The following is a 115,343-nucleotide window of genomic DNA, read 5'->3' as shown; positions in this document are numbered from 1 at the left end:
GGACCGGCATGCTGCTGGGAACGCCGGGCTACATGAGCCCAGAGCAGATCAAGGACATCAAGCACACCGATGCCCGGGCCGACCTGTGGTCCTGCGGCATCTTGTTCTACGAGCTGCTCGCAGGGGTCCCGGCGTTCGAAGCGGAGAACGAGTTCGCTCGGGTCACCATGGTGCTCACCAGCGAACCGACTCCCATCGAGCGCGTCGCGCCGCAGTACGCGCATTGGGGGCCGTTCTTCCAGCGCGCGCTCGCGCGCGACCCGGAGCAGCGCTTCCAGAGCGCCTACGAGATGGCGCAGGCGCTCGAGAGCGTGGCGCGCTCTGGCCAGATGCCGCCGCCGGACCCGGCAGCGGCCGTCTCCGTTGGACAGCATCGCTCGGTGCCTCCCGGCCACTACCCGTCGGCGCCGCCGCCCGGTCACTACGCTTCGAGCCCGCCGCCGAGCCCCGCCCAAGTGCCCCGGCGCTTCGGCGGCGACACGGCCGTCTCGGCGAGCCTGCCCGGGGGCGCGGCAACTTCCCAGCCGGGCGCGCCCGCCGTGGAGGTCGTGACCCTCCCCAAGCGGGGGCTCGCGGTGCCGCTGCCGCTCGCGCTCATCATCGCCCTGATCGCGCTGATGCTCGGGTTCGCGGCGGGGTTGTTCGTCGGCAAGTGGTGACGTCCGAGCTGGGCTCGGGTAAAACGCGCCCACCATGACTGAGCTCGATAGCCGCTGCCTCGAGGCGTTCCCGACTTGGCTGCGTACCCTCGGAGAAGACGCGCGCGCCCTGGCGGCGCTCGTCGAGAACGAGTCAGCGCCCGCCGCCGTGCGCAAGAGCTCCGCAGCAGCGCTGAACTACTTGTTCAAGTCCCTCGACCTGATCCCGGACGGCATCGAGGACCTGGGCTTCATCGACGACGCATTCGTGTTCCGCGTCGCGGCGTCGAGGGCCGGCGCTGGCGACGCTGCGGATCCCGTGGTGTCGCGGCTGGCGGCTGACACGGGTCTGATCCGCGACTTCTTGGGCGACGACTTCTCGCGATTGGAGGCCTACGTCGCCGGCCTCGGTGGCACGGCCTCGCGCGGGCGCACCGTGGACGACATCCTCGCCGACGCGAGCGTCTTGGCTGTGTTCGTGCGCGAGGTGCGGACCTGGGCCGACGGCTACAAGGAGCCCGCGTTCCAGCGCGACGCCAAGAACCTGGTCAAGCTGAAGAGCTTCCTCTGCGCGAAGCTGCCGAAGTGAGCTCTCGGGCGCGGGTCAGCTGATCACGCGGCCGCTCATGTTGGTCCAGGGCTGCTCCGGCGCTTCCTGCGCGGCGTCGCTGCTCTTGAGCTGCGCCATCAGGTCACGGCACTCGGGGCGGTCCTTGAGGGCCTCGGTCAGCAGGTGGCTCGAGTCGGTGAAGGTCTGCTCCATGCGGATGCCTTCACGCGTCCGACCCGCCACCTTCTCGCGGCCGCTCGCCAGGTCTTCCTCCAGCGCCTCGGCGTAGCGCGCGAGCTGGGCTCGCAGGTCCTCGATCTGGCGGCGCAGGTCCCGGGCGGTCGCTTCGCGACCGGTGCGGCGGGTCTCCCGCGTGCTCAGCCATTGACGCTTGGCCTCGACCATGGCGCGGGAGGCGCCGGCGGCCTCGTAGATGGCGCGGTTGCCTTGCCCGGCGCGCTCCGCCGCGTCGGCTTGGGCGACCTTGTCCTTGGCCATCTGCATCGCCGCCGCCAGCTCTCGACGTGCGGTCTCTTCTTCTTCGCCGTAGGCGGCAGCGTCCCGCAGCGAGCGGCTCTCCTCTTGCGCGAGCTCCTCGACCTTGCGGCCAATCTCGGCGCGGAGCGCGCGTCCGCGGCGCTCGAGCGCCTCGAGCTTGCGGGTGTGGCTGGCGATCTCTCCCTCCAGCCCGTTCGCTTTGGCGGTGACCTCCCAGATGGCGGCCATCGCTTGGGTCAGCTCGGGGGTGGCGTTGCCGGAGGGGAACGCGCGGGCGAGCATGCGTGCGAAGAGACCGGCTCGGTTCGCCCACTCGGTCACCGGCGTGGACCTCGGCGGCGGCGGGGGCGGCGGCGCGGCCTGCGGCTGCGCTTCGCCAGGGCTCTCCTTGTCCCACGAGGTGCTGGGCAAGGAGCGCTGGAGGGCCTTCAGCTCCTCGAGCAGGTGGTGGCCGTCGCGGTAGCGCTTTCGGATGTCCTTCTCGAGTAGCTTGAGGATGATCTTCTCGGCGACGGGGTTGACGTCTTTCTTGATGCTGGTCGGGCGCGGTGCCGGCGCCGTGCGCTGCATCTCCAAGAGCGTGTCGCGGTCCGCGGCGCGGAACGGCAGCTGTCCCGCCAGCATCTCGAAGAACAACACGCCGAGGGCGTACAGGTCCGACTGCGGGCCAGCCTGCTCGCCGCGGGCCTGCTCCGGGGACATGTACTCGGGCGTGCCGAACACGGCGCCCTTCGGGGCCAGGCGCGGGTCGTGAGCCAGAGCCGCCAGGCCGAAGTCCAGGATCTTCACGAAGTCTTTGCGGCCCCCACGCTGGGTGAGCAGGATGTTGTCGCTCTTCAGGTCGCGGTGCACGACGCCCAGGTCGTGGGCGCGGGCGAGGGCGGCGCCCATCTGCTCCAGGATGTCCACGGCTCGGGTCAGCGGCATCGGTCCGCGCGCGAGCTCGGTGGAGAGCGGGGTACCGATCAGGTACTCCATCACCAGATACAGCTCGCTCTCGTCGGTCTCGCCGATGTCGTGGATGTCGATGATGTGCGCGTGGTCCACCCGGTTCGCCGCACGAGCCTCCCGGAGCATCCAGGCTCGGAGGTGGGTCTCGCCGCGCAGATCGGGTCGGATCAGCTTGACCGCGACCACTCGGTCGATGAGCACGTGCCGGGCGCGGTAGACGATGCCCATCCCGCCTTCGCCGATGCGCGCCTCGAGGCGATAGCGTCCGGCGATGACCTTGCCGAGCGCGGGATCCTCACCGCGTCCACGTGATCCCGAGCGTTGCGGCGCTGCTTGTGCCATCTGCTTTATCGTTCGTCCTTGGCGAAGGGAGGAAGAGGACCTCCGATGCTAGCGGAAAGCTGCCGTTTTCTCCAAGGCGAGAGCGCCCTCAGAACACGAAGCTCATGACCGGAACGCGAACCTCCGTGGCCTGCTTCACGCCGAACTGCATCAGCTCGGCGCGCGAGTAGGCGTTCCTGACCTCGACCGCCGGTACCCCCAGCGTGAGCGCACGCGGGCTCAAGCCCACCAGCGCGGGCGGCACCGCCGGGTAGAGCACTGCGGGTTCCGCGGGGCGCTTCGCCACGCGGCGGGGCTCTGACCGCTTGGCACCTTGCGCGCCCTGGGGCGGTGGCGGGGGCGCGCCGGGCTGCGGCGGCTCCGCCACGGGCTCGTCGGCGGGCCGGCGGTCTTCGGTCACGTCCGCCGGCGGCTCGTACGCGGCGGCGCTGAGCACGGCCACAGTCGTGGGAATGGCGAGCGCCATGCCGCCGGCGAGCAGGTAGATGCTGAGCTTCGCGTCGCCGGAGTCCTCGGCGAAGTACCCGCCCACGCCGCCGGCGATGCCGCCGGCGATGCCGCCGATGGCGTAGGCCCAGGGCTTCTTCACCTTCATGGCGGCCTCGACCAGCATGACGGCCTCGGCGCCCAGCAGGACGCCGCCAGTGATGCCCTTGCCCGTCGGGCTGGCCTCGGTCTTGTCCTCCGACTGGGCTCGGGCGGGGTTCGCGCCGAGCGCCAGAGACGCCGCGATCGCGGCCGCCGGAAGCATGTGAAGAATGCGCATCGTTCCTCCGCTGGCAGGGGTGCCGGGGTTCCGGTGTCCCTCCGTGCCAAAATGTTCGCGGAGAGTACCCCGCCCCCGTCCGGCCACCAAGGGTTCAGGCACCGGTGCGTCCGTACAGGTGTTCGGCCGCCGCGCCGAGCCGGCCATTTCAGGCTAAACCAAGGGGAAGTGGGCAAGCTGGGCGAGCGCATCTTTGCGGGAGCAGCGCTCTCGATGCTGGTCGTGCTGGCCCTGGGGATCGCGGCCGGGACCGTGCGCCTTCTGCCCTGGCTGTTTGCCCCGGAGGTCCCGCTCGAGGTCGCGCTGCCCTTCGCGCGCGCGCTCGGCGCGGCCGCGACCGAGGCGGCGCTCGTGGTCGGGGCCCCGCTCGGCGCCGCCCTCGGCGCGGCGAGCTTCGTCGAGCGCGGCGACGCGCGCGCGCTGTTCGCGCTCGGGGTCTCGCCGGCGCGCCTGGTCGCGAGCGCCGCGCCGCATCTGGCCGCGTTCGGGCTCTTGGCCGTCCTGGTCGGACTGGCGTGGGGCTCGAGCGCCGACGTGCCGGGCCGATTCGCCGTGGATCTGTTGGCTCAGGGCCGCGCGAGCTGCGCGCGCGCCACCACGCCCCGGAGCGCAGAGGTGCCGCTGGTCGGGGTGACCTGGCTGTGCTTTCCCGGGCAGCCACCTCGCGTCGCCGGCAGGCTCCCGGGGCTCGCCGACAACGCGAGGTTCACCGCGCAGAGCTTCACCCCCAGCGACGACTTGCGCGAGGTGCGCCTCTCGGACCTGCGCGTCGTCACCAAGAAGCTCGACGAGCGCTACCGGCTCGAGCTGAGCGTGAAGCAGGGGACGGTGCGCGGCCTGCCCGGCTGGGGCCGGAGCGCGAAGCTCACGGTCGGTGTACGCAGCGTGCTCGCCGCCACCACGGCCATCATTCTGGCGTTGGGTACGGCGCTCTCCGTCCTCGCGCTCGGGATCACGCGCCGCCTCGGTGCCCTCGCCTTCGGCACCTTGCCCGCCCTGGGCGTGCTGGTCTCGCTGAGCCGAATGGACGCGAGCACGTTGCCTGCGGCCGCGTACCTCGCGGTGCCGTTCGTCGGCGCCGTCGCGCTCGTGCTGCTCGCCGCGGCGGCGCGTCTGCTCGCCTCGAGCTCGCGCGCGCGCGGCAAGGTTCTCTGGTGGAAGTGAGCTCACCGGGAGAGCGGCGCGCTCCCGTCGTCAGGTGGTGGTTTTCGCCCATGATCGTGATCCGATCATGCCTGCCCGAGTCGAGTCCGCGGTGTGCGTTGCCCGGCTCCGCGCACGGTGATAGGAAGCGCGACTCCCCATGGGTGTCGGCCCCTGGCAGCTGGCTGTCCTCGTCTTGTTGGTCCTGCTCGTCTTCGGAGCGAGCCGGCTCGGGGAGATTGGTCGCGGGCTCGGTGAAGGTGTTCGGGCGTTCAAGAAGAGCATGAGCGGCGAGCGCCGCCGGGAGCCCGACGAAGACGAAGACGAAGACGAAGACGAAGACGAAGACGAAGACGAAGACGAAGACGAAGACGAAGACGAAGACGAACCCCGCGAGCAGCTGCGCGCGGGCCGCGAGCGAGCCGTGCAGAACCGGCGTCACGTGATGGCCAAGCGCTCGCGGAAGGAAGACGAAGACGAAGGGAGCTGATGGTGCCGAGGAACCTGGCAAAGCGACTGGACGCAGTGGTGCCGAGCGCGACGCTCGCGATGACCGCGAAGGCGGCGGAGCTTCGAGCGGCGGGCCGCAAGGTGTACGCATTCGGCGTCGGGGAGCCCGACTTCGAGACGCCCGAGCACATTCGCCAGGTGGCCGCCCAGGCCATGGAGAAGAGCTCGCACTACACCGCAGTCCAGGGCACCGCCAGCCTCCGCGAGGCCATCTGCGTGGCGACGGAGCGCGACCGCGGCTGGCGCCCGACGCCGGAGATGATCACCGTCTGCGTCGGGGCGAAACACGCGTTGTTCAACCTGGCCATGGTGCTCTGCGACCCCGGCGACGAGTTCGTGATCCCCGCGCCCTACTGGGTCAGCTACCCCGAGCAGGTTCGCTTGTTCGAAGGTGTCCCCAAGATCGTGGAGACCTCCGCCGACAACGGCTTCCGCATGACGCCTGAGGCCCTCGAGCGCGCGATTGGCCCGCGCACCAAGGCGGTCATTCTGTGTACCCCCTCGAACCCGAGCGGGGCAGCCTACGACGCGGGCGAGCTCTCGGCGCTGGCCGAGGTGCTGAAGAAGCACGACGTGTGGATCGTGCTCGACGAGATCTACGGCGATTTGACCTACGACGGCTTCGCGCACGTGTCGCTCGCCAGGCTCGCGCCAGAGCTCCGCGATCGCATCATCGTGGTCGACGGCGTGAGCAAGACCTACGCCATGACCGGCTGGCGGATCGGCTGGGCGATCGCTCCCGCCGCCGTAGCCAAGGCGATGCTCAAGGTCCAGGGTCAGTCCACCACCAACCCGACGGCCATCGCCCAAGTCGCGGCCGAGGCCGCGCTGCTCGGCCCCCGGGAGCCGATGCAACACATGGCGCGGGTTTTCGCCGAGCGCCGCCGCCGAATGGTCGAGGGTTTGAACCAGATCCCCGGCATCCGCTGCGACTGGCCGCGCGGGGCCTTCTACGCCTTCCCCGACGTCACGGGTCTGTACGGCATCAAGTGGGGGGACAAGCGCTTGGGCAGCGCCGACGACGTCAGCCTCTGGCAGCTCGACGTGTGCGGCATCGCGGCCGTCGCCGGCGAGCCGTTCGGCGCTCCGGGGCACGTGCGCTACACTTACGCGGCAGCCGAATCGGTGATCGAAGAGGCCTTGTCCGTGCTGGGTGCGGCCGTGGCGGCCGCCGAACGCTGAGCGCGGACCCTTTGGGCTAACATGACCCCGGACGTGGCAGGACCGACTCGAACCCGAGACGTCTCTCGCGTGCTCGGTGCACTCGTCCAGCTCACCAAGCCGGGCGTGACGCGCATGGTCCTGGTCACGACTGCCATCGGCGCCATCCTCGCGCCGGGACGCGTGGTGCTGTCCACGCTGGCGGTCACGGTCGTCGCCACCGCGGCGGTGGTGGGCGCGGCGAACGCCCTCAACATGTACCTGGAGCGGGACGTGGACGCGCTCATGGAGCGCACGCGCAAGCGGCCCATTCCCTCGGGCCGCATCTCTCCGGAGGTGGCGCTGTGGTTCGGCGTGGTGCTGGCCGTCGCGGGGCTCGTCGCGCTCACCTTCCTGGTCAACCCGCTCTCGGGTCTCCTGTGCTCGGTCGCGTTCCTGAGCTACGTGCTGGTCTACACCCCGCTCAAGCGGGTGACGCCGTTCGCGCTGCACATCGGCACGCTGCCCGGCGCCATTCCGCCGCTGATCGGCTGGGCCAGCATGACCGGTGGGCTCACGCTCTCGGCCCTGAGCGTGTTCGCCATCCTGCTGGTCTGGCAGATCCCCCACTTTCTGGCCATCGCCATCTTCCGCGCGTCCGAGTACGAGTCCGCCGGCCTCGCCGTCTACCCGTCGGTGCGCGGGGTGCCGGCCGCGAAGCGCGCGGTGGTCGCCTACTCGTGCTTGCTGCTCGCGGTCAGCCTGACGCCGGCCATCATGGGCCTCGGAGGCGTCGCCTACGTCTTGGTCGCGGCCGCGCTCGGCGTGGCGCAGATCGTGATCGCGGTACGCGGCCTCGGCGCGCCGGATCTGAAGCGCTGGGCGGGCGGCTTGTTCTTGGCGACGCTGCCCTACCTCTTGGTGGTCTACGGGTGCCTGGCGTTGACGGCGCCATGAGCCGACCTCCACCGATGCGCTGGTGGGCCTGGGGCCTACTGGCCCTGGTGTGCCTCGCGATCCCGCTCCTGGGGTACTGGCTCGGGCGCTGATTCCGGCCGCTCTCGGGCCGCAGCCAGCGCCGCGAACAGCGATCCGAGCAGCAGCGCCAGCGCCAAGACGGGGATGTCGGTCCCGGTGTGAGCGAGCAACGCGAGCGCCACGGCGCTGCGGGCGTAGGGTCGATTGGCACGCCCGAACAGCGTGGCGGGCACGGCCAGGAGCAGGGTCGTGGCCAGTGCGAAGTGCAGCACGCCCGGAACGAATGGGAAGGGGTGCCGCAGGAAGGCGTGCACCGCTTTGGTGACGAGGCCGAGGACGCCGTCGGGGCGGGGCGATGCGTACAAGCTGGCCACGGCCAGCCAGACCCCGAGCGCCACGACCGGCACCCAGACCGCGACCAGGGGTTTCCAGCGCCGGGCGGTGAGCCACGCGATGGCGACTCCCAGGGCGACCAGGTCGAGCACGAACGCGATGGTGGCGAGGGTCTGCGCCGCACGGAACAGGCGCGTCAACGCCTCGTGGCTGGCCCAGACCGCGAGCGCCCGCGCGGTCACGCCGATCAGCGCGCTCGACCCAGCCAGACCCACGACGAGCCCCGCGGCGCGAGTGTGCTGCTGGAGCAAGGTCGGCACGCTGGCGAACAGCGCCATGAAGGACGCCAGCACGGCGAGGCCCAGCGCCAAGAGCAGCGGGAGCTCGCGCGTCGCCGACGCCATCACCAGCGTGACCACGCCGGCCGTGGTCGGGGCCGCGACGAGTCGGAAGGCGACGCTCAGGTTGCTCTCGACCAGGGTGGCGATGAGCAGCTGGATCGCCATCAAACACCCCGCGACGACGGCGAGCTGGCCGAGGAGCGCGGCGGCGGTGTCGGAGCGCGCGATCCAGTGCTCGAGCCCCGAGCGCCAGCCGAGCAGCGCGGGCACGACGATGCGGCCAGACACCAACGCGAGGAAGAACAGAATGACGATCGCGGCGAGTACCCAGCGCCGAGCGCGGGTGAAGAGCCGCGCGGGAGCGTGGGAGTGGCGCGCTTCGCTGGGCGGCGCCTCCCGGGACGAGGGGCCCTCTTCCCCCTTGGGCTCGAACGCCGGCTCGGGGGCGCCTTCGGTCCCCGGGGTGTCGTTCGTGCTGGTGCCCTGCCCGTCGATCTGGGTCACACGCGGCCTCGCCGATGGTCGGCTCGCTCGGAATCGTCGCGCCTCGCTCTTACCTGAGCGATGCCCGCTTTTCCAGCGTGGGGGCCGGCCAGTCGAAGCCGTGCCGCTGGTCGGCCGGCGAGCCTTCCTTCGGATCGAGCGGCCGCCACTTCGGCGGATCGACGCTTGGCGGCGCGGACTTGGGCGCACCCTTCAGGATGAACGGGTGCGCGAAATAGGTGGAGCAGGCGTAGAACGGGTTCCGGTAGAACTCCCAGTGAAAGTACACGTTGCCGTCGGGAGAGACGATTTCCCGCGGGGGCGCGCCGAACGGGCTCGCCCGCATCACGCTCTCGAGCGCCGCGATGTCGAACGCGGTCACCCCGCTGGTGTGGGTCACGCCCATGCGGACGACCTTGCCCTCGTCCTTGTCGAGGACGATCTCGAGGTGGGTCTTGATGTCGGCGCGGTTCATCGGGTGCCCGCCGGGCAGCCCGTCGAGGGAAGCCAGGAACGAGTCCGCGAAGATGGGGTGCAGGCGGTTGTGCACCGAGTTCAGGTAGCTCGCGAAGGGAACCCGCGCGGTATTCAGCGCGGTCTGGTTGCCGGGCTTCACGCTCGCCACGTAGTTCTCGATGGACGCGCGCCAGCGCTCGATGCCCAGGGACTTCCACGAGCCGCGATGGGCGCTCTTCCGGCGTTCGGCGTCGCGCTTCTTCTCCTTGACCAGTCGGTCGCGTCCCACCGCGGCCAGCGCCTGCTGGGGTGACAGGTTCAGGTTCACGCCGCTCGAGGTGGTGCCCAGCGCGCCGAGCCCGAGCATGTCGCTCGCGCCGCCCGAGCCCTTCATCGGCGGCAGGCGCTTCTTCTTCGCGCGCTTCGCCTTCTGGGCCGCCTGGCCCGCCCGCGCCTCGGCCACGGACCAGCTCCCCTGGCCGGAGCTCGCCGTGTCTGGAGTCGCCTCGACCTCCTCCTTGGCGGCCTGTGCTTTCTGCCCGCTCTGCGCCGGATCCTTGCCCGCCCGCTTCGACGTCTCGCTCCCGGTCTCGGCGCCGGGCGCCTTCGGATCCCGGCCCGGCGAAGGCGGCGGGGCGGCCGATGATGCGGTCTTCTCCGGCTTTCCGGGGTCGTCCTGGGTCGTCGGCGCTTGGTTCGGCTCCCCGGCCTTGTCCTCGGACTGAGCCACTCGCGACTCGTCGGAGTTGCCTGGGTTCTTCTGGGCCGAGGAGTGCGCGCCGCCCGGGGTGGGCTTGGGATCGTTCTGATCGGTGGCGGTGATCCTGGCCTGAGTCTCTTGCTTCACGCGGTTGGCGTGGTCCGCGATGTGAGCCGCGTTGGGGTTGTCCTTCTGATTCGGGTCGTCGACGTGCTGCACCACCGCGACGCGCTTCTTGGCCTGGATCTTGGGCAGCTCTTTGGGCTCCTCGGCCTTCTTCTCTTCCTTCGCTTTCTTCTCGACCTCGAGCTTGGGCGGCTCGGGCTTCGGGGCCTCGGGCTTGTCCGGCTCGGCCTGCTCTTCCTTCTTCGCCTCTTCTTCCTTCTTCTTGCTCGCCTCGTCGCTCTCCGACGGCTCCTCCGACGGCTCCGTGCTCGGGTCCTCCTCCTTGGCCGAAGGCGGCGTGGGACTCTCCTCGGGCGGCGGCGCCTCGCTCGCCGACTCGTCGAGCAGCGCCACCTCCACGGTCGCTCCGCCGCGCACTTGCCGCTGCACGCTCTGGGCGAAACGCTTGATGTCCAGCGTCTCCTCGAACGCCTTCGACATCTTGGACGCACCCCCGCCCCAGGCCAGGTGCGCGAGCAACGCAGTGGCGATCCAGAGGAAGAGCGGGATGTTCGAGTCGCGAGTCATCGCGGCACGGGCGGTCGAAAGGCTCGACTAACGTAACATCCGACCCCTGGACCAGCAATCGAGGGGCCAGATGGAAGGCGGGCCCGGGAAGCGGCTCTAAACCTTGGAGATCACTTCCCAGTGGTCGGCGATCTCTCGTGCCGTCCACACACCTTGGTCCGAGTCCTTGAACTTCCCGGCGCTCTCCACGACCTTGTAGACGCTGAGCTTGCCCCCGGCGACCGAGAGCACGGCGCCGGTAAGATCGCCCGACAGCTCGCTGGCCAGGAACAGGTGGGCCGGGGCGACGTGCTCCGGCGTCATGCTCTGGATCTTCTCGAACATCGGCAAATCTTCGGTCATGCGCGTCTTGGCGATGGGCGCGACGGCGTTGACTCGGATGCCGTAGCGTTGCAGCTCGATCGATGCGGTGCGCGTGAAGCCGTAGATCCCGGCCTTCGCGGCGGAGTAGTTGGCCTGGCCGAAGTTGCCGAGCATGCCCGAGACGCTGGTGGTGTTGACGACGCTGCCAGGCGAGCCCTGGGCGCGCATCTGGGCCACCGCCGCCTGGGTGCAGAGGAACGTGCCCTTCAGGTGGACGCCGATCACCGCGTCCCACATCTCGTCATCCATCTTGAGCAGGGTCTTGTCGCGCAAGATCCCTGCGTTGTTCACCAGAACATCGACCCGGCCGAACTCCTTGACGGCCGTCGCGATGATCTGCTCGGCGCCTGCGCGGGTCGCGACGCTCTGGGGGCTGGCTACCGCTTGGCCGCCCAAGCCGCGGATCTCGGCCACCACCGTCTCGGCGGGCGACGCGCTCTCGCCGCTGCCGTCGCGGGCGCCGCCCACGTCGTTGACCACGACCTTCGCGCCTTCGCGTGCGAGGAGCAACGCCGTGGCGCGCCCGATGCCGCCTCCCGCACCCGTGACAATCGCGACCTTTCCGTCGAGGAGCTTCATGGTCGCCCGCGTAGCGCGGCGAGGTCAGCGCGTCACCAGCGTCGCGCGCCCTGCTCGCACGGCTTCGCGCTGCTTCGGCGCGATCAGCACGTCGACGAGCAACGCGATGGCCGTGCCCACGGCCGCGCCCGCGACGTCCCAGGCGAAGTCCTTCGCGCTCGGGTGTCCGTAGCCTGCGGCGTCGTAGAGCTCCTTGCCGGCGCCGAGTGTGATCGAGAAGCCCGCGCCGGCGCTGGCGCGCTGCCAGCGCTCGTCGAGCACGAACGAAGAGGTGGCGTAGGCTCCGGCCGCGAGGCCGGCGGACACACCGAAGTGGAGCGCCTTGTCGCGCCCCCACCACGGGTCGGTCTCCTCGGCTGCCGCAGGCGCGGCAAACAGTAGGATCCACGCGACGAGCGGCGCCCTCACGACCTCCTCATACCTCGCCCCACACCTGGAAAGAAATTGGCGAAGCGTCTCGATCCGTTACACTCGAGAGCTTGGGTGAGGTGACGATCATGCAGCTTCGAAAAGCTCTGGGTGTCTCGGTTCTGTTGGCCCTCGGCCTGGCCATGGCATGTGGCAGCGATTCGGACGACGGCGGTTCCGGGGGCTCCGGCGGTGGCGGGACCTCCTCCGGCGGTGCTGCGGGGGGTGGCGGCGCCAGCGGCGACGGCTCGGCGGGGACCGGCAACAGCTCCGGGACGTCCGGAACCGGCGGCATCGGCGGGGGATTCAACCCGGACGGTGGCATCTCGACGTGCCAGGGCCACACCTACCAGTGCGGCGACACCCTCGACAACGACGGCGACGGGCTGATCGACGCCTACGATCCGGACTGCCTCGGCCCCTGCGACAACACCGAGGGCTCCTACTACGGCGGTATCCCGGGCCAGAACAAAGCCCCCTGCAAGGCCGACTGCTACTTCGACCAGGACACCGGTCCGGGCAACGACGACTGCTACTGGAACCACCAGTGCGACCCGCTCTCGGTGGCGCCGGACTACCCGCCGGAGGGCTCCGCTTGCCCCTACGACGCCAACGTCAAGACGCCGGGGACGAGCAAGTCCTGCGCTGAGCTCGACGCGGCGCAGAGCCAGACCTGCACGGACTACTGCGGGCCGCTCACGCCCAATGGCTGCGACTGCTTCGGCTGCTGTGAGCTGCCGGCGGGCGGCGGCAAGTACGTTTACCTGGGCTCGGAGGTCAACGGCGCGGGGAGCTGCGACGTCGCCAGCCTGAACGACCCGGCCAAGTGCAAGCCCTGCACGCCGGTCAAGGCCTGCCTCAACGGCTGCGGCAAGTGCGAGATCTGCATCGGCAAGCCCACGTTGCCCGCGGAGTGTTACCCGCCGGACGGCGGCACCGACGCGGGCACCGATGCCGGCACCGAGCCGCAGTGCCCGACCGGCAAACAGCCCTGCGGCCTGCCGGGTCAGGCGGCGTGCCCGGGCGGTTACTACTGCATCACCGGCTGCTGCCAGGCGGTGCCGTCATGAGCGCGCGGCGACTGGTCGTGAGCCTGCTCTTCGCCGGATTGATGCCGTTGCTCTCGAGCTGCGGGGACGACGACAAGAAGGAAGAGAACACGGACAAGCCCTGCGACGTCGTGGCTCAAACGGGCTGCGAAGAGAGCCAAGTCTGCGAGCAGGTCACTGGTGGCGAGCCCAAATGTTTTGCGCCAGTGAGCGTGAAGGGCAAGGTCTTCGACACCACCACGGCGGCGGGCATCGAGGGCGCCCACGTGGTCGCGCGCGACGCCAACGAGGTGGCGATCTCGGGCATCGCGGTCACCGCCGCCGACGGGACCTACGAGCTCGTGGTGCCGTCGCCCCGCAACGCCGACGGCAAGCCGATCACGACCAACTACACGCTTCGCGCGGACGCCCAGGGCTACCTCACGTTCCCCAAGGCTCCGCGCGTCGCGCTGCCCGTCGACATCGCGACCGCGACCGGCGAGCCCTTGGTCGTGCAGAACGCTGCGACCGACATCGGCCTGATCCCGCTCGAGAACACGGCGGGCCTCGGCAGTGTCTCCGGCAAGGTGCTGGCGGAGAACCCCGGCGGCACCCTCGTCGTCGCGGGCAGCGTCACCGCGACCTCTGGGAAGGACGGAGTCTACACCGTGTTCAACGTCCCGGCCGGGAACGTCAGCGTCACGGGCTACCTGGCCGGCGTGAACCTGAAGCCCGCCACCGCGGACGTGAAGGCCGGAGAGACCACCAAGGACGTGAACCTGGACGTGCTCGGCGATGCGACCACCACGGTGAGCGGCAAGGTCTCGATCGTGAACCCCGGCGCCGGCAAGAACACCAGCATCATCCTGGTGGTGGAGGACACCTTCGTCGAGAACGCAGCGCGTGGCGAGGCGCCTCCGGGCCTGCGCGCGGCGAACGTCAGCGGTGACTGGTCCATCCCGAACGTCCCCGATGGGAAGTACGTCGTGCTCGGGGCGTTCGAGAACGACTTCCTGGTTCGGGATCCGGACACCAGCATCGGCGGCACGGAGATCCAGCACATCACGGTGCCGGGAACGACGACCGTCACCAGCTTCAAGATCACCGGCGCGCTCGACGTGATCTCACCGGACGGCGGGCAGGAGGTGAGCGGCACGCCCACCTTCAGCTGGAAGGACGACTCGAGCGAGGACAGCTACACCGTCGAGGTCTATGACGCCTTCGGGACCGAGGTGTGGAAGGTCGAGGGAGTTCTCGGGCCCAAGGGGTCCAAACCCGCCGAGGCCCTCTACGCTGGTCCGGCCCTCGAGCCGGGCATGTACTACCAGTTCCGGGCGACCAGCATCAAAGCCGGCGTGCCGATATCGAGAACGGAAGACTTGAAGGGCGTCTTCATCTATAAGTAGGGTTTCCGTTCATCCGTAGTTTTGCCGGCTCGGCCGGCCCGTGAGGCTCGTCATGAAACAGCTTCGGAGTATCGCTGTCGTGGGGTTGTGTGCGCTGCTCGGTGCGGTCGCATGTGGTGGGGGCGACGAGGGCGGAGGCGGCTCCGGCGGGAAGAAGGACGCGGGAACCGACGGCCCGACCGGCGGTTCCGGCGGAAGCGGCGGTTCCGGCGGCAGCGGCGGCAGCACGGGCGGAGCAGCTGGGACAGGTGGGGCAGCTGGAACGGGTGGCGCAGCCGGAAGCGGCGGCGTCGCGGGCTCGGGCGGCAGCACCGGCGGGACGGGCGGCCAGGCGGGTTCCGGAGGCACATCGACCGGCGGCACCGGCGGGACGTCCACCGGCGGCCAGGCCGGCTCCGGCGGCACGTCGACCGGCGGCACCGGTGGCACGTCGACCGGCGGCGCCGGTGGCACGTCGACCGGCGGTGCGGCGGGTGCTGGTGGCGCGTCGACCGGCGGCACGGGCGGGACTTCGACCGGCGGCACGGGCGGGACTTCGACCGGCGGCACGGGCGGGACTTCGACCGGCGGCACGGGCGGGACTTCGACCGGCGGCGCGGCGGGTGCGGGAGGCACGGCAACCGGCGGCGCGGCGGGCGCGGGTGGTGATGGCGGCACGGTGGAGTGCGTGACCGCCGGCGACTGCGACGACGGGACCTACTGCAACGGCGTCGAGCAGTGCGTGAACAGCCAGTGCGTCGCCGGGACGCCCATCGTGTGCCCGAGCGACGGCAAGTCGTGCACCACGGAGATCTGCGAGGAGAGCACCAAGACCTGCAAGACGGTGTACAGCGACGCGGCGTGCCTGGACGGCTCGTACTGCAACGGCATCGAGACCTGCGATCCGGCCAACGCCCCCTCGGGCTCGACCACCGGCTGCAAAGCGGGCACCCCCGTCGACTGCGCCGACGGCGTGAGCTGCACCACCGACGCCTGCGACGAAGCCAACGACACCTGCACGCACGTGAACGACAACGCTGCGTGCAGCGACAGCCTCTTCTGCAACGGCGCGGAGACCTGCGCTCCCGGCACTTCGGGCGCGAACCCGACGACCGGCTGCGTTCCGGGCACCGCCCCGAACTGCGAGGACGGCCTCGGCTGCACCGCCGACAGCTGCGACGAGGCGAACGACACTTGTGCCCACGTCCCGAACAACGGCCTGTGCCAGGACGGCCTCTACTGCAACGGCACCGAGATCTGCGACGTCAACCAGGGCTGCAAGCCCGGTACGGCCATCTCCTGCCCGAACACCGACGGGCTCGCCTGCACCGTCGAGAGCTGCAACGAAGCGACGGACAGCTGCGACACCACGCCGGACAACACCAAGTGCACCGGCGGTCAGCTCTGCCTGCCGCCCACCGGCTGCGTGACCCAGAACTGCACCACCGACGCCCAGTGCAGCGACGGCAACCTGTGCAACGGCGTCGAGACCTGCGACACCAGCGTCGCCGGCGGCCAGTGCAAGCCCGGTAACGCCGTGAACTGCAACGACGGAGTCGCCTGCACCTTCGACGAGTGCAACCCGGGCACCGGCGCCTGCTCGCACACGCCGTTCAACGCCTTCTGCAGCGACGGCAACCTGTGCAACGGCGTCGAGACCTGCAACGTCGCGACGGGCTGCGTCGGCGGGACGCCGCTCACCTGCAACGACAACAAGAGCTGCACCATCGACTCGTGCATCGACAGCGTCGGCTGCATCTCCACGCCGAACGACACCGCCTGTCAGGACTCGAGCACATGCAACGGTGCCGAGACCTGCGATCCGACCGCCGGCAACGCCAACGCGACCACAGGCTGCGTGCCGAGCCCCGGCCCGCTCCAGTGCCCGAACTCGGACGGGATCGCGTGCACGGTGGAGAGTTGCGTCGAGGGCGTCGGCTGCGTGTCCAAGCCGGACGACAGCCTGTGCGGCTGCCGCGAGACCTGCGTGCCCGCCAAGGGCGGCTGCGGCCAGTGGTGCACTCCCGGGACCTGCCAGGGCAAGACCTACGCTTGCGGCGACTGCCTGGACAACGACAACGACTGCAAGGTGGACTCGGCGGACCCGCACTGCATCGGCACCTGCTCGGACAACGAGGGCGGGTTCAAGGGCGAGATCCCCGGCCAGAACAACGCGGCCTGCAAGATGGACTGCTACTTCGACGCCGACTCGGGCGCGGGCAACGACGACTGCAACTGGGATCACCGTTGCGACCCGAACGCTCCGAATCCGCAGGCCGGTGACGGTTGCGCCTATGACCCCAACTTCAAGTTCCCGGGCAACAAGTCCTGCGCGGACTACGCGGGCTCGCAGTCGGCGCAGTGCGCGGGCAACATGAGCCAGCCGACCGTGGCCACCGGCTACTGCGGTCCGCTGGTCCCGAACGGGTGCGACTGCTTCGGCTGCTGCGTGTTCCCGCAGCTCAACTACGGCACGGTGGTCGCGCACGGAGTGACGATGAACGTGGGCGTGTACCTCGGCTCGTCGCCCAACAAGCAGTCGCCCGGCACGTGTGACATCAACGACATCCTCGCGGGCAACCCAGACCCGGCGAACAACTGCCACAAGTGCGTGCAGGTCCCGTCCTGCTTGAACACCTGCGGCAACTGCGAGATCTGCGTGGGCAAGCCCACCCTGCCGCCGGAGTGCACGGAGCAGACCTGCCCCGTCGGTCAGCAAAAGTGCGGCTTGCCGGGCCAGCAGCCCTGTCCTGCCGGCAGCTACTGCGTGACGGGCTGCTGCGCTCCGGTCCCGCAGTAAGCGAACGCGCCGAGGCCCCGCCCGCGACGCGCCTGCGCCGCGGGCGGCTGCCCAAGGCGCTCCGAGCGGTGATAGGCTGCGCGCCCGATGAGTCGTCGCATCCTGGTCACGGCCGCCTTGCCCTACGCCAACGGGCACATCCACATCGGCCACCTGGTCGAGTACATCCAGACCGACATCTGGGTGCGCTTCCAGCGGCTCCGCGGGCACCGCGCCATCTACATCTGTGCCGACGACACCCACGGCACCGCCATCATGATGCGTGCGCGCCAGGAGGGGCGGACGCCGGAGGAGGTGATCGCGGACATGAGCGTGGCTCACCAGCGGGACTTCGCCGGTTTTTCAGTCGAGTTCGACCACTACGGCAGCACCCACTCGGCGGCCAATCGCGCGCTGTGCGAGGAGATCTGGGCGGCGCTGCGCCGGGCGGAGCTGGTGGTGGAGCGGGACGTGACCCAGCTCTTCGACGCGAAGGAGGGCACCTTCCTGGCGGATCGCTTCGTGAAGGGCACCTGCCCGCGCTGCAAGGCGCCGGACCAATACGGCGACTCCTGCGAGAAGTGCGGCGCGACGTTCTCGGCGCACGAGCTCATCGACCCGGTCAGCACCTTATCGGGCACTCGGCCGGAGCTCCGGAGCGCCAAGCACCTGTTCGTGATGATCGAGGCGCTGCACGAGTTCCTGCGCGGTTGGACCCAGGAGGGGGGCCGGCTGCAGCCGGAGATCGCCAACTACCTCGCGGGTCACTTCCTGTCGGAGCCGCTCCGGGACTGGGACGTCTCCCGCCCCGCGCCCTACTTCGGCTTCGAGATCCCGGACGCTCCCGGCAACTACTGGTACGTCTGGTTCGACGCGCCGATCGGCTACATGGCCTCGACGAAGGAGTGGTGCGACGCGACCGGCGAGCGCTTCGACGACTGGTGGCGGAGTGGGGAGACCGAGATCCGCCACTTCATCGGCAAGGACATCACCTACTTCCACACGCTGTTCTGGCCCTCGATGCTGAAGACCGCGGGCTTCAGCCTGCCGGCCCACGTGCACGTGCACGGCTTCCTGACCGTGAACGGCGAGAAGATGAGCAAGTCGAAGGGCACCTTCGTGCTAGCAAGGACCTTCCTCGAGCACCTGGATCCGGCGTATCTGCGCTATTTCTACGCCGCGAAGCTCGGCTCCGGGCCGGCGGACATCGACCTGGCGCTCGACGAATTGGTCGCGAAGGTGAACTCGGATCTCGTCGGCAAGGTCGTGAACCTGGCCAGCCGCTCCGCACGCTTCGTGCGCGAGAGCGGGCTCTCGGCCGCCTATCCCGCGGACGAAGGGCTGTTCCAGAACGGAGTCCTGGCGGGCGAGGAGATCGCCGCGGCCTACGAGGCGGTGGACTACGCCCGCGCGATGCGCGCCGTGATGGCGCTGGCGGATCGCGCCAACGAATACGTCGATCGAGTCCAGCCTTGGACGCTGAAGAAGGACCCGGGCAAGGCGGCCGAGCTCCGGGACGTGTGCACGGTGATCTTGAACCTCTACCGTCAGATCGTCGTCTACCTGGCGCCGGTGTTGCCGAAGCTGGCCGAGCAGACGGCGGAGCTCCTGGGAGCCCCGCTGAGCTCGTGGGACGACGCCAAGACGCCGCTCGCCGGGACGCCGGTGGCGGAGTTCAAACACTTGATGCAGCGGGTCGATCCCAAGAAGGTGGAGGCGGTCATCGCCGCCAGCATGAACGCCGAGGCCGACGTCGCGCGGCAGAAGCCCGCGGGTTGGGACGACGACGGCGCGGCCCTGGCCGCCGAGCCGCTGGCCCCGGAGTGCAGCATCGACGACTTCGGGAAGGTGGACCTCAGGGTCGCTCGGGTCGTGGCGGCGGAGGCCGTTCCGGAGGCGAAGAAGCTCCTGAAGCTGACGCTTTGCCTGGGCGGCGGCACGACGCGCACCGTGTTCGCGGGCATCAAGGCCGCCTACGCTCCGGAGGAGCTCGTGGGGCGGCTGGTGGTGATGGTGGCGAACCTGGCTCCGCGCAAGATGAAGTTCGGAGTCAGCGAGGGCATGGTGGTGGCGGCCGGTCCGGGTGAGAAGGAAGTGTTCCTGCTCTCACCGGACCAGGGCGCGAAGCCGGGGCAGCGGCTGCACTGACGGCGAGAGATTTTCGCCAGGGCGTCGGCACAGAGTCGCGACGCAACGGAAGCATCTTTCGATTCTCGGAATCACAGCAAGAGCCGAAGCTCTCCTGCTCTGCGTTCTCTCATTTCGCGATGCGCTCGATCACCAGGGGGCGGGGAGGCGGGGCCTGCCGGCCCAGCGTGAAGGCGGCGGCGGTACGGGCGACCAGCTCCGGCGCGTGCTTCTTGCTCGAGAGGTGGAGCAGGGCGAGGGGCTGACCCTTGGTCACGCGGTCGCCCGGCTTCGCGCAGAGCTCGATGCCCACGGCGGGATCGACCTTCTGGTCCGCGCGCGTGCGACCTGCTCCGAGGGCCACGGCGGTGAGCCCGAGCTCGAGCGCGTCGCAGGCGGTGACGAAGCCGCTGCTCTTCGCCGGGACCTCCACGCGGTGGCGGGCGGTCGGTAGGCGGGACGGGTCCTCGATCGCGCGCACGTCGCCGCCTTGCGCCTTCACCATGCGGCCGAGCACGGCGAGCCCGCTGCCGTCGGCGATGGCGCGCTCGAGCTGCCGGCGCGCCTCCGGGGCCTTCTTGGCGGCGCCGCCCAGGAGCAGCATCTCGGCGCCGAGCCGCAGCGTGAGCTCGCGGGTGTCGGCGGGGCCCTTGCCCATCAGGAGCTCGATGGCCTCGCGTGTCTCCAGGGCGTTGCCGATGGTCGTGCCGATGGGCACGCTCATGTCGGTGAGCAGCGCGACCACCTTCTTGCCCGCGCGCGTGCCGACCCGGACCAGGGCACGCGCCAGCTCGCGCGCGGAGTCGAGATCCTTCATGAACGCGCCGCGCCCGACCTTCACGTCGAGCACCAGCCCGTCGATGCCCTCGGCGAGCTTCTTGCTCAGGATGCTGGCCACGATGAGCGGGATGCTCTCGACCGTTCCGGTGACGTCGCGCAGGGCGTAGATGCGTTTGTCCGCCGGCGCGAGGCGGGCGGTCTGCCCGATCATGCAGGCGCCGATCTCGCGCACGATGCGCTCGAAGCGCTTGGCGTCCACGTCCACCGAGAAGCCTGGGATCGCCTCCAGCTTGTCGAGGGTACCGCCGGTGTGGCCGAGGCCGCGGCCGGAGATCATCGGCACCGCGACTCCACACGCGGCGACCAGGGGCGCCAGGCAGATGCTGATCTTGTCGCCGACCCCGCCGGTGGAGTGTTTGTCCACCTTCCCGCGCTTCACGCTCGGCAAACGGAGGACGTCGCCGGAGTGCAGCATGGCCTCGGTCAGCGCCACCGTCTCGGCGTCGTCGAGGCCGCGCAAGAACGCCGCCATGAGCCAGGCGCTCATCTGGTAGTCGGCGATCTCGCCTCTCACGAAGGCGTCCACCAGCCCGCGGATCTCATCCGCCGGGTGGGCGCCCCCCTCACGCTTCTTGACGATGAGCTCGACGGGGGAGGCTTTCATGCCGAGACAAAACCACCGCGCCCCGGTGGTTGTCACCGGGGCGCGAGGTTTCTTCGGATTTTCTGGCCCCTACAAGCCTGGGTCGGCGCTGAAGCAGCAACGGTAGCCGACGTCGAACAGCTTGTACTGCGCGTTCACCGTGTAGAAGGTGAAGTTGCAGGCGGCGCCGGCCTCGGCGTCGGTGTTGAAAGCGCCGCCCATCAGCGTGAACAAGCACGTGCTGTTCGTTGCTGTCTGGCTGCAGCCGCCCGGGCTGGCCGTCGAGTTGAAGGTGATCTCGCGCAAGTTGCCGGTCACGTCGCGGATGTTGTTGTTGGCTGCGACGTTGCCCTGCAGGTTCGCCCAATCGGCCCAGCAGTTCTGGAGCGAGTTGCTGGCGGTGGGCAGGAGGCCGTCCTGGTTGCCGTTGCCGGGGTTGTTGTCGAAGTCGAAGGCGCCCAGGTTGCAGTACTTCGTGCCCGTAAACCCCGAGGTGCAGGCGGCGCCGCGGGGGTTGTAGCCGTAGGTGCAGCTGGCGGTAGCCTGGCACATGCTGGTCCACTCCGCGGTCGAGCAGAGTCTGCCGCCGCGCGCCGCACAGGTCTGGGCGGCCTCGACGGGCGTGATGTTGAACCACGGCACCACGCCGCTCACCGAGCAGGCCTGGGTCTTGTCTATGGTCGAGCCCGTGGGCGCTGCCGTCTGGTAGCCGTTGCCGGTGCCGGGGTTGATGTTGGTCGCGCCGGGGCGGCTCACCTCGTACTGGGTGATCCACAGGTTCGCCGAGACCCTGGTGGCCGCCGGCCGCACGAAGTGGGTCGGGTTGGTGCCCTTGGCGGAGAACGGCTCGTCCACGCTGCCGTCGCAGTCGTTGTCCACGTTGTCGCAGAGCTCCGGGCCGGCCGCCGCGTTGTTCTTCACGGCGTTGCACACGGTGCCGTTCTGCGTGCCGTTGCAGATGAACTGGCCCACGCCCTTGCAGGCGCCGTCGCCCGGCGGCGGCTTGCCGTCGTCGCTGGCGCAGGGCTGACCCAGGTAACCTTGGTTCAGCACCGGCTGCTTGTAGCTCTCGTCGGCCGCGCCGTTACAGTTGTTGTCCTTGCCATCGCAGATGTCGGCGGTGGCGTTGCAGTAGTTGGGCTTCGTGCCGGTGCAGTAGCCGGACGGGAACGTGCACTGCCAGGAGCCTGCGGTGCAGCTCACTTGGACTTGACCGCCCTGCGCGGTCGAGAGGCAGCCAGTGTCCGTGGCGGAAGGTGCTACGCCGCACACCTGCACCGCGGTGGGCGCGTTCGAGATGTTCTCGTCGACCTGGCAGTTGCAGTTGTCGTCCACGCCGTTGCACTGCTCGTTGGCGCTGATGAAGGTGCAAGCCTTCTCGCAGTCGTTGTTGTTGCCGTCACAGTTGATGAAGCCCGGATCGCAGCCGGTGCGCACGCACGCGCCGTTCTGGCAGGCCCAAACGCCATGGCCGCCGGGGCTGAGCTGAGTGCAGTCGTTGCCGCACGCGCCCGGCAGTGAAGGCCCGCAGTTCTTCACGTCAGTGAGCGGGTTGGGCTGATTCGTGAGCGTGCCGTCGCAGTTGGTGTCCACGCCGCAGGCGTCCGTCGTGCCCGTCGGGCCGACCGCGCCCACGCAGGACTTCACGCCGCCCACGCAGGCGAGCGCGCCCTTCTGGCAAGGCGCCGGCACGGGGAGCTGTAGGCCGGGGGGGGCGCAGTCGCCCGCGGCGTCGGTGGGCGAGCCCACGCACTGCTTGGCGGCGCCCACCTGTGCGCACCATTGGGTCGAGGTGCACTGCGCGTTCGTCGTGCATGGCGTCGGCGTCCCGCTCGGAACGGTGCCGTCGATGACGCCGTCGCAGTCGTCGTCCTGGCCGTTGCAGATCTCCGCTGCGGGGTCGATCTTCCCCACGCAAACCAGCGCGCCGTTCTGGCACTGCTCGGTGCCCTTCACGCAGTTGCCGGTGTCGCTCGGGCCGCACTTGCCGCCCTGATCGGTCGGGTTGTCGTCGTTCTGGCCGTCGCAGTCGTCGTCCTTGCCGTTGCAGGTCTCGAGCTTGTCGCCCGGCTTGGTGACCTGGGGTCCGTTCGGGGAGTCGCACACGCCGTTGCGGAGGCCAGTGACCGGGAGCGCTGGGTTGGTCCCATTGATGTTGTTCGAGTCCTGGTCGCAGCACTCGATCTTGCCGCCGATGCACTTGTTCAGGCCCTGGTTCGCGGCGTCGGCGCAGATGCCCTGGGTGCCGCCGAAGCAGGCGTCACCGACGTCCTGGTCGGCGGTGGTGAGGTCCGGGTCGGCGTTGTCGATCAGGCCGTCGCAGTCGTTGTCCTGGCCGTCGCACACCTCGGCCGTGGTCGGGAAGATCGGACACTTGTACTCGCAGCCGTCGCTCGCGCTCTTGTTCGCGTCGGCGTAGCCGCCGGTGCACTGATCGATCTGACAGCCCGTGTTCGCCTCGGTGCAGGGCGTGCCGCTCGCGGCGGAGGTGACGCACTTCGCCGTCGCGTTCGGCAGCGTGCAGGTCTTGCCGCACTTGCCGCAGTTGTCGATGTCCTTGCAGACGTCGACGTCTTCGTCGATGGTGCCGTCGCAGTCGTCGTCCTTGCCGCAACCGAAGGCGCCACCCGGATCGGTGGTGTTGGTCCCGTTCGGGTTCCAGGGGCACTGGTAGTCGCAGTCGGTGCCAGGCTTGGTCTTGTCGTCGTAGAAATCGACCTCGCAGGTGAACTTGCAGGTCCCGGGCGTCGTGCCGTCCAGCGTCCCGGGCGGCTCGCAGGTCTGGTTCTCGCTATGGGGGATCTGCGTGCAGTTCAGGTCGCAGGTGCCGCAGTGCAGGGGCGAGGTCCAGTCCAGACCGTCGTCGATCTTGCCGTTGCAGTCGTCGTCTATGCCGTTGCACATCTCGTCGCCGGTCTTCACGCAAGTGTCGCCTGCGTCCGGAAAGACGATGCCGCCGCCGCTGCCACCGATGCTGCCGTCGATGTCGATGCCGCCGGTGGCGCCGCCGCCGTCGGTCGCGCCGGTGCCACCGCTGGCCGCGGAGCCGCCGGTGCCGCAGTCATCGAAACAGAAGCCCTCGGTGGTGCAGCCAGTCACTCCCCACAGACCGACTGCAGCACTCGAGACGAAGGCTGCCCAGAGCCCGAAGCGTTTCATGACCAATCTCCCTTGTTCTCCGATTCGCCCGCGCAACGAGCATCGTTCAAAGTGGCAGCCCGCCCGTGCCGCCGCCGCCTGGTGAAGGTGAGCGCGCCCAGCGCGAAGAGCAGCAGCGCTGCGGGCGTGAGCCGCTCGCGCTCGCCCACGCTGCTGCACGCGCAGCCTCCGCCGCCGGTGGCGAGGCCCCAGACGCCCTTGGGGGGTTCGCCGGAGCCGGCGCTGCCCGCCGTGCCTGCGGTTCCGCCGCTACCGGCGCCGCCGTCCTTGGCGCCGCTGCCGCCAGCTCCACCACCGCCGGTGCCGCTCGTGCCTCCGGTGCCGCCGGTGCCGGTCTCGGGCTTCCAGACGCATTCACCGTTCTGGCACCACTCGGCGTCGCTCGGGCACTTCACCCCGGTGCAGGGGTCGTTGCCGCAAGCGCCGGTGGCCGGATCGCAGTACGAGCCGTTCGAGCAGGCCAGGCCGCCCTCGGTCTGGCACTTGTCCGGTGCGCAGGAGAACGACGCATCGCCCGCGGGCGCGCAGACCTGGCCGGTCGGGCAGTCCTGACCGCAACCGGTCGCCTTGCACTCGCCCTCGACGCACTTCTCGCCGGCCTGGCAGGTGACGGAGGCGCAGCTCTTCACGCAGCGCGGCTCGGTGAAGGTCTCGTTCGGCTTGCAGACCTCACCGGCCTGACAGGTGTTCGGGTCGCAGGGGTCGTCGACGCAGGCGCTGTTGCTGCAGATCTCGCCCGCCTTGCAGCCGAAGAAGTTGCAGTTGTTCTGCGGCTGGCAGGTGCCGACGGCGGGGCCGGTCGGAGCGCAGGCTTGGCCGCTCGGGCACTGGACGCCGAAGCACGGGCTCTGGCAGCCGAGGTCGCCCTTGCACTTGCACTCCGGCAGACCGGCGCCGCTACCGCCGGGGCCGCAGACCACCTCGCCGGTGGTCGGGTCCTTGACCGTCTTCTTCGAGCAGTCGCCGCAGGGGTCGTTCACGCAGAACTTCCCGGTCTCGGTGGTGCCGCTCTTGGTGACCGTCTCGCACACCGCGCCTCCAGGGCAGATCTCGCCCTTGCACGGCGCGGCGCACTGGCAGACGCCGGCCGCGAGCGCGACGCAGGACTTGCCCGGGCTGCAGATGGGGAGCTCGCCGGCGTCCGTGTCCGGCGCGTCCTCGTCGATGTTGCCGTCGCAGTCGTTGTCCAGGCAGTCGCACTTCTCGGGCTGCGGTCCGATGCCGTTGGCGCACGCGAACTTGCCGTTGTCGCAGATCAGCTGGCCCTTCTGGCACTCGCCCTCGTCGGTGCCGCAGGCGTCGCCGATCTTCTGGTTCGGGTTGCTCGGGTTCGCGGTGCCGTCGATGCCGTCCGGCGCCGGGCCGGGCTCGTCGGTCTGGCCGTCGCAGTCGTTGTCGATGCCGTCGCAGATCTCGGGGCTCGGGCCGACGCCACCGACGCAGACGGTCTGGCCGCTGCCCTGGGTGTCGCACTGGCTGACGCCGGGCTTGCACTGGCCCTTGGTGCGGTCACCGGGGTAGAGGGTGGTGTCGTAGGTGGGGGCGCAGGGCCCGCCGAGGCCCAAGCCGTCGTCGACGGTGCCGTTGCAGTCGTCGTCGATGGCGTTGCAGACCTCCGGGGTGGGCTTGACGCCACCCTGGCACTCGATGGTGCCGTTGACGCAGGCGGTGAGACCGGGCTGGCAGGGCGGGGTGGTGTTGCCGCAGGTCTGGCCGACGCCGGAGACGTTGTCGTCCTTGGTGCCGTCGCAGTCGTTGTCCACGCCGTCGCAGACCTCGGGGCTCGGGGTCTTGCCGCCCTGGCACTTCCAGCCCTGGTTGCCGTTGCAGACCAGGCTGCCGGCCTGACACGGGGTGGTCAGGGTGCCGGTCCCGGTGCAGGTGCCGCCGGCGGGCGGGCACCACTGGACGTTGGAGTGGCTGCACACGGGGTTGCAGCCGGTGGCGGGCAGGTTCCAGCAGCCGGGCTGCGCGGGCTGGTCGGTCAGCGGCGCGTCGTCCACCTGGCCGTCGCAGTCGTCGTCGATGCCGTTGCAGCTCTCGGGCTGCGGCGGGGTGCCGCCCTGACAGACCAGCACGCCACCCACGCAGGCGGTGGTGCCCTTGGTGCAGATGCCGCCCTGGACGCCGCAGGCCTGGCCGACGCCCGGCACGCCGTCGTCCACCACGCCGTCGCAGTCGTTGTCGATTCCGTCGCAGATCTCGGCGCTGGGGCCGATCCAGCCGGAGCAGGTGCCGTTGCAGGGCAGCTGGCCCTTGACGCACTGGCTCGGGGGGAAGGTGTCCTTGTAGACCAGGCCCGGCTGGCCGGGGATGGTGCAGGTCGTCGGTGCGATGCCCTCGTCCACGGTGCCGTTGCAGTTGTTGTCGAGCCCGTCGCAGATCTCGGTAGCGGGCGAGTTGTTGCAGGTGCCGAAGCCCTTGGGCACGCCGGCGCCGACGCAGCCGCCGATGGGAACGGCCTGGCCCGTGCTCACGCAGCTCTGCGTGCCGGTGCAGTTGCCGGGCGGGCTGAAGCCGCAGGGGATGGCCGCGACCCCGTCGTCTGCCACGCCGTCGCAGTCGTTGTCACAACCGTCGCAGATCTCGGGGCTGGGCTGGCAGTTGTTCGGGCAAGCGCTGAACGGGATGCCGCTGCCCGCGGCGTTGTCGATCACGCCGTCGCAGTTGTCGTCCTCGTTGTTGCAGACCTCCGCCGTGGGGCAGTGGGGCGGGTTGCCGCACTTGAGCACGCCCTCGTCGGTCTGCCCGTTGCAGTTGTCGTCAGCGTTGTTGCACTGCTCGGTCGGGTTGTAGCAGAGCCAGTCCAGCGGTTGCGTGGACTGGAGCTGCGTGGTGCAGGGCAGCTTGGTCAGATCGCCCTGCGGGTTCGCGGGCGTGATCGACGCGGTGTACTGCGAGAGGCAGGTGGCTCGCGCCAGGGTGCAGCAATCCGTGCGCTGGTTGCAGTAGTGCGAATAGCCCTCGTCGGTGCAGCCGTTGCAGTTGTCGTCCGCGTTGTTGCAGACCTCCGGCTTGATTGCACCGCCGATGATCGTGGCGAGCGCCTGGCTGAGCTGGACCTCGTCGCTGGCGGTGTAGGCAGCGGTGGTGCCACCGGCCGCCGCGATCTGATCGGCGGCGGCGCCGACGTTGCCGAAGTCGATGACGAAGGTCCTGACCTTCCAGTTGATGCCATCCTTGGTGAAGCCGGCGAACAGGTCCGCCGCGGCGTCGACCGCGTCCGCCGTGACGTCGCAGGTCTCGCCGCCGTCCGTGACGAGGATGACGTTCACGCTGCGACAGGCGCGCTCCCCGCTGGCCGCGCTCGTCAGCGGCGAGGTGTAGGTCACGGCGCCCCCCGGCCTGGTCCAGCTGCTCGAGTAGTAGCGATACATGTCGCGCAGGATGCCGTTGAGCGGCGTGCAACCATCCGCGAACAGCTCCTGGCTCCCGGTGCAGTTGTTGTCCACGTAGCCCAAGATCTGCGTCGCGTTGGTCGGCTGGCTGTCGGCCGCGAGGGGAACCAGGATGTTGGCGCCGGCGCGCGACGAGGAGTTCGTGGCGCCCGGAGTCGGCTCCGGGCCGCAGCCGTTCCCGCAGTTGCCTCCCGAGTTCCCGGGCAGGTTCGCGTAGGTGCAGCCGGAGAAGCAGGTCGCTCCGCAGTTGCTCATCACGCGCGCGAACGAGGCCAGGCCGAAGCGCGCCTCGCCCGCGAAGGCCTGCATGGTGTTCTTCACCGCGCAGCGCCCGTGTCCCAGCCGGTTGTTCGGGTAGCCGCAGGAGTTGTTCGTCGCGACCGAGCTCGTCATCGACCCCGAGGTGTCGAAGGCGATCATGAAGTAGGGACGGGAGGGCGCTGGCCAGAGCGCCGGGTTCGGGCTCAGGCACAGCGGATCCTCTGCCTGTGCTGCCGCGGGTGCGGCGACTGCGATGCTGGCCAGGCCGGCCAGCACCGGCGCCGTGAGCTTCAGGAGCTTGTTCACTGATTGCCTACTTTGCTTTGTCGTCGCCGAAGCCCCGCAGCGCCGATCGCCGCCGCGAACATCAGCAGGGCCAGCGCCGTTTGGCGCGGGCTCGATCCAGTAGCCCTACACGCGCAGCCGCCGCCGCCGGTGGCGAGGCCCCAGACGCCCTTGGGGGGTTCGCCGGAGCCGGCGCTGCCCGCCGTGCCTGCGGTTCCGCCGCTGGCCGCGCCGCCGTCCTTGGCGCCGCTGCCGCCAGCTCCACCACCGCCGGTGCCGCTCGTGCCTCCGGTGCCGCCGGTGCCGGTCTCGGGCTTCCAGACGCATTCACCGTTCTGGCACCACTCGGCGTCGCTCGGGCACTTCACCCCGGTGCAGGGGTCGTTGCCGCAAGCGCCGGTGGCCGGATCGCAGTACGAGCCGTTCGAGCAGGCCAGGCCGCCCTCGGTCTGGCACTTGTCCGGTGCGCAGGAGAACGACGCATCGCCCGCGGGCGCACAGACCTGGCCGGTCGGGCAGTCCTGACCGCAACCGGTCGCCTTGCACTCGCCCTCGACGCACTTCTCGCCGGCCTGGCAGGTGACGGAGGCGCAGCTCTTCACGCAGCGCGGCTCGGTGAAGGTCTCGTTCGGCTTGCAGACCTCACCGGCCTGACAGGTGTTCGGGTCGCAGGGGTCGTCGACGCAGGCGCTGTTGCTGCAGATCTCGCCCGCCTTGCAGCCGAAGAAGTTGCAGTTGTTCTGCGGCTGGCAGGTGCCGACGGCGGGGCCGGTCGGAGCGCAGGCTTGGCCGCTCGGGCACTGGACGCCGAAGCACGGGCTCTGGCAGCCGAGGTCGCCCTTGCACTTGCACTCCGGCAGACCGGCGCCGCTACCGCCGGGGCCGCAGACCACCTCGCCGGTGGTCGGGTCCTTGACCGTCTTCTTCGAGCAGTCGCCGCAGGGGTCGTTCACGCAGAACTTCCCGGTCTCGGTGGTGCCGCTCTTGGTGACCGTCTCGCACACCGCGCCTCCAGGGCAGATCTCGCCCTTGCACGGCGCGGCGCACTGGCAGACGCCGGCCGCGAGCGCGACGCAGGACTTGCCCGGGCTGCAGATGGGGAGCTCGCCGGCGTCCGTGTCCGGCGCGTCCTCGTCGATGTTGCCGTCGCAGTCGTTGTCCAGGCAGTCGCACTTCTCGGGCTGCGGTCCGATGCCGTTGGCGCACGCGAACTTGCCGTTGTCGCAGATCAGCTGGCCCTTCTGGCACTCGCCCTCGTCGGTGCCGCAGGCGTCGCCGATCTTCTGGTTCGGGTTGCTCGGGTTCGCGGTGCCGTCGATGCCGTCCGGCGCCGGGCCGGGCTCGTCGGTCTGGCCGTCGCAGTCGTTGTCGATGCCGTCGCAGATCTCGGGGCTCGGGCCGACGCCACCGACGCAGACGGTCTGGCCGCTGCCCTGGGTGTCGCACTGGCTGACGCCGGGCTTGCACTGGCCCTTGGTGCGGTCACCGGGGTAGAGGGTGGTGTCGTAGGTGGGGGCGCAGGGCCCGCCGAGGCCCAAGCCGTCGTCGACGGTGCCGTTGCAGTCGTCGTCGATGGCGTTGCAGACCTCCGGGGTGGGCTTGACGCCACCCTGGCACTCGATGGTGCCGTTGACGCAGGCGGTGAGACCGGGCTGGCAGGGCGGGGTGGTGTTGCCGCAGGTCTGGCCGACGCCGGAGACGTTGTCGTCCTTGGTGCCGTCGCAGTCGTTGTCCACGCCGTCGCAGACCTCGGGGCTCGGGGTCTTGCCGCCCTGGCACTTCCAGCCCTGGTTGCCGTTGCAGACCAGGCTGCCGGCCTGACACGGGGTGGTCAGGGTGCCGGTCCCGGTGCAGGTGCCGCCGGCGGGCGGGCACCACTGGACGTTGGAGTGGCTGCACACGGGGTTGCAGCCGGTGGCGGGCAGGTTCCAGCAGCCGGGCTGCGCGGGCTGGTCGGTCAGCGGCGCGTCGTCCACCTGGCCGTCGCAGTCGTCGTCGATGCCGTTGCAGCTCTCGGGCTGCGGCGGGGTGCCGCCCTGACAGACCAGCACGCCACCCACGCAGGCGGTGGTGCCCTTGGTGCAGATGCCGCCCTGGACGCCGCAGGCCTGGCCGACGCCCGGCACGCCGTCGTCCACCACGCCGTCGCAGTCGTTGTCGATTCCGTCGCAGATCTCGGCGCTGGGGCCGATCCAGCCGGAGCAGGTGCCGTTGCAGGGCAGCTGGCCCTTGACGCACTGGCTCGGGGGGAAGGTGTCCTTGTAGACCAGGCCCGGCTGGCCGGGGATGGTGCAGGTCGTCGGTGCGATGCCCTCGTCCACGGTGCCGTTGCAGTTGTTGTCGATGCCGTCGCAGATCTCCGTCTGCGGGTTGTTCACGCAGGTGCCGAAGCCCTTGGGCACGCCGGCGCCGACGCAGCCGCCGATGGGGACGGCCTGGCCCGTGCTCTGGCAGCTCTGCGTGCCGGTGCAGTTGCCGGGCGGGCTGAAGCCGCAAGGGATGGCCGCGACCCCGTCGTCCGCGACGCCGTCGCAGTCGTTGTCACAGCCGTCGCAGATCTCGGGGCTGGGCTGGCAGTTGTTCGGGCAAGCGCTGAACGGCACGCCGCTGCCCGCGGCGTTGTCGATCACGCCGTCGCAGTTGTCGTCCTCGTTGTTGCAGACCTCCGCCGTGGGGCAGTGGGGCGGGTTGCCGCACTTGAGCACGCCCTCGTCGGTCTGCCCGTTGCAGTTGTCGTCAGCGTTGTTGCACTGCTCGGTCGGGTTGTAGCAGAGCCAGTTCAGCGGCTGGCTCGACTGCGCCGAGGTCACGCAGGGCAGCTTGGTCAGATCGCCCTGGGGGTTCGAGGGCGTGATCGAGGCGGTGTACTGCGAGAGGCAGGTGGCTCGTGGCTGCGTGCAGCAGTCCGTGCGCTGGTTGCAGTAGTGCGCGTACCCCTCGTCCGTGCAGCCGTTGCAGTTGTCGTCCGCGTTGTTGCAGACCTCCGGCTTGATCGCGCCGGAGATGATCGTGGCGAAAGCTTGCGAGAGCGTCACCTCGTTGTTGGCTGGGAGCGCGTTGACGGCGCTGGCGCACGCGCCCGTGGTCGTCCCGCACTGCCCCATCTTGTGGACGTTGTTGAGCAGCGTCTGATCCGCCGGCGCGTCCACGTTGAAGGCGATCACGTGGGTGTAGATGCGCCGGAAGAGCCCGTCCTTCGTGAAGCCGTTGTAGAGCTGCTGCGCTGCGGTCACTGGGTCGCCGCTGCAAGTTTCGCCGCCGTCCGTCATGAGAATGACGTTGAGGGACCGGCACGCGCGATCCGCAGCGGTCAGTGGGGATGGGAACCCGGGCAGTCCGCTCTGGAAGTACGTGCGTGCGTTCTGGAGCGACGCGCCGATGGGAGTCGCGTCGTAGGCGAAGAGCTCCTTCTGGTCGCCGCAGTTGTGGTCCATGTACTGCAGCATGCTCGCGACGTTGTTGGGCAGCGGTGGGTCCTGGTCCTGCACCATGCCCACGAGCATGTTGGCGCCGCCGCAGGCGCTGCCGCCGAAGGAGCAACCGTTGTAGGCGTAGCGATACCAGCTGGAGCCCGTCCAGAACTCGCCCCAGTTGCAGGCTGCGGGGCAACCCGAGATCGTGCGCGAGAAGCTGGCCAAGCCGAAATTGGCCTCTCCGGCGAACGCCTGGATGGTGTTGCGCAGCGCGCACTTCGCGTCATTGACGCGAAGCGGCTGCCATCCGCACGAGTTGTTCACGCCGCCGCCGACGTCTGCGCAGGTCTGCGGCCAGGCGGTCGCCGGGTTCGTGCAAGCCGCCATGCTGCCCGACGTGTCCACGACGACCAGGAAGTACGGCCGCTGCGGCTTCGGCCACACGGAAGGATCCGGGCTCAGGCACTTCGCGTCCTCCTGCGCAGCGGCCGGTTTGGGCGCGGCTGCCAGCGCCGCCCAGCCAGCGAGAGCCAGCCCAGAAGCCCGGGTCAAAAGCCGCACGAGACGCTCGTTCTGATTGGCCATGAGCACGCCCTCGAAAGTCCGCCGTTTTGGTGTGATGGCTCCGGGAATGGAGCCGCTTGCCGCGCCCGCCGAGCGCATGCCGCAAGGATTCTGAACCATCGTGAAAGCTACACGGTTGGGGTCCTGGCCTCAAGGCTTGCGCTGCCCGTTTTCGCCCACTTCGACCTACAGGCCCCAGGGCCGGTGTCCCACGGATCCCAGTCCGAGCCAGGCCCCTCGTGACGCCCGAGCCCAGGGACGCTAATCGTGCGCGCTCGGAGACCCCGTGGCCAAGCCGCTCGGACGCCCCAAAGGCCGCTTCACCCAGCACCGGCGCCTGGACGTCGTGCGCGATCTCCTGGCGCGCCACCCCCGCGGCCTGACGCTCTACGAGCTCGCGGACGCCATCGACGTGAGCGCACGGACCATGCGCCGCTACCTGAAGGAAATGGGGCGCGAGTACGACCTCGAGAGTCACGAGGTGAAGGGCGGCGGCGCGCTGCTCTGGCGCATCCGACAGAGCGAAATCCCGCGCAAGGTGGAGCTCCGGCGCACGCAGGCCTACGCGCTCCTGGCGGCGCGCCGGCTGTTCGAGCCGATGCGCGGCTCGGCGCTGTTCGAAGAGATCGATCTGGCCATCAACAAGCTGCTGACCTTCGCCCAGCGTCCCGGACGCGGGCCGAACGCGGGCCTGGCTGACGCTCGGCTCGAGGACCGCTTCTTGTACCTGCCCTTCGCGCCCAAGAACTACGCCGAGAAGACCGAGGAGCTCGACGACCTGTTTCAGGCCGTCTCCGATCTCCGACCGCTCTCACTGGCGTACCGAAGCGTGGCAAAGCGCAACGAAGAGCGCATCACCATCCATCCGTACGCGCTGGTGCTCCACCGCGACGCCATCTACTGCGTGGGCCTGCACGTCGACAAGGACGAGATCCGTACCTTCGTCCTCGATCGCATGCGGGACACGGAGTGCGCGACCTCCGAGCGTTTCGTGCTCCCCGACGGCTTCAAGATCGACGACTACTTCCAGGGCGAGCTCGGCATCTGGCGCAGCGAGACCCGCCACAAAGTGGTGATCGACTTCGACGCGCAGGGCGCGGAGTACCTGCGCACCCGCAAGGTCCACGCCTCGCAGAAGCTCCAGGCCATCGCCAGTGGCGGCGTCCGGCTGAGCATGACGGTCGGGAACCTGAACCCGGTGGTCAGCTGGGTGCTCGAGTGGGGGCCGCGCGCGAAGGTCGTCGAGCCTCCCGAGCTCGTCGAGCGCGTGCGCGCCGAGCTGGAGCAGGCGCTCGGGCAGTACGGCGCGCGCGCGAAGAAGCGGGCGCGTTCCTGACCGAGCGGGCGCACTCGACGCGCGCGGCTGAGCCGACGCGCGGGTTCGAAACGCCGGGATTTGGACCCGGGGACGGGGACGGGGACGGGACCAGGAGCAGGAAGCAGGTCCAGGAGCTGGTGCGGGAGCAGGTCCAGGAGCTGGTGCGGGAGCAGGTCCAGCACCAGGTCCAGCAGCAAGTCCAGCAGCTGGTGCGGAGCTCGCGAGGCCGCAGGCCGAGCCCGGAATCACATCAGGGTCTTGGCAAAATCAGATCACGATCGGCCAAAGAGAGGAGAGTGAGAAAAACCGGCCGGAACCCGCGCCGGCTGTTCCGACTGCACGGAAGTGACGCCAGACGTTCTGGGGGATCAGCGGACGCGAGAAATCTCAGGCCGGGCGCCGGCTGTTCCGCCGGTGGGAAGAGTCGCGAGGCGTGTGGGCAGTCCGCGGAGCGAGATCACACAGTCGAGCCTCCCGAGCTGGTCGAACGCGTGCGCGCGGAGCTGGATCAGGCGCTCGGGCAGTACGGCCCGCGCGCGAAGAAGCGGGCGCGCGGCTGACGGAGCGGGCGGACCCGACACGCGACTGAGCCCCCGCGCTCACTTCCCCTGCGCGCGATAGTGCCGGTAGTACGAGAGCACCTTGCCCACGTAGGCCTGGGTCTCTTCGTAGGGCGGGATGCCGCCATTCCTGATCACGGCGTTCTCGCCGGCGTTGTAAGCCGCGATGGTCAGCTCGAGATCGCCGTTGAACAGGTTTGCCAGGACGCGCAGGTAGCGCGTGCCGCCGAAGATGTTCTGACGCGGGTCGAAGTGGTCGCTGACCAGCATGCGTTCGGCGGTCTCCGGGATCAGCTGCATCAGCCCCCGGGCGTTGGCGCGTGAGACGGCGCGTGGGTCGAAGTCGCTCTCCACCTTGATCACGGCGCGCACCAGCTCCTCGGGGATCTGGTAGAGCGTCGCCGCCTGCCGGATGTACACGTCGTAGCGCGAGAAACGCTCCGGCGAGGTGTCGCTGGGCATGAAGACCGGGATCTTGGGCTTGTCCTTGGCGTAGAGCTCGCTCGACTTGCCGACCGGCTTGTTGGTGAAGGAGACGACCCCGCTCTCATCGACGGTCTTGTAGATGTCGGCGCGGCCGACCCCGCTCAGCGAGAGCAGACCGGCGCCCGCGACGGTCGAAAGGAGGCGAAGGTGGCGGGAGGCGACGGGCACGGTGGTAAGGGATCGTAGCGAGAACGCCGGTTGGAGGTCCAAGAATTCCCGCTTCGATAAGCGGTCCTGCCGCAACCGGGCGGCGCCGAGTAGAGTAGCGCTCCCGCACCTGCCATGCCCGAACGAGACTCGAACAGCGACCGCCGGCGCCGCCGGCGCCGCGGCCCCCCGCCGAAGCCCCCCGCCTCCGCGGTGGCGGTCATCGCGGCGGCCAAGCCCGCGGTCGACGTGGACAAACCCGCCGACGAGCCGCTCAGCGAGGCCGAGGCCGCGGAGATGCGCGTGCACCTGCGCTTCCTGAAGGAGCACCGCAAGCTCCTGGCGCTCAAGGTCAACGCGGCGGAGGACCTGCTCCTGAACGGCGCGCGGGAGCCCACGCACCGCGGCGTGTGCCAGCACCTGCTCGACAAGGTCGAGAAGAGCCGGGTCGAGCTCGCCGTGCCGCGCCTCGACGTGGGCAGCCGCACGCGGCTGCTCGAGGGCATCATCCGCTTCTCGCCCGACATCGCCTACCTCCTGCTCTACCTGGAGAGCCTGAAGGACGCTTCTCGCCCGGATGCGGTGCCCGCGCTGGCGGCTGCACTCCGGCGCATCGACTTCGAAAGGGTCAGCGCCGCGCAGATGCGCCGCGTGCTCGATCTGATCGTCGAGCTCACCAGCGAGCGCGACCGGCCGCAGCTCCTGTTCAGCTTGCTCTCGAGCTCGACCTTCCAGCAGGCCTTCGACGCCTCGGCGGAGCGCCTGCCGGAGGCCCTGGCGAGCATCGTCGTGCCGCTGCGCGCCGCCCACGCGGTGATCGTGCGCGGCGCGCCCAATCCGTTCGACGCCGACGCGCTCCGGCGGGGCGCCGGCATGCTGCTCTCCGCCCACGAGAGCGTGCTTCGGGCGCAGACGCCGGCGGTGCGACGGCGCCTGTTCGAGGCGGGCATCGAGCTGTCGGCCGAGGCCTCGCAGAAGTCAGCGGCGGGCCTGCGCTTTCTCCTGGAGGGCTTCAAGGGGGAACGCGCCTACGGCGACGCGGCGCTCGGGCTCGCCCGCTGGCTCCTGTCGCAAGGGATGGAGCGGGAGGCCAAGGCCTTCTTCGTCCAGCTCGCGAAGGACGGCGTCGAGGTGCCGCGCCACTGGCTCGCGGCGCTGGACGGCGCGCGCTTCGGCGGCATCGGGCTGACGGAGCGGCTGCCGGCCCGGGACCCCGCGCGCCCGCCGCGGGAGCTCTTCGCCAGCGGCCTGCACTTCGCGAGGCAGCTCTCGGTGTGGGTGCGCGTGGGAACGGGGGCGGACGTGGAGCGCTACGCGCGCGCGGTCGAGCTCGCGAAGAGCATCGCGCTGCCCGGTGTCGCGCCGGTCGTGGCCCACGGGCAGAGCGACCGGGGCGAGCCTTACCTCGCGGTCGAGCGCCACGGTCGCGCGGCCAACGAGGTCATCCTGGGCAAGGGCGGCCTGCGGAAGAGCACCGCGCTCGCCATCGCGGGCGAGGCGGTGGCGATCCTGGGGGCGCTGGGCCTGGCGGGTGTGAAGCTCCCGGACGCGCGCTTCCGGCGCTTCGCGCTCGACGAGGGCGGCCGGCTCTGGCTGCGCGATCTGATGGACGCCGAGCGGGCCGAGGGTGCCGGACGGGCGAACGCCGCGCTGGCGAGGGAGCTCTGTCTCGAGGTGCTCGGGCGCGCGGAGCGCCTGGTGGTGCCGAGCGAGATCGACGCGCGCCTGCGTGACGCCGAAGACACGGTCGCGATCGCGCGGGCGCTGGAAGCTTTGAGCTAGCTCTCGCTGTCGGTCAGGTAGGTGTAGCTCCGGAGCGCCTGCTCGTAGTGCTGCATCAGCGTGCGCATCTGCTCGTTGGTGAGCCGGCCGCTCTGCACGGCGCGTTCGGCCTGCTTGCGCACCGCCTCGACCATCACCTCCGGCTGGTACTCCACGTAGCGCAGGACGTCTGCGATGCTCTCGCCCTTGACCACGTGGCGCACCTCGTAGCCCTCGTCGGTCAGGCGCACGTGCACGGCGTTCGTGTCGCCGAACAGGTTGTGCAAGTCGCCGAGGATCTCCTGGTACGCGCCGTTCAGGAACATGGCCATGAAGTAGGGCTCGTCGGGCCGATAGTCGTGGACCTCGAGCACCTGCTTGTCCTCCTCGACGTCGATGAAGCGATCGATCATGCCGTCGCTGTCGCAGGTCAGATCCGCCAGGCGCGCGGTGACCTGGGGCTGCTCGTCCAGGCGGTGGATGGGCATGATGGGGAAGAGCTGGTCGATGGCCCAGATGTCCGGTGCCGACTGGAACACGCTGAAGTTGCAGTAGTAGATGCTGCTCATCGTGCGCTCGAGATCCCAGAGCTCCTCCGGCACGAACTTGAGCCGCTTGACGCGGGCCTGGATCTTCTCGCAGCAGTTCCAGAACAGGCGCTCGGCCTGCGCGCGCTCCCGCAGGCTGAGGTAGCCGTACTTGAACAGGTTCTGCGCCTCTTCCTTGGCCTGCGTGGCGTCGTGCCACGACTCCTGCACGTTCTTGGCGCTGATGCCCTTGTAGGTCTCGTACAGGTCCTTGACCAGGCGGTGAGCCTCGGGCTTCGGCTCGACGGGATCGCCGAAGCGCACCTCGTTCACGCCCACGACCTCGAACACCAGGACGGAGTGGTGCGCCGCCACGGCGCGCCCGCTCTCGCTGACCAGGGTCGGGCAGGGCACGTTGGACTTGTTGCAGGCCGCTTGCACGTGGGCGACCACGTCCGCCGCGTACTCCTCCAGCGTGTAGTTCTTGGAGGCGTGGAAGTCCGTCTTCGAGCCGTCGTAGTCGATGGCCAAGCCGCCGCCGACGTCGAGGAAGCCCATCTTGCAGCCCATCTTCGCCAGCTCGGTGTAGATGTTCGCCGCCTCCTGGATGGCGTTCTTGATGGGGATGATGCTCGAGATCTGACTGCCGATGTGGAAGTGCAGGAGCTGCAGGCAGTCGAGCATGTCCTTGGCCGCGAGGCGGTCCACCAGCTCGACGATCTCGGTCATGGTCAGGCCGAACTTCGCGCGATCTCCCGCGGAGTTCGCCCAGCGTCCGACGCCCTTGGCGCTCAGCTTGCTGCGCACGCCGAGCACCGGGCGGATGCCGAGCTTCTCCGCGGCGCGAAACACGTGGTCGAGCTCTTCGATGCGCTCGAGGACCACGATCACGGTCTTGTCGAACTTCTGCGCGACCAGCGCCGTCTCGATGTAGTGCAGGTCCTTGTAGCCGTTGCAGATGATCAGCCCGCCGACGTCCTGCATGGCGGCCAGGGCGATCAGGAGCTCCGGCTTGCTGCCGGCCTCCAGGCCGAACTGCCAGCGCCGGCCGTATTCGACCACGTCCTCGATCAGGTGGCGTTGCTGGTTCACCTTGACCGGGAACACGCCGCGGTAGATGCCCTGGTACTCGTACTCGAGGATGGCGCGCTCGAACGCCTCGTTGATGCGCTTGATGCGGTGCTCGACGATGTCGCTGAAGCGGATCAAGAGCGGCAGGTCGAGGCCCCGCGCCTCGAGGTGCTGCACCAGCTCGTACATGTTGATGCTGCGGTCGCGGCTCGGGTCCGGCGTGACCTGCACGTGCCCCTGCTCGGTGACGGTGAAGTAGGGGATCCCCCAGCCTTGGATCTGGTAGAGCTGCGCGCTCTTCTGCGGGCTCCACGCCTCGCCGTTCTCGACCATCTCGTTCAACTTGGCCTCCTCGGGCGCGTCGATACACTGCTAGCGAATCGAGCCGTGGCTCGAGCCCCCACGGGGACGGGGCGACGTCGGTCCGGGGAGCAGGCGAAGCAAACGTCGGAACGGGGCGCTTCGCAAGGGAAAGATGAGCCGCGCTCCCGCCGCTCGCGCTCGTCCCGAGACTGCCCGAGTCCAGCCTAGCCCGGCGCCCAGAGCGTCGTCGGGAGCGCGCCGCGCTTCCACAGGGCGAGCAGGTCCATCAGGAAGGCCACGGTGATGTGAACCAGGAAGCCGGAGTAGATGCTCTTGGTGCGCATCGCCAGGCTGCCGAGCACGACGCCCGCCACGATGGCGCCGTGCGCCTCCAGGTAGGGCTTGCCGTAGTGGATCATGCAGTACGGCACGGCCATGGCGAAGATGGCGCCGGCCCCCATGCTCTTCCGGAGCGCACCCACGATCCAGCCGCGGAAGAAGGCCTCCAGCGCCAGAAATTGCAGGAAGTACATGGCCTCCCAGGTCAGGAAGTCGAACCAGCTGCGCGAGCTCTGCTTGTAGAACGGGTAGTAGCCGCCGAAGTCGGGCTGCGAGGCGACCAGCAGCATGGCGGGCAGGACGAAGCCCAGGCAGGCGGCGTAGATCCAGAGGTGCTTGAAGAAGCCCCGCACGTGGAAGCCCATGTCGAGCAGGCTGTCCTTGGGGAACAGCAGCTTCCAGAGCGGCAGCGGGATGATGACGTAGCCGAGCACGCGGCTCCCGACCCACCAGGCGTAGCCGTAGAGCTCGTCGTATTTGCCGAGCTTGACGAAGCGCCAGCCTCCTCGCTCGAGCTCGGCCAGAAGGGGCCGGAGCATCTGGTCGTAGATCTGACGGCCCCCGTAGTACTCCTGGAGCGTGAGCACGACGGCGGTGATCAAGAGGCACGCCGCCGGGCGGAGGTCGTGCCGGCCCTCGCGTACCAGCTCCGACCGGTACTCGGCGGCTTCCCGGTCCAGCTCGCGCCAGGTCTCGCGGAAGAACCGCCAGATCAGCGGCGCGATCAGGCACAGGATCGGCAGCGGCAGGAGCGCCTTGATGGGGGGATAGCCGAGGATCGCGTCCCACCACGACAGGAAGCGAAGGTGCGTCAGCGGGAGGGCGAACCCTTCCGGCATCTCCGGTCCCAGCTTGGCGAGCCCGTCGAGCATGCGCGGCGGCCTAGGCGCCTCCGCCGGCGAGCTGGGCCGCGGCCTCGAGCCGCGCCACCGTGCGCTCCCGCCCGAGCACGACCATCACCTCGAACAGACCCGGGCTGGCGCTCCTGCCCGTGAGGGCCACGCGCGCCGGCTGCGCCACGTTCTTCATCTGGAGCTGCTCCCGCTCGGTCCAGGCCCGAACCGCCTCCTCGAGCGCCCCGACCTCGAAGCTCGGGATGCCGCGGCAGAGCTCGGCGAGGCCGACCAGGTACGGGACCGCCGCCGGCACCAGGAGCTTCGTCCGCGCCGCGGGATCGAGCTCCGGCGGGTCACGGAAGTAGTAGTCCAGCGCCTGCGCGGCCTCGACCAGAGTCCGAGCGCGCTCGCGAATCGTGGGGATCGCCGCCTCGAGGGTGGTCGCCGGGACGTCCGTCAGGCCTCGGGCGGCGAGGAACGGGCGCACGCCCTCGGCGTAGTCGGTGAGCGACGTCAGCTCCGGCCGCTTGAGCTGCTCGAAGGCCACGTCCGCGAACTTCTTCTCGTCGAACTTGCCGTCGCTCTTGTTGACGCGCTCCCAGTCGAACAGTCCGACCAGCTCCTCGCGGCTGAAGATCTCCTGGTCGCCGTAGGACCAGCCGAAGCGCACCAGGTAGTTCAACACGCCCATCGGCGTGAAGCCGCGGTCGCGGTAGTCCTGCACCCCGACCGAGGCGTGCCGCTTGCTGAGCTTGTCGCCCTTGGGTGAGAGCATCATCGGCAGGTGGGCGAACTCGGGCACGTCCCAACCGAAGGCCCGATACAGCAGGACTTGCTGCGGGGTGTTGCCGATGTGGTCGCGGCCGCGGGCCACCAGCGTGATGCCCATGGCGTGGTCGTCCACCACCGCGCCCAGGTTGTAGAGCGGGAAGCCATCCGTGCGCACGATGACGAAGTCCTGCTGGACCTCGTTGGGCGTGCGGATCTCGCCGAACACCTTGTCCACGAAGTCGGTGGAGCCGTGCTCGGGGGACTTGAAGCGCACCACGTGCGGGAGTGCCGGCTCGTCCTTGCGCTCCCGGCAAGTGCGCGGGTAGACGAACTGCGCCTTGGGGTCCCGCTCCTTGAGCGCGGCGCGCTGGGCATCCAGCTCTTCCTTGGTGCAGTAGCAGCGGTAGGCCTTGCCGGCCCGGATCAGCTGCTCCACCGCGTCCCGGTACAGCTGCTTGCGCTCGCTCTGGAAGTAGGGCCCGTGGGGGCCGCCCACCTCCGGTCCCTCCTGCCAGTCGAGGCCGAGCCAGGTCAGGGCGTCCAAGATGGCCCGGACGCTGTCGAGGCTGCTCCGGTCCTGATCGGTGTCCTCGATGCGTACGATGAACGTCCCGCCCTGGCGCTTGGCCCAGAGCCAGTTGAACAGGGCGGTGCGCGCTCCCCCGATGTGGAGGTAGCCGCTCGGGGAGGGGGCGAAGCGCACGCGCGGTGCCATGGGTCCGCCGCGTTAGCACGGTTTTCGGGCGGTAGGGGAGGGGCCGGGCCTGGGGCATTGCCTGGCCCGGTCCGCGCTGCTAGAAGGCGCGCCCTCACGGCCGAAGCGCGGCCGTTCGGAGACGACCATGAAGAAGACTCCCCTGAGCCTGGCCAACGAGCGATTCACGAGCAAGGAAAAGCTCGTCGAGGCGGTCCAAAAGCTCGCAACCCAAGACCTGTGGCTCGACCGCGTCAACGAGGTGAAGGGGCTCGCCCGGGTCTCGAACGCCAAGCTGATCCGGCTGCACGAGATCCTGACCAGCGTGAAGAAGGACTTCGGCTCCCGCGCCAAGCTCATCGACGCGATCTTGACGCTCGAGAAGCGCGGCAAAGACGCGGGCTACAAGGCGCGGCTCGAGGCCTACCCGTTGCCCCGCCTCGTCGATCTGCACGGCGCCGCGTCGCGCCGCGCCAAGCGCGCCGAGGCCAAGGCCAAGGCCGCGCCGGCCCCCAAGAAGAAGCCGGCGGCCAAGAAGGCCAAGAGCGCGGCCGCTCAGGCGTGAGCTAGGTCTTCACAGACCTTTTTCCGCGATCCACTTGTTGCTGAAGTCGGCGCCCTTCTTGTAGCTCTCTTCCATGTCGGCGATGACTCGTTTCTCGAGCATGCCGCCGACACCGAAGATCTTCGCCACCACGCTGCAGTCGAAGACGCGGACGCACTTTTCGCCCTGCGGCTTGGTGTAGAGCGTGCCCTTGATCGTCACCTTGTCCGCCAGCTTGTTCGGCGTGATGACGATGGCGTAGCGCCGGGTCTTCTTGTCGAAGGTCCCGTCCTCGCGGTAGCCGAGGCCCTCGCCGATGACGGCCTTGAGCGGCCCGGGCATCGGGCCGAGCTTGGGGACCACGTTGATGCTGCGGCGGATCTCCTTGTCGTCCTCGTCCTGCTTCAGCTTCTCGTAGACGGGGAACGCCAGGGCGTCCTTGAACAGGCTCTGGTTGTAGGCATCGTCGAAGAACAGCTTGTTCCAGAAGGTGTCTTCGCTGCAGTCGTAAACGTGCTCGATTCGGACGTCGGCCATGGGCGGCATCCTAATTCACACGGTCCTCGGCTTGCGAGGCTAGAATCCGCGCCCCATGACTGCAGCCGCCGCCCCAGCTCGACCGGTCGCTCCGCCCCGCCCGCCCGGGTTCTTCTCCCAGGCGCTGGTGATCCTGCGCAAGGACTTGTTGATCGAGCTGCAGAGCGGCGAGGTGGTGACGACCAGCGCTTTCTTCGCGCTCCTGGTGGTGATCATCGCCTCGTTCTCGTTCTACGGGGGACCCGCGACCAAGCGCTTGGTGGCCGCGGGCACGCTCTGGCTTTCCATCGCCTTCGCCGCCGTGCTCGCCCTCGGCCGCGCCTGGCAGCGCGAGCGTGAAGAGGGTGCGCTGGCAGGGCTCCTGGTGGCGCCGGTGTCCCGCGCCGCCATCTTCGCCGGCAAGGCCATGGGGTTGATCGCCTTTCTGGGCGTGGTCGAGCTGGTCGTGATCCCGCTCACCGCGCTCTTGTTCTCCATCGACCTCCTGGAGGTCGGACCGGCCCTCTTGGTGATCTGCCTGCTCTCCACGCCCGGGCTGGCGGCGACCGGCACGCTGTTCGGATCGATGACGGTTCGCACCCGCGCGCGGGATCTGCTGCTGGCGATCGTGCTCTTGCCGCTGCTCTCCCCAACGCTGCTGGCGTCGGTGGCCGCGACCCGCGAGCTCTTGGGCGGCGCCCCGCTCTCGGAGCTCGGCGACTATCTGAAGCTGATGGCCGTGTTCGACGTCATCTTCCTCAGCGGTGGCCTGGCCCTCTTCGGCACGCTGATCGAAGGCTGAGGTCAACTCGACTCTCGCAGTCTTGGCAAGAGCAGATCGCGATCCGCCGCTGACACCGAGACCCACGAGAACACCGGCGAGGCCGGCGCACTCCCCCGTCAGGTGGGAATTTCGCTTGGCGTTTCCCGAGTGCATCTCGACAACAACGTCGACGAGGGCAGGGCGCGGCGGAAAACGCAGGGCGCGAAAGAGCGAAACCGTCACTAGACCAGCCTCGCCACCCGAGCGCCGGCCGCGGCCCCCGCCGCTGCCGAGTCCACCGCGCCGAGCACGCTCCCGGCGGCGAACAGGCACGGTCCGAGCTGGCCGTGCTCGTCGGCGCGCAGGCGATAGCCCGCGAGCGCGTCGAAATCGACCTCCGCGCCGGCCTGCACCGCCAGCTCCAGCGTCGGCGAGCCGGCGCCGCCCACCAGGATCGCGTCCACCTTATCGCGCCTCTCCCCGCCCTCGCCCGAGAGCACGATGCCCGTGACCTTCGAGCGCCCCGCCGCGCGCACCACTTGATCGCGAGCGACCGCGAGCACCTCGACTCGGCCGCGGGTGGCCTCGACGAAGGCGTCCGCGGCCGGACCGCCGTCGATCAACGCGACGCGCTCGCCGAGCGTGATGCCCCCCCGCCACAGCGAGAGCGCGGCGCGCGCAGAGTAGACCCCGGGCAGATCGTTCTCGCCGAAAGCCAGCACCGGCTCGTGCCGACCGCTCGCGACGATCACCGCTCGCGCCGTGAACAGCGTCGCGCCCTCGGGACCCAACGTCAGGGCCGAGAGCCGGCCGTCGCTGCGTTCGGGCTCCCGGAACAACGCGATCGCCGTGGTCCCTCCCAGGAGCGAGGCCCCGCGCGCCGTCGCCCGCGACACCAGCTGGGTGACCCGGCCCGGCGCCAGCGCGCGGCACGCACCCCCCAAGCTCGTTCCATCGTCCACCAGCACCGCGCCCGAACCCAGCTCGCCGAGCGCGGCGAGCCCCGCCGCGCCGCCACCGATCACCAACACGTCGAGCTGACGGAGCTTCGCCGAGGAAGGCGTCTCCAGCTCGTCCGGGAGCTTGCCGAGCCCGGCGACGCGTCGCGCGAAGCTCTGCACCACACCGGAGACTCCACGGATCCCGGCGAACAGCCGGTGGTGATCGATACCCTTGGGAAACAGGAAGTCGGCCGCCCGGAGCGCGTCCACCCCGCGCGTCCCGAGCACGTTCTGCGTCTCGACCCGTTCGCCACCGCGCACCGGACGCATGCAGGTCATCACGTTGGGCACGCCGTCGACGCGCGCCAAGCAGCCGTCGCAGCCCCCGCGCAGGCAATACGGTCCTCGGGGCCGGTGCAGCTTCGGGCTGCGCGCCAGCGGCAGGCGGTCGGCCGCGATCAGGGCGTGGGCCAGCGGCTCGCCCCGCTCGGCCACCACCCGGTCGCCGTCGTGGCTGATCTCCACTGGATTTTCCGGGGATTTCTGCCGCGCCGGCATCGGGGCGGAGCCTAGCTCGGATCCCTGGGCGCGTGGAATCCATTCTCCCTCGGGGCTTCGTCTTGAACTACCTTCGAGGGTGCATGCGACTCGGCCTGATCGGCCCCGCCAACGACGCCGACGAGCTCCTGGAGCGAGCAGTTCGTTTTCTCTCCCGGGAGCACTCCGTACACCGCGCCGTGTACCTGGGCTTGGACTCGGCGCTGGAGCGGGTCGTGGGCGCGCTGGCGTCGCGTGCGGTGGGCGACGATCCGAACGTGAGCGCCGTGTGGCAGCGGGCCGCGCTCCGCTGCAGCCAGGCGAGCCCACCGGAGCTGGATCAGTTCCTGGAGGCGGAGCGAGAGCGGCTCTCGCTGATGGTGTTCGGTGCGCTTCCCGGAGCGGATACCCGCCTGGTCGAGCTCCTGAACGGCAAGGTCGCGGTGATGATTCACGACAAGGGGCTGCTCGACGAAGACGACATCGCGTCGGCGACGTACCTGGTGTTCGGCAAGAGCCAGGAGCCCATGGTGAAGCCGATCGGCAGTCGCTGGTTCCTGTCACCGGGGCCGCTCGACGCATTTGGCATCATGCTCCTGGAGGACGGACCAGGCGGAGTGGAGCTCTCGCTGTTCGACAACGAGTGCCGGCTGGCCCGCCGACAGCGGTTGGTGTCGCAGGCGAGCGCTCGGCTGAAGGTCCAAGCGTGAGCCGAGCCACGCGGGTCGCCGTGTTCGGCGGCAGCTTCAACCCGCCGCACGTCGCGCACGTGCTCGCGGTGAGCTACGTGCTCGCGTGCTTCGAGGTCGAGCGGGTGCTGGTGGTGCCGGTGTTCGAGCACGCTTTCGACAAGGATCTCGCGCCTTTCGCCCAGCGCTTCGAGCTCGCCCGCATCGCCTTCGGCTGGCTCCCGGGCGTGGAGGTGAGCAGCGTGGAGGAACGCCTGCCTACGCCGAGCTTCACCCTCCAGACGCTCACGCACCTGGCCGCGGCGCACCCGCACTGGGCGCTCCGCTTCGTGATCGGCTCGGACGTGTTGCACGAACGCGACAAGTGGCGCGCGTTCGATCGCATCGAGGCGCTCGCTCCGCCCATCGTGCTCGGCCGAGCTGGCTTCCCCCATCCATCCGCGCCGCCAGCGCTCTTGCCGGAGGTGTCGTCCACGCGCGTGCGCGAGCTCCTGCGTTCGGCCGACCCCGGCGCCGAGCGCGAGCTCGCGGCGTTGCTCCCGCGGCGGGTGCTCGACTGGGTCCGCACGCACGGGCTGTATCGATGAACGTCGTGGTCATCGGCCGCGGCAAGGTGGCCCGCGCGATTCAGGCGAGGCTCGGCAAGAGCTCGCATCGAGTGAAGGTCCTGGCGTCGCGCGGCCGCCTGCCGAAGATCGGCGACGACGTCGAGTTGATCGTGCTGGCGGTTCGCGACGACGCAATCGCGGACTTGGCGCGCCGGCTCGCGGCGACTCGAGCGCGCCCGCTCGGCGCCGCGGTCATCCACGTGGCTGGCGCCCTCGGCCCGGAGGTGCTCGGCGCGCTCTCCGGTCGCTGCGCCGGCATCGGCCGGGCGCATCCCCTGGCGAGCTTCGCCTCCAGGCAGCGCTTCCCGGACCTCCGCGGGGCGCTCTGGCTGATGGACGGCGAGCGCGTGGCCGTCGCGCGCGCGCGCCAGCTCGGCCTCGCGCTCGGTTGCCTGCCGCGCCGCTGGCCCGGGGTGACGCCGGCCGCCTACCACGCCGCCGCCGCACTGACCGCGAACGGCGCCGCCACTTTGGCCGCGGCGTCGGCGCGGGTGCTCGTGGGCGCAGGTGCGCCCCCGCGGGAGGTGGCGAGAGCCGTGGGCGTGCTGCTGCGCAGCGTGGCCGAGAACGTGGGTCGCGTGGGTCTGCCGGAGGCGCTGACCGGGCCGGTTCGGCGCGGCGATGCCCGGACGGTCTCCCGCCACCTGCATGCGCTCGCTCCCTGGGGACAGGAAATAACCGAGCTATATCGAGTATGTGCGTTGGCTCAACTGCCGCTGGCAGCAGCGCTGGGCGAAGCCAGCGCGGCCGACCTCGCCCGGGTCCGACGCGTCCTGGGTCCGAAGCGACCGCGCCGGCGGCGAGTCTGATCGGGGCGGAATCTGCTGAGCCGGAAACCGCCGGCGATTTCAGCAGAAAACAAGCGGGAAGCGCGTTGCCGGAGGGGGCATTCGCAGCTACGGTTTCCTTCGTCTTGGCCTCCTTCGCGGAACGACTCGACGCGAGCCTGTCGGGGCAGCTCGCAGACACGACCGAGAGCGGTTTCGTCGCGCTCGACGCACGCGTGCGGCGCGCGGATGCGCGCGGAGTCCTGCGCGTGCGGGCGCCCGCCGGTCTGCTGGACGCGGTCTCGAGCCATGTCGAGCGGCGCTGCCGAGCGCTCGGACGCCGCGTGGTGGTCGCCGACGCGCGCGCGGAGAGCGCGTGGCGTGACGTGGCTGCGCGCTTCGGCGCGGGCGCGCTGCCGACGGAGTCGGAAGCCGCATCGGAAATGCTCGCGAGCGCCGCGTCCCGCGCGCGTGCCGTCGTGTTGGTGCCGGGCTCCGCGTTCGGCGCTTGGGACCAAGCAGTCCTGCACTCGCTGACCGAGCGCGAGGGAGAAGCGCTGTTCGTGCTCCTGCTGGCGGAGCATGCCGAGCTCCCGTCCACGCTCGAGCTGATCGAAGTCTCGGAAGAGCTGGACCCTGCGGCCCTCGGCTGCTGGTGGGATGCGGTTGCGACGGCGCACGCGGGGAAGCTCTCGGAGCTCGACGGCTGGCTCGGCGCTGCGTCTCGCTCCGAGCGGCGAGCGCCCGAGGCCGTGCTCGCCGAGCTGCCGGAGTCGAGCCGCGGCCTGTTCGAGCGCCTGACGCTCGCCGGCCGGGCCTGGCCGGCCGCCGCGTTGGAAGCACTCGGCGAGCCGGGAGACTTCCCGCGCCTCCTCAGCGCGGGCCTCGCCGAGCTGCGCGACGGCTTCGTTTCGGTGCGGCCGATGGCGCCGGAGGCGCCTTCTCCGGTCAATCTCGAGTGGGTTGCGCGCTCTCTGGCACAGGCGTTCCCGCAGGACGCTTGGGCGCTCGCGCGGAGCGCGGAGCTGTGGGGCTCGCTCGGCAAGCTCGCACCCTTGGAGCAGGCCATGCGCGCGGCGCTCGGCTTGGTCGATGACGGCGTGAGCCGTGCGGAGCTCTGGTCCCGCTTTGCGGCGGCCCTCGACGCCTGCCCCGCCGATGGCGTGGCGCTGGCACGTCTCGCCGGCGCCGAGCTGGCGCTCGATCTCGGCGATGCCGACGTCGGCCTCGAGTGGGCGCACCGCGCCGGCAGCGTCGAACCCCGTGCCCGGGCCGCGCTCGTGCTGGGTCGCGCGGCGCTGGCGCGTGGCGATCTGGTCTCCGCCCTCGCCGCGCTCGAGCGTGCTCGAGACTTGCTGGTCGCCGATGACGACGCCCGCGGCGGGGCCAGCGTGCAGATCGCGGAGGTGCGCTACGCGATGGGCGAGCTCGCGGAGGCGGCGAAGCTGGCGGGGTCCGTGCTCGCGTCGGCCCGCACGCCGTCCTTGCGCCTCGCGGCGCGCAACCTGCTGGGCAAGCTCTTGCTCGCCAACGGCGATTGGGCCGCGGCCGACGCGCACTTCGCGGCCGACGAGTGCGAGGCCATCGGGGCAGGCGACCTGACCGCGGAGCTTCGCGCCCGCGTGAACCGCGCCATCGCGCTCTTGTCCCGTGGTGCCTCCGAGCCTGCCCGAGCGATGCTCACGGCCGTGCTGCGAGACGCCGAGGCCCGCGGCGAGCGGCGCGCCGTCGGCTTCGCGCTGAGCAACCTCGCCGTCTTGGCCATCGAGCGCCACGACTACGGGCATGCCCTCGAGCTGCTCGAGCGCACCATCGGTGCTCACCGGCGCCTGGGTGACCGCCTGAACTTCGCCCGCGACGTCTCCAACCTGGTCGAGCTCAGGCTGCGACTGGGCCTGGTGGAGCAGGCCGAGCAGGCGCTGCGCTTCGGCCGCAACGCCCTGGGCCCCGGCGCACCGGGCTCCCGCGCGGCGGAGCTCGCGCTCGCCTCGGCGCAGGTGCACCTGTGTCGCGGGCGCACGCCAGAGGCGGAGCGCGAGGTGCGAGCTGCGCTCCGCTCGGCGTCGATGTCCAGCGACGGCGACAAGCTCGGCGAGTGTCACCGGCTGGCTGCCCGCATCGCCCTGGAGGACGGCGCCGTGCCGCGGGCGCAGGCCGAGCTCGAGCGCGCGCGGGCCTTGGCCAAGTCTCCCTTCGATCACGCCGAGATCGCGCTGCTCTCCGCGACCACGTCTCGGGCGCTCGGCAGCCCGGAGCGGGCCCTAGCGGACCACGCGGTCGCGATGACCCGCGAGGCCGGCGACGAAGAGCTGGCGCGGGAAGCCCACGTGCTGGCCGCGGAGATCGCGCTGGATCAGGGCGAGGCGTCCACGGCGCTCTCCCACGTGCTCTCGGCACGGTCACTCACCGACGACGTGGTGCGCAGCCTGAGCGGTCAGATTCGGAGCGCGTACTTGGCGCGGCCTCAGCTTCAGAAGCTCGCGCGTCTCGAGCGCATCACGCTCGAGAGCCCGGAGGCGGACGTCGAGCCAGTGTCGTTGCGTCCGGCGAGCGAGCCGCCGCGTACCTCGCGCGGCGCTACCGTGTACGTGGGACGGCACCCCAGCGTGCGCTCCTTGCTCGATTCGATCTCGAAGGTCGGCAGGACCGGCGCGACCGTGCTCGTGCACGGCGAGAGCGGCACGGGCAAGGAGCTCGTGTCGGAGCTGATTCACGCGCAGAGCGGCCGCGCTCAGGGGCCCTTGGTCAAGGTCAACTGCTCGGCGCTGGTCGAGACGCTGCTCTTGAGCGAGCTCTTCGGTCACGAGAAGGGCGCCTTCACCGGCGCCAGCTCCCGCCGCCGCGGGCGCTTCGAGCGGGCGAACGGCGGCACGCTCTTCCTGGACGAGATCGGCGACATCTCCCCGCGCACCCAGGTCGCTTTGTTGCGTGTGCTGGAGGAGCGGCGGATCGAGCGCGTCGGCGGTAGCGCGCCCATCGAGGTCGACGTCCGCATCGTGTGCGCGACCCACCGAGATCTCCGCGGCATGGTCGAACGCGGCGAGTTCCGCGAAGACCTCTACTACCGTCTCAGCGGCATCACTCTGGAGGTGCCCGCGCTGCGCGATCGCGCCTCGGATCTGCCGGTGCTCTGCGACGCGATCCTGGAGCGGATCGCGACCGAGCGCGCCGAGCCCCAGAAGCGCCTGAGCCGGGAGGCGCTGGAGCTTTTGGCGCGTCACCGCTGGCCGGGCAACGTGCGCGAGCTCGAGAACGCGCTCCGTGCGGTCTCGGTGCTGTCGGATGGCGAGCTCATCGAGGCGCACGACTTCATCGAGCACGTCGAGGCGCTGCGGAAGCTCTCCGCGGAGCCGGTCTCATCCCGGCGCGAGCCGAGCTCGGCGGCGCGTCACGTGGCCGTGGTGCCGGATGTCGCGGCCGGTGGGCCGGTCACCGACGTCGCCTATCGGGAGATCCGAATGGGCGCGGTGAGCCTCTCCGACTTGAAACGCAACATCGAGCGCGACTGCATCGAACGCGCGCTCGAAGATGCGGGCGGGAACATTACGCGAGCGGCGGCGCTTCTGGGCATGAAGCGACCGCGTCTCAGCCAGCTGGTGAAACAGTACGGCTTTCTGGTGAATGGGGCGGAGGATCCGTCATGAAACGGCAAACCTGGATCTTGGTAGCAGGGTTGGCTCTGGGCCTCGCGGGCTGCGCGGTCGGGACCGAAGAGCCCATCGACGAGGGCACGGGAGAGCAGGCGGCCGAGCTCGGCGCGGACACCGGTCCGGGCACGCAGGGCACGACCGGCGGCCCCGGCAGCCTGGGTCGCCCTGGGGACTTGGTGACGACCAGCTCTGGAGACCCCAGCGGTCCAACTCCGTACCCGTGGACTGAAAGCGACGACCCGAGCGGCGGCCCCACGCCGTATCCCTGGGACGACAACGCCGATCAGACCGACCACACCAAGGACAACACCCAGCCGAACGGTGGCTCCACCGCGGGCACCGGCACCAGCAAGACCACCAGCACGAACCACTGACCCCGCGCGGGGTGGCCGGGCGCGATTCGCGCTGACAGCGCGCGCGAAATGGGACCCCGCTCGGTGCGGGTGTACGCTTCCGGCGCGTGGATCTTCGTACCCGCACCTCCTTGTTCTGCGGCGCGCTGGCGCTCGCCATCGCGGTGTCGATCCTGCTCCGCGGCCGGAGGCGCCGTGCCCACGTGTTCTTCGCGGCCTTCGCCGCGGACATCGGCCTCTGGTACATCACCCAGTGGCTCTATCACTTCGTCCGCTCCGAGGTCTGGGTGCGCTTCACCGCGATCCTCGCGGTGCTCTTGCCCCAGTTCGCGGTGCACCTGTTCGAGGTCCTGGTGCCACGCCGCGACCAGCGCTCGACGCTGGTTCGCGTCTCCGGAGTGCTGATGGTCCCGATGATGGTGCTGGTGCTCTCTCCGGAGCACAAGCACGGGTTGGTGCGCGGAGCCGTGATGCTCTACGTGTTCGGCCTGATCGCGGCGGGGCTCTGGTCGCTGGCGCTGCGCGGCGAGCGTAGCCGCTCGCGCGCCACCCAACAGCGCGTCCGCTTCTTGGTCGTCGTCGGCGCGCTGGCGGCCGCCTTCACGCTGGCCGATTTCCTGTGGTTCGTCGGTGCGCCGCTCCCGCCGGTGGGCGCGGTGCTCAGCATCGTGTTCCTGTTCATCCTCTCGGAGTCGATGATCCGCGAGAGGCTCGTCGATCTCTACGACATCCTCGGGCGCCTCTTGGTGTCGACCGCGTTGGCCTTCACGCTGGCAGGGATCTTCTACGTCTTCGTGGTCTTGGTCGGCGGCTTCTCCACGATGTACCTGAACGCGATCCTCGCGGCGATCGTGATCCTGGTGCTCTTCGATCCGCTCCGGGACAAGGTCGAGCAGTACATCCACTTCGCCTTCTTTCGCGAGCGCGTCGATCTGGACCGGGCGGTGGCCAAGGCCAGACAACAGCTGGCGCACGTGCTCGAGCCCCGGGAGATGATGCAGGTGGCGTTGTCCGCGCTGGAGGCCTCGCGGCGCGCCACTGCCGCGGCCCTCTACCTTCGCGACCCGACCGGCCCCGATTTCGAGCTGGGGCAGGCCTTCGGCCCGCTGCCGCCCTCGCGCATCGACTCCGCGACCGCGCGCCCGCTCTTGGATCGGCTGGCCGCGAGCCCTTCGGTGAGCTTGGAGCTGATTCGGCACGACGTGCTCGAGCGACGCCGCAGCGGACAGGGGCCAGCGCTGGAGGCCGACGAGCGGCTGCTCGCCGCAGCCGAGGTGCTCGGTCCATACAAAACCGGGGTGTGCCTGGGCGTCCGCGGCGAGGGGCAGGCGCTGGTCGCCATCCTGCTCGTGGTCGACGACCGCGTCTCCGACGCCTTCAGTAGCGAGGACGTCGCCTTGCTCGAGACGCTCTGCGTGCAGATGGCGGTGGTGATCGAGAACTCCCAGCAGTACCGGCGCATGCAGGAGCGCGACCGTCTGGCGGCGCTGGGTCAGATGGCGGCCGGGTTGGCTCACGAGGTGAAGAACCCGCTCGGGGCGATCAAGGGCGCGGCCCAACTCCTGAACGAGCCCGAGGATGGCGCGAACGCCGATCCGCACGCACGCGAGTTCTTGGGCATCATCCTGGAGGAGGTCGACCGTCTCGACCGCGTCGTCGGTTCGGTGCTCGACTACGCGCGGCCGTCGAAGGGCAACCCCGGCGCGGTCGACGTGAACGCTGTCGTGCGCCGTACCTTGCAGGTGCTCTCGTCTGGGCAGAAGTCGGAGCAGGACGTAGCGACCGATCTCACAGAGGACCTGCCGCTGGTGCGGGCGGATGCGGAGCAGCTCCGGCAGGTGCTGATGAACCTCGTCCAGAACGCGCTCCAGGCCACCGCCGCGAAAGGGGGCGCGGTGAGCGTGTCCACACGCATGAGAGCCGGTGGCCACGGCAAGACCGACTCCGTCGAGATCGCGGTGCGCGACCACGGAACCGGCATCACGCCGCAGGTACTGAAGAGCCTCTTCGTCCCGTTCTTCACCACCAAGGAGAAGGGGACCGGCCTCGGCCTGGCGATCAGCCAGCGCCTGGTCGAGGAGTGGGGCGGACGTATCGAAGTGGTGTCTCAGGCTGGGTCGGGCTCGACCTTTTCCGTGGTCTTGCCCGCTGGAATCGAGCTCGTGCCGACGCCCCAGCCGAGCGCCGCGGCCGGGGGCGAAGGGCCCCCCGGCGCCGGTACCCCCGAGGCGGAGCCGGCCTGACCCGTTGGTTCGCCTGCCCTGGCGCAGCCAAAGCACCGCGACCTGTGCGGCTTGCTTGACCCTATCTTCACGCAGGCCCTATCTTTTTGTGGACCCTACGCTCATCGCGGGCCCGCCTCCCCGTCCGGGAGTCGTGTCCGAGGGCTACCAACCGTGATGGCCGACAGACTCGCGAATCCCCCCGCCGGCGGTCCCACCCGCCTCGCGCTGCGGTTCATTTCCGGCAAGTACCAGGGGGGCGAGTACCCGCTCGAGGAGGGCCGCCAGATCGTGATCGGCCGCTCCAGCGACCTCGACATGGTGCTGGTCGAGGAGATGGTGTCGCGCCGCCACGCTCAGATCAGCATGAACGGCGGCGTCATCAGCATCGAAGATCTGGGGTCCACCAACGGGACCTTCGTCAACGGCGAGAAGATCCAGCGCGCGACTCTGCGCGAGGGCGATCGCGTCCTGGTCGGGACGAGCATCCTCAAGGTCGTGTCCGTTCCGCTGGAGGACGTCCGGACCGAGGGCTCGGGGGCAGCGCGCAGGCCAGCCGCGACCATGCAGCAGCGCACGATGGTCGGTGAAGCCCCGCGCATGACGGGCAACATCGAGGAGATCCCGCTGCCGGATCTGCTCCAGCTGTTCGGCACGTCGAAGAAGAACGGCGTGCTGGTGATTCGCACGGAGACCCTCACCGGCCGCATCTACCTCAGTACGGGGCTGGTCGCCCACGCCATGATCGAGGGCATGCCTCAGTTGTCCGCCGCCAAGGCTGCATATCGCATGCTGGCCTGGCAGAGCGGCGTCTTCGAGCTGGAGCCGCCGGCTGCAGAGGAGCCTCCGAACCCTTGGAACACCAGCGTGCAGAGCCTGTTGATGGAGGGCTTCCGGCAGCAGGACGAGCTGAACCGGTTGCTGGACGATCTGCCACCGCTCGAGAATCGCCTGCAGCTGCGCACGCCGCTCGAAGCACCGTTGCACGAGCTCGAGCCCAGCCACCTCGACGTGCTCCAGCTCGCGCTGAACTCGTCGTCGATCGCCGCGCTCTTCGACCGCACCGCGGTGACCGACCTGGAAACCGCGGAGATCATCAAGGCGCTGATCAAGCGCGGGTACCTGTCCGCGGTGCCGTGAGCGCTCGCGCTCGCCATTGACCCGAACCGGCTGGCAGGCCGTCCAGCCGCACGTTGGGGCTGACGGCGGCGAGCACGGCTCTCGTCACCGAGGTTCTTCACTGATACGCGCCGCCCCAGCTCAAACGCGGGCGTTGGACGGACTCGGTCAGCGCTGGCCATGCTCACACCATCGAGACGGCACGGCAGAGACCAGACACGAGGTCCTCGCTCGGCGACGAAAACCCCTGACGCGAGTTTCAGCCTAGCTTCGCGCGCCGAGACGCGAGCGCGGCCGCGCTCGCGCGCGGGGACGCGTGTTTTCGGCGGCTAAGAAGGGCGCGCCCTAGAGCTTCGGCTCGCGGCCGCGCTGGCCGCCCCAGAAGCAGATGACCCGTACGGTGTTCGGGTCTGGCCGCATCACGTAGAGCTTCTTCTTCGTGCGGGGCAAGAGCACCCGGCGGATCTCTTTTCCGCGGCGCGTGCCCCAGGGCTCGCCCAAGATCGGCGACTTCTTCAGCTTGTCGAAGTACTCGCCGATCTCATCGCTGAGCAACGCGGGCGCGTCCTGGCGATGCTCCATCCACCACTTCAGGGCGCGTTCGATCTCGCGGTCGGCACGCGCAGCAAGCTCGAGCTTCAACGGTAGGCTCGCAACTTCGCTCGAATGGTCTCTTCGTCGACGATGCGCCCCGCCTCGAAGTCGTCAAGTCCTTCGTCAATCGCGGCTTCGAGCTCTGCGCGCTCCTCTTCGTCCATCTCATCATCGGAATGCGCCCGCACCAGGTACAACTCGGTGCCGTCCGGCAGGTCGGTGGGTTCATCGACGACGATGCGGCCGTTCACCACGTGCGCCTTCAGGGCGTTCATACGGCCAAAGGTAGCACCGGCCCGCGCGCCCGCCGAGGCCCGCACGGTTCAGGTGAAGCGCGCCCACAAAACACGAAGGCCCGGCGCTTTCGCACCGGGCCTCGCGTGCGGGTGACGGCTCACCCGTTCTGGTTCAGTCGATCACTCCCAGTCGATGCCGCCCATTCCGTAGAACGGACCGTATCCGACCAGGTTGCCGATCTGCACCGCGGCGTCCAGCGTGCCGACCCAGGCGCGGAGCTCGTTCAGCGCCGCCTCCGAGTAGCCCTGCTTGAACACCGGCTCGTTGTTGGCGTCGTAGGTCACGATCGGGCTGCCGAAGGCGTCCACGCCGCTGGTCTCGTAGACCTCCTTGAGCAGGGCGTTGCCTCGCGCGACCATGCGCGAGCCGATGCCCTTGTCCACCGTCTTGCCGTCGATGGTCTGCGGACCGTACTTCTTGGCGACGTAGGTGTAGCCGCTCTCCGGGTTGGTGAAGCGAATCTGCTGCGCATCGGCGATCTTGATCTCGCCGGTCATGCCGTCGACCCAGATGCGCATCTTGTTCGAGAGCTGGAGGTCGCCGTTCAGGCGGGCGAAGATGTGGGCGAACACCAGGGTACCGAGCGACTGCTTGTAGCCGACGTTCGGGAACACCAGCTTCGCGCCGGCCGGACGCTTCGGCGAAGCGCCGCCCAGATCGAAGGCGTGCACCACCGGGTTCGGCAAGCCGTTCCCGTCGATGTCGTCTCCCAGGTCGTCCACGTACGGCGCGATGGTCTCGTAGTCACCGGACAGCAGGCCGCCGAGGAGGCGGTCGATCTGATCCGGCATGTCGCTCCGGTAGTTGATGTTGACGTTACGACCGTCGAGGTAGTTCTCGCGCGAGATGGTCGAGAACACGCTGCGACCGTCGGTCAGCGCCCGGGCCGCTTCGGCCTTCTCCACGGTGAAGCCCGTGTGGTTGACCCACTCCTGGTAGTTCCAGGAGCCGCCGCCCTTGGACGTGCTGTCGAAGTTGGGGTCGATGAAGCGTCCGGTCGAGGCGTCGATCTCGAACTCGGCGGAGATCGAGCCGCCACCCTCCGGGTCGTACAGCGTCTCGATGCTGTCGATCGGCTTGACCGCCGGGCGATAGGCACCGATCTGCGGCTGCAAGAGCGCCAGAGCGATGTTGTTGAACATGTCGGTCTCGGCGATCACGTACGGACGCCACCAGTCATCCGAGCTGGCGATGGCCGCGAAGACCGAGCTGCCGAACGAGTTGAAGCGAGCGTTGGTGTTCGCCATGCTCCAGTGGAACGCGCGGAGGCGCTCGTAGAAGCCGTTGATCACGCGCGAGGGGAGCGTGCGGTAGTACCAGTCGCGGTTCTGACGGCGGAAGTACTGGAACGGGTAGCCGTACTTGAACTTCCGAATCGTCTCGGACACGACCTCGTAGATGTCCGCGCCCGCGTCGCTCGGGTTGGTGTGCACGTAGGAGTTCGAGCCCACGCCCCAGCGGTACGGCCAGCGGACCATGCCTCCGGCGGACTTCGAGCTCGGCTTGACGCGCCACTTGCTCATCGAGTCCTCGTCCGCGCTCATCCAAGACGGCTTGCTGTCGGGCAGACCGTCCTCGAAGTCGCTCCACGAGCCGTAGTCCTTCTGCGGGAAGGTGCAGACCTGCCCGTGAACGATGCGCCACTCGGCGTGCGCCTTCTCCTCGTTGGTGGCGGGCCGGCACATGCTCGGCTCGAACACCTTGAAGCGACGCGCCTGCTCCGTGTAGTGCATCGGCTGAAGGGTCTTGCCGCCGACGATCGCAGAGACGTCCGGGTTGTCCCAGTTCACGTAGTTCTGCTCGGTGAGCTGCGTCCAGTTGCGGAACGACCAGTCCTCCTGATCCGCTTGACCGTGGATGTCCCCGTCGAAGGTCTGGAGCACGCGGCCGTAGAGCAGGCCCATGGTGTGCAGATCGTAGGAGCCGAGACCCACCGTCTCGAAGAAGCGCTCGTTCTGGTACTCCATGGTGGAGGTGTGGCCGAAGTACGCGATGCCCGGGCGGGACTCGCCGGCCTGACCCATCTCGTCGTCCGTCTCCGGGTCGAGGTAGCGCGGACCCATGCAGCTGTCGCTGCCAGCCGACCAGGTGTCACCCGTGCGCGCCTTGCCCTCGCAGCTCTTGGTGGCGTTGCCCTCTTGGGTGCGGAGCTGCCAGTACTGCGGGAGGAAGTTCGCCGAGTCGAAGGACGAGGAGAACTGGTGGAGCATGCCCAGGGAGTGGCCGACCTCGTGCAGGGCGATGCCCTTGAAGGTCTCCTTCCAGAGCTGGTTGTAGATGAGCTCCGCCCGCTTCTTGCTCAGCATGCTCGGATCGGCGGAGCCGTACTCGGGGAAGTTCTGCTTGATCGCGTCGTCGTTGAACTTCGCCGCGAAGTACTTGGCGACGCCCTGGACGTCCAGGTTGCCGACGTTGCCGGCGAAGATGTCCGGGAAGCAGATGCCGCGCGACTGCATCTTGAGGTCGATGAGCTGGCGGATGCCGCCCATTCGGCCCTCGTCCATGCCGCGAAGCGGCGAGACGTACTCCATCACTTCCTTGATGGTGGTGCCGGGTCCCATGCCGGCGGCGTCCACCAGCCAGTTCTGGTCCACGAGCTGGGCTTCGAACTCCGTGCCGCGCACCTTCTCGGCGATGGCCTCGTACTGGAGAGCCGAGGTCGATGCCGGGCCGAGGCCCGCCACCGTCTTCGGAATCATCTTGACGGCCTGGCCGATCTTCTCCTTGACGGTAGCGCCGGGGAGCTCCTTCGGCGCGATCATCTCGGTGGCGTGCTTGGCGTCGATGGCGTCGATGCGGCTCTTGATCTGCTCGGGGCTCAGCGCCTGCGTGGGCTGGTAGCCGTTCTGCAGCCGGCGCTCGTACAGCGTGGCGGGCGTACCGTTGGTGATGTCCGTCATGCTGAGCTCACCGTTGGCCACCATGATGATGTCGCGCACCATCGCGGCGGCGTAGGTGGCCGAGCGGCCCATGGTCGTGGCGGCGGCGCCGATGATCATGCCGGTCGTCGGATCGGCGTTCCAGTTGGCGATGCCGCCCCAGGGAGCGCGGGAGGCGTAGGGCCAGTAGTACATGAAGTTGTGGCGGATATCGCCGACGCGGGCGCTGTAGCCGACCGGGCCGCAGACCTTGTGGTCATAGGCGCGGACCGGGTTGTGGCAGGCGACGAGCACGTCGTCTTCCATCGGCTTGACCTTGGGCAGACCCCAGCCGCCGAAGCCGACCATTTCGGTCTGACCCGGCTCGAAGTACTGCGCGAAGCAGCCGGCGCGGTCGCCGCTGCCGGTGCGGCGGCACTCGACCTCGCGGGCCTTGGCCACCGAGTGCGCCATCAGCTGGTTCCAGCTGTAGGTCAGGTCCTCCGAGGGGCCGCGGACCGGGTTGCCGGCGCCGTCGAGGACCCGGTTGCCGTTCGGATCGACCGGATCGGTGAGCTCGGCAGGAGTCTCCTTGTTCAGCCAGTACGCCATCGTCTTGATCTTGCGATCGCGGTACGGGAGGGTGCACCAGTTGCGGGCGCTGCACTGCGAGCCGCCGTTGCCGGCGTAGCCCGTGTTGGCGTTCGCGCACTGGTCGTCGGTGCCGTCGCTGTCGGAGTCGCCGCGGGCCTTGTAGTTACAGGCAACGGTGCAGGCGCGAGCCGAGGTCGGCTTGCCGGTCGCCGGATCGGGAACCGGGAGGCAAGCGCCGCCGCCGCACTGGTCGTCGGTCTGGCAGCTGCCGCGGAGCTGGTGGCTCTGGATCCAGATGTTGTGGACGTGCATGAACCGCTTCATGTGCTCGTCGGTGTACCCGTACTGTGGGTCCCAATCGACGCGCGGCGGCGTCACGATGCCGACCGAGAAGGCGTCACCGAGACCGCCGGGGTTGCCGACGATGTCCAGCTGCGCCTTGGTGTTCTCGAAGGGCTCGAAGTCGGCGGCGCTGGGCACCTTGTCCACGCGCCAGTAGGAGCTGCGGACCACGGCTTCCTGCGGGTCGCAGTTGTCGATGGCGGTGCCGGTGTAGAAGCCGATCAGGATACAGGCCGGGATCTGACCCTTGAGGTCGATGAACGGCGACTGCATCTGGTCCGGCGCCACGAAGAACTTGTTCGTGACGTCGAAGTAGCCTTCCTTCGGGTCGAAGTGCGGCGCGTCGGCGTGAGCCTTGTCGTTCACGTAGTAGGCGATCGGCGTGACCTTGAGGTCGCCGAACAGCTTCCCGCTGAACATGTCGCTCCACATGGGCGAGTCGACCATGTTGACCGACCAGTCCACGCGGAAGTACTCGCGCTCGTACCAGGGGCGGTCGCTCGAGTTCTCGTTGATGACGTTGAGCTCTTCGCCGGTCTGCGGGTTGTAGTCCCGCTTGATGTCGAAGTGGTTGGAGATGGCGTAGGCGGCGACCAGGGTGCCGTTCGCCGTGTTCGTGCCCTTGTTGTCCGCGCCGTCCGCGATGGGGTACGCCTTGCGGGCGAAGAGCATGTGCTCGGTGATCTCGAAGCGGATCTTGTCGACGCCGCCCCACGACCCGATGCCCACCATGCTCTGGGCTTCCGTCCCGTCGACGACGAAGTTTCGCCAATAGAACACGGGGTTGTCGTCGTGGTCCTTCAGGTTGCCGACGAAGAAAGACTTCGCCAGGGCGTCTGCCTGGACCCGGTTGATGGGCTCGCGCTCTTCAGCGCACCCCACGCTGCCCAACGCCAGCAGTGACAGCCCCTGCAGAAGCCGTCGTGTCCACCTATTCATGCCGCTCTCCTTCAAGGTTCGCTCGGGGAAGTTCGGGTTCGTTCACCGCCAGAGGGTCCCGTGCGCCGGGGCGCAGAGGGCACTCGAGCGGTCAATGAGCTCCGAGCCTCGGGGCCAGTAAGCAAGTCCCAAGCCAGTGCGTTTCCCCGCGAATATCGGGGGATTTGCACTGAGGACCGGCCCTGGCTGAAAGGCGGCGCACCCTAGCCGTTAGAGGTCTAACTCGCAACGGGACAGGGGCGGTCCCGCGACGGGCCGGAGCGGATCGGCCCTAACCCCGCGAAGTCTTGGAGGTTCGCACGGAGACCGCCCGGGCGTGGGCTTCCAGGCCCTCGGCCCGCGCCAAGGTCTCGATCCCAGGGGCGGCGGCGACCAGCGCCTCGGCGGAGTACTGGATGAGCGAGGTCCGGGCCACGAAGTCGTAGACGCCGAGGGGGGAGCCGTAGCGGGCGGCGCCGCCGGTGGGCAGCACGTGGGAGGGACCTGCGACGTAGTCTCCGGCGGCCTCCGGCGTCATGCCGCCGATGAACAGCGCGCCGGCGTGGCTCACGCGGGCCGCCACCTCGCGCGCGTCCTTCACGTGAAGGGCCACGTGCTCGGCCGCCAGGCGATTGGCGATGGCGATCAGGGCTTCCGCGTCGGGCGCCACCAGGGCCCAGCCGTTGGCCTCCACCGACGCCTCCGCGATCGCCCTGCGCGGGAGCTCGGCCAGCCGCACTGCCAGCGCCGCCTGGACCTTTGCAGCGAGCGCCGAGCAGGTGGTCAAGAGCAAGGGGTAGGCCGCCTCGTCGTGCTCCGCCTGCGAGAGCAAGTCTGCGGCGATCACGTCGGCGTCCGCGCTGTCGTCGGCGATGACCAGGATCTCGCTGGGGCCTGCGATGCTGTCGATGTCCACCTGTCCGAACACCAGGCGCTTCGCCGCGGCGACGTAGATGTTGCCGGGGCCCACGATCTTGTCCACGCGCGGCACCGTTTCGGTCCCGTGGGCGAGGGCCGCGATTGCCTGGGCGCCGCCGGCGTCGAGGATGGCATCGACACCGGCCAGGTGACAGGCCGCGCGGACCTCGAGGCTCGCGTCCGGCGTCGCCACGATGATCTCCCTCACGCCCGCGACGCGCGCGATCACCGCGCACATCAGCACGCTCGACGGGTAACGCGCCTTGCCACCGGGCGCGTACACGCCCACCCGCCCGAGCGGGCGCACGCGGGTGCCGAGGCGGACGCCGCCCTCCTCGTACTCGAAGCTCGCGGTTTGTGCGGCTTGGTGCTCGTGGAAGCGCCGGATGCGTGCCGCCGCCTCCGTGAGGGCCGCGGCGAGCGCGGGATCGAGGCTCGAGAGCGCCGCCTCCCCGCCGTAGTCGCCGAGGAGCAGCGCCTCTGGCTCGCGCCGCTCGAACTGGCGCACGTAGCGCCGCACGGCGGCGTCACCTTCGCGCTTCACCGCGGCGAGCACCTCGCGGACTGCGGGCTCGACTCGCTCGAGATCGGACTCTCCGCGCAGCTCGAGCTGCCGGAGCACCTGCTCGAGCTCGGCCCCGTCCTCGACGACGCGAAGGCGGACGCTCACGTCCAATGTCCGGCCTTGAGGGCGGCCGGATCGTATTCGCGCAAGCGCGGGCCGAGCGCGTCGCGGAACGTCTGCTCGTCGTCGGGATCCACGTCGTCTTCGGCGAAGCCCTGCGCGACTTCCATGCCTATGGCCAAAATGCGGACGAACAGCGCGAAGCTCGAGGCGCAGAGCCGCGGCTTCCAGTTGTCGGTGCCGCTCATCGCCGTGTACACGGGGCAGTCGCCCTCGGGGTCGGGGCTCGAGGTGTCGAGGAAATACGGGTCGCCCAGGAGCGCGCTGTGACCAACGATGACCCAGGCCGGACGCCAGCCCTGACTGGTCGGGCTCGAGATGGGGTTGCCTTCGTCGTCCAGGGCGAAGCCTGCCTGCTCCTTCTCGAGATCGTCCGCGCGAATCAGCCGCACTCGCTCGGACGGAGTGCGGGTCTCCAGGTCGAGCGGGTCGCACTCCGCCAGGAACTCCCGATAGCGGCGCGGCAGGCGCAGCTTGGTCTTGAGGCTCGCCACCAGCTCGGGCGAGGCCTTGCCGAAGCTCGCTCGCACCCCACGCCGCTTGAGCACGTCTTTGAGGGCTGAGATGGCCTCCGCCAGGTCGCTATCCACGGGGCTCTATCCTTCCACGGGGGACCCTTCCGTGCCTCGAAACGTCGTGAAAGTCCAGCCCTTCGGCGTGAAAAATCGCGCCTTTTGGCTCAGCGGGCCCCGGGGCGGCGCCGGTTCTTGCCGCCGCGGTGGAGCTCCGAGAGCGCCACGTAGTCGATGGGCTGGCACTCGACCGGGGCGCCCGGCTCGACCACCCGCTCGCCCAGCCGTTCCACCATGGCCTCGAGCTCCTTCAAGGTGGGCAGGCGGCCCTCCAGGTCCGCCAGGGCGCCGCGCAGCTCGTCCACCGGGCTCAGCTGCAGATGACCGCGCCGAACCAGCTCGAAGTAGCTGCGCGCCAAGGCGTCGGCGTCGAAGCGGTGCTGTTGAACGAGCTCCGAGGCGACGCGGAGCACGCCCTGGGCGGAGACGTGGCCGTCTGCCCAGAGCACGATGGCGGCTTGCAGGTAATTGTAGAACGGGACGACGCGCGGCCCGTACTCGCGGAAGCGGCTAGGGGGCGTCTGCCGATCGAGGTGGATCAGGATCCGGCCGACCACCGGCGCGGGCTCGATCCGGCGCTGCGAGGAGAGCGCCAGCTCCGCTTGGTCCGAATAGACCCGGCCCTTGTCGAGCACGCGACCGAGGAGTTTGTCGTCGACGACACCGGCGCAAACGTCGGCGTAGAGCGAGTAGACGAAGGCGTCGGCCTCGGCGTCGTCGCCGACCAGAACCTCTGCCAGCGCACCCGGGCTCGCGGCACCCCATTGATCCCGCGCCCGGGCCGCGAGCAAGTTGGGAAGCTTGTACCCCAGCTGGTCGCGCATCGCTCGAAAGCGCAGGCGCAGCGCGTTGCTGAGGTTCGGCTTGAGGGTGAGCTCGTCGTAGCGGACCCGATCGATGGCCAGCTTCTCCTCCAACCGGCCCCGCATCTGACGCGGGCTACCGCTCAGGATGTGGACGCGCGCGCCGGAACGCTTGAGCTCGCGCAGCAGAGCCGCGGCGCCGGGCACCGAGCGCTTGCGGTCCGGGCGCTCGACGGCCGTGCGGATCAGGTCGCGGACGGTGTCGAACTCGGTGCGCAGGTAGGTCTTGTCGAGATCCCAGCGCGCGACCAGCTTGGTCTCGGGGATCGACGACTCCTGGTTCGGAGGCATGCGCGCGCTAGTTGGCCCAGGCCTTGCGGGCGTCGCTGAAGCTGCTCACCAGATCGTACGCGCCCGACTGGCGCGCCGTCTCGATGGCCTGCTCGATGTACACGACCGCCTCCGAGTCTCGATGCCGGCCGTGGGCGACGTGAGCCAGGCTGCCGAGCACGCGCGCGCGGTCCGCGCCGCTCGGGCCGGCGATGTCCAGCGCCTCGCGCAAGATGCCCTCGGCATCCGCGAAGTTGCCGGCCCGGGTCAGCGCGGCTCCCAGCTTGCGTGCGAAGATCAACACGGCGCGCAACGGATCGTCGAGCTCGCCTCGCGCGACGTCGCGCCGCGCAATCTCGAGGCCGCGACGCAGCGCCTCGATCTCGGTGTTGAGGTCACCGCGGGCAGTCGCGCGGTCGGCGACCTGCTCCAGGAGCAGGAGAGCTTGGAACGAGTCCTGGGCCTCGTAGGCGTGGAGCGCCTGCGCCTCGATCGGGGCCGCGTGCTGTTCGCACACGCGCAGCGCCTTGGCGTGGAGCTCGCGCCGCACCGCAGCCGGGATACCCGTCAACACCAGCTCGCGGAGCAGCGGATGCGACGTGGACCAGAACGCGCCCACCTGCTCGACCATCCCGGCGGTCTTCAGCTGATCCAGCGACGACTCGACGGGGTGGTTCTTGGGCACCAGGGCGGAGAGCATCGTGAGCTCCACGCGGTCGCCGAGCACGGACAGCGCCTGCAGGGTGCGTCGCGCTGCGGGGTCCAGCGTGTCCACGCGCAGGCCCACCAGGTCGCCGAGGCGCCGGGGCGGATCGCTCCCGCCATCCAGGTGGAAGCGCAAGAGCTGCTCCACGTACATGGGCAGGATGCCTCGGCCGGCCTCGTCTTCGGCCGCCTGCAGGTGCTCCGTCGGAACGGAAGAGAGCACGCGAGACAGCGCCGGAGGCGGCAACCCCGAGAGCACGCGCGCGGCGTGGCTGGCGCCCCAGCCGGACTCGAAGCCGGGTGCGTGCGTGCACAGCATCAGCACGCGGGCGTCGGGCGGCTCGCCCAGCGCGTCGGCGAAGGCGGCACGGCTCGGGCCGTCGATGCGATGCAGCTCGTCGATGGCCAGGATCACGCGTTTGGGCGTGGCATTGGAGGCTCCGACCAGCGCCCAGCGCAGCGCTTCCGCGGCCGCGTAGCGCCGCTCCGCGGCCGAGCGTTTGTCGTCGCGCCTTCCCCTCTCCCCGTCGAACACCTCGTCGATGCCGCGCCGTGCCTCCGGGCTCGCGTCCTCCGCGAGCGCGCGGATGGCGCTCTCTTCGAGCCCGGTGAGCCCGCGGATGGCTTCCTTGAGCGACGAGTTCGCAGCTTCGCACCAGTAGGGGTCGGGGCCGACCACGACCACGCGATCGCCGTCCGCCTGCGCCCGGGCCGCGAACTCCTTGAGGAGACGCGTCTTGCCCGCGCCGGCTTCGCCCACGATGCGCGCGCCGACCACGCCGCTCACCACCTGTTTGCGCCGATCCTCCAGCCAGGCCAGGTCCTCGTCCCGCGCCAGCAGCATCAGCGGCAGCTGGGCCTGGGTCAGGGCCTCCGGGCGCGACTTGACGGGCAGGCGCTCGCCGCACTCCCCACAGAACTTCGTGGCCGCCACCGTCGTCTTGCACGCTGGACACTCGACGCTGGTGCTGGTGATGGTGCCGAGCGCGCTGGGTACGGCGGTGGACGCCACGGCCGAGACCGGGCCGGAAGGAACGCCCTCGAAGGCGCGCAGCGCCGCAGCGAGCGCGTCCGAGAACTCGACGGCGTCCTGGTAGCGGCGGTCCGCCTCCTTCGCCATCGCCTTCTGGACCACCTCCACCAGCGGGTCGGGGATGTTGCGCTCCGGCGCGACCTGGCGCGGGTCGGGTGCCGGGATCGTGAGGTGCATCATCACGATCTGCGTCGGGCTGTCGGCGTCGAAGGGCAGGCGGCCCGTGAGCAGCTGGAACAGCACCACACCGAGCCCGTAGAGGTCGCTGCGTCCGTCGAGCTGGTCGCCGCGCCCTTGTTCGGGCGACATGTAGTCCGGCGTTCCGCACACGATGCCGGGGTTGGTCACGCTGCGGCCTTGGGCGTCGCCCTTGAGCTTGGCGAGGCCGAAGTCCACCACCTTCACGAAGTCGCCGCCGCGGCGCAGCGGCTCCAGAATGATGTTCTCCGGCTTGAGATCGCGGTGGACGATCCCGAGCTCGTGGGCTTCCGCGAGCGCCGCCAGCACTTGGCGCATCACGTCCACGATGCGGTTGAACGGGAGCGGTCCCTCCTCCCAGGCGACGGTCGCGAGGTCCTTGCCTCGCAAGAACTCCATCACCAGGTACGGCTGGGCGTCTTCGGTGCGGCCGAAGTCGTAGACCGACACGGAGTTCGGGTGATTGAGCTGGGACGCCGCGCGCGCCTCCGTCATGAAGCGCAGCGCCGCGTTCTCGTCCGCCAAGAGGTGGGGGTGGATGACCTTCACCGCGACGGTGCGCCCAAGCACGCTCTGCTCGGCGCGATACACGCGGCCCATCCCGCCGACGCTGATCAGGTCCAGGATGTGGTAGCCGCCCGGCAGCGTCCTGCCGATCATCTTGTCTTCGCTGGTGTGGCTGACGTTGCCGACGGGGAAGCCGCAGGTCGGACAGTACTGATGGCTCGGCTGGCAGGCCGTGCCGCACTGGGGGCAGGCGCGGGTCGGCATGGTGGCCACCATCAGCTCGCTCCCCCGCCCCCCGTGGGACGGGACGGGCTCCGCCCGCGGGGGGGGCCCAATTCGTCGTCGGCACGGGTGTTGCGGATCATCCGAGGCCCCCGCACAAGACCCGCAGTATTGCGCAGCCCCGGGTTTTGGAGAAGCCCTGGTCGCAGCGATTTTCGGGCGGTCGCCACGCCACGGGAGGGGGGTAGGGGGCCCGGGTGGCGGCCGAAAACCCCGAGAAATTCAGCCCGGGGATGCCCCGCTGCTAGAATCGGCCGCGATGACCGCCCCGCGCGTCCGACTCGGAGAGCTGCTGGTAGAGGCTCAGATCATCACTCGGGAGCAGCTCGAGGAGACCCTGGCCTTGCAGAAGAAGGACGGCCGGCGCCTGGGGACGCTGCTCGTTTCGACGGGCCTGGTGACCGAGACGCAGGTGACTCAGATCCTGAGCCAGCAGCTCAGCGTGCCCTGGGTGTCCCTCTACCACATCGACTTCTCGCGGCAGCTCTTGAACCTGGTGCCGCGCGAAGTGGCCGAGCGCCACTCGCTCGTGCCGATCTTCGTCCGCCGCGTTCGGGGCAGCGGCGAGACCTTGTACCTGGCGATGGACAACCCGGAGGACGAAGCGGCGCGGGAGGAGGTCGCTCGCTACTCGGGCCTGCCGGTACGCGCGATGATCGCGCCCCTTTCGGACATCCGCGGCGCCATTCAGGCCTACTACGGCGGCGGAGCGGTGGAGGGGACCGCGGATGAGCCGGCCACTCGGCGCTTCACACCAGCGGACGGCGCTCCCAAGGGCCCTCCCGCTGAGCCCACGCCAGACACCAAGACGCCCGCTTCCGGCACCGCGGCGCCGGCGTCCGTGCGTCCGAGCCAACCCGTGCCGGCCCGGGCTTCGGAGCGCCCGCCTGCACGTCCGGCCTCGGTCCGCCCCGCTGCTGCGCGCGCGGCGACTTCGGCGAAGGTCGAGTCCTTCCCGCCAGACTCCGGGCCTCAGATCTCCGCGCGCGACATCAGCTTGCCGCCGCCGCGGGCCGGGCACGGCAAGATGGTCGCCGTCACCCTGCTCGACGGGACGACGATCAACCTGCCGGCGCGGCGCAGCCGGCGCGCGATCGCCGCAGACGAGCCCCCCGCCACCGACGACCACGGCGATCACCTGACTGCGCGCGACCTGGTAGCGGCGCTGCGCGCTGTCTCTCACGGCGCCGATGCCAGCGAGATCTTGGGCGACCACGCCTGGGAGAAGATGTTCGCCGCGCTCCTCTCCGTGCTCCTGCGCAAGCACTTGATAGCGGACTGGGAGTTCGTCGAGGAGTTCAAGAAGATCTGACACCGCTCTCGCCGTTGGGCATGAGCTCGCGATTGGTCTACGGGGAACCCGCGCGTCGGAGGACTTGCGCCGCGAACCCCACGGCGCCACGAGCGCCACGGAAGCAGAAGAAGAAGACTTTGGTGTCAGACCTGGGAGCGCTTCGCCCGCCGCGATGCTCCGGTCCCTCCGAGCGCTGATCCCTGCACGTCATCCGACCCGGTCGGGACTTCCAGGTCGGAGAGTCCAACAGCTCCGCAAGACAACAACCGTGGCGTCGTGGCGTCCGTGAGCTTTTCTTCTGCTGCCCAGACGCAGGGCAGGGCGAAACACGAGGCTGAGCCAGTTCAGCGGATCGTGCCTTCGGCGCGGAGCTCGGCGATCTCTGCGGCGGAGAGGCCCGCTTCGCCGAAGATGGCGTCCGTGTGCTCGCCCTGGCTCGGCGCCGGCGTCGGCGCGAGGTCCTTCGGCGTGACCGGCGTGCGGTAGTAGCGCACGGTCTCGTTGCCGGCCTTGCCTTCGAAGAACAGGCCGCGCGCCGCGATCTGCGCGTCGGTCAGGAGCTCCTCCGGGCGCAGGGCGGGCTCGAGGCAGGTGTCGTGCTCGGCGTTGAAGGCCTCCCACTCGGCGCGGGTCTTTGCGCCAATGACCTCGGCGAAGCGCCGCTTCAGCTCGGTCTGGTGCGGACCGGGCAGGAGCACCCCCATGTCCGTCTCGATGCCGTTCATTGCGCAGAACTTCATCAGGAACTTCGGCTCGAGGGCGCCCAGTGACATCGTCTCTCCGTCGCTGGTGAGGTAGGTGTCGTAGGGAGCGATGCCGCCGGTCAAGAGCTCGTCGCCGCGCACCGGCTGCTCTCCACCGAGCAGCTTGGCGAGCGTGATGGTCGCGAACGGCACGACCGAGTCGAGCATCGCGATGTCGAGGATCGCTCCCTTGCCGCTCTGCTCGCGCTCGCGTAGGGCCGCCAGGATGGCGATCACGCTCCACAGGCCGCCGCTCACGTCGGCGAGCTGGAACGGCGGGATGGTCGGCTTTTGCGCTGCCGGTCCGCCGAGGCCCAAGAGGCCGGCTCGGGCCAGGTAGTTCAGATCGTGCCCCGCTCGGTCCTTGAGCGGCCCGTTCTGGCCGTAGCCAGTCAGGGCACAGACCACCAGCCTGGGCGCGAGCTCGAGCAGGCGCTCGTGCCCGAGGCCCAGCCGGGCGAGCACGCCTGGGCGGAACTGCTCGAAGACCACGTCGTAGTGCGGCAAGAGTCGCTCGAACACGGCCCGCCCGCGGGCGCTCTTCAGGTCGAGCACGGCGCTGCGCTTGCCGCGGTTCAAGGCGTGGAACGCGGCGCCTGCCGGGCCGACCATCGGCGGCGCGTGGCGCGTGTAGTCGCCGAGGCCCGGGTCTTCGATCTTGTCCACGCGCGCGCCGAGGTCGGCGAGCACCAACGTGGCGAAAGGTCCCGGCAGAAGCCGGGTCAGGTCGAGGATGCGGATGCCGGAGAGCGCCGCCATCGATTCACCTCCGCCCCAGCCGCGAGCGTTGCGCGGCGACCCACGGCGAGAGCGAGCTCTTGGCGCCACCCGCCCCGTTGACGTGACCGAGCAGGTTCGGCGGACGCTTCTCTCGGAAAGCCGCCAGGGCGACCGCAGCGGCGTACAGCTGCTTGTCGCTCGGGGGGATGAGCGTGCCGCCGAGCAGGGCCGTCTTGTTGCGATCGATGTAGCCGGTGTCGTAACGCCCGGCGATGAACTCCGGCTGCTCGAACAGGCGCTCGTGAAAGGGCAGGTTGGTGCGGATGCCGGCGACCACGTACTCGGCGAGCGCGCGGCGCATGCGCCCAAGGGCTTGCTCGCGGTTCGGCGCCCAGACGCAGAGCTTCGAGATCAGCGGATCGTAGCTGGAGCTGATGGTGCAGCCCTCGTACGCGCCGCTGTCGTCGCGCACGCCCGGACCAGCCGGCACGCGCAGCTCGCTGATCGTACCGGGGCTCGGCAGAAACCCGATGCTCGGGTCCTCCGCGTACACGCGGCACTCGATGGCGGCGCCGCGCCGCACCACCGCCTCTTGGTCGTAGCCGAGCTTCTCCCCGGCGGCGATGCGCACCATCTCCCGTACCAGATCCGTGCCGGTACAGAGCTCGGTGATCGGGTGCTCCACCTGCAGGCGCGTGTTCACCTCCAGGAAGTAGAACGAGCGGTCCTCCGCCAGCAGGAACTCGAACGTGCCGGCGGAGTAGTAGCCGACCGCCTTCGCGCCTCTGACCGCTACCTCGCCCATCTCGCGGGCCGTCGCGTCGTCCAGGGCCGGGCTCGGCGTCTCTTCGACCACCTTCTGGTGGCGGCGTTGGATCGAGCAGTCGCGCTCGAATAGGTGGACGACGTTGCCGTGCCGGTCCCCGAGCACCTGGATCTCGACGTGGCGCGGCCGCACGATGGCCTTCTCCATGTAGACCACGTCGTTGCCGAAGGCCTTCTTGGCCTCGCTCTTGGCGCGCTCGAGCGCCGAGGCGAGCTCCGCTTCGTTCGCCACCAGGCGCATGCCCTTGCCTCCGCCGCCGGCGGTGGCCTTGAGCATCACCGGGTAGCCGATGCGAGCTGCGCTCTGCCTGGCTTCCTCCAGCGTGTCGGCGGGACCACCCGGGACGATGGGGACGCCGGCGGCGCTCATCTTCTCGCGCGCCGCGGTCTTCGAGCCCAGGTCGCGCATGGCGCTCGCCGGCGGACCGATGAACACGATGCCGGTGTCCTCGCACGCCTCGGGCAGCGCCGGGTTCTCGCTGAGGAAGCCGTAGCCGGGGATGAGCGCGTCGCAGCCCGCCCGCTTGGCGACGTCCATCAGCTTGTCGATGCACAGGTAGCTCTCGGCGGCGGGAGCCGGCCCGATCTCCCAGGCCTCTCCCGCGACCCGCACGTGCAACGCGTCCTTGTCCACCTCGGAGTAGACGGCCACGGGCACGATGCCCATCTCCTTCAGCGTGCGGGCGATGCGAACGGCGATCTCTCCGCGGTTCGCGATCAGCACTTTCTTGAACATGGCGGCGCGTCCATAGCATGGAACCGCGCGGAGGCGGTTCGTGCTGCTGACTGGCGCCGGGGAAGCGCCGTCGGGTTCTCTGGCCCTGGCAAGACTGCCCAACTCGTGGATCGGCCGCGCCGGCGAAAAGCTTTCGTCTACCGGAGCAATCCCGGTGGAGCCACAATGCCCCCAAGTGTCGAAGCGCGTCCTCTACTTCTCCGCGGCGGGGCGTCCACCCGCGACGTGCCTCGAGCGCCTGTCCGGCCAGGCGCGCGTGCTGTCGCTGGACCCGCCGCTGCTCGAGCACGCGGGCACCGAGCTCGAGCTCTCGGTCGAGACCAGCGCGGAGGGAGTCGAGCGAGGTCTCGGTGGCGCGTACTTCCACCTGCTCTTGCTCGATCTACGCGCGGACACGCAGGAGGACCGTGAAGCCTGTGCCGCGCGCACCCAGTTCTTGCTGAGCCGGCTCGACCGCCCCGCCGACGTCGAGCTTCGCTACGGCTTCCACCGCATCTTGGCGCTGGTCAAGGGCGACGACGAGCGCTCGGATCGTCTCCTGACCGAGCTCGGGGCGCGCGGCGTCGGTCACGTGCTCAGGGAGCGCGGTGACGAGGCCGGATTTCCCCGGCGCGTGCTCGACGCGATGGTCGAGCTCACCGCGCGTCGCCGCGTCGGCAAGACGGCGCTGGCGGCGTCGGGCGGCGGCATCACCGGGATCTACTTCGAGCTCGGCGCGCTGAAGTGCCTGGAAGACTGCATCTCGCCGGGCGTCGCCGGGCTCGACATGTACTTCGGCATCAGCGCCGGCGCGGTGGTCACCGGCATCCTGAGCGCAGGTTACTCGGTGGACGAGCTGATGGCGGCCATCGCTTCCCATCCCGGCGGGCGCATCCCGCCCCTCGACCTCCAGCTCTTTCGCTTGAGCCACCTGAACTGGCGGGACATGACGGAGCGCCTGTCGGCCGCCACCGACATCTTCTGGCACGCCGCCTACGAGCTGGCCTGGCACCGCACGCTGCCCAGCTTCAACGACCTGGTGCTCGACTACACGTCGCTGGTGGGACCGCCGTTTCGCTCCGACCGATTCGAGCGGGTGCTGCGCGAGATCCTGTCGCGCGCCCCGGCGGAGAACGACTTTCGCCGCCTGAAGAAGCCGCTCTACATCGGCGCCTCGGACCAGGACGCACGGCGCCACGTGGTCTTCGGCTCGGAGGGCAGAGACGCCGTTCCCATCAGCGTGGCGGTCCAGGGCTCGGTCAGCGTGAACCCGGCGTTCGCCGCGGTGGAGATCGAGGACCGCTACTACGAAGACGGCGCCGTCACCCGCACCAGCAACTTCGTCGAGGCCATCGAGCGCGGCGCCGACCTGGTGTTCATCATCGATCCGTTCGTGCCCTACGTGTCGCAGGTGGTGGGTACCGCGCACCGGCGCGGTGTGCTCTACAACATCGACCAGGACATCCGCTCGCTGTCGTACACCCGCTTCGAGCACGCGCGGGAGTGGGTGCTGCGCAAACACCCGCACGTGAGCACCTACACCTTCTTGCCCTCGAACCGCGTGCGGCGCCTGCTCACGATGAACCCGATGGACCATCGGCCGTACCTGGCGATCTGGCGTGGCGCGTACCTCTCGACCTTCGAGCGCGTCAAGCGCCTGACGCACCGCCTGCGCGGCGATCTGGAGGTGCACGGCATGGGGCTCGACCTCGGGCGCGCCGGCGAGATCGCCGAGCGGCTCGAGCGGGTAGTCGAGCCGAGCTTCGCAGACTTCTTCCCCGGCGGGCGGGTGGAGCTGGCGCTGCCGGAGCTGCCTCAGCCCGCGATCGCTTCGAACAGGGGCGTGGAGACGTAGCGCTCTCCCGTGTCGGGCAGGACCACCACGAAGTGCCTGCCAAAGAGCTCGGGTCGCGCGGCGAGGCGGAACACCGCGGCCATGGCGGCGCCGGCGCTGAAGCCGGAGAGCACACCGTCGCTGCGGGCCAGGCGCCGCGCGGCGTCGAGGGAGTCCTGCTCGCTCACGGCGACGACCTCGTCGAGCACGTTGCGATCGAGCACCTTGGGCACGAAGCCGGCGCCGATGCCCTGGATGTGATGACCCGCGGGAGCGCGTCCGGACAGCACCGCCGCGCCGCTGGGCTCGACGCCCACGATCCGCACGCCCGAGCTCCGCGCCTTGAGCACCCTGCCGACCCCGCTGATGGTCCCGCCGGTGCCGATGCCGGCGACGAACACGTCCACGCGGCCCGCGGTGTCTCGCCAGATCTCCTCGGCCGTGGTCTCGGCGTGGACCCGCGGGTTCGCCGGGTTCTCGAACTGACGGAGCAGCACCGAGCCCGGCGTCGTCGTGCCGAGCTGCTCCGCCTGCTCGACCGCGTGCTTCATCAGCGTGCCCGGCGTCAGCACGATCTCGGCGCCGTAGGCGCGCAAGAGCTGGACGCGCTCGCGGCTCATCGCCTCGGGCATGGTCAGGATCAGGCGGTAGCCGCGCTGGGCGGCGATCATCGCCAAGGCGATGCCGGTGTTGCCGCTAGTCGGCTCGATCAGCGTGGCGCCGGGCCGGAGCCTGCCGCTCGCTTCGGCGTCGTCCACCATGGCGCGGGCGATGCGGTCCTTGACGCTGCCGGCGGGGTTCACGCCTTCGAGCTTGGCTTGGATGGAGACACCGAGCTCCCGGGACAGCCGCGGTAGCGTCACGAGCGGGGTGTCGCCGATCACGTCCGCGATGCTGGCGAATGCGGGCAAGGTCCGGCGAGCCTACACGATGCGCCGAACCAGCGCCCAGAGCAGCGCCGCCGTGGTGACCAAGATCAACGCCGCGAGGCCGCGTCGCAGCACGCTCGGCGGCAGGCGATTCGTGGTCAACGCGCCGAGCTGCGCGCTGATGCTCGCTCCGGCCAGCAAGGTGAGCGAGAGCGGCAGGTTGACGTGGCCGAGCGCGGCGTGGGCCAGGGTGCCGCTCACGGACGTCACGAGGAGCACCAGGATACCGGTGCCGGCGGCCTGCTTGATCGGGAAGCCGAAGCCGTAGAGCAGGACCGGCATCAGGGCGATGCCGCCGCCCAGGCCGAGCAGGCCGCTCAGATAGCCGAGCGCGAGGCCGAGGTAGGCGATGACCGGCGCCGAGACTCGCGTGAGCGGAACCCGCGGCAGGTCCACGTAGGGCGGCAGCGCGGCGCGGGCGAAGGGACCGCGGCGCACGTAGGAGAGCGCTTCGACCGTGCCCTGCGAGCGACGCATGAGGCTCGCCGCCGAGCCGAGCAGGAACACGATGTAGGCGGCGTAGAGCACCAGCGTCGCCATGGGCAGGCTGCCACCGAGCAGGCTGACGTCTCCCTGCGCCTCCAGGAAGGCGACGGTCCTCGCCCCCGCCGACACGCCGAGCAGCGAGCCTCCGAGCATCAGCCAGTCGAAGCGCGGCTCGCCTTGCCCGAGCTTCTGGTGCTTGAGGTAGGCGACGGTTGCGGTGCCGACCATCTGGCACAGGCCGCTACCGATGGCGATGGGCAGCGGGATCCCCAGCACCACCGACAAGAGCGGCGTCAAGATGAAGCCGCCGCCGATGCCGAACAGGCCGGCCACGAAGCCCACGACCACGCCGAGCGCGATCAGCGCGAGCAGGCTCACCTCTTGGCCGGCGACCAGCATCAGATCGAGTAGTCGATGGGTGGGGGAGCGTCCCGCCTCGCGTTCTTCTTGCGCCGCCGCTCGAGCGCGCCGAACGCGAAGTACATCAGCACTCCCCAGACGGCGGGCAGCACCACGCATGCTGCGACGTAGAGCCAGTTGGGCATGTCGGGCGGCCGAGGATACCAGTCCCGGCGAACCGCGCTATAACCGCCGCCGTGGCGGGTCCCGAGGAGGTCATCGGCGTCGCGGAGCTCGATCGGCGGCTGAAGCGCGCCGTCGAGTCGGTCACCGGCCGCGAGTGGGTGGAGGGCGAGATCACCTCGCTCAAGGTCGCGTCCAGCGGCCACGCCTACTTCACGCTGAAGGACGAGCGCGAGGACGCCGTGGTCGAGTGCGTGATGTACCGCATGAACGCGCTGCGCGCGCGGCGGCACCTCTCGGAGGGGGCGAGGGTGCAGCTCCTCGGCCGGGCCACGCTCTGGGCGCCGCGCGGCCGGCTTCAGCTGGTGGCCGAGACGCTCCGGCCGGCGGGGCGGGGCGCGCTGCTCGAGGCACTGGAGAAGCTGAAGGCCCGTCTGGCCGAGGAGGGGCTGTTCGCACCCGAGCGCAAGCGCGCGCTGCCCCTGGAGCCCCGCGTCGTCGGGGTGGTGACGAGCTCGGCAGGCGCCGCCTTTCACGACATCCGTACGGTCGCCTTCCGACGCGGCGGCGCGCGGTTGGTGCTGAGCCCGGCCCTAGTGCAGGGTGACTCCGCGCCCGAGAGCATCGTGCGGGCGCTGGACCTGATCGAGCGCTACCCGGGGCTCGACGTGCTCATCGTCGGGCGCGGCGGCGGCTCGGGCGAGGATCTGATGGCCTTCAACGACGAGCGCGTGGTGCGGCGCATCGCCTCGACCCGGGTGCCGGTGGTCAGCGCCGTGGGCCACGAGATCGACGTCACGCTGGCGGATCTCGCGGCCGACCTCCGAGCGGCGACGCCGTCGCAGGCCGCCGAGCTGGTCATCCCGGACGCCGAGGCGCGCAGGCAGCTGCTCTCCCGGCAACGCCGGCACCTGCTCCACGCCGTGCAGGGGCGCTTGCTGGAGGAGCGCTCGCGGATCGAGCGCTTGCGCGCCCGACTCTCGGACCCGCGGTTCGTGATCGCCGTGCGCCAACAAGGTCTCGACGAGCTCAGGGCGCGCATCGAGCGCGTCACGCTGAAGAGCTTCGCGCGCCGTCGGGCGGCGCTGACGGAGGCCGAACGGCGCCTGTCCGCGCGGCACCCCCGCGCGGTGCTGGCCCAAGCGGAGGCTCGGCTGACCCCGCTCCTCACGCGGCTCGAGGCCGCGTCGGCGGTCCGGTTCGGCCGCTCGCGCGCAGGGCTCGGCGAGCTGGCAGCCCGCCTCTCGGCGCTGTCGCCGTTGGCCGTGCTGGCGCGTGGCTACGCCATCGCGACTCGCGCGGACGGTCGCGCGCTCCGAGCCGCCAGCGAGGTCGTCGCCGGCGACGAGATCTCCGTTCGCGTGCACGACGGTCGCATCGCGGCCCGGGTCACGGGCACGGAGCCCGGCGATACTGCGTCATGAGCCGCTTCGTTCTGCTCGGTCACCCCGTGTCCCACTCGCTGTCACCGGCGATCCACGCGGCCGCCTACCGGGCGCTCGGTCTTGCGCACCGCTACGAGCTCGTGGACTGTCCGGACGACGCTGCGTTGGTGGCCGCGGTCGCCGAGATCCGCCGCGGAGCCATCGCCGGCGCGAACGTCACCTTGCCCCACAAGGGCCGCGCGCTCGAGCTGGCGGACGAAGCCGACGCTTGGGCGCGCGAGACCGAGGCGGCCAACGTGCTCGCCGCGCTGCACGGCGAGCTCGTCGCCTTCAACACCGACGTCGACGCACTGATCGAGGAGCTCGCGCAATACGCGCCGGGAGCCACCTCGGCGCTCGTGGTCGGCGCGGGCGGCGCCGCCCGTGCTGCGGTCAGCGCCTGCCGTGCCCGCGGCCTGCGTGACATCACCGTGGTGGCGCGCCGCCGGACGGAGGCCTCCGAGGAGCTGTTCGCCCGCATGGGCGCGCGCTGCTGCTCTTGGCCCGACGACCCGCACGCGATTTCTGCGCTCTCGGACGCCGTTTGCAGCGCGGATGTCCTGATCCAGGCCACCAGCGCCGGCATGAGTGGGGGCCCCCCCGGCGAAGGGATCGCCGAGCTGATCCCCTGGGAGCGCGTTCCGGCTTCCGCGCTGGCCTACGACGTGGTCTACACCCCGGCCGTGACGCCGTTCCTGGAGGCTGCCCGGGGTAGGGGGCTCCGCGCTCGCGGGGGCCTGGGCATGCTCGTGGGTCAGGCCGCGGCGGCCATTCGCATCTGGCTCGGCGTCGAGCCGCCCATCGCTGCGATGCGGGCCGCGGCGCTCGGAGCGCTCGAGCAGCGGGAGCAGGCATGAGCCACCGCGGGCCGCGCTGGGAGGGGCCGCGTGACGGACCCTGGCCCGCCGTCGCCATCGACGGCGAGCTCGAGCGAGCGGAGCGCGAGTTCCTGCACACCAACGGGGCCGGGGCCTACGCCATGAGCACGCTCGCGCTCATGCACACGCGACGGCATCACGGCCTTTTGGTCGCCGCTCTCGAGCCGCCGCTCGGTCGCTACGTCATCCTGAGTCACGCCGAGACGACGGTGACCGTCGCCGATCGCACCTTCAAGCTCGCGACCCATCAGTTCCCAGGAGTCGCGCCCACGCTCGGCTATCGGAACCTCCGAACCTTCGCGCAAGACCCGCTCCCGCGCTGGCTCTACCGGCTTGGCAAGGGCACGCTCGAGCGTACCGTGGCGCTGGCGCGCGGCAAGAACGCCGTGGTTCTGCGCTACCATTGGGCCGGGGGCTCGCCGGCGCGCATGTCGTTGATGCCGCTGATGCCGCTCCGCCCGCTCGAGCACCTGGCGCGGGAGCACGGCGGAATGAAGCAGAAGGTGACTCTGCGTGCCAACGAGGTCGAGGTCCAACCCATCCTCGCGTTGCCGCCCATCGTGTTCGGTCACCGCGGCGTGTTCATGGGCTCGCCGGACTGGTGGCGGCGGTTCGAATACGGAGAGGACCTCCGGCGCTACTCCGATTTCCAGGAGGACATGTGGACGCCGGGCACCTTCGAGCTGACGCTCGATCCGGACTCCCACGCCTATCTCGTGGTCGGCGTGGGTGGGCTACCGAGCGCGACGCCGGAGGAGCTCATGGCGGAGGCGCGCGAGCACTTGTTGTCGCTCGATCCCGGCGCCGCGACGCCGAGCACCGTGCGCACGCTGTCGGTCGCGTGCGACAGCTTCAGCAGCGACGCGTGCTCCCGGCCCGCGATCGTCGCTGGCTACCCGTGGCTGGGCGCGCCCCTCAGGGACTGGCTGATCGCGTTTCGCGGCACCTACCTCGCTCGAGGCCGCCTGTCCCAGGCGACGGCCTCGCTCGCGGCGGCACTCCAGCTCCTGCGAGCCGGGCTCCTACCGAGGGAGGTCCCGTCGGCCACGACCGGGCCGCGCGTCCCTTCTCCGGATGCCACGCTCTGGTTGTTCGAGGCGGCGCGGGCGCTCGCCGACTCGATCGGGCTCGATGACCCCTTCGTGAAGACCCGAGTCTACCCTGGCCTCTTGCGGGCCTTCCTCCGGCTCAGGGGTCGGCGCCGGCCGCACGGTGCGGGGCTCAGCCCCGAAGGATTCGTCTTCACGGAGCCGCCGGAGCCGGGGACATGGATGGACGCGCGCACCGGCGCCGTGCCGGTCACGCCGCGCAACGGTCTCGCCGTGGAACATCAGGCCCTCTGGTTCAGCGCCTGTCGAACGCTGGCAGCGTGGGCGCGCTACTACGGCCACGCCGAGCTCGCTCGGGCGGCGGAGGCCTGCCGCGACGCCGTCCTCGCGGGGTTCTCGGCGCGCTTTTGGTGCAACGAGACCGACTATCCCTTCGACGACATGAGCGCGGAGCGAGCCAGCGCGGAGTCGTGGGCCGACGCCAGCGTTCGGCCCAACGCGCTGATCGCGCTGGCCGTCGCGCCGGAGCTCTTCGAGCCCTGGCAGGCCGACGCCGTCCTGGCCAAGGTGCGCACGGAGCTCCTGACCCCGCGCGGCATCCGCACGCTGAGCAGCGAGGACCGCGCCTTCGAAGGCCACTACGAAGGAAGCCTGAACGAGCGTGAACGCGCCCTGCACCAGGGCTCGGCCTGGCCCTTCTTGCTCGGGTTCTACATCCGCGCCGTGCGGGCGCAGAACCCGGGCGACGAAGACGTCCGGGCCGAGCTCTCGGAGCTGGTCGAGCGCGCGGTCCAAGGCGGCCCGGTGCTGGGGCACGTCGCGCAGATCGCGGACGGCGAAGAGCCGCACCGCTGGCGGGGCTGCCCCGCGCAGGCCTGGAGCTCTGCGCTGCTCCTGGCAGCGTTGAAGGTGGACTTGGCGGTCGGCTGATGGCGTCTCGGGAGCTCGGCTACCGCAGGATCGTCATCCTGCTCGTCTCGCTCATCGTCGTGCCCACCGCGCTCCTGCTCACAGTGGGCGCGGTCCTGCTCTTCCTCGGCGAGATGCAGGCCAACCTGCTGATGGGCATCCTCGTGGTCAGCTTCAGCGGGGCCTCCGTCACCGGCGTCATCCTGGTCTGGGTGTTCGTGAGGCGAGAAGCCAGCCTGTCCATGCTCCAGAGCGACTTCGTCTCCAAGGTGTCCCACGAGCTGCGTACGCCGCTCACCTCGATCCGGCTCTTCGCCGAAACTCTCGCGCTCAGGCGCGGCGACGTGGAAGCCGAGGACAAGTGCATCGAAGGGCTCACCCGAGAGAGCATGCGGCTCCAAGAGCTGATCGATCGCCTGCTCGACTGGGGTCGCATGGAGAGCGGGCGCAAGGAGTTCACCATCGCTCGTGCCAGCGCCAAGGACGTCGTCGCCCAGGCCAGCTCGGCGTTCCGGCCCGTGCTCGAGCGGCGCAAGGCCACGTTCGAGGTGCAGCTCCCCGAAGAGGACGCGTTCGTGGACGCGGACCGCGCCGCGCTCTCGGACGCGCTCCTCAACCTGTTGACCAACGCGGTCAAGTACGGGGGCGATCCTCCGGAGATTCACTTCAGCGTGGAAGCCGGGCCGCGAGACGTGCGCTTCGTCGTGAGGGACAACGGTCAGGGCCTCGAGCAGCGGGAGCACGCGCGCATTTTCGAGAAGTTCTACCGCGTCGACGACCGGCTCTCTCGGGAGCGCGAGGGCTCGGGCTTGGGCCTGGCGATCGTCAAACACGTGGTGAAAGCGCACCGCGGGCGCATCGAGCTCACGAGCGCACCGGGTCGAGGCAGCGCGTTCTCGATCGTGTTATCCCGGAAACCGGCCCCCGGTTCGGGTCAGGCCACGGAGTCGGCAGGCGATGGCTGAGCCCAAGAAACGCATCCTGGTCGTCGAGGACGACGAGAGCATCACGCTCGGACTGCGCATGAACCTGGAAGCCGAAGGCTACGAGGTCGTCGTGGCCACTGACGGCGAGACCGGGCTCTCCGTGGCACGCTCGCCCGAGGTGTCGCTCGTGATCCTGGACATCATGCTTCCCAAGGTGAACGGCCTGGAGATCCTCAGACACCTGCGCGGCGAGGGTTGCAAGACCCCGATCGTGCTGCTCTCGGCCCGCGGCGCCGAGCTCGACAAGGTCATGGGTCTCGAGCTCGGCGCGGAGGACTACATCACCAAGCCCTTCAGCCTCGCCGAGCTCCTGGCACGGGTGAAGGCCCAGCTCCGCCGCGACGCCATCGCGCGGCCGGGCAATCGTGTCGTCGTGGCCGGAAGCCTGACCATCAACATCGCAGCGCGTGAGGTCACCCGCGGGGGCGAGCCGGTCCCTCTGACCGCGACCGAGTTCGACCTTCTGCTCTGCTTGATCGAGGAGGCGGGGCGCGTCTTGACCCGCGAGCAGATCCTTCGGCGCGTGTGGGGCCCCGGCCATCACGGCACGCCGCGCACCATCGACAACTTCATGCTGCAGCTCAGGGCCAAGCTCGAAGACGACCCGAGCGATCCGGCCCACCTCTTGACCGTGCGCGGTGTGGGCTATCGATTCCAGGCTTGAGTGGTCGGTCGCCCGGATTTGCGTTAGAAAGGCCGCTCCGTGGATCAGAACCTGCTGCGCTCCTACTTCGCGACCGTCTACGAGCTGCCCTCGGAGGCCGGGCTCCTGCGCGTGTCGCTGGACGGCGAAATCGTGCAGGACATCGGCACCATGCCCGAGCTCTTGCGGCGGGACTTCGCGATCCTCACCGCCTACAACCCCCGCAGCATGTTGCTCCCGCGTCGCGTCAACGAGTCCCGACACCACGTCATGCGCGACCTGCTGATCCTCGGCTGCTATCGGGTCGAGCACTGCGTGGGCTACGACGAAGAGCCGGAGGGCGTCTGGCGCGAGCCGGCCTGGTTGGTGCACGGCATCCAGCGCGACGAGGCCGTGTACTTCGGCCGGACGTTCCGGCAGAACACCATCGTCGTGTGCCAGAACGCGCGACCCGAGCTCATCGTCACGGACCCGACCTGCGACGACATCGGGCGGACCTACACGGGAAACTGGCGGATCCGGAACTGAACGGAACCGCGCCGAGGCCCGCGTGGTAAGCTCGCTCGAGTGGAACGCCCGAGCTGGGTCCTCGTGCTGTGCCTGGCGCTGCCCTTGCCCCTCCTGGCGGCCGGGGCATCGTCGGCCGCGGACGCGCTCGGACGCCGAGGCGGGCGCGCGCTCAGCGCCGCGACGGAGCAGCTCCTCCGCTCGCCGCCCGCCGCTCCTCTGCCGGTGTTCGTCGAGCCGCTCGCGCCGCCCGAGCCTGCAGCCGAGGAGCGGGCCAAGGAGCCGGAGGTGGCGCGCGCCCGGGGCACGAGGCGTGCGCCGGCGAGCCCGCCGGTGCCCACGAAGGGCGTGCGCGTGCGCGCCGAGGTCGTGCTGCGCCTCGCCAATGCCGGCGCGCGCCCAGGTGGCTTTCCGGTGCCCGCCAGCGGAGATCGCCCGCGGGGCCTCGCCTTGACGGGGGTCAGCGGGCTCGGCATCGGGCTCGAGGACGGCGACGTGCTGACCCACGCAGCGGGCCGACCGGCGCTGACGCCGGGCGACGTGATCGGCGTCGTGATCGGCTCGCGAGGCTCGCGGGCGCCCGAGATTTGGGGACGCTTCTGGCGCAACGGTGAGCCTTGGAACCTGGTCGTCGAGCAGCCTTACCCCAAGAACCGCCGCCCGCCCGCGAGCCTCGACTCGGGCACCTCTGGAAAGACCGCCCAAGTCGGGTCTAGCTGAAGCGCGGAACGTAGCGCTCGACGCTCTTGTATTGATCCGGCCACTCCAGAGCCCACCCTTGCTCGTTGGCGGCGTGCCGGGTCCAGTAAGGATCGTACAGGTGCGCGCGGGCGAGCACGCAGAGATCGGCGCGCCCGGCGGCGATGATGCTGTTGGCGTCGGACCAGGACGAGATGTTGCCCACGGTCATGGTCGGGATCTCGGCCTCGAGCCGCACGCGCTCGCTGAACGGGGTCTGGAACAGGCGGCCGTAGACCGGCTTGGCGTCGCTCACCGTCTGCCCCGCCGAGACGTCGATGATGTCCGCGCCGTGTTGTTTCAACAGCAGCGCCGCCTGGACCACGTCCTCTTGCTCGATGCCGCCGGGTGCCCAGTCACACGCGCTCAGGCGCACGCTCATCGGCTTCTTCGCTGGCCACACCGCGCGCACGGCGTCGAACACCTCGAGCGGATAGCGCATGCGCCGCTCGATGGAGCCGCCGTACTCGTCGTCACGCAGGTTGGTGAGGGGCGAGATGAAGCTCGCGAGCAGGTAGCCGTGGGCGCAGTGCAGCTCCAGCAGGTCGAAGCCGGCCTGCTCGGCGAGCTCCGCGGCGCGCACGAAGTCCGCTTTCACCGCGTCCATGTCGGCGCGGGTCATGGCCCGCGGCACTTGGCTGTGCGGGAGGTAGGGGATGGCCGAGGCCGAGAGCAGCGACCAAGCCCCGCTCTCGAGCGGCTCGTCCGCTCCTTCCCAGAGGCGCTTCGTCGCGCCCTTCCGGCCCGCGTGGGCCAGCTGCATGCCGATCTTGGCGGAGCTGTGCCGGTGCACGAAGTCGACGACGCGTTTCCAGCGGCTCGCGTGCTCGGCTTGGTACATGCCGGCGCAGCCCGGCGAGATGCGGCCGTCAGGGCTCACGTCGGTCATCTCGGTCAAGACCAGGCCCGCGCCACCGAGCGCTCGGCTGCCCAGGTGCACCAGGTGCCAGTCGTCGATGCCGCCGTCTTCGGCGGAGTATTGGCACATCGGCGAGACCACGATGCGGTTGTCGAGCACCAGGTCCCTGAGCCGGAACGGGGTGAACATCGGCGGCGTGTCCTCTCGCACCGGCCGGTCGGACTGGGTCGCGGCCCGGGCGGCGACGAAGCGGTTCACCTCGCGCACGAAACCAGCGTCCCTGAGCGCCAGGTTCGCGTGGGTCACGCGCAGGCTGCGCGTCAGCAGGCTGAACGCGAACTGCGTGGGCTCGAGCGACATGTAGCGCTCGGTGTTCTCGAACCACTCCAGGCTGACCTGGGCGGCGCGTTGCGTCGCCTCGACGACCGGGCGGCGCTCGGCTTCGTAAGCGGCGAGCGCTCGCTCGAGGTCCGAGTGGGAGACGACGGCGTCGCGGAGCGCGATGCAGTCCTCCATCGCCAGCTTGGTGCCCGACCCGATGGAGAAGTGAGCCGTGTGCACGGCGTCCCCGAGCAGCACCACGTTCCGGTGGTGCCATGAGCGGTTCTTCACCGTGGGGAAGGCGCGCCAGATGCTGCGGTTCTTCAGCAGCCGATGGCCGGCTAGCTCCGCTTCGAACAACTTCTCGGCGTAGGCCAGGGTTTGCTCCTCCGTGGCCTGGTCGAGACCGGCCTTCTTCCAGGTCTCTCCCGTACACTCCAGGATGAAGGTCGAGCAGTCTTCGGCGTAGCGGTAGGCGTGAACGCGGAAACATCCGTGCTCGTTCTCGCGGAAGTAGAAGGTGAAGGCCTGGAAAGGGAAGGTCGTCCCCAGCCAGACGAAGCGATTCGGCCGGAAGTCGACCTCCGGACCGAGCTCCTGGGCCAGCGCGGTGCGCACGGCGCTGTTGACCCCGTCGGCGGCGATCACCAGGTCGTGGCTCTTCGCGAGCTCATCGAGCGGGGGGGCCTCACGCTCGAAGTGGATCACCACGCCGAGAGAGAGCGCGCGCTGTTGCAGGATGGTCAAGAGCTCCTGCCGCCCCATGCCGCTGAAGCCGTGCCCGCTCGACCGGATCACCCGGCCGCCGAAGTGGATGTCGATGTCGTTCCAGTGAGCGAAGCTCTGGGTGATGGCGGTGTGGCTCTCCGGATCCGCTGCGGCCAGGTTGTCCATGGTCGCGTCCGAGAAGACGACCCCGAACCCGAAGGTGTCGTCGGCGCGGTTGCGCTCCCAGACGACGACTTCATGAGCGGGGTCCGCCCGCTTCATCAGGATTCCGAAGTAGAGCCCTGCCGGGCCGCCCCCGATGCACGCGATCTTCACGGGGCGGGATTATCGGCGGAGGTCGGCGGCGATCGCCAGCGATCCGACTGTTGGGCGTGATTTCCCGCGCCCAGGGCCAGGAGGGCTTGACTGTCCACGGGTCTCGTTCAACAAACTCGCCCATGCACTCGAAAACCCTCATGGGTTTGCTCGGCCTAGGTGTCGCAGCAAGCCTCACCATCGCGGTCCCTGCGGCCGCCACCACCGAGCAGGCGCCGTCCAGCCTGTGCGGCGGTGAGCACGACAAGAAGAAGGACGTGAAGAAGCCGGCGCCGGGCGACGACAAGAAGCCCGCCAACCCGGCCAACGCCGGCGGCCTGTGCGGCGGCGAAGACCACCAGAAGAAGAAGGACGTGAAGAAGCCGGCGCCGGGCGACGACAAGAAGCCCCAGAACCCCGCCTGACTCCTTCAGCTCCGCCGAACGCCCGCTGGGACTGCACTCCCCGCGGGCGTTCGTGTTCCATCGTTCAGAACGTCAAGGCACCATTTCAGTCGCGCTCCGCGGCGCGAGCTTGTGATTGCTGAAGCTGAAGGTGAGGATGCCGCTGATCTTCGAGAACGACGTGCCCACCGTGAAGGTGTTGTCGATGGTCGGGTCGAGCTCGTCGTCCACGCGCAGATTGCCGGTGACCGCCAGCTCGTCGAAGTCCTTGGGCGAGTCCGGGTTCATGTTGGTCACCTGGACGCTGGCCACGGAGACGAGCATCGACTCGTAGCCCTCGGCCTTGGCGCCACCCGTGGCGATCTCCGCCGGGTTGGCGACGGCGATCGGGCCGAAGGGCAAGGTGGTGCCCGCGTCGGTGATGGTGATCACGGCGTTCACCAGCTCGCTCAGGTTGAAGAACTCTTCGTAGGTCGCGCTGATGTCGACCTTGTTCCCGACGGCCACTCCCGCTGACACGCCGGCGGTGAAGACGAAGATGCCGGTGAATGGCTTCAGCGAGGCGTCCTGCACGTAGAAGCCGCGGGCCTTGCCGGTGTCGGGGCGCAGCGCCGTGACGTAGAGCCCGCTGAGCTTGACCGCCGCGCCGGGCTTCGGGTGCTGGGGGTGCGACGGGTCGCGGATGGCCTCGATGCTGACGGGGCAGGCCGAGAACGCCGGGTTGGCGGTGGCGCAGGTGTCGCACAGGTCGCCCTTGCCGTCCTTGTCAGCGTCTTCCTGACCCGGGTTGGCGTCGTCCGGGCAGTTGTCTACGCCGTTCGCCCAGCCGTCGCCGTCGAGGTCGTCGGGATCCGGCGCCTTGCAGGCGTCGTTCGGGTCGCTGGGGCAGGGGTCGCAAGCATCCCCCTTGGCGTCCCCGTCGGCGTTGCCCTGCTTGCCCTGATCGAGCGGGCGGGCCGGATCGAACACGTCCGGGCAGAGGTCGCTCGCGTCGGGCACGCCGTCGCCGTCCTTGTCGCTGCCGCTCGACTGGCCGGTGTACTCGTTCGGGCGCGAGGGGACGCAGGTCGGCTCCTTGGGAGGGGCGCCGCAGCTGAACAGCGGAGCGAAGGCCTCGCCCGCCGTCTTGACGGCCGCCAGAGTGGCGGTGCCGGCGCTGTCCTTCGCGACGCACGCGCGCTTTGCTGCCCCGCAGACGTCGAGGGTCTCGCAGGTCGAGCCACCGATGGCGGCGCTCGCCAACAGGGCGTCGTCGCCGTACAGCGGCACGCCGCTGCGCAGCACCAGGGCCACGTCCTTCGGCTCGGCGGCGATCACCGCCCGATGGTCCTTGTTGGTGGAGCCGTCGAAGATGGCGATGTCGCCGATGAAGCCCGGCTTGAGCATCCCCACGCCGAGCTCGACCCCGGCGGCCAGCGCGCCGTTGGTCGTCACCATGCGCCACAGCTCGAAGTCGGAGAAGTGCTTGCCGTAGTGCTTCTGGTTCAGCTCGTCGGCGCAGCGGAGCTCCCGCGACAGATTCATCGACCCGGAGAGCAGCCAGTCGGTCCCCAGGGCGATGCCCACGCCCATGTTGTCGAGCAAGGTCACCGGGGCGGTGTTGCCGTACAGCGAGACGTTCGAGCGCGGCGACCAGACCACCCAGGCCCGCTCGTCGTAGATGGCCTTGGCCTCGGTCGGCGTCACCGCGACGGCGTGCACGATGGCGGTCTGCGGCTCCACCACGTCGAGCGCGCCAGCGGTGGTGCAGGTCAGCTCGTTGCGCGCCGCCTGGCTCACGCCCTCGGAGATGTGAGGCTGGTAGGCGTCCAGGCTGGCGATGTCCTGGGCGGTGGTCGGGCTGGTGCCGTAGTTGCAGCCCGAGTCGAGCATCTTGCCGTTGGCGTCGTCGAGCGGGAAGGTGTCGCTGTTGACGGTCTGCGCCAGCAGGCCCTCCTTGTCCTTGGTGGTGTCCAGGTTGCGCAGCAGGTGCGGCGTGCTGCCGGCGCTCACCGTGGAGGTCGCGCCGCTCATCACGAAGCGCAGCTCGGCGGCGAGCACCACGTTCTTGGCGGCACCGCTGGAGTACTTGATCTCGGGCTTGCCGTTCTTGCCGGTCCGCCACTCGTGGCGGTGGTCGTAGCGCAGCGTGCCCGAGTCTGCCGGCACGTTGTTGGCGTAGGTGATGTGGTCGTGCGAGTTGATCAGGCCCGGGCTGATCACACCGTTCGCGCAGGTGACGGTGGGGGCGGCCGCGGCGCCGGGCGCGCCCGAGCAGTCGCAGCCCACGCAGGTGATGACCCCGTGCTCGTCGAGCAACACCTCGCCGCCGCGGAGGACCTCCTGCGGCGCGAGCACGGTGCCGACCAGGCGCAGGCCCTTCTGCCCGCCCTGCACGCTGCACAGGTCACCGCTGCCCGCGCTCAGCGTCTTGCACTCGGTGACCTTCAGCGCGGTGCCGGGGCCGACCGTGGTGCCGCCGGTGCCGCCGCCTCCAGCCACACCGCCGGAACCCGCCACGCCACCGCTGGCGCCGACGCCGCCGGCGCTGCCACCGCTGCCGCCGGTCACGCCGCCGCTGCCGCCGGTCACGCCGCCGCTGCCGCCGATGTTACCGCTGCCGCCCACTCCGTTGCCGCCCGTCGCGTCGTCCCCGCAAGCGGAGGTCACCGCGAGCGCGAAGGCGCCAGCGAACAGCGCGCTTCCGCTTCTTCGCGGCGTGAACAGCGCGCGACACGAGAGTAGGTAGCGGCGAGGAGCATTGCCAGTCTTGGTCTTCATGTCAGCACCCGTTGACGATGTGTCAGCCCCCGAAGCGGCGGGCAACATAGCGCAAGACAGTTCGGCCGCCAGCGCGAGAAGGTTGCGCAAAATGTCGAGGACACTGTAGAACCCGCGCACCTCATGGACGCACCTGTGTCCAGCTCCATCCTGCTCGGCGTGATCCAAGGCATCACCGAGTTCCTGCCGATCTCGAGCGACGGACATCTGGCGCTCGCCCAGCTGGTGCTCGGGCTGGAGCAGGGTGGCCTGACTCTGAACGTGATGCTGCACGCCGGGACGTTCCTGGCGACGCTGATCGTGCTCAGGGGCAGAGTGGTCCCGGCGCTGAAGGAAGGGACGCTATCGCTCGCGAAGCCGTCTCGGTTCTCGTCCACGAGCGGCGGACGCGATGCCTTGGTGGTGATCGTGGCTTCTCTTCCTACCGCGGTCATCGGCCTCCTGTTCCGTGACGCCGTGGAGCGTTGGACTCACTCCTCCGTCGCCATCGGGCTCGGGTTCCTCGGCACCGCCGCGGTGCTCCTGTCCACGCGCTTCGTACGCGTCGGGGATCGCGAGGTGCCCAGCCTGGTCGGGGCGCTGGTCATCGGCGTGCTCCAGGGGCTCGCCGTGTTGCCCGGGCTCTCGCGCAGCGGCTCCACCATCGCTGCGGCGCTCTGGTTCAAGGTGCGGCCCGACCGCGCCTTCGAGCTCAGCATGTTGATGTCGCTTCCGGCGGTCGCGGGCGCCATCGGCCTGGAGGCCCGCCATCTGCGCGGCACCAGCGAGGCGCTCTTGCCCGCTGCCATCGGCGCGACGGTCTCGTTGGTGGTGGGCGTAGGGGCGCTCCTCGTGCTCCGGCGCGTGGTGATGCGCGGGCACTTCGCCTGGTTCGCGGCCTGGGTGCTGCCGCTCGCGCTGGTGACGCTCGGGTTCGTACGCGACGCCCCTCCGGCGCCTGCGCCCGCCGCGGTGTCCAGCGCGGCAAACCGTGATAATTGAGCCTGCGCCATGGACCCCCACCTCTTCAGCGTGATCCTCGCCGGCGGCAGCGGGACGCGGTTCTGGCCCGCCTCCCGCAAGCTCCTTCCGAAGCAACTTCTCGCCATCGGGCCCGAGCCGGAGTGTCTGCTCGCGGCGACGGTCCGGCGCATCGAGCCCTTGTGCCCGGCAGAGCGCACGCTGATCGCGACCGGGGTGCACCTCTTGGAGGCGACGCGCGCGCTCCTGCCGTGGCTCTCCGAGGCCTCGTTCCTCGGCGAGCCGGTCGCGCGGAACACGGCTCCGTGCATCGCCTGGGCAACCTGGGAGATCCTCGCGCGCGACCCCGAAGCGGTCGTCATGGTGCTGCCGAGCGACCAACACATCGGTGAGCCGGATGCCTACCGCCGCGCCCTCTCCGCCGCCGTCGAGACGGCTCGAACCGGCGCCATCACGACCATCGGCTTGACCCCTTCGCGCCCGGAGACGGGCTACGGCTACGTCGAGGCCGGCGAGGCGCGGGGCGGCGGTGCGCTCCGCGTGGCCCGCTTCGTCGAGAAGCCGGATCGCGCGCGCGCCGAGCAGTACCTGGCGAGCGGGCGCCACTACTGGAACAGCGGGATGTTCTTCTTCCGCGCCGACGTCATGGCGGGCGCGATACGCCGGTACTTACCGGAGCTCGGGCGCGCGCTCGACGAGCTCGCTGCGGTGCCGGAGTCGGAGCGCGGCGCGACGACCGCGCAGGCGTTCGGGTCATTCCCGTCCGTGAGCATCGACTACGCCGTGATGGAAAAGGCCGAGGATCTCGCGGTCGTTCCCGCGAGCTTCGGCTGGAGTGACCTCGGCAGCTGGCAGAGCGCCTGGGAGCTTGCGGACAAAGACGAGCTCGCGAACGCGGCGCCGGCCGACGCCGTGCTCGCCGACGCCCGCGGCAACCTGGTGCGCGACCTGCGCACCGAGGGCGGGCGTCGCGTCATCGCCTTGGTCGGCGTCGAGGGGCTGTGCGTGATCGAGACGGACGATGCGCTCCTCGTCATTCCGCGCGAGCAGGCGCAGGACGTGCGGAAGGTGGTCGATGCGCTGAAGGCGCGTGGCCGGACGGATTTGCTCTAAAAGCCCATGGCGCGGGCACGAAAAGCCGTGTCCGTGCAAAACGGCTCTAGCCCGGGCGGCGATGGGCAAGGTATGAGGGGGGCGGAAGGAGTGTTCATGCGCCAGCGTTTCGTCCTCGCCGCCTTCGCCGTCTCGGCCGCGCTCTTGCTGCCCGGCTGCGGGAAGTTCAAGAAGACGAAGGAGTGCAACGCCTTCATCGAGAAGGTGAACACCGCCATCAAGGAGATCGAGCAGAACTCCGCGTCAAAGAGCGGCGACGACGCGCAGGTCATCTCCTCCATGAAGAAGCTGGGCGAGCTCTACGACCAGCTCGCCAAAGACGTGTCCGCGCTCGATGTCTCCACGCCGGAGCTCAAGGCGCACGCCGCGAACTACAAGGAAATGTGCACCAAGGCGGCGAGCACCGCGCGCCAGGTGGCCACCGCGATCGAGACGAAGAACCCGGAGCAGGCCGACTCCGCTCAGAAAGAGTTCGACAAGATCGTGAAGCAGGAGGACGACCTGGTGAACCAGATCAACACCTTCTGCCAGGCGCCCTGAGCTCGGAGACTTGCGCCGCGCCGACCCTCGGGAGTCCCGACGGGGGCGCCCACGGGGCCGCTACTTGCGGCGTTTCTGCGGAGGGTAGCTCGGGCGCGAGCGCTTGTTGGCGCGGCCCGGCGGCATGGACTTGGACGTCGCGCGGGGTGGCTGAGGGGTCAACGACTCTCGGACCTCGACCGGCAATCCCGAGGTCAGGCGCCGGAGGTCGTCGCGCAGACGTGCCGCGGTCTCGAACTCCAGGTTCTCCGCGGCGGCGAACATCTGCTGGCGCAGCGCCTCCACCCGCTCCGCGAGCTCCTCGCGCTCGTCCACGCTGCGCGGCGTCGCGTCCTTCTTGCCCGAGCGCGGGGTGCGCGGCACCGCGTAGTAGTCCGTGGTGCCGCTGGCCGGGTTGATGTCCAAGATCGCGCGGCGAATCGTCTCCGGCGTGATGCCGTGCTCCTCGTTGTAGCGAGCCTGAATCGCGCGCCGGCGGTTGGTCTCGTCCATGGCGCGTTTCATCGCGTCGGTGATGCGGTCCGCGTACATGAAGACCTGGCCGCCCGCGTTGCGGGCCGCGCGCCCGATGGTCTGGATGAGGGAGCGCGGGCTACGCAGGAAGCCTTCCTTGTCGGCGTCCAGAATCGCCACCAGGCTGACCTCCGGCAGATCGAGCCCCTCGCGCAGGAGGTTGATGCCGACCAGCACGTCGAACTCGCCGGCGCGCAGATCCCGCAAGATGTCGATGCGCTCCAGCGTGTCCACGTCGGAGTGCAGGTAGCGCACGCGGATGCCGAGCTCGGAGTAGTACTCGGTCAGGTCCTCGGCCATTCGCTTGGTGAGCGTGGTGACCAGCACGCGTTCGTCGCGCTCCACGCGCTTCTTGATCTCTCCGAGCAAGTCGTCGACCTGGCCTGCGACCGGCCGCACGAAGATCTCGGGGTCGAGCAGCCCCGTGGGACGGATCAGCTGCTCGATGACGCCGCCGGTGCTCTTCTCGAGCTCGAAGTCGCCCGGTGTGGCCGAGACGAAGATCACCCGGCGCATGTATTTCTCGAACTCGTCGAACTTCAGCGGCCGGTTGTCCAGGGCGCTGGGCAAGCGGAAGCCGAACTCGACCAGGGTCTCCTTGCGCGACCGATCCCCGCGGTACATCGCCCCCACCTGCGGCACGGTCTGGTGCGACTCGTCCAGGATCAAGAGGAAGTCATCCGGGAAGTAGTCGATCAAGGTCGGCGGCGGCTCGCCCGGTTCGCGATTCGAGAGGTGGCGTGAGTAGTTCTCGATGCCCTGCACGAAGCCCATCTGCTCGAGCATCTCCAGGTCGTACATGGTGCGCTGCTCGATGCGCTGCTTCTCGAGGAAGCGGCCCTGCTTGTCGTAGAAGTCCAGGCGCTCGCGCAGCTCGGCGCGGATGGCGTCGACGGCCCGCTGCAGCTGCTGCCGCGGGGTCACGTAGTGGGAGCCCGGGTAGACCGCGTAGCGGTCCAGCTCCGAGAGCACGCGACCCCTCACCGGGTCCACCTCCGAGATCCCGTCCACCTCGTCGCCGAAGAACTCGACGCGGATGGCGATCTTGTCCTCGTAGGCCGGGAAAATTTCCACGACGTCACCCCGGACCCGGAAGGTACCGCGGTGGAAATCGACGTCGTTCCGCTCGTACTGGATGTCCACCAGCCGCCTGAGCAGGTTGTCGCGCAAGAGCTCCTCGCCCTTCACGATCTCGATCAGCAGGCCCTCGTACGACTCGGCCGACCCGATGCCGTAGATGCAGCTGACGCTGGCCACGATGATCACGTCCGGGCGGGACAGGAGCGCGTGCGTCGCGGCGTGGCGCATACGGTCGATCTGGTCGTTGATGATCGCGTCCTTCTCGATGAAGGTGTCCGTCGTCGGGATGTACGCTTCGGGTTGGTAGTAGTCGTAGTAGCTGACGAAGTAGTGGACGGCGTTCTCCGGGAAGAGGTCGCGCATTTCGCCGTAGAGCTGAGCTGCGAGCGTCTTGTTCGGCGCGATGATCAGCGTAGGCCGCTGCAAGTGCTGGATTACGTTCGCGACCGTGAACGTCTTTCCGCTGCCGGTGATGCCGAGCAGCGTCTGATAACGCTCGCCGGCGTCCAGCCTGCGCGAGAGCAGCGAAATGGCCTCGGGTTGGTCACCCTTGGGGGAGAAGTCACTGCGAAGCTTGAAGCCGCGGGTCATCGAAGAGCCTTGCATCATCCGGCGGCGTGCCGCTCTTTTCAACTCTTGCCGCGACAAGCCGCGCGAAAGGGCAGTTTGTCGATCAGTGCAGGGTCGCCGTGAACGACAGCGTCAGCGCCGTGGTCTTGTGCCGGGTCACGGCGCCTTCGCTCTCGTGCTTCACGCTCGCCCAGCTCAGCCTGAGCTCGGGCCCCAGGCTCCACTGATCGCCCACCCAGAAGTCGTAGCCGCCGCCGATTGCGAAGCCGCCGCCGCCGAGCTCGGTCTCGCGTTTGTCCCCGGCCACCTCGTAGCGATAGGTCTCCTCCGCCGCCGCCACCAGCGCCTGCACGTAGGCGCCGCCTTCTGCGTCGAAGTAGAGCTGGGCGAACAGCGCCAGGAACGAGAGCCCGAGCTCCGTGTCGTCGAGCCGCTCCGAGCTTCCCCCGACCTGGTAGCTCGGGTTCATCCAGGTGTGCGCGACGAGCCCGCCGCCCAGCACGAAGCCGCGGGCCGGAGTCCCGCCGATGAGCAGCTCGAGCGCGCCGCCGCTGCCGCTGAGATCGCCGCCAGCCTGGGTCTGGCCCAGCGTTCCCTCGGTCTTGGTCAGCATCGAAGAGAAGCCGAGCCCCATGCGCAAGAAGAAGCCGTCGTGCTCGTGTGCGCCGCGGTTCCGGGCGTCCGGCGGTGGCAGCGGCGGTGGCGGCGGCGCGGCCGGGTAGTAGTAGCCCGGCGCCGGCGCGTAGCCCGGCGGAGGGGAGGGCGGTGGCGCGTGCGGCTGCGCCGGCGGGGCGGCGGCCGGTGGAGCGGGGGGCGAAGGCGGAGGGGTGTCCGGTGCGGGCACCTGCGCGCGTGCGGGGGCGCCTGTGGCGAGCACCAGCCCGACGACCACGACGCGCGCGCGCTTCGACATCAGGACTCGGGAGCAAAGCGCGCCGGCTCTCGCCCCGTCAATGGGGTCGGCTCGCGTGCGCCGAAATGAGCTACGCTCGGGCGATGTCTCGGAAGCTGTGGCTCTCGCCGCTGGCCGCGCTGCTCGCCATCGCAGCGTGCGGCTCGGACGACTCGGGCGGCTCCGCCCAGAGTGGCGGCGGCTCGGGCGGCGGCGCTGGTGTCGCGTCCGGCGGCAGTGCTGGTGTCGCGGGGAGCGCGAGCGGCGGCGCTTCGGGTTCGGGCGGCACGGCCGGGGCTCAGTCGGACGCGGGACCAGACGGAGCGCTGCCACCGCCGGGCGCGCTGCTCGGGGCGTTCCAGCTGACCTACTACTGGGTCACCACCGAGGAAGAGTTCAGCGGCGCCAAGGACACCAATCTCTACGACAAGAGCTGCAAGCTCTTGGCGACGGTAGCAGCGAAGTTTGCCGCGTCGCTGAAGCTCGAAGGCACCGGTCGTCTCTCCGACGGACGCATTCTGAACTACGACGGCAGCTGCAACTGTCCGACCTCGCCCTGCTATCTGGTGGCGGATGCCCAGCACCCTTGGGGCTACGGCGTTCAGGGCAAGGCCTTGGTGCCGTTCCGCTCGTTCGCGGTGGACAAGGCCGAGATCCCTTACGGCCAGAAGGTCTACGTCCCCGAGCTCGACGGGGTCAGCGTGCCGGGGGAGACGCCTTGGGGAAGCTTCGTCCACGACGGATGTTTCAGTGCGGACGACACCGGGGGCGCCATCGTGGGCAAGCACGTGGACTGGTTCGTCGCGCTGAAGCCGCACTACGTGACCCTGGACGGTTCGCTCGGCTTGACGACGATCACCGTGCACCAGGGCGGCGCGCGGTGCCCGTAGCACTTCAAGGAAATGTACCGAGCAGGGGCAGCCCCAGCGCGTCCGGCAGGCCCAAGCACACGTTGAGGGCCTGGATGGCCTGCGCCGAGGCTCCCTTTGCCAGGTTGTCGATGGCGCACATGGCCACCAGCGTGCCCACGCGCTCGTCGAGCGCGTAGGCGACGAACGCGCGCGCCGAACCGCGGACCCAGAGCGTGTCGGGCAGGCGGCCCTCCGGCAGCACGCTGACCAAGCCTTCGCGGTACGCCTCGCGCGCGGCGTCGCGGCACGCCTCGGCCGTGGTCCCCGGCTTCGCCCGCGCGTACGCCGTGGTGAGGATGCCGCGCGTGAAGGGCGCCAGGTGGGGGGTGAAGACCACGTGGAGCGCGCGCCCGGCGCTCCGCGACAGCTCCTGCTCGATCTCGGGGACGTGGCGGTGTGTCCCGGCGACCTTGTAGGGTCGAAGCCCCTCTGCGGTCTCGGGAAAGTGCGTCCCGGCGCTGGCGCTCCGCCCCGCGCCGCTCACCCCGCTCTTGCTGTCCACGACGATGCCGTCCGGCTCCACCAGCGAGGCCGAGAGCAGCGGTGCCAGCGGCAGGATGCTGCTGGTTGGATAGCAGCCGGGCGCCGCGATCAGGCGCGCGCCCCGGAGCTCGTCCCGATGGAGCTCCGGCAGCCCGTAGACGGCCTCCGGCAAGAGCTCCACCGCCGGGTGCTCGCCGTACCAGGCCGCGTAGCTCTCGGCGCTCTTCAGCCGAAAGTCTGCCGACAGGTCCACGACGCGAATGCCCGCCTCGAGGAGCGCCTTCCCGGCGCGGGCGCTGGCGGCGTGCGGCAAGGCGGTGAAGGCGACGTCGAGTCGGCTCCCGAGCTCCGCGGCGCGAGCGGGCTCGAAGCCCTCCAGCACGCGGTCGCCCAGGCCTGGCACTCCTTCGCAGGGGGGCAACACGTCCCCCAGACGCTGCCCCGCCTTCTCGCGCGCGCCGACGTAGGCGAGCTCGAGCTTCGGGTGCCCGCTGACGAGCCGCACGAGCTCGGCGCCGGTGTAGCCGCTGGCGCCGACGATGCCCGCTCGGAGGGAGGTCAACGCTTGCTGTACTGGAAGCGCTTGCGGGCGCCCGCCTGACCGTACTTCTTGCGCTCCTTCTTGCGGGAGTCGCGGGTGAGGAAGCCGGCGCGCTTGAGCGACTTGCGGCGCTCCGGATCCTCCGAGGTCAGGGCGCGCGCGATGCCGTGGCGCATGGCCTCGGCCTGGGCGCTGTGGCCGCCGCCGCAGACGGTCGCGGCCACGTCGTATTTGTCGGTGAGCTCGAGCAGCTCGAGGCTCTGGCGCATGATCATGCGGCTGGTCTCGCGCTCGAAGTACTCGTCGCCGGGACCGCCGTTGATGCTGATCTGCCCGGTGCCGGGCTTGACCCAGACGCGAGCGACCGCGGTCTTGCGCTTGCCAGTGGCGTAGATGGAAGTCGTTTCAGCCATTGTTCGGATCTTTCATCAGAGCGCGAGGGCGTCGGGCTTCTGCGCCTTGTGCGGGTGCTCGGCACCGGCGTACACCTTGAGCTTGGCGAGCATTTCGCGCCCGAGCACGTTCTTCGGCAGCATGCCCTTCACCGCTTTGGTGACCGGCAGCTCCGGGTGAGACTCCTTGACGATCGCGAACGTCCGGCTGCGCAGCCCGCCCGGGTGACCGCTGTAGCGGTGGTAGAGCTTGGTCGTCGCCTTGTTGCCCGTGAGCTTCACTTCGCCCGCGTTCACCACGATGACGAAGTCGCCGGTGTCGATGTGCCGCGTGTAGGTCGGCTTGTGCTTGCCCGAGAGGACGGTGGCGACCCGGCTCGCGAGGCGGCCGAGAGGTTGTCCTTTGGCGTCGATGACCCACCACTTGCGGGTGGCTTGCGCTTCGGCAGGCTTTGCCGAATACGTCCGCTTCGTCTGGCGCATGACAGAGAGTTCCTGTGCTGGCGAGCGACTGCCCGCTCTGGAAAGGGGCGGCATTACTAGCTTCGGCCGTCTAGTCCGTCAAGCCGACGCTCGGATGGGCTTTTTCGCCGGCTTCCGGCCAGCGGCCGGGGGCGGGGATCCGGGGCCTTTTGCCCGCCCGCCCCGCCGCGGGCGAGGGACCCGGGGAGCGCCCGGTCCGCTATACTCCTCATTCCTCCCCTGTCGAAGCGCGCTTCATGAACCCCGCAGCCGGCCTGCGACTTGTCGAGCGGATGGTGGCCGACGGCCTCATCACCCGCGAGCAGCAGGAGGCGTCCATCTCGTTCGTGCAACGGACCGGGGAGCGCGTCGAGGAGTGTCTGCTCGAGCTGCGTGCGCTCGACGAGGTCTCGCTGCTCAAGTACCTGGCCAACCTCCACCGCACCCGCTTCGTCTCGACCGAGAAGCTGTCCAAGGCCGAGGTCGATCGGTTCGCCGTCGAGAAGGTGCCGAAGCGCCTGGCCGAGCAGCACCAGATCTTCCCGGTCCTGTTCGACGCCCAGGCGAGCGTGCTATCCGTGGTCACGGCGGATCCGGACAACGCCGAGGCCCTCCAGGAGGCGCAGATCGCCTCCGGAGTGAAGACCGTGCGGGCGTTCGTGGGCCGGCCGCGGGCGGTGAAGGCCGCGATCGCCAAGGCGTACAGCGGCGACATCCACGCCTTCGCCGTGCTCGACCGTCAGGCGCAGGCGCAGTTCGCCAGCATGCTCGACGTGTACGAGCGGAACCTGGTCAGCCCCGAGACCCTGGCCGCGGCCCTGTCTGCGGAGCGCCCCGGACGCGAGCGCATCCTCTCCGGCCACGACCTCCGGGGCGGCACGTTCGGGGTGGGCGCGGAGTCCGTCTCCACGACCTCGTACATGGAGACGCTCAACGTGCTGATCTCCCTGCTCGAGAGCACGCGGGCCGACATGCGCGGGCACTCCGCCTACGTCGCCCGCCTGATGCGCAAGATCACCGAACGCATCGGGCTGCCCGACGCCGAGCGCGTGAGCGCCTCGATCGCGGGCTACCTGCACGATCTGGGCAAGGTGACCGAGTATCACCTCACCGCCTTCAACGTCGCCCAATACGACCAGCACCGGACCGTCGCCGCGAAGCTGTACCGCGCCCCGTCCAGCCTGATGGAAGCGGTGAAGCTGCCGCGCGAGGTGACGACCGCGGTCGAGACCATGTACGAGCGCTACGACGGGGACGGCCTGCCGGGCTCGCTGCACGGCAAGGAGATCCCGCTCATCGCCCGGCTCCTGGCGGTGGCGGACACCTACGCGGACCTGACGCAGAACCCCAAGAATCCGTTCCGCCAGCTGCTCGACCCGGCTGCGGCGTGCGACGTCTTGGCGCGCTACCGCGGCAGCGTCTTCGATCCCAACATCGTGGATCTGTTCCGGCTCATCATCACGGGTGACGACCTGCGCGCGCGGCTCTTGGCCACGCGCCATGTCGCGATGATCGTCGACCCGGATCCGGAAGAGACGACGGTGCTCGAGCTGCGCATGCTCGAACAGGGCTTCGACGTGCGACCGGCGCGCAACACGGATCAGGCCATGCAGCTCCTCGAACGCGGCGACATCCAGATCGTGATCGCCGAGATGGACCTTCTGCCCATGGACGGCGTCTCGTTGCTCGGCTGGGCGAGGCGGCGGCAGTGGGGCCTGAAGCTGCCCTGGGTGTTCCTCACGGCCCGCACCGCCGGCTCCGACGCGCAGAAGGCGTTCGAGGCGGGCGCGACCGACTACCTGACCAAGCCGGTGAGCCCCGACCTCCTGGTGGCGAAGATCAAGACCATCCTGGAGCGCTCGCAGACCGCCGGGGCCGGAGGCGTCTCGGGCTCGCTGGCCGAGATGGGCCTGCCGGAGCTGGTGCAGGTGCTGACGCAGGGCCGAAAGACCGGCTCGCTCAAGCTCCGGACCGCGAACGACGTGGGCGAGCTGCACTTCGTCGGCGGCAACGTCTTCAACGCGCTGTTCGGGGGGGCTCGCGGCGCGGAGGCCGTGTACGCGATGCTCAAGCTGCGCGAGGGAACCTTCATCTTCGATCCGAGCTTCGAGGCGCCTCAGCGGCTGATCGCCGAGAGTCCCGAGGCGCTCCTGCTCGAAGGCATGCGGCGGTTGGACGAGGGCGCCTGATCCAACGTGGTGTGCCGGGCACCCGCCCGTGATACGCTTTTTTCGTTCGGTCGGAGCTCCCACGTGTCCAAGACCCCGCCTCCCATGCTCGGGTTCAACAACAACGTGCGGCACCACGGGCGCATTTTCCACATCCAGACCGAGGACAGCGGCGTCAAGCGGCCGCACATCTTCACTCACCTGTTCGGCGACGGCGGCCGCATCCTGAAGAGCGTGCGCACGGACTACTCCGAGCACGTCGGCAACGCCGACATGGCCGCCACCGTGAAGCGGATGATGAAGGAGCAGCACAAGGCGATGTTCGTCGCCTTGCGCGCCGGCGAGCTGGACGACGTGATCGAGGCCGCGTTCGGCCCCCTGCCCAAGTCGGAGCGACCGAGCCCGGCAGTAGCGGAGGAGCTGCCCTCTTCGCCGATCGCTCAGCCGAGCCCCGAGGAGGTCGCGGCGCGCATCGCCACACCGATGCCCGCCGAGTGGCGCGAGCAAATCGCCAGCGCGGAGGCCGAGCCGCCCGAGCCCGAGCCCGAACCCCAGGTGCACGTGCCGGTGCCCGCACGGCCGCGCATCCCCACCCCGCCGCCGCCCTCGCACTCGATCGGCTCGGCAGTGGAGGCCATGGCCGCGAAGGCCGCTGGGGTCGCGGTCCCCCGCTCGGCGACCCCGCTCGGAACCCCGCTCAGCGCCCCTTCGCCCCTGATGCGCCGCCGGGCAGCGCCGGGCGGCGACGCGCCGCCTGGCCGCTATTCGATCTCGCGCCCCGCTTCGATCTTCGGCGACGCGCCTCCGCCCGACAACCGCAGCATCTTCGGCGACCCGCTGATCGGCGAGAAGTCGCTGGACGAGGTGATCCTGTCCTACCTAGCCGAGGATCTCGACAGCCCGCAGAAGTGAGCGGCGTTAGGGGGTGTCCCTAGTTCGGTGTGCGACCGAGCGGCTCGATTCGCCCCGCTCGGCGGTCAGCCGAGCCCCGGAATCACTTGGACAGCCTGGTCATGATCGGATCTCGATCCGAAAGTGAGGCGTGCGTGCGAAGACCGGCCGGGGCCGGCGCCGGCCGTTTCGACCGAACGGAAGCGTCGCGTGGCGCTTGCTGCCGCCAGCCGAGCGCGAATTAGGGACACCCCCTAGTGTCCGCCGCCAGCCTTGGGCTTCGCGCTCCAGATCCGCAACGAGAGCAAGAAGCCGATCACGCCGAAGGGCAGCAGGAACCACGGCCAATACGTCCACGACTTGGTCGTCAAGAAGCCTAGCGCGACAGACTGAAGCGCCGTGCCCAGGTAGACGAAGCCGTCGATCACGCCGACGGCGGTGGCTGCGCCTTTTCGCCCGCCGAAGTCCATCGTGGCCGTGCCGCTGAGCAGGCCGTGGGTCCCGATCACGCACAAACTGAGCACGAACACCAGGCAGCCGAGCACGTAGGGGCTGAGCGGCAGCACCGGGCGTGCCTTCAAGAAGCGCATGTCGCCGGCGCGCTGGCTGGCCTTCGGATCCGGCAGCGCGAGCTCTTGGACCTGGCCGCCGCGCTCCACGCGCGCGGAGATCACGGGCTCGCGCGGCTCCTGGGGCTTCGCGGCGAGCGCGGACACGCACATGCACTTCTCGCCGTCCCAGCCCGAGTCCTTGCACATGGCCGGCACGCAGGCCACGGCGTTCCTGACCTCGGTCCAGCCGCTCACCGCCGAGTCGGCCCCGATGGCCAGGATCTTGTCACCGGCGACCAGGCCGCTCTTGGGATCTGCCGAGGCCACCACGTTGGTCGGCACCGCGAGGGAGAAGCCCATCCCCAGCACGCACACCGCGAGCAGGCCGTACAAGAAGGCCGCGGCGGGACCGCGCCGGCTCTGGAAGAAGAGGTCGCTGACCCAGCCGGCGACGTTGCCGCCGATCACGCCGGCGACCATGAGCAGGCCTCCCCACCCGCCCTGGAGGAAGGGGGCGAGGAAGGCCAGCGCGGCGCCCACGGCGTATGCGCCGCGGCGCGTGCCGTGCGCGCGCTTGGCGAGCAAGGCCGACACGATCGCGACGCCGAAGCAGGGCAGGGCCGGCCAGAGGGGCGACCACGTGCCGTCGCGCATGGCCAGGAGCAGCGCCCCGCCACGCAGCGCGTGCTCGTTCGGCAGCGCCCAGATCTCGTTGGCGTAGATCGGGAACCAGTGCATGACGCCGTTGCGCAGCACGCCGGTGCAGAACTCGATCAGCGCCACGGTGATGATCACCGGGTGGGTGAGGATGCGCTTGTACAGCTCCATCACGGGGGTGGGCGCCGAGCTGGTGTCGCCGGAGGAGGCGTCGCCGGTGTCGAAGTCCTGGTGCCCCGCCTGGCCCGGGCGGTCCCGGAGCAGCCACAGCTCGACCACGAAGAACAGCGCCAGGAGCGCCGCGGGGACCGCGAACACCACCCAGGCCACGCTCGGTCCGGGCGCCTCGGGCCAGACGCGCTGGGCGGCCTTCAAGAGCAGCTCGTTCACGGTGAAGGCGAGGAAGATCCCGCTCGAGATCATCGTGCCGAAGATGCCGGAGAAGCCGCCGCGCTCGGTGACGTGGAACCAGTGCGCGTTGACCTTCACGATGGAAACGGCGCCGAAGCTCTGGAAGTACATGTTCAGCGCGTAGAGCAAGCTGAACACCAGGCGCAGCGGTGCCGTGGTCGCCTGTCCCGAGGCGACGACCTGGTAGAGGTAGACCCCCATCGCCAGGTTCGCGACCGTCGAGCCGAGCGCGGCGGCCAGCATGCCCTTTCGGCCGCCCATGCGGTCCACCAGCGGCCCGTTCAGGAGGAACGCGAAGGCGTAGACGAAGGTGCCGGCGCCGAAGATGATGCCGAAGTCCTCCTTGGTCATCAGCTCGCCGAGCGAGTTCTTCGCGACGGTGAGGTTGTACCGCCCCATGTAAAGGAGCGCGTAGGTCACGCCGAGCGGGAACCAGTTCAGGAAACGCCGGCGCCGGAACGCGTCCGTGTGCTTCAGGAAGGGCGTGCTGGCAGTGGCGGAGGTGCCGGCCATTCGAGGCGCCGAGCTAACACCGACCGGGTCCCGGGAGAACCCTCCCGGTCGAATTCACGAGGATGTCACGGGGAGTTGACCGAGGCGGCGGGGGGCGCTATCCACCGGGGCTCCGCGGCGAGGTAGCCAAGCGGTTAGGCAACGGTTTGCAAAACCGTCACACGCCGGTTCGAATCCGGTCCTCGCCTCCGAAGACATGCGCGACAAGACGATTGGGGTGCTCTTGACGCTGGCTCTGTCGACCACCGGCTGTGGTGGCGACGAAGGCGGCAACGGGGGCGGCGGCGGCTCGAACAAGATCGACGCCTGCGCCGTGGTCACGGCGGACGACGCGAGCTCGCTGTTCGGGCAGACGGCCGAGAAGGAGAGCGGGGCACCGAGCGTGGATCCGGCGCTCCTGGGCGAGTGCCAGTGGGGCTGGGCGGACGCCAACGCGAACAGCCACACGCTGCAGTTCCGTGTTTGGGAGGGCGAGCAGTACTACGTCCCCGGCAGCAAGGCCGAGCCCTTCGCCATCGGCGACAAGGGCGTCGTCGAGTCGGACCCGACCTGGGGCGTGGACGTGTCGTGGATGCAGGGGACCAAGGTCGCGGAGCTGAGCTACTCGACCGTCGGCATCTCCCCGGACGCGACCACCAAGCTCGACGCCGTCAAGGCCCTCGCCCTGTCCGCGTCAGCGAAGCTGAAGTGAGCCGTCAGTCGGAGCCGGCGTCGCTCGTACACTGACACGGCCCGAAATCGAGGCCGTCGGCGTTGCAGACCGCCGTGCCCGGGCAGTCGTTCGGTCCCTTGCAGGTGCCGACCTCGCCGGGCTGGCAGGAGGTGGGCACGTTGGGATCGCCGCTGGAGCAGGCAGCAGTGAGCCAGATGCAAACGAGCATGGGCAGCGCGCGGCAGAGCACGGCCGAGAGCTTACCACCTGCACGCGCCGGGAGCGTTCGCTTCCGAATGGTGCACGCCCGCAGCCGGCATGCGCGGGCAGGCCGTGGAAATCCCCATGGCCCGGCGTTTGCTCTCCGCGTGAGCCATGCAGCTCATCGACGTGAATCAGGCGCTCTCGACGATCTCGGACTGCTCGCGGGCGGGTGACCACTCGCGCGTGCGCGACCTGGCGCGAGCGCTCTGCCACGAGCTCGCCGAGGTGGACACCCGCGACCCCCTCGAGCTCGGCTGGGCTCGCTTCTACGAGATCAAGTCGGCGCACGCCCTCGGCGACTGGCAGGGAGCCTGGGAAGCCCTGAACCGGAGCGATGGGGTGGGCTTCGCCTTGCCCGAGCCCAACGGCTCCTACCTGTGCTCCTTGGCCTCCGAGGTGGCGCAGAAGCTCGGGCGCCTCGACGGCGTGCTCCTCTGGGGTGAGCGCTGCCTGGCGATCCGCCGCTCGAGCGGCGCCTCCCTGGCGGAAGCCCAGTGTGCGGGCACTGTCTGCGCGCTGCTCTCGCGCCTGGGCAAGGACGGCGAGAACACCCGGTTCGCGACGCGCCTGCTCGAGCTGGGGCGGGAGCGACACGACGGGCGAGAGCTGCTCGACGCCTACCGCTCGCTCTTCGACAACCAGAAGCAGAGCGGAGACGGCCAGGTCCGGGCGCTCCTGGTCGCCGGGCTCGACGAGCTCCGCGGCCAGCACGACGACGCCACGAGCGCGCGCGCCATCGAGCTGATCCAGGCCATCCAGTCGGCGCCTTGGTTCGACGACGCCCTGGCCCCGAGCGCGCGCGCCGAGCGGGCTCGGACGAGCGAGATGCGGCGTGCCTGCACCGAAGGTGACGTCGCCTCCGTGCGCCGCTTGCTCGACACCGGCTTCGACGTGGACGCGCGCGACGCCTTCGACCGCACGCCGCTCATCCACGCGGCGTTCGCCGGCAAGCTCGAGGTGGTGGCGCTCCTGCTCGAACGTGGCGCCGACCCGCACGCCGAGAACCTCCAGCGCCGGACCGCGCTGGTGCTGGCCGCCGATCAAGGCTTCGCTCCCATCGTCGAGCGCTTGCTCGCGGCCGGCGCGGACCCGGATCACGCCGGGATCGCCGACCAGACCGCGCTGATCGTGGCCAGCTGGCAGGGCCACGCGGCGACGGTCTCGGCGCTGCTCCGCGGCGGCGCGAGCGCGGAGCTTCGCGACGTGGCCGGCAACACCGCGCTCACCCTCACCGCGACCGAGGATCAGCCCGAGGTGATCCACCGCCTGCTCGACGGCGGAGCGCGCATCGACGCCACCACCGCCGACGGACACACGGCGCTGATGAAGGCCGCCATGGAGGGGCGGGAGCGCGTGGCGCGCGTGCTGCTCGAGCGCGGCGCCAACCCCACGCTCCTGGACCGGCACGGCATGACTGCGGAGAGCTGGGCGCGGCAGGAGAAGTTCCCCTCGCTGGCCCAAGAGCTCGGGGCAGCGGCGCGGCGCTGGCGGGGGTGAGGGTCAGCTCACGCGATGCGCTCGACGCGCCGGATGCCCTTACGCGAGACCACGACGCGCAGCCGGTGCCACGGCGCGGAGTCCTCGCCCTCGCGTCGCAGCCGAAACACCACCGCCAGGTTGTACACCCGGGGTGCCCTGGCGGAGCCGATCTTTCCGGCGATCGGATCGGCGAACACGATGTCCCGCTTCGGATCGTCGGTGTGGGAGAGCCAGCGGCTCACGTCGAGGCGGAAGATCTCCGTCAGCGCCGAGAAGCGCGGGTCGGCCAGCGCCACGCGCTGGGCCTGGACCTCCACCTCCTTCTTGTGGAAAAGCACCGTCTCCGGCCGGGCCTGCTCCTCCAGCTCGTGCCGGCGGGTCAGGCGCCGGGCCACGAGCACGGGCGCGGGCAGATCGGCCACGGGGATGAAGCCGCTCTGCTCGTTCATCTCGCCCAGGACGACGCCGCGCTCGCGGTCGCGGATGCGCCAGCGCCGGTCCGGGAAGTGCCGGTCCACCACGCTGGAGAACTTCGACTGGAGCAGGGCCTTGATGCGGTCCTTCACCGCGTAGGCCACCACGCCGACCAGCACCCAGGTCATCAGGCCTTCGGAGCCGACCTGGAAGCCGTTCCAGACGGCGGCGCCCAGCGCGAACGCCATCGCCACGGACGCCGCCACCGCATACAGGAGCTCGCGCACCCAGGTCGAGGCGGGGCGCACCTCCGGGCTGAGCCAGAGCACGGAGGAGGTGAAGCGCTTGAGCAAGTGGCGCCGGAACTCCAGCGCCTCGATCTCGCGCGCGTTCATCACCAGGCGTCCGGTGTGACCGATGCCGTGCTCCTCGCGTTCCCTGGCCTCCGCCACCGCCGCGCGCTCGACCAGTTCTACCAGCGACTCCGCCGCTCCGGCCCGCGCGAGGCGCTGCGCGACCGTGGCGAGCAGCGTCTCGGTCAGGCGCGAGACGTCCTCCTCGACCCACTTCGCGGCGGTCTCGAGCGGATCGCCGCGCTCGGCCGCCGGCGCCAAGGCTTCGCGCAGCCTCGGCGTGATGCGCTGGCACTCCGCGACCATGCGGGCCGCCGCTTGCTCGGCCCGCTCGCGTTCGGGCTCGCCGGCGTCGAGCGCGTCCACGATGCGCGCTCGGAGCTCGACCCCGGCGGCGCGCACTTGGCAGGCGAACAGGCGCATCTCCCGCACCGCCGCCTCGTCGCTGTCCTCGAGCGCCGTTCGGATCTTGTCGATGGGCTCGCCGGCGAGGTCGCCGAACGCGACGTCCGGCACCTCGAAGCGCACGTAGCTCTGAAGATCGGTGTAGATGTCCGTCTTGTCGTAGGTGCGGCTGTCCAGGCGCAGGCTCTCCGGCGCGAAGAAGTAGGCCTCCCAGACGAACGACTCGAGAGCGCGACCCGGCCGAATCCGGTAGTCGATCGCCAGCTCGAGGTGCGTCTTGTCATGGACGTGGAAGGTCGGCTCGTCGCGTCCGCGAGACAGATTGGCGACGAGGGAGCCCCAGTCGCTCGGGCGTTCGGGCGCTCGTAGAGAGGGGCGCGGCTCGGTTGCGTTCGGCTCCGAGTGGGGATGCGTGGCGCTCTTCGTCAACGATTCGTCACGCAATTGTCACACGAAAGCTCGTCACGAGCCAGCTCACGGCGTGGCGCTCTGCCACTCCATCACGCAGCGACTCTCCTGACAGCTCGCCCGGGTCAGACAGCCGCGCTCGGTGCAGGCGACGTTCTGGCAGCTCTTGGGGTATTTCGCGGCCACGTCCTTGGCGTGGCCCGCGTTCACCGCGACCGCCTTGCCGCCGTTGCACTGGTCGCAGCAGGTCGTGACCACCAAGGTGCAGTCAGTCGACGCATTGCAGCTCCGCCACTCTTCGGGGACCGAGACGCCGAGGTCCGTGACCCGCCAGCTCGAGCCGGGGAAGCCGGGCTCCGACGCCGCCGGCGGGTCGGCGGGCTCGACGGGCGGGCTCGCTACCGGCGCGTTGGGATCCGCGGGGGGCGGCTCGGCCACGACGGGTCCTGGGGGTGGGGAGCCGGCGCTGCAGGCAGCCAGGCACAGGGCGAGAGCGAAGCTTCGGAGCGGGCGTGAGGTCATTGGCTCTGCGCTCACAACGGCGCTCGTGCCGGCGCGCTTTCACCCTGCGCGGAGAGCTCGGCGTAGCCCTGGACGATTCGCCGCGCCAAGAGCAGCCACGCCAGGCAGAGCAAGAGGTTCAAGAGCGCGAACGCTCTCACGCCCAGCTCGAGCTGGCGCGCCAGTGCGAACACGACCAGCGCCGAGCCCACGTCGCCCATTCGGACGAAGAAGGTGTCGATGGCCTGCTTGGCCTTGTACTTCATGTCGCGCGTGGTCGGCAGCCAGAGCATGTTCCGGAGCGTGTTGTTGAGCGAGTAGTCGGTGGCGTTCTCGGCGACCTTGCCCACGAACACCACCGCGAGCAGCGGGACGGCCGCCGCGCCCAGAGCGTCCACCAGCGCGATGACCGGCAGCACGAAGAAGGCCCGCTCGAGCCCCCACACGCGCACCAAGCGCGACACGACCAGGGCCTGCAAGCTGACGGTCGCCACGTTGGTGTAGAGGTAGAAGCGGCTGTAGGCGTCGCCGACCCACTCCTTGACCGCGTCCGGCGCCAGACTCCCGGAGGCCACCGCCTGATCGGCGGCCTGCTTGACCAGCGCGCCCAAGATGTACTCCCCGTTGCTGTTCACGAAGCTGAAGAGCAGCGCGAAGGCCGCGACGTGGCGCAGGTAGGTGCTGCCGAGGACCAGCCCGAACGCGCCGCTCCGATCTCCCGGCGGCTCCCGCTCTGCGGGAGAGCGGCGGCTCTCGCGCGTGTGGACGAGTTGGGTCAAGGCGGCCGTCAGGACCAGCAGGCCTGCGCCCACCAGGAGCATGGCGAACACCCCGAGCCGAGCCAGGAGCCAGACGGACAGGCCTGCCCCCAGCACCGCGCCCGCCGTCTGGCCGACCCCGAGCAGCGGGAACAGGCGCTTGCCCTGCTCTTCGGCGTAGACGTCGTTTGCGAAGGCCCAGAACTGCGCCACGACCATCATGTTGAAGATGCCGAGCCAGACGTAATAGACGAGGCCCAGGCGCGCGCGCACGACCTCGAACGAGCTGCCCGCCCAGAACAAGAGCAGGTTCGACGCGAAGAACAGCGTCACACCGACCACCAGGCGGTGCTTTGGCACCCGATCGGCGAAGCGCGCGTAGGCGGGGACCGCGAAGAGCAGCGCCACGGCGATGGCTCCGCTCATGTACGACTTGTACTCGGCGCCGGACTTCATCGCCAAGATCAGCCCCTCGCGCACCGGCTTGATGGCGGAGTACGCGGTCATCAGGACCAGCACGTTCAGCGTCAGGAGCAGCGCGGTCACGCCCTCGCCGGCTTCGACGCGCGTGACGACGCGGAGCACGCGCTCGAGCGGCGTGCGTTCGTGAGGAAGGTCGGACGGAGTCACGATCAGCTCGGCGGCTCGTGGGAGTCGGGTCGCTCGAGGCCCACCACGCGGTAGAGGCCCGCGTCGTATTGGTAGAGGTGAACCCTGGCGGGGAACGTCGGCCTCTCGCCGCGCGTGACCGCGGTCAGGTCGACGAGCAGCGGCGCGGGAATGGTCGAGGAGCCCGGCTGGGCGTTGGGCAAAGGCGCGCAGATGCGCCCGTCGGTCGAGTAGCGCGTGCTGGGAATGTCCGCCGGCTCGAACGACGAGCCCAGGTAGGCGCGCGCGGCGTACAGGCGGGTCGAGCGCGGCGCGACGCCCGCGTGCAGGGCCAGGTCTTCCAGGCAGAGCTCGGCTCTGCCGTCTCGCAGCCGCACCTCCGGCCACGCCAGGGGCGACAAGCGGGACAGGTAGCGCCGCAGGACCACGTCGCGCCGGCCGCGCAGCACCTCGAGCAACCGGGACTCGTACTCGGGCACGAGCAGGCCGGTCCTCACGACCGCTTCAAGGTGCCGATCCGAGAGGCGCGCGATGATGCGCGCCATCCAGGCGGAGTCGCGCTCGCTCTTGCGCACGAACGCGGGGTTCGGATAGCCGGGGCGGAACAGATCGGGATCGAAGTCCTCCACCCGGAAGTACGAGAACACCTTGCCGGTGCGCCCGAAGCGGGCGCGGTCCCAGGGCCGCTCCTCTACCCCGAGCGTCAAGAGGTCTTCGACCACGTAGGGGAAATCCAGGTAGTAGCTGTGGCCGATGCGGCGGCCCATCATCGGCGGCTCCCAGATGCTGCCGTAGGCGTTGCCCACGTCGAGCAGGTAGTGGCGCACGTAGCCGCGATTGCCCGACTTCACCCAGGCCGCCATGGTGTTCTGCTCGCGGGTGTCGAACCAACCGAGCCAGGCTGCCATCACCCCGAGGCCGCGGAGCTCGCGGCGGTCCTCGTGGTTCACCACGTCGTTCGGATCGTCGTCGCGGCGGCCTTCGTAGGTCCAGGGACCGAGCGGCTTGCCCTCGATGAACAGGCTCAAGCTGGCGCGGTAGCGGCCGTCCGGCACGCGCAGCGCCTTCGAGAAGACCTTGTCCAGATCCGCGCTGTCGAGCTTCACCTCTTCGCCGCGCTCGTTCTCGCTCTTGGCCTCGGGGTCGATCTGCAAGATGGACCGCTCGAAGTACACGATGCGGTTGCACGGCACGTGGTAGCCCGCCGCGTGGAAGAGCCGCGTGCCCACCACGTCGGCGGCGGTCGGGCGGGTGCCCTCGACCACGCCGTCGAACTTCATCAGGTAGCGCTTGCCGTCGCTGGCCTTGATGAAGAAGCCCGGGTTGAAGCCGTTGGGCTTGGCGGCCTTGATCACCCAGGGACCCTTGCGGTCCGGCAAGGGGGACTTGCAGGGACCCGACGCGGCGGCCGCGGGCGACAGGCCGAAGCGCCCGATGCGGTTCTCGAACCAGCTCGAGTCCGGCACCTCGTCCAGCGCGTTGACGTTGACCGCCTCGCCCGCGGGATCGACCGCGAAGAAGCGGGAGATGGGGCGGAACACCGTCTGGTTCGCCGCGTCCCACGCGAACGGCGACTCGTACTCCGCCGGCTCGGCCTCGAAGGGGCGCCGATCCGGATCGCGCCACAGCGGCTCCTTGGGTGGGAAGAGCCGCGTCCCTCCGCCGCAGCCTGTGGCCACGAGCAAGAGCGCCAGCGCGGAGCGCAGCCTAGAAGCCACTGGTCGCTCCCACCACCAGGCGCACGTGCTCGATCTCCCCGCCGCTGCGGAAGGTCTCGGTCCCGAACGCGACCAGGAGCTCGAAGGCGTGATCGCGGTTCCCGGTCGAGCGCACGCCCATGCCGAAGGACTGGCGCAGGAGCTCGAGCTCGAAGCCTTCCAGATCGTCACCGAACACGTTGCCCACCGCGTAGTGCAGCGCGCCGTCGAGCCACACCCAGATCGGGTACTGATAGTCGAGCTGCGCCACCGCGTCGCTCCGCCCGACCAGCCTGCCCTCCAGGAAGCCTTGGAGGGGGCGCGGGCCACCCAGGGAGACCTGCTCGGTGAAGGGGATCTCGCTGCCGGCGCTCAGGGGCTCGGCGAAGTCGGCGATCAAGGAGAGCCCCAGCACCCGCTGCTGCCCGGTCAGGTCCACGAACCCGGCGAGCGTGCCCCCGTATTTCAGCCAGTGCTGCCGCTCGGGGCCCGGCCCCGGGGCGTCGCGTAGGCCCGCCGCGTGCTCGCCGCGGAGCTGGAGCCGCACGCCGCTGCCCGGGGGGGACACGTAGTCGCTGCCCTCCGGTAGGTCGTCGGGCATCCGGCGCGGCCGGGTGTCGAGCTCCAGGCTGAGACCCTGCACGAACACCGTGTAGCCGTCGTCGAGACCCGGCGGCGCCGGGTAGCGACCGCGGGCGATCTCTCGGCCCACGGTCGGGTCGTCGAACGCGCCCGTGCTCGGGTCGAAGCTCACGTCCCGCACGCCCACGAAGCTCGACGCCGCGCTCGAGCGCCAGAGCTCGGCGTCGTAGCGGAACCCGACCTCGGCCTTCCGCATCTTGAAGCGAGCCTCGTCCTCGCCCGACTCGGGGCCGAGCCCGTGGAAGACCCAGTCGGGACGGATGGAATACTCGGCGCGCAGGCCGAGCTCCTGATCCGGCGCGACCTCCACGCGATCGGCCAGGGTGAACAGCCACCAGTCGACGCCGCCGGTGGCGGCGCGGGCGCGCAGCTTGTTGTCTCGGGCCAGGAAGTCGTTCCAGCGAAAGTAGACGCCCACGCTCGGACGGAAGCCGAAGTCCACGAGCCCCGTGGGCACGACGGCGATGTTGTTCTCGGGTCCGAAGGTGAACAGGTCCACGAGCTTCTGCGGGACCTGGTTCTTCTCCGCCTCCGACACGGCCCAGCCCAGCGGCCGCCGCACCACGTATTCGCTCACCAGATAGAGCGGCGACAGCACGATGCGCGGGATCCAGAGCAGCACGTCGCCCGGGCGGGTGGGCTCGTCGCCGCGTCCGTCGTAGTCCGGAACGGGGCGCTTCTCTCCGCTCGGGAGCGGCGGATCGGTCGGGGGCTCTGCCGGCGGTGCGGCCGCCGCACCCCGGGCATGGAGCATCAGCGCGAACGCGGCGATGGCGAACCAGACCCTCAAGCTCATGCGACCGTAGCTCGACTCGTAGCGGCAAATCAAAGGCGCGGACAGTCGGTATCTGTTGGAGCGGCCCGCCCGGGGTAAGCTCCGGCAGTGCTGGTCGAAGATCGCATCATCGACACCCTGATTCGCCTGGACCCACTCGCCGACCTACCACGTACGGGCTGGCTGCTCCGCGGGGTCCGCCCCTGCGAGTCGATCGCGGATCACAGCTTCGGCGTGGCGCTGGTGGCCATGCTGCTCACGGACGCGCTGCGCGAGGAGGGCCAGGTCGTGGATGGTGAGCGAGTCCTGCGCATGGCGCTGGTCCACGACGCTCCCGAGGCGCGGACCGGTGACGTGCCCATGCCGGTGAAGAGCGCGGAGGTCGAGCGCGCTCTCGACGAGGTGGACGCGCGCCTGGCCCGCGAGCTCCTGCCCGATGAGCAGTACTCGAGCTGGCGCGAGGCCGAAGCTGGCGAGTCCCTCGAGGCGCGCATCGTGAAGGCCGCCGACAAGCTCCAGATGATGATCAAGGCGCACGTCTACGAGCGCCAGAGCCGCGGGCACCTGGAGGAGTTCTGGCACAACCCGAAGAACTTCCGCGACATGGATCTGCCGCTGGCGCGCCGCGTGTACGATCGCATCTGCGAACGCGCGGGCCGCGAGCGGCCGCGTTGACGTGCTAGGTTCGGGACATGCTGCGTTGGTGGTTGCCGCTGCTCTCAATCGCGCTCGCGACCTTGGGCTGCTCGTCCGAGGAGAAGACCAACCCCGCAGCCGGCGGTGCGGGCTCGGGCGGGGCGGCGGGCAACGCGGGCGCCGGCGGCGGCGGGGCGGCACCCTACTCGGTGCAGGCGTTCGACGCGGTCCGGCTCGGAAGCGACGGCCAGAAGCCCAACTACGCCTTCGGTCCCTGAGGCATGGCGACACCGCACCCGGTCACGCTGGCCGTTCGCGCGCTGCGCGCGGCCAAGGTCCGCTTCGAGCCCCACCTGTTCACCTACGAGCCCCACGGCGGCACGCGCCACTCCGCCGAGGTGCTCGGCGTCGACGAGCACTCGGTGATCAAGACGCTGATCTTCGAGGATGAAGCCAAGGCTCCGTTGTGCGTGCTCATGCACGGCGACCGCGAGGTCAGCGCGAAGAACCTGGCGCGTCAGATCGGCAAGAAGCGCGTCGCGACGTGCGCGCCGGAGACGGCGGAGCGACACTCCGGTTACCTGGTCGGCGGCACCAGCCCGTTCGGTCTGAAGAAGCGTCTGCCGCTGTACGCGGAGCGCACGATCTTCGAGCTCGAGCGCATCTACATCAACGGCGGCGCGCGCGGCTTCCTGGTCGAGATCTCGCCCAAGGACCTGGCGGCCGTGCTCTCGCCGGTGCTGGTGGACGCTGCCACGGAGGGCGCGTAGACTATTTCACTCCGATGAGCCCCGCCGCCGCGGCCAAGCGCCCCTTCCCACCCGGCATGCCGGTGACGGCGGGCGACGTCATCGCGGGCAAGTACCGGGTCGAGGAGCTCGTCGCCGTCGGTGGCATGGGCGTCGTCGTCTCGGCCAAGCACCTCCAGCTCGGCCAGCAGGTGGCCATCAAGGTGCTCTTGCCGGTCGAGGTGGACGACGACTCGCAGGCGGCGATCCCGCGCTTCTTGCGCGAGGCGCGCGCCGCCGCGGGCCTCAAGAGCGAGCACGTCGTGCGCATCTACGACGTCGACACGCTCGAGTCCGGCCTGCCCTACATGGTGATGGAGCTCCTCAGCGGGCAGGACCTGCGCCGCGTGGTCAAGACCGGCGGACCTTTGCCGGTGGAGCAGGCCGTGGACTTCGTGCTGCAAGCCGCGGACGCCATCGGCGAGGCCCACGGCGCCGGCATCGTCCACCGCGATCTGAAGCCGTCGAATCTGTTCTTGACCCAGCGCAACGACGGCCGGCCCTGGGTGAAGGTCCTCGACTTCGGCATCTCGAAGGCCTCCCACGATCCGCTGCTGGAAGGCACGTTGACCACCTCGCGGGCGATGATCGGCTCGCCCATGTACATGTCGCCGGAGCAGGTCCGCGACGCCAAGAGCGTGGACGGTCGCTCGGACATCTGGTCGCTCGGCGTCATCTTGCACGAGCTCTTGTCCGGCAAGCCCGCGTTTCGGGGCGAATCGCTGCCGGCGATCTGCGCTGCCATCGCGGCGGACCAGCCGCAGTCGCTCTCCGAGGCGCGGCCCGACGTGCCGCCGGAGCTCGTGGCCATCGTTTCGCGCTGCCTCGAGAAGGATCCCGCGCTGCGCTACCAGAGCGTCGCCGAGCTGCGCGCGGTGCTCTTGCCCTTCCTGGGGCACTACGCGCCCACGGTGCCGGTCTCCGCCGGAGGCCCGACCTCGGCGCGCTTCGGCTACGAAGCCGTTGCCGTTCCGGGCTCGCTGCGAACGCCGCAGCCCGCCTCGGCGCGCGTCCCGCTGGGCTCGAGCGGCTCGGTGGACGTCGCCGGAGGCCTGCTCGGTACCGGCAGCTCGCCGCGCGAGAAGATGGAGACCGATCCGACTCAGCGCTACCAGCGCTCGGCGCCGGACGCGCGCACCATGAACTACGCGGACGCCGTCAGGACGGCGTCGTCTGCTCACGCGGCATCGGACGCTCCATTCGCGGCGACCGGAATGGCCGCCCCGCGCCGCTCGCGCCTGCCGCTGGTGATCGGCGGAGGCGTCGCGCTCGTGCTGTCCGTAGGGCTCGCCGTCGGCGTCGGCTCGCTCGGGTCGTCGGGCAAGGGCGCGGCCTCGGCCGCCACACCGGCGCCCGCGCCAGCGCCGAGCTTCTCGCTGACGCTGGAGTCGGAGCCGCCCGGTGCCGAGGTGCTGGAGGGCGATCGCGTGCTCGGCAAGACGCCGCTCAGCCTGCCGGTCGAGCGCGCGAGCGTGAAGACGGCGCCGCGTTCGTTCTCGCTGAGGCTCGCTGGCCACCAGCCGTACCGAGTCGAGCAGGGCGACTCCGCCACGGACGTGAAGGTGCGGGCGCCGCTCGTGGCCGAGGCCGCGGCTCCCGAGCCGTCGGCCGAAGCGGAGCCGGCTCCGAGCGCCACCGCCAAGCCCGCCGGCCGGACCCACGCCGGCGCCGGGAAGCCCTCGACGCAGAAACCCGCGCCTGATACTGCTGGCAAGCCGAGTACGGACATTCGGCTCAGCCGCTGATGAGATCACAGGCGCTCGGGGTGCTCTTGGCCGTGGCCGCGGCCTGGCTCTCCTCCGCCCACACGGCGCACGCGGACGACACGGCGGACGAAGCGGATCTGCTGTTTCAGCTCGGCGCCGAGGCCTATCAACGCGGTGAGTACCGCGAGGCGCTGAAGAACTTTCTGGGCAGCAACCGCCTCGTGCCGAACCGAAACGTGGTGTTCAACATCGCGCGCACCTACGAGAAGCTGCGCCAGTATCCCGAGGCCTATCGCTACTTCGTCAGCGCGCTCGACGCGGAAAAAGACGCCGCGGCCCGCGCGCGCATCGAGGACGCGATCGAGCAGATCAAGGCCCAGGTAGCCGTCGTCGATGTAGTGACCGACCCGCCCGGTGCCACGCTCTACGTCGATCGAAAAGACCTGGGTCCCCGGGGCGAGAGCCCGAAGAAGCTCGGGCTCGCGGCGGGCAGCTACAAGATCATCGCCGATGCGCCTGGCTACGAGCCCGCGGAGACCCAGGTGAAGGACCTGAAGGCCGGCAAGACGGTTCAGGTGAAGCTGGCGCTGAAGCAGATCCTCGGGACGCTGTCCGTCGAGGGTGCAATGGGCGCGCTGGTGCGGGTCGACGACGAGAGGCGGGCTCCAGCCTGCACGGCGCCGTGCCGCCTGGATCTGCCGCCAGGGCCCCACACGTTGTTCGTCGGCCGGCCCGGGTTTCGCACCGCGACGGTGCCCGTCGAGGTCCGTCCGAGGCGCACTACGGTGGTCCGCCCGGACGTCCAGGCCCTGATGGGCGAGCTCGTGGTGAGCACCGACGAGCCCGGAGCGTTGATCGAGGTGAACGACAAGCCGGTGGGCTTCACCCCGACCATCGCCAAGGTGCAAGTGGGCCGGCACCGCGTGCGCATCGGCCTCAGGGGGTTTCGCACCGTCGAGCGCGAGGTCGTCGTCAAGAAGGACGAGCAGACGCGCATCGACCTGACGCTCACCCAGTCCGAGGAGGTCATCGCCGCCGCGCGCACGACCCAGAACGTGGAGGACGCGCCCAGCTCAGTCTCGCTGATTGCCGGCAAGGAGCTCCAGGTCATGGCCTACCCGACCATCGCCGAGGCGATGCGCGGCGTCCGGGGCGTCTATCAGTGGGACGACCGCGCCTACGTCTCGGTGGGCATGCGCGGGCTCGGCCGGCTGGGGAGCTACGGCAACCGGGTGCTGGTGTTGGTGGACGGCATGCCCACCAACGACAACTGGATCGGCTCCTCCTACGTCGGCTACGACGCGCGCACGGACCTCGCGGACATCGAGCGCATCGAGGTCGTGCGCGGCCCGGGCTCGGTGCTCTACGGCACGAACGCGTTCTCCGGAGTGGTCAACTTGGTCACGCGCTCGCGCGGCGTTCCGACCGGTGGCGAGGTCGGCGCGTCCACCAACCTCGACGGCGTGGCGCGGGGGCGCGCCCGCGCCAACGTCCGCTTCGGCAACGACGGCGGGCTCTGGACCAGCGTGGCGGGGGCGCGCTCGAGCGGTCGCGACTTCTACTTCCCGGAGTACGTGGCGACCACGCCGCCCGAGGTGGCCGGAAACGCGCGCGACGTGGACGGCTTCCGCACCGGGAGCTTCGCCGGCCGAGCGTGGTGGAAGTCGCTGAGCGCCCAGTGGTCGTATCACCAGCACGACAAGCAGCTGCCCACCGGTCAATACGGCACGCTGCTCGACGACCCGCGCACGCACCAGCGCGACACGCGGCTCTTCTTCGAGGCCAGCGCCGAGCCCAGGCTCGGCAAGGAGCTCACGCTGCTCACCCGCGCCCATCTGAACCACTACAGGTTCCTGGGCGAATACGCGCGCGACGCCGCGGGCGGCGGCCTCGAGCGTGACACCTTCCGCGGCTCGTGGGTGGGCCTCGAGCAGCGGGTGGTGTACGAGCCCAGCCCCGACTGGCGCTTCACGCTCGGCGGCGAAGGGCAGTACCACTACCAGGTCGATCAGCGCGCGGCGGACGATGCCGGGGCGTTCCTCGACGAGCAGGGCGACAACGGACGCCCGTACCAGGTCGGAGCGGCGTATCTGCTCGCCGACGCGACTCTGGCGCCGCCGTTTCGCGTGTCTGCCGGGGCGCGCTTCGACGCCTACTCGACCTTCGGCAACTCGCTCAACCCGCGCGTCGCGCTGATGTTCCGGCCGTACGCGGACGGCAACCTGAAGCTCCTGGGCGGCAAGGCCTTCCGCGCGCCGAGCGTGTACGAGCTCTACTACAACGACGGCGGCGCCACGCAGATCGCCAGCCCGGATCTCGATCCAGAGAGCATCTACTCCTTGGAGCTCGAGCACACCCACCGCTTCGGCCCGACGGTCACGGGGACCGTCTCGGCCTTCGGAAACTACGTCACGAACCTGATCGACCAAGCCGGCAGCGGCACTGCGGCGGATCCCGTGACTTACGTGAACCGCGGCACGCCGCTCGCCTCCGTGGGGGTCGAGGCCGAGGTCCGGCGCGAGTGGCGGCAGGGCTGGATGCTCGGCGCGAGCTACACCTACACGCGCTCCACGATGCTGGCCGGGGAGTCCTTCGACGACCTGGTGAACCTCCGGCAAGATCCCGCGATGCGGCGGGTCGGGAACGCGCCGGAGCACCTCGGCACGCTGAAGGGCGCGGTGCCCATCCTGGCGCGCAACGTCACGCTGGGCTCGCGCCTGACCATCGAGGGCCCCCGTTACGATCGCGTCGAGGACGCCGCGGATCCCGAGCCGCAGCGGCGCACGGGCGGCTTTGCGGTCTGGGACGTCGTGTTCTCGGGCTACGAGGCCCACTGGGGCCTGCGCTGGGCGGCCGGCGTCTACAACGCGTTCGACTGGCGCTACTCGCTGCCGCTCTCCCCCGAGTTCACTCAGCGCCGCATCACCCAGAACGGGCGTACCTTCCTGTTCTCCGGCGACTTGAGCTTCTGACTCGGGTCTGGTCTGTCGCGCCCCGCGCTTGCGGCCGCGCCCTGCCTGCTTCGCGGTAACCGTCGAGACACGCTCAGGAAGCGGTCGGCGAATACCTCCACCGGACGACGGAGTGCGCCGGCCCACCCCTCCGGCTCATGAATGGTCGCATCTCTTCCGGTGTCGTCACGGATCGGGAGAGAACCGCCAAGACGCCAGAAACAACGCCAAGTTCGCCAAGCAGAGCTCGCAGATCAAAAATTCTGTAATTCAGAGATTTCTGATTTGGCGAACTTGGCGCCCTTGGCGTCTGCTAGGCGGTTTTCTGCGGGTCCAGGCGACTGCGGGCGAGATGTGACCAATGGTCAGCCCGTCGGGTATCGCGAAGCGCGTTCGCCGGCATTCTCGTGGGTCTCGACCTCAGTGGCAGATCGCGATCTGCTCATGTCAAGACGGCGAAAGCCGAGTCTGACGCTCACTTCGCCGCGAGATCGACGGTCTGACCTTCCATCGCCACGCACAGCGCCGTCTCGGGCGCGTGCTCGGCGAGCCAGGCCGTCGAGCGCACCTTGATCTTGTCCAGATCACCATCCGTACGATCCGGGTCGTGGTGGAAGAGCACGAGCTTCCGCGCCTCGGCGCGCTTGCCCAGCGTGAGCACGTCGTCCACCACGGAGTGGCCCCAGCCGCACTTCGCGGGCATGTCAGCGTCCAGGTACTGCGAGTCGTGGATCAAGAGGTCCGCGCTCTCGGAGAAGCGCGCCAGGGCATCGAGCGCGGCCTCGCCGGACTCGCCGCGCAAGAGCTCGTTGTCGGTGAGGTACACGAGCGACGCACCGCTCGCGTCGTCGATGCGAAATCCTTGCGCGCTGCCCGGATGGTTCAGCGCGATGCGGCGTACCCGAGCCGGGCCGATCTGCCAGGGCTCCTCGCTGGGCTTCACGAACTCCACCTTGGCCGGGATGTCGTTGACGCTGACCGGGAAGTGGATGTCGTCGAAGATGGTGCGCTGGAAGCGCTCCTGCGCGTCCGTGGGCAAGGGGTAGACCAGGATCTCGGAGTCTTTGCGCCACAGCGGGGCGAAGAAAGGCAGCCCGAGGACGTGGTCCCAGTGCGTGTGCGAGAGCAGGAGGTGGGTGCGCTGGTGGCGCCCGCCCTCGAGCAGGGTCGAGCCCAGCGCCCGCATGCCGGTGCCCGCGTCGAGGACGAGCGTGGTGCCGTCTCCGAGGATCACTT

87 protein-coding genes and 1 tRNA gene (2 of these 88 running past the window's edge) are annotated in these 115,343 nt (G+C 69.8%); 45 read left to right on the top strand and 43 right to left on the bottom strand.

From position 1 onward, the window contains the following. A protein-coding gene (locus HS104_28450) for a protein kinase (protein ID MBE7483883.1) crosses the window boundary here: on the top strand, positions 1-659 show its 3' portion. The gene continues 544 nt to the left of window position 1, outside the view; only the last 659 of its 1,203 coding nucleotides appear in the window; the start codon falls outside the window, past its left edge; its stop codon occupies positions 657-659. Positions 660-693: 34 nt separating this feature from the next. After that, a complete protein-coding gene (locus tag HS104_28445) occupies positions 694-1,227 on the top strand; it encodes a DUF1232 domain-containing protein (protein ID MBE7483882.1) in 534 nt (177 codons plus the stop codon). Positions 1,228-1,242: 15 nt separating this feature from the next. Here HS104_28445 and HS104_28440 read toward each other — a convergent pair whose 3' ends face one another. Together HS104_28440 and HS104_28435 are read right to left on the bottom strand one after the other, a co-directional pair. Next, a complete protein-coding gene (locus tag HS104_28440; GenBank protein ID MBE7483881.1) occupies positions 1,243-2,979 on the bottom strand; it encodes a protein kinase in 1,737 nt (578 codons plus the stop codon). An 88-nt stretch (positions 2,980-3,067) separates the two neighbouring features. Next, positions 3,068-3,745, bottom strand: coding sequence for a hypothetical protein (locus tag HS104_28435; protein MBE7483880.1), 678 nt, complete (start codon positions 3,743-3,745; stop codon positions 3,068-3,070). A 168-nt stretch (positions 3,746-3,913) separates the two neighbouring features. Here HS104_28435 and HS104_28430 point away from each other — a divergent pair, with 168 nt between their 5' ends. From HS104_28430 to cyoE, 4 genes are all read left to right on the top strand, one after another. Then, the gene (locus HS104_28430; protein ID MBE7483879.1) at positions 3,914-4,909 is read left to right on the top strand and encodes a hypothetical protein; all 996 of its coding nucleotides are present in this window, start codon (positions 3,914-3,916) and stop codon (positions 4,907-4,909) included. Between the two features lie 139 nt (positions 4,910-5,048). Further along, positions 5,049-5,378 carry a twin-arginine translocase TatA/TatE family subunit gene (locus tag HS104_28425; protein ID MBE7483878.1) on the top strand — a complete coding sequence of 110 codons (330 nt, stop codon included), beginning with the start codon at positions 5,049-5,051 and terminating at the stop codon, positions 5,376-5,378. Between the two features lie 59 nt (positions 5,379-5,437). Then, complete coding sequence (locus HS104_28420; GenBank protein ID MBE7483877.1) at positions 5,438-6,580, top strand: pyridoxal phosphate-dependent aminotransferase; 1,143 nt, start codon at positions 5,438-5,440, stop codon at positions 6,578-6,580. 69 nt (positions 6,581-6,649) lie between these two features. Continuing rightward, complete coding sequence (cyoE, locus tag HS104_28415) at positions 6,650-7,495, top strand: protoheme IX farnesyltransferase (protein ID MBE7483876.1); 846 nt, start codon at positions 6,650-6,652, stop codon at positions 7,493-7,495. Positions 7,496-7,530: 35 nt separating this feature from the next. On the opposite strand, the gene HS104_28410 is transcribed toward cyoE, so the two are convergent. From HS104_28410 to HS104_28395, 4 genes are all read right to left on the bottom strand, one after another. Next, positions 7,531-8,694, bottom strand: a complete 1,164-nt coding sequence (locus HS104_28410) for a hypothetical protein (protein ID MBE7483875.1) — start codon at positions 8,692-8,694, stop codon at positions 7,531-7,533. Positions 8,695-8,743: 49 nt separating this feature from the next. Further along, entirely contained in the window at positions 8,744-10,522 is a 1,779-nt protein-coding gene (locus tag HS104_28405; GenBank protein ID MBE7483874.1) for an energy transducer TonB, read from the bottom strand. Positions 10,523-10,618: 96 nt separating this feature from the next. Continuing rightward, on the bottom strand, positions 10,619-11,464 hold the full coding sequence (locus tag HS104_28400; protein MBE7483873.1) for an SDR family NAD(P)-dependent oxidoreductase: 846 nt from the start codon (positions 11,462-11,464) through the stop codon (positions 10,619-10,621). Between the two features lie 24 nt (positions 11,465-11,488). Beyond that, a complete protein-coding gene (locus tag HS104_28395) occupies positions 11,489-11,872 on the bottom strand; it encodes a hypothetical protein (protein ID MBE7483872.1) in 384 nt (127 codons plus the stop codon). 89 nt (positions 11,873-11,961) lie between these two features. Between HS104_28395 and HS104_28390 the strand changes: the two genes are divergently transcribed. From HS104_28390 to metG, 4 genes are all read left to right on the top strand, one after another. Next, complete coding sequence (locus HS104_28390) at positions 11,962-12,942, top strand: hypothetical protein (protein MBE7483871.1); 981 nt, start codon at positions 11,962-11,964, stop codon at positions 12,940-12,942. Then, positions 12,939-14,306 carry a carboxypeptidase regulatory-like domain-containing protein gene (locus tag HS104_28385; GenBank protein MBE7483870.1) on the top strand — a complete coding sequence of 456 codons (1,368 nt, stop codon included), beginning with the start codon at positions 12,939-12,941 and terminating at the stop codon, positions 14,304-14,306. Before HS104_28390 ends, HS104_28385 begins: the two co-directional genes overlap by 4 nt. 52 nt (positions 14,307-14,358) lie before the next feature. After that, entirely contained in the window at positions 14,359-17,085 is a 2,727-nt protein-coding gene (locus HS104_28380) for a hypothetical protein (protein ID MBE7483869.1), read from the top strand. An 87-nt stretch (positions 17,086-17,172) separates the two neighbouring features. After that, a complete protein-coding gene (gene metG / locus HS104_28375) occupies positions 17,173-19,212 on the top strand; it encodes a methionine--tRNA ligase (protein MBE7483868.1) in 2,040 nt (679 codons plus the stop codon). 109 nt (positions 19,213-19,321) lie between these two features. Here metG and HS104_28370 read toward each other — a convergent pair whose 3' ends face one another. The 4 genes from HS104_28370 to HS104_28355 form a co-directional block, all read right to left on the bottom strand. Continuing rightward, entirely contained in the window at positions 19,322-20,635 is a 1,314-nt protein-coding gene (locus HS104_28370) for a thymidine phosphorylase (protein MBE7483867.1), read from the bottom strand. A 69-nt stretch (positions 20,636-20,704) separates the two neighbouring features. Beyond that, complete coding sequence (locus HS104_28365; protein MBE7483866.1) at positions 20,705-23,773, bottom strand: hypothetical protein; 3,069 nt, start codon at positions 23,771-23,773, stop codon at positions 20,705-20,707. Then, positions 23,770-27,738 (bottom strand): hypothetical protein, encoded by a 3,969-nt coding sequence (locus HS104_28360; protein MBE7483865.1) that lies wholly within the window; start codon positions 27,736-27,738, stop codon positions 23,770-23,772. Before HS104_28360 ends, HS104_28365 begins: the two co-directional genes overlap by 4 nt. Next, the gene (locus tag HS104_28355; protein MBE7483864.1) at positions 27,735-31,715 is read right to left on the bottom strand and encodes a hypothetical protein; all 3,981 of its coding nucleotides are present in this window, start codon (positions 31,713-31,715) and stop codon (positions 27,735-27,737) included. The genes HS104_28360 and HS104_28355 overlap by 4 nt, the downstream gene beginning before the upstream one ends. A gap of 265 nt (positions 31,716-31,980) precedes the next feature. On the opposite strand from HS104_28355, the gene HS104_28350 reads away from it, so the two are divergent. Beyond that, on the top strand, positions 31,981-33,030 hold the full coding sequence (locus HS104_28350) for a WYL domain-containing protein (GenBank protein ID MBE7483863.1): 1,050 nt from the start codon (positions 31,981-31,983) through the stop codon (positions 33,028-33,030). A gap of 581 nt (positions 33,031-33,611) precedes the next feature. Here HS104_28350 and HS104_28345 read toward each other — a convergent pair. Further along, on the bottom strand, positions 33,612-34,301 hold the full coding sequence (locus HS104_28345; protein ID MBE7483862.1) for a lytic transglycosylase domain-containing protein: 690 nt from the start codon (positions 34,299-34,301) through the stop codon (positions 33,612-33,614). A gap of 39 nt (positions 34,302-34,340) precedes the next feature. Here HS104_28345 and HS104_28340 point away from each other — a divergent pair, with 39 nt between their 5' ends. Then, positions 34,341-35,987: a hypothetical protein gene (locus tag HS104_28340; GenBank protein MBE7483861.1), complete on the top strand. Its 1,647-nt coding sequence runs from the start codon at positions 34,341-34,343 to the stop codon at positions 35,985-35,987. Here HS104_28340 and speA read toward each other — a convergent pair. The 3 genes from speA to HS104_28325 form a co-directional block, all read right to left on the bottom strand. Then, entirely contained in the window at positions 35,984-37,897 is a 1,914-nt protein-coding gene (gene speA / locus HS104_28335; GenBank protein ID MBE7483860.1) for a biosynthetic arginine decarboxylase, read from the bottom strand. The two genes, HS104_28340 and speA, sit on opposite strands and share 4 nt — an antisense overlap. A 194-nt stretch (positions 37,898-38,091) precedes the next feature. Then, a complete protein-coding gene (locus HS104_28330) occupies positions 38,092-39,078 on the bottom strand; it encodes a CPBP family intramembrane metalloprotease (protein MBE7483859.1) in 987 nt (328 codons plus the stop codon). A 10-nt stretch (positions 39,079-39,088) separates the two neighbouring features. After that, on the bottom strand, positions 39,089-40,528 hold the full coding sequence (locus HS104_28325) for a glutamate--tRNA ligase (protein ID MBE7483858.1): 1,440 nt from the start codon (positions 40,526-40,528) through the stop codon (positions 39,089-39,091). A gap of 127 nt (positions 40,529-40,655) precedes the next feature. On the opposite strand from HS104_28325, the gene HS104_28320 reads away from it, so the two are divergent. Beyond that, positions 40,656-41,072 (top strand): hypothetical protein, encoded by a 417-nt coding sequence (locus tag HS104_28320; GenBank protein ID MBE7483857.1) that lies wholly within the window; start codon positions 40,656-40,658, stop codon positions 41,070-41,072. Between the two features lie 9 nt (positions 41,073-41,081). On the opposite strand, the gene HS104_28315 is transcribed toward HS104_28320, so the two are convergent. Further along, positions 41,082-41,588 (bottom strand): DUF2505 family protein, encoded by a 507-nt coding sequence (locus tag HS104_28315; protein MBE7483856.1) that lies wholly within the window; start codon positions 41,586-41,588, stop codon positions 41,082-41,084. 55 nt (positions 41,589-41,643) lie between these two features. Between HS104_28315 and HS104_28310 the strand changes: the two genes are divergently transcribed. After that, entirely contained in the window at positions 41,644-42,369 is a 726-nt protein-coding gene (locus HS104_28310) for a heme exporter protein CcmB (GenBank protein MBE7483855.1), read from the top strand. 203 nt (positions 42,370-42,572) lie between these two features. Here HS104_28310 and HS104_28305 read toward each other — a convergent pair whose 3' ends face one another. Next, positions 42,573-43,829 carry a (2Fe-2S)-binding protein gene (locus HS104_28305; GenBank protein MBE7483854.1) on the bottom strand — a complete coding sequence of 419 codons (1,257 nt, stop codon included), beginning with the start codon at positions 43,827-43,829 and terminating at the stop codon, positions 42,573-42,575. An 83-nt stretch (positions 43,830-43,912) separates the two neighbouring features. Between HS104_28305 and HS104_28300 the strand changes: the two genes are divergently transcribed. From HS104_28300 to HS104_28270, 7 genes are all read left to right on the top strand, one after another. Then, positions 43,913-44,518: a hypothetical protein gene (locus HS104_28300; protein MBE7483853.1), complete on the top strand. Its 606-nt coding sequence runs from the start codon at positions 43,913-43,915 to the stop codon at positions 44,516-44,518. Next, entirely contained in the window at positions 44,452-45,084 is a 633-nt protein-coding gene (locus HS104_28295) for a nicotinate-nicotinamide nucleotide adenylyltransferase (GenBank protein ID MBE7483852.1), read from the top strand. The genes HS104_28300 and HS104_28295 overlap by 67 nt, the downstream gene beginning before the upstream one ends. Next, positions 45,081-45,914 carry a DUF2520 domain-containing protein gene (locus tag HS104_28290; GenBank protein ID MBE7483851.1) on the top strand — a complete coding sequence of 278 codons (834 nt, stop codon included), beginning with the start codon at positions 45,081-45,083 and terminating at the stop codon, positions 45,912-45,914. The genes HS104_28295 and HS104_28290 overlap by 4 nt, the downstream gene beginning before the upstream one ends. 104 nt (positions 45,915-46,018) lie before the next feature. After that, positions 46,019-49,516: a sigma 54-interacting transcriptional regulator gene (locus HS104_28285; GenBank protein MBE7483850.1), complete on the top strand. Its 3,498-nt coding sequence runs from the start codon at positions 46,019-46,021 to the stop codon at positions 49,514-49,516. Then, complete coding sequence (locus HS104_28280) at positions 49,513-49,896, top strand: hypothetical protein (GenBank protein MBE7483849.1); 384 nt, start codon at positions 49,513-49,515, stop codon at positions 49,894-49,896. The genes HS104_28285 and HS104_28280 overlap by 4 nt, the downstream gene beginning before the upstream one ends. Positions 49,897-49,982: 86 nt before the next feature. Then, the gene (locus tag HS104_28275; GenBank protein MBE7483848.1) at positions 49,983-52,118 is read left to right on the top strand and encodes a two-component system sensor protein; all 2,136 of its coding nucleotides are present in this window, start codon (positions 49,983-49,985) and stop codon (positions 52,116-52,118) included. Positions 52,119-52,274: 156 nt separating this feature from the next. Next, entirely contained in the window at positions 52,275-53,237 is a 963-nt protein-coding gene (locus HS104_28270; protein ID MBE7483847.1) for a DUF4388 domain-containing protein, read from the top strand. Between the two features lie 324 nt (positions 53,238-53,561). Here HS104_28270 and HS104_28265 read toward each other — a convergent pair whose 3' ends face one another. The 7 genes from HS104_28265 to HS104_28235 all read right to left on the bottom strand — a co-directional run bounded on the left by HS104_28265 (position 53,562) and on the right by HS104_28235 (position 64,834). After that, on the bottom strand, positions 53,562-53,858 hold the full coding sequence (locus HS104_28265) for a hypothetical protein (GenBank protein MBE7483846.1): 297 nt from the start codon (positions 53,856-53,858) through the stop codon (positions 53,562-53,564). Further along, positions 53,855-54,085: a hypothetical protein gene (locus tag HS104_28260; protein MBE7483845.1), complete on the bottom strand. Its 231-nt coding sequence runs from the start codon at positions 54,083-54,085 to the stop codon at positions 53,855-53,857. Before HS104_28260 ends, HS104_28265 begins: the two co-directional genes overlap by 4 nt. Positions 54,086-54,226: 141 nt before the next feature. Then, positions 54,227-58,840, bottom strand: a complete 4,614-nt coding sequence (locus HS104_28255) for a hypothetical protein (GenBank protein MBE7483844.1) — start codon at positions 58,838-58,840, stop codon at positions 54,227-54,229. A gap of 271 nt (positions 58,841-59,111) precedes the next feature. Further along, entirely contained in the window at positions 59,112-60,359 is a 1,248-nt protein-coding gene (gene hisD, locus HS104_28250; protein ID MBE7483843.1) for a histidinol dehydrogenase, read from the bottom strand. Between the two features lie 44 nt (positions 60,360-60,403). After that, a complete protein-coding gene (locus tag HS104_28245; GenBank protein ID MBE7483842.1) occupies positions 60,404-60,919 on the bottom strand; it encodes an SMI1/KNR4 family protein in 516 nt (171 codons plus the stop codon). 182 nt (positions 60,920-61,101) lie between these two features. Next, positions 61,102-62,148: a hypothetical protein gene (locus HS104_28240; protein MBE7483841.1), complete on the bottom strand. Its 1,047-nt coding sequence runs from the start codon at positions 62,146-62,148 to the stop codon at positions 61,102-61,104. A 7-nt stretch (positions 62,149-62,155) separates the two neighbouring features. After that, positions 62,156-64,834 carry a protein kinase gene (locus tag HS104_28235; protein MBE7483840.1) on the bottom strand — a complete coding sequence of 893 codons (2,679 nt, stop codon included), beginning with the start codon at positions 64,832-64,834 and terminating at the stop codon, positions 62,156-62,158. Positions 64,835-65,111: 277 nt separating this feature from the next. Here HS104_28235 and HS104_28230 point away from each other — a divergent pair, with 277 nt between their 5' ends. Next, positions 65,112-66,164, top strand: coding sequence for a hypothetical protein (locus tag HS104_28230; GenBank protein ID MBE7483839.1), 1,053 nt, complete (start codon positions 65,112-65,114; stop codon positions 66,162-66,164). Between the two features lie 326 nt (positions 66,165-66,490). On the opposite strand, the gene HS104_28225 is transcribed toward HS104_28230, so the two are convergent. Both HS104_28225 and HS104_28220 read right to left on the bottom strand, forming a co-directional pair. Continuing rightward, positions 66,491-67,648 (bottom strand): CoA transferase, encoded by a 1,158-nt coding sequence (locus HS104_28225; GenBank protein MBE7483838.1) that lies wholly within the window; start codon positions 67,646-67,648, stop codon positions 66,491-66,493. A 4-nt stretch (positions 67,649-67,652) separates the two neighbouring features. Then, complete coding sequence (locus HS104_28220; GenBank protein ID MBE7483837.1) at positions 67,653-69,170, bottom strand: acetyl-CoA carboxylase biotin carboxylase subunit; 1,518 nt, start codon at positions 69,168-69,170, stop codon at positions 67,653-67,655. 175 nt (positions 69,171-69,345) lie between these two features. Here HS104_28220 and HS104_28215 point away from each other — a divergent pair, with 175 nt between their 5' ends. After that, complete coding sequence (locus tag HS104_28215) at positions 69,346-71,004, top strand: patatin-like phospholipase family protein (GenBank protein MBE7483836.1); 1,659 nt, start codon at positions 69,346-69,348, stop codon at positions 71,002-71,004. Here HS104_28215 and cysK read toward each other — a convergent pair. The 3 genes from cysK to HS104_28200 are packed head-to-tail and all read right to left on the bottom strand — an operon-like array spanning position 70,965 to position 72,943. Then, positions 70,965-71,894 (bottom strand): cysteine synthase A, encoded by a 930-nt coding sequence (cysK, locus tag HS104_28210; protein MBE7483835.1) that lies wholly within the window; start codon positions 71,892-71,894, stop codon positions 70,965-70,967. The two genes, HS104_28215 and cysK, sit on opposite strands and share 40 nt — an antisense overlap. A gap of 12 nt (positions 71,895-71,906) precedes the next feature. Then, a complete protein-coding gene (locus tag HS104_28205; protein ID MBE7483834.1) occupies positions 71,907-72,797 on the bottom strand; it encodes a sulfite exporter TauE/SafE family protein in 891 nt (296 codons plus the stop codon). After that, a complete protein-coding gene (locus HS104_28200) occupies positions 72,797-72,943 on the bottom strand; it encodes a hypothetical protein (protein ID MBE7483833.1) in 147 nt (48 codons plus the stop codon). The genes HS104_28205 and HS104_28200 overlap by 1 nt, the downstream gene beginning before the upstream one ends. A gap of 51 nt (positions 72,944-72,994) precedes the next feature. Here HS104_28200 and xseA point away from each other — a divergent pair, with 51 nt between their 5' ends. The 7 genes from xseA to HS104_28165 are packed head-to-tail and all read left to right on the top strand — an operon-like array spanning position 72,995 to position 80,036. Continuing rightward, complete coding sequence (xseA, locus tag HS104_28195) at positions 72,995-74,344, top strand: exodeoxyribonuclease VII large subunit (protein ID MBE7483832.1); 1,350 nt, start codon at positions 72,995-72,997, stop codon at positions 74,342-74,344. Beyond that, positions 74,341-75,201, top strand: coding sequence for a shikimate dehydrogenase (locus tag HS104_28190; GenBank protein MBE7483831.1), 861 nt, complete (start codon positions 74,341-74,343; stop codon positions 75,199-75,201). The genes xseA and HS104_28190 overlap by 4 nt, the downstream gene beginning before the upstream one ends. Next, positions 75,198-77,201, top strand: coding sequence for a glycogen debranching enzyme N-terminal domain-containing protein (locus HS104_28185; protein ID MBE7483830.1), 2,004 nt, complete (start codon positions 75,198-75,200; stop codon positions 77,199-77,201). Before HS104_28190 ends, HS104_28185 begins: the two co-directional genes overlap by 4 nt. Then, complete coding sequence (locus HS104_28180; protein ID MBE7483829.1) at positions 77,201-78,145, top strand: two-component sensor histidine kinase; 945 nt, start codon at positions 77,201-77,203, stop codon at positions 78,143-78,145. Before HS104_28185 ends, HS104_28180 begins: the two co-directional genes overlap by 1 nt. Then, positions 78,138-78,830 (top strand): response regulator transcription factor, encoded by a 693-nt coding sequence (locus HS104_28175; GenBank protein ID MBE7483828.1) that lies wholly within the window; start codon positions 78,138-78,140, stop codon positions 78,828-78,830. The genes HS104_28180 and HS104_28175 overlap by 8 nt, the downstream gene beginning before the upstream one ends. A gap of 39 nt (positions 78,831-78,869) precedes the next feature. Continuing rightward, complete coding sequence (locus tag HS104_28170) at positions 78,870-79,337, top strand: DUF3293 domain-containing protein (GenBank protein MBE7483827.1); 468 nt, start codon at positions 78,870-78,872, stop codon at positions 79,335-79,337. Positions 79,338-79,376: 39 nt separating this feature from the next. Then, positions 79,377-80,036, top strand: a complete 660-nt coding sequence (locus HS104_28165) for a hypothetical protein (GenBank protein MBE7483826.1) — start codon at positions 79,377-79,379, stop codon at positions 80,034-80,036. Here HS104_28165 and HS104_28160 read toward each other — a convergent pair. Continuing rightward, entirely contained in the window at positions 80,029-82,263 is a 2,235-nt protein-coding gene (locus HS104_28160) for a bifunctional salicylyl-CoA 5-hydroxylase/oxidoreductase (protein MBE7483825.1), read from the bottom strand. The two genes, HS104_28165 and HS104_28160, sit on opposite strands and share 8 nt — an antisense overlap. 137 nt (positions 82,264-82,400) lie before the next feature. Between HS104_28160 and HS104_28155 the strand changes: the two genes are divergently transcribed. After that, positions 82,401-82,682 (top strand): hypothetical protein, encoded by a 282-nt coding sequence (locus tag HS104_28155; protein ID MBE7483824.1) that lies wholly within the window; start codon positions 82,401-82,403, stop codon positions 82,680-82,682. Between the two features lie 72 nt (positions 82,683-82,754). Here the strand turns inward: HS104_28155 and HS104_28150 are convergent, their stop codons facing one another. Next, entirely contained in the window at positions 82,755-85,421 is a 2,667-nt protein-coding gene (locus tag HS104_28150; GenBank protein MBE7483823.1) for an amidohydrolase family protein, read from the bottom strand. A gap of 123 nt (positions 85,422-85,544) precedes the next feature. On the opposite strand from HS104_28150, the gene HS104_28145 reads away from it, so the two are divergent. The 3 genes from HS104_28145 (at position 85,545) to HS104_28135 (ending at position 88,034) form a co-directional block, all read left to right on the top strand. After that, on the top strand, positions 85,545-86,402 hold the full coding sequence (locus HS104_28145; GenBank protein ID MBE7483822.1) for an undecaprenyl-diphosphate phosphatase: 858 nt from the start codon (positions 85,545-85,547) through the stop codon (positions 86,400-86,402). A gap of 9 nt (positions 86,403-86,411) precedes the next feature. Further along, complete coding sequence (locus HS104_28140; GenBank protein MBE7483821.1) at positions 86,412-87,494, top strand: mannose-6-phosphate isomerase; 1,083 nt, start codon at positions 86,412-86,414, stop codon at positions 87,492-87,494. 96 nt (positions 87,495-87,590) lie between these two features. Continuing rightward, complete coding sequence (locus tag HS104_28135; protein ID MBE7483820.1) at positions 87,591-88,034, top strand: hypothetical protein; 444 nt, start codon at positions 87,591-87,593, stop codon at positions 88,032-88,034. Between the two features lie 60 nt (positions 88,035-88,094). On the opposite strand, the gene uvrB is transcribed toward HS104_28135, so the two are convergent. After that, complete coding sequence (gene uvrB / locus HS104_28130; GenBank protein MBE7483819.1) at positions 88,095-90,218, bottom strand: excinuclease ABC subunit UvrB; 2,124 nt, start codon at positions 90,216-90,218, stop codon at positions 88,095-88,097. An 82-nt stretch (positions 90,219-90,300) separates the two neighbouring features. Continuing rightward, positions 90,301-91,110 (bottom strand): autotransporter domain-containing protein, encoded by an 810-nt coding sequence (locus HS104_28125; protein MBE7483818.1) that lies wholly within the window; start codon positions 91,108-91,110, stop codon positions 90,301-90,303. A gap of 83 nt (positions 91,111-91,193) precedes the next feature. On the opposite strand from HS104_28125, the gene HS104_28120 reads away from it, so the two are divergent. Then, positions 91,194-91,979, top strand: a complete 786-nt coding sequence (locus tag HS104_28120; protein ID MBE7483817.1) for a hypothetical protein — start codon at positions 91,194-91,196, stop codon at positions 91,977-91,979. Positions 91,980-91,983: 4 nt separating this feature from the next. On the opposite strand, the gene HS104_28115 is transcribed toward HS104_28120, so the two are convergent. The 3 genes from HS104_28115 to rplM are packed head-to-tail and all read right to left on the bottom strand — an operon-like array spanning position 91,984 to position 93,899. After that, the gene (locus tag HS104_28115; GenBank protein ID MBE7483816.1) at positions 91,984-93,045 is read right to left on the bottom strand and encodes an N-acetyl-gamma-glutamyl-phosphate reductase; all 1,062 of its coding nucleotides are present in this window, start codon (positions 93,043-93,045) and stop codon (positions 91,984-91,986) included. Then, the gene (gene rpsI, locus HS104_28110) at positions 93,042-93,437 is read right to left on the bottom strand and encodes a 30S ribosomal protein S9 (protein MBE7483815.1); all 396 of its coding nucleotides are present in this window, start codon (positions 93,435-93,437) and stop codon (positions 93,042-93,044) included. The genes HS104_28115 and rpsI overlap by 4 nt, the downstream gene beginning before the upstream one ends. A gap of 15 nt (positions 93,438-93,452) precedes the next feature. After that, entirely contained in the window at positions 93,453-93,899 is a 447-nt protein-coding gene (rplM, locus tag HS104_28105; GenBank protein MBE7483814.1) for a 50S ribosomal protein L13, read from the bottom strand. A 236-nt stretch (positions 93,900-94,135) separates the two neighbouring features. Here rplM and HS104_28100 point away from each other — a divergent pair, with 236 nt between their 5' ends. Beyond that, positions 94,136-96,067: a DUF4388 domain-containing protein gene (locus HS104_28100; protein ID MBE7483813.1), complete on the top strand. Its 1,932-nt coding sequence runs from the start codon at positions 94,136-94,138 to the stop codon at positions 96,065-96,067. Positions 96,068-96,130: 63 nt separating this feature from the next. Then, entirely contained in the window at positions 96,131-96,958 is an 828-nt protein-coding gene (locus HS104_28095) for a hypothetical protein (protein MBE7483812.1), read from the top strand. Between the two features lie 233 nt (positions 96,959-97,191). Here the strand turns inward: HS104_28095 and HS104_28090 are convergent, their stop codons facing one another. Further along, complete coding sequence (locus HS104_28090; GenBank protein ID MBE7483811.1) at positions 97,192-99,069, bottom strand: MFS transporter; 1,878 nt, start codon at positions 99,067-99,069, stop codon at positions 97,192-97,194. A 116-nt stretch (positions 99,070-99,185) separates the two neighbouring features. Here HS104_28090 and HS104_28085 point away from each other — a divergent pair. Both HS104_28085 and HS104_28080 read left to right on the top strand, forming a co-directional pair. Further along, positions 99,186-99,257 (top strand) — tRNA-Cys (locus HS104_28085). An 8-nt stretch (positions 99,258-99,265) separates the two neighbouring features. Beyond that, entirely contained in the window at positions 99,266-99,760 is a 495-nt protein-coding gene (locus tag HS104_28080; GenBank protein ID MBE7483810.1) for a hypothetical protein, read from the top strand. Positions 99,761-99,764: 4 nt separating this feature from the next. Here the strand turns inward: HS104_28080 and HS104_28075 are convergent, their stop codons facing one another. Continuing rightward, positions 99,765-99,971, bottom strand: a complete 207-nt coding sequence (locus HS104_28075) for a hypothetical protein (protein MBE7483809.1) — start codon at positions 99,969-99,971, stop codon at positions 99,765-99,767. Positions 99,972-100,096: 125 nt separating this feature from the next. Here HS104_28075 and HS104_28070 point away from each other — a divergent pair, with 125 nt between their 5' ends. Beyond that, a complete protein-coding gene (locus tag HS104_28070; GenBank protein ID MBE7483808.1) occupies positions 100,097-101,482 on the top strand; it encodes an ankyrin repeat domain-containing protein in 1,386 nt (461 codons plus the stop codon). An 8-nt stretch (positions 101,483-101,490) separates the two neighbouring features. Here HS104_28070 and HS104_28065 read toward each other — a convergent pair whose 3' ends face one another. The 5 genes from HS104_28065 to HS104_28045 form a co-directional block, all read right to left on the bottom strand. Further along, positions 101,491-103,065: a hypothetical protein gene (locus HS104_28065; GenBank protein MBE7483807.1), complete on the bottom strand. Its 1,575-nt coding sequence runs from the start codon at positions 103,063-103,065 to the stop codon at positions 101,491-101,493. A 45-nt stretch (positions 103,066-103,110) separates the two neighbouring features. Next, complete coding sequence (locus HS104_28060; GenBank protein ID MBE7483806.1) at positions 103,111-103,482, bottom strand: hypothetical protein; 372 nt, start codon at positions 103,480-103,482, stop codon at positions 103,111-103,113. Positions 103,483-103,577: 95 nt separating this feature from the next. After that, entirely contained in the window at positions 103,578-104,933 is a 1,356-nt protein-coding gene (locus HS104_28055; protein ID MBE7483805.1) for a translocase, read from the bottom strand. 2 nt (positions 104,934-104,935) lie between these two features. Continuing rightward, positions 104,936-106,630, bottom strand: coding sequence for a hypothetical protein (locus HS104_28050; GenBank protein ID MBE7483804.1), 1,695 nt, complete (start codon positions 106,628-106,630; stop codon positions 104,936-104,938). Then, positions 106,620-108,047 carry a hypothetical protein gene (locus HS104_28045; GenBank protein MBE7483803.1) on the bottom strand — a complete coding sequence of 476 codons (1,428 nt, stop codon included), beginning with the start codon at positions 108,045-108,047 and terminating at the stop codon, positions 106,620-106,622. The genes HS104_28050 and HS104_28045 overlap by 11 nt, the downstream gene beginning before the upstream one ends. Before the next feature lie 87 nt (positions 108,048-108,134). Between HS104_28045 and HS104_28040 the strand changes: the two genes are divergently transcribed. Genes HS104_28040 through HS104_28020 form a run of 5 tightly spaced genes read left to right on the top strand, consistent with a single transcriptional unit; the run spans position 108,135 to position 114,128 of the window. After that, complete coding sequence (locus tag HS104_28040) at positions 108,135-108,701, top strand: HD family hydrolase (protein ID MBE7483802.1); 567 nt, start codon at positions 108,135-108,137, stop codon at positions 108,699-108,701. Positions 108,702-108,718: 17 nt separating this feature from the next. Further along, a complete protein-coding gene (locus tag HS104_28035; protein MBE7483801.1) occupies positions 108,719-108,940 on the top strand; it encodes a hypothetical protein in 222 nt (73 codons plus the stop codon). Positions 108,941-108,943: 3 nt separating this feature from the next. Then, a complete protein-coding gene (gene ybaK, locus HS104_28030; protein MBE7483800.1) occupies positions 108,944-109,432 on the top strand; it encodes a Cys-tRNA(Pro) deacylase in 489 nt (162 codons plus the stop codon). Between the two features lie 14 nt (positions 109,433-109,446). Then, positions 109,447-111,195, top strand: a complete 1,749-nt coding sequence (locus HS104_28025; protein MBE7483799.1) for a serine/threonine protein kinase — start codon at positions 109,447-109,449, stop codon at positions 111,193-111,195. After that, complete coding sequence (locus tag HS104_28020; protein MBE7483798.1) at positions 111,195-114,128, top strand: TonB-dependent receptor; 2,934 nt, start codon at positions 111,195-111,197, stop codon at positions 114,126-114,128. Before HS104_28025 ends, HS104_28020 begins: the two co-directional genes overlap by 1 nt. A 454-nt stretch (positions 114,129-114,582) precedes the next feature. Here HS104_28020 and HS104_28015 read toward each other — a convergent pair whose 3' ends face one another. Further along, positions 114,583-115,343, bottom strand: partial view of an MBL fold metallo-hydrolase gene (locus tag HS104_28015; GenBank protein ID MBE7483797.1) — the 3' portion only. The gene runs 88 nt beyond the window's last position; the window shows 761 of its 849 coding nt (coding positions 89-849); its start codon lies beyond the right edge, outside the window; the stop codon is at positions 114,583-114,585.

The organism is Polyangiaceae bacterium, from assembly GCA_015075635.1.
Lineage (GTDB): Bacteria > Myxococcota_A > Polyangia > Polyangiales > Polyangiaceae > JADJKB01.
This window is presented reverse-complemented; position numbering and strand designations above follow the sequence as displayed.

Bases quoted from the DNA above. Each gene is read 5' to 3' on its own strand.
- HS104_28445 (MBE7483882.1), top strand. From the start codon at position 694: ATGACTGAGCTCGATAGCCGCTGCCTCGAGGCGTTCCCGACTTGGCTG.
- HS104_28440 (MBE7483881.1), bottom strand. From the start codon at position 2,979: ATGGCACAAGCAGCGCCGCAACGCTCGGGATCACGTGGACGCGGTGAG.
- HS104_28435 (MBE7483880.1), bottom strand. From the start codon at position 3,745: ATGCGCATTCTTCACATGCTTCCGGCGGCCGCGATCGCGGCGTCTCTG.
- HS104_28425 (MBE7483878.1), top strand. From the start codon at position 5,049: ATGGGTGTCGGCCCCTGGCAGCTGGCTGTCCTCGTCTTGTTGGTCCTG.
- HS104_28420 (MBE7483877.1), top strand. From the start codon at position 5,438: ATGACCGCGAAGGCGGCGGAGCTTCGAGCGGCGGGCCGCAAGGTGTAC.
- HS104_28405 (MBE7483874.1), bottom strand. From the start codon at position 10,522: ATGACTCGCGACTCGAACATCCCGCTCTTCCTCTGGATCGCCACTGCG.
- HS104_28400 (MBE7483873.1), bottom strand. From the start codon at position 11,464: ATGAAGCTCCTCGACGGAAAGGTCGCGATTGTCACGGGTGCGGGAGGC.
- HS104_28390 (MBE7483871.1), top strand. From the start codon at position 11,962: ATGCAGCTTCGAAAAGCTCTGGGTGTCTCGGTTCTGTTGGCCCTCGGC.
- HS104_28385 (MBE7483870.1), top strand. From the start codon at position 12,939: ATGAGCGCGCGGCGACTGGTCGTGAGCCTGCTCTTCGCCGGATTGATG.
- HS104_28380 (MBE7483869.1), top strand. From the start codon at position 14,359: ATGAAACAGCTTCGGAGTATCGCTGTCGTGGGGTTGTGTGCGCTGCTC.
- metG (MBE7483868.1), top strand. From the start codon at position 17,173: ATGAGTCGTCGCATCCTGGTCACGGCCGCCTTGCCCTACGCCAACGGG.
- HS104_28370 (MBE7483867.1), bottom strand. From the start codon at position 20,635: ATGAAAGCCTCCCCCGTCGAGCTCATCGTCAAGAAGCGTGAGGGGGGC.
- HS104_28365 (MBE7483866.1), bottom strand. From the start codon at position 23,773: ATGAAACGCTTCGGGCTCTGGGCAGCCTTCGTCTCGAGTGCTGCAGTC.
- HS104_28355 (MBE7483864.1), bottom strand. From the start codon at position 31,715: ATGGCCAATCAGAACGAGCGTCTCGTGCGGCTTTTGACCCGGGCTTCT.
- HS104_28340 (MBE7483861.1), top strand. From the start codon at position 34,341: ATGCCCGAACGAGACTCGAACAGCGACCGCCGGCGCCGCCGGCGCCGC.
- speA (MBE7483860.1), bottom strand. From the start codon at position 37,897: ATGGTCGAGAACGGCGAGGCGTGGAGCCCGCAGAAGAGCGCGCAGCTC.
- HS104_28330 (MBE7483859.1), bottom strand. From the start codon at position 39,078: ATGCTCGACGGGCTCGCCAAGCTGGGACCGGAGATGCCGGAAGGGTTC.
- HS104_28325 (MBE7483858.1), bottom strand. From the start codon at position 40,528: ATGGCACCGCGCGTGCGCTTCGCCCCCTCCCCGAGCGGCTACCTCCAC.
- HS104_28320 (MBE7483857.1), top strand. From the start codon at position 40,656: ATGAAGAAGACTCCCCTGAGCCTGGCCAACGAGCGATTCACGAGCAAG.
- HS104_28315 (MBE7483856.1), bottom strand. From the start codon at position 41,588: ATGGCCGACGTCCGAATCGAGCACGTTTACGACTGCAGCGAAGACACC.
- HS104_28310 (MBE7483855.1), top strand. From the start codon at position 41,644: ATGACTGCAGCCGCCGCCCCAGCTCGACCGGTCGCTCCGCCCCGCCCG.
- HS104_28305 (MBE7483854.1), bottom strand. From the start codon at position 43,829: ATGCCGGCGCGGCAGAAATCCCCGGAAAATCCAGTGGAGATCAGCCAC.
- HS104_28300 (MBE7483853.1), top strand. From the start codon at position 43,913: ATGCGACTCGGCCTGATCGGCCCCGCCAACGACGCCGACGAGCTCCTG.
- HS104_28290 (MBE7483851.1), top strand. From the start codon at position 45,081: ATGAACGTCGTGGTCATCGGCCGCGGCAAGGTGGCCCGCGCGATTCAG.
- HS104_28280 (MBE7483849.1), top strand. From the start codon at position 49,513: ATGAAACGGCAAACCTGGATCTTGGTAGCAGGGTTGGCTCTGGGCCTC.
- HS104_28270 (MBE7483847.1), top strand. From the start codon at position 52,275: ATGGCCGACAGACTCGCGAATCCCCCCGCCGGCGGTCCCACCCGCCTC.
- HS104_28260 (MBE7483845.1), bottom strand. From the start codon at position 54,085: ATGAACGCCCTGAAGGCGCACGTGGTGAACGGCCGCATCGTCGTCGAT.
- HS104_28255 (MBE7483844.1), bottom strand. From the start codon at position 58,840: ATGAATAGGTGGACACGACGGCTTCTGCAGGGGCTGTCACTGCTGGCG.
- HS104_28240 (MBE7483841.1), bottom strand. From the start codon at position 62,148: ATGCCTCCGAACCAGGAGTCGTCGATCCCCGAGACCAAGCTGGTCGCG.
- HS104_28235 (MBE7483840.1), bottom strand. From the start codon at position 64,834: ATGCCGACCCGCGCCTGCCCCCAGTGCGGCACGGCCTGCCAGCCGAGC.
- HS104_28230 (MBE7483839.1), top strand. From the start codon at position 65,112: ATGACCGCCCCGCGCGTCCGACTCGGAGAGCTGCTGGTAGAGGCTCAG.
- HS104_28225 (MBE7483838.1), bottom strand. From the start codon at position 67,648: ATGGCGGCGCTCTCCGGCATCCGCATCCTCGACCTGACCCGGCTTCTG.
- HS104_28220 (MBE7483837.1), bottom strand. From the start codon at position 69,170: ATGTTCAAGAAAGTGCTGATCGCGAACCGCGGAGAGATCGCCGTTCGC.
- HS104_28205 (MBE7483834.1), bottom strand. From the start codon at position 72,797: ATGCTGGTCGCCGGCCAAGAGGTGAGCCTGCTCGCGCTGATCGCGCTC.
- HS104_28200 (MBE7483833.1), bottom strand. From the start codon at position 72,943: ATGCCCAACTGGCTCTACGTCGCAGCATGCGTGGTGCTGCCCGCCGTC.
- HS104_28190 (MBE7483831.1), top strand. From the start codon at position 74,341: ATGAGCCGCTTCGTTCTGCTCGGTCACCCCGTGTCCCACTCGCTGTCA.
- HS104_28185 (MBE7483830.1), top strand. From the start codon at position 75,198: ATGAGCCACCGCGGGCCGCGCTGGGAGGGGCCGCGTGACGGACCCTGG.
- HS104_28180 (MBE7483829.1), top strand. From the start codon at position 77,201: ATGGCGTCTCGGGAGCTCGGCTACCGCAGGATCGTCATCCTGCTCGTC.
- HS104_28175 (MBE7483828.1), top strand. From the start codon at position 78,138: ATGGCTGAGCCCAAGAAACGCATCCTGGTCGTCGAGGACGACGAGAGC.
- HS104_28155 (MBE7483824.1), top strand. From the start codon at position 82,401: ATGCACTCGAAAACCCTCATGGGTTTGCTCGGCCTAGGTGTCGCAGCA.
- HS104_28150 (MBE7483823.1), bottom strand. From the start codon at position 85,421: ATGAAGACCAAGACTGGCAATGCTCCTCGCCGCTACCTACTCTCGTGT.
- HS104_28145 (MBE7483822.1), top strand. From the start codon at position 85,545: ATGGACGCACCTGTGTCCAGCTCCATCCTGCTCGGCGTGATCCAAGGC.
- HS104_28140 (MBE7483821.1), top strand. From the start codon at position 86,412: ATGGACCCCCACCTCTTCAGCGTGATCCTCGCCGGCGGCAGCGGGACG.
- HS104_28135 (MBE7483820.1), top strand. From the start codon at position 87,591: ATGCGCCAGCGTTTCGTCCTCGCCGCCTTCGCCGTCTCGGCCGCGCTC.
- uvrB (MBE7483819.1), bottom strand. From the start codon at position 90,218: ATGACCCGCGGCTTCAAGCTTCGCAGTGACTTCTCCCCCAAGGGTGAC.
- HS104_28125 (MBE7483818.1), bottom strand. From the start codon at position 91,110: ATGTCGAAGCGCGCGCGCGTCGTGGTCGTCGGGCTGGTGCTCGCCACA.
- HS104_28120 (MBE7483817.1), top strand. From the start codon at position 91,194: ATGTCTCGGAAGCTGTGGCTCTCGCCGCTGGCCGCGCTGCTCGCCATC.
- rpsI (MBE7483815.1), bottom strand. From the start codon at position 93,437: ATGGCTGAAACGACTTCCATCTACGCCACTGGCAAGCGCAAGACCGCG.
- rplM (MBE7483814.1), bottom strand. From the start codon at position 93,899: ATGCGCCAGACGAAGCGGACGTATTCGGCAAAGCCTGCCGAAGCGCAA.
- HS104_28100 (MBE7483813.1), top strand. From the start codon at position 94,136: ATGAACCCCGCAGCCGGCCTGCGACTTGTCGAGCGGATGGTGGCCGAC.
- HS104_28090 (MBE7483811.1), bottom strand. From the start codon at position 99,069: ATGGCCGGCACCTCCGCCACTGCCAGCACGCCCTTCCTGAAGCACACG.
- HS104_28080 (MBE7483810.1), top strand. From the start codon at position 99,266: ATGCGCGACAAGACGATTGGGGTGCTCTTGACGCTGGCTCTGTCGACC.
- HS104_28070 (MBE7483808.1), top strand. From the start codon at position 100,097: ATGCAGCTCATCGACGTGAATCAGGCGCTCTCGACGATCTCGGACTGC.
- HS104_28045 (MBE7483803.1), bottom strand. From the start codon at position 108,047: ATGAGCTTGAGGGTCTGGTTCGCCATCGCCGCGTTCGCGCTGATGCTC.
- HS104_28035 (MBE7483801.1), top strand. From the start codon at position 108,719: ATGCTGCGTTGGTGGTTGCCGCTGCTCTCAATCGCGCTCGCGACCTTG.
- ybaK (MBE7483800.1), top strand. From the start codon at position 108,944: ATGGCGACACCGCACCCGGTCACGCTGGCCGTTCGCGCGCTGCGCGCG.
- HS104_28025 (MBE7483799.1), top strand. From the start codon at position 109,447: ATGAGCCCCGCCGCCGCGGCCAAGCGCCCCTTCCCACCCGGCATGCCG.
- HS104_28020 (MBE7483798.1), top strand. From the start codon at position 111,195: ATGAGATCACAGGCGCTCGGGGTGCTCTTGGCCGTGGCCGCGGCCTGG.